This window comes from Posidoniimonas corsicana (genome assembly GCF_007859765.1).
Classification (GTDB): domain Bacteria; phylum Planctomycetota; class Planctomycetia; order Pirellulales; family Lacipirellulaceae; genus Posidoniimonas; species Posidoniimonas corsicana.
In genome coordinates this window covers 3,597,643-3,712,985 of record NZ_SIHJ01000001.1, presented here as the reverse complement: position 1 = coordinate 3,712,985, position 115,343 = coordinate 3,597,643, and the positions used below count along the sequence as shown (strand labels likewise).

Sequence of the window (115,343 nt, the reverse complement as noted above, 5' to 3'; positions counted from 1 at the left end):
CTCCCCAGAGCGACTTGAAAGGTGGATCCAGGTCATCGGCGACCACGCCAGGCCGCGGGACCGGGGGGACTGGGTTAGCCCCCCGCCACGTGGTCGAGGTTGTTCCCTTCGGGGGCGACGCCTCGGGAGCCAGACGAGGATCGACAACTCGGACGTTGCAACACAGTGATACTCGCAGGCGTGTGCCCGCGGGTCGCCAAAACTCAGAAGACCGGCAGGGCCCGCACCCGGGCCGGTCGCACTTGGACTAGAGTCCTTTTTCAAGGGGTGTTTCGATGACACGAATCAACACAAACGTCGCTTCGCTGGTCGGCCGCACCAACCTGCAGCGATCCAACGCGAGCCTGGCCCAGTCGCTCACCCGGTTGAGCACCGGTCTGCGTATCAACACCGGCAAGGACGACCCGGCCGGTTTGATCGCCAGCGAGAACCTCCGCAGCGACATCACCGCCATCAAGAAGGCGATCAGCAACACCGACCGCGCCAACCAGGTGATCGCGACCGCGGACTCCGCCCTCGGCCAGGTCAGCTCGCTGCTGAACGACATCCGCGGCCTGGTGACCGAGTCGGCCAACGCGGGCGCCCTCTCCGAAGAGCAGATCGCAGCTAACCAGCTGCAGGTCGACTCGTCGCTCGAGGCCCTCAACCGGATCGCCCAGACCACGACCTTCCAGGGCCGCCGGCTGCTGGACGGCTCGCTGGACTTCCTGACCACCCAGGGCGCCAACAGCTCGAACATCAACGCCCTGCAGATCGACCAGGCCAACCTGGGCGCCTCGGGTCAGGTCGGCGTCGACGTGAACGTCACGGCCGCGGCCACGCAGGCGACTGTCGAGGTGAACAACCTGCCGGACGTCACCCCGCCGGCTCAGGGCACGGTCACCTTCAGCACCGAGACTACCGCCGCCCAGGGCTCCACCGGCTCGGTCGACTTCGACATCATCACCGCGGACACCGTTCAGGCGACCGGCGGAATTAACCTGACAACCCAGGCCGAGGGCACGGTTACGCTTGCCGGCGAAACGCTCCGCGTCAACGTCGATTCCGGCTTCCTTGCCGGGACGGCCGGTAACGGGGCGATTACCAACATTGCCGTCAACGTCAGCGAGACGGTCGCCGGCGGCAACTCGGTGGGTGTTGACTACAACGACACGGCGAACACTCTTACCCTCAACTTCGCCGCAGCAAGTGTCACTGCAACCGACGTCGTCAATGCCCTCAACGGGACATTGGCGGGCGGCGTTGACTACGCGAACAGCACCGACACGATCGCTGCTGACGACCTGGTCGCCACGATCACCGGCGGCTCCAGCGTCGCGATTTCGTCCGACTCGCCCACGAACGCCATCACGCTCTCGGGCGGCGCCGCGGCCACGGACCTGATCACGCTGACCGCGGTCGAGGACGGCGCCCTGGACGGCGTCGCGGCCAACGGCGCGTACACCGACATCTCGGTCACGTACGGCAACGGCAGCGAGAGCGTTGTTGACGCCGGCAGCGGCGTGCTGCAGGTCAACCTGACGCAGAACGAAGACGTTGCGACCGTTGCGAACATCGTCTCGGCGATCGACAACGCGACCGCCATCGGCCTGGACGCCGCCACCGGTTCGCCCGGCACCCTCGCTCGACAGCTCGACTTCACCGGCGCCGGCGAGATCACGCTCGGCTCGGGCGGTTTCACGGCCGGTGCTGACGCCGTGACCACCACCGAGAGCATCTACATCACCGGCACGCTGGCGGCTGGGGCGAATGGCGACATCGACATCAGCTTCGCCGAGGCGGCGCTGGGAAGCGGCGGCGCCAGCACGAACGTGATCGGTAACTCCTCGACCGGCTACACGGTGCAGATCAACACCGACATTGGCGTCGGCGTCGATATCGATGACATCCGGGCCGCGATCGAGTCCATCGACGAGGTGGCCACAGCCTCGTTCGACAACCCGGCGACCACCGGCACGACCGAGACTTCGAGTGGTTCGTTCTACAACTCCATCCAGACGAATGGGACCGGCGCCAACGCCCCCGAGGCGCCGCCGTCCCAGATCTCGCTGGCCAACGGCGTTGATCAGGTGATCACCGCCCAGGACATCAACATCACGACCGCGGTCGGGTTCCTCGGAAACCTGAGCATCGGCTTCGCCGAGGCCAACCTGTCGGGCACGCCCACGAACGTGACCGGCGACGCCACGAACGGCTACACCATCCAGATCGACAACACCGGCACGGTGACCCTGGAAGAGATCCGTTCGGCGATCGAGAGCCTGGCCGAGGTTGGATCGGCCACGTTCGAGAACACGGGCGCCGGCTCCCAGACCTACGACGCCACAAACGACACCCCGCCGACCCCGCCGACTCTGCTGACCGGCGCCGGCAACGGCAACGGCGTCAACGGCATCGACCAGGACCTGGTGTTCCAGCTGTCCGGCGCCACCGGCTCGGAGGTGCTGACCTTCGAGGCCAACACCAGCCTCGAGCTGCTGGTCAACGGCATCAACGCGGTGAGCGACGCCACGGGCGTCACCGCCGAGGCCAACGGCACCAGCGACGGCCTGATCCTCAGCTCGTCGGCCTACGGCAGCAACGCGTTTGTCGACCTGCAGATCATCGAAGAAGGCTCCAGCGGTGCGTTCACCACTGAGCTCGGCCAAGGCGATCGCCAGGTGGGAACGGACATCGTTGCGTCGGTCAACGGCATCACCGCCAATGGCAAAGGCAACGACCTGTCGATCAACACGGCCACGCTCGACCTGTCGGCGACCATCACCGCAGGCTTCGAGGGCACGGCCAGCTTCGAGATCACCGGCGGCGGCGCCCTGTTCCAGCTGGGCCCGGACGTGGTTTCCAACCAGCAGGCCCGGCTTGGCGTCAACAGCGTCAACACGGCCGCCCTGGGCGGAACCAGCGGCCTGCTGTACCAGCTCGGCTCGGGCGGCACGGCCGACCTGTCGACCGACTCGACCACGGCCGCCAGCATCGTCGAAGAGGCGATCAACCAGGTCACCTCGCTCCGGGGTCGACTGGGCGCCTTCCAGCGGACGACGCTGGAGACCAACAAGAACGCCCTCAACGACACCCTCAGCAACCTGACCGAGGCCGAGAGCTCGATCCGCGACGCCGACTTCGCCGCGGAGACCGCGAACCTCACCCGTTCGCAGATCCTGGTCCAGTCGGGCACCCGGGTGCTGGCGATCGCCAACCAGAACCCGCAGAACGTGCTGGGTCTGCTCGGTTAGTCAGCCGAGGCGTAAAGCGAAAACCCAAGCCGGTTCGGCCCCCGTGGCCGGACCGGCTTTTTTCGTTGCTGGCGCCGCTGGCGGCAGAACCGCTCCAGACGGAGACTCGCCGCAGCCGATACGGTTTACGTAGGTGTATGCGCGCCGGGCGACCTACGCTTGCAAGCGCGTGCGCAGACCGCGAGTAGAACCGTGACCAGGGGCTTCGTTTAGCCGTGTCCTCCATCCAGACCAGCGTCGGCCTGATCTCCGGTATCCCGATTGAGGAGACCGTAGACCAGTTGATCTCGGTTGCCAGCCAGCCGTTGAACCGGCTGACGTCGCGCACCGAGGGCCTGCTGGCGGAGCGCACCGCCGTCGACACGCTAGCGACGCTGGTGCTGGGGATGCAGTCGTCGCTCAACAGCTTCAAGAGCGTTGCGACGTACAGCAAGAAGACCGCCAGCTCGTCGGACGCGTCGGCGGTGTCGGCCTCGGTGGTCGCGGGGAAATCGCCCAAGACGGGCGCCTACACGTTTACCCCGCTGCAGGCCGCGACCTCGCACAGCCTGCTCTCCAGCAGCTTCTCCGACCTGGAGGGGGCGCTCGGCGGTGGCGCCCTCAGCTTCCGCTTCGGCGGGCACGTGGACAAGGGCGTGGCGCTGCGCGAGATCAACGCCGGCGCAGGGTTCAAGGCGGGTAAGATCAAGATCACCGACCGCAGCGGCGGCAGCGCGGTGATCGACCTCCGCGCGGCGCAGAATATCGACGACGTGCTCGAGGCGATCAACTCCAACGAAGAGGTCAACATCCGGGCCAGCGTCGAGGGCGACGCCATCAAGCTAACCGACACCATCGGTGGCTCGGTGAGCAGCCTCGTGGTCCAGGAGGTGGGCCTGGGGACGACCGCCGCCAGCCTAGGGCTGGCGGGGATCAACGTTGCGGCGGACGAGGCGACCGGCGCCGACATCTACTCGTTGCACGGCGGGACCAAACTATCCGCTCTTAACGACGGCTCGGGCGTGCGGATCCTGAACGACCTGGAGGAGATCGATGACTTGGCGTTCACGCTGCAGGACGGGACCGAGGCGGGCGTCGACCTGTCGGGCGCGGCGACCCTGCAGGACGTGATCGACGCCATTAACAGCGACGAAGACCTGGCAGACAAGGTCACGGCCTCGATCTCGTCGGACGGCGCCCGGCTTGAGGTAACCGATCAGACGACTGGCGGCGGCGCGTTCTCTATCAGCAGCGTTGGGCTGGGCTCGGCCGCCGAAGACCTGGGCCTCTCCGCAGACGCGGACGGCGCGACGATCACCGGGCGGCGGTTGATCTCTGGGCTCCGGGACACGCTGGTGTCGAGCCTGAACGGCGGCCGTGGCTTCGAGCTGGGCGACATCGACATCACCGACCGATCCGGCGCCTCGGCGAATGTGGACCTGTCGACCGCCGAGACGCTCAGCGACGTGGTCTCGCTGATCAACGCGGCCGGGCTAGAGGTCACGGCCAGCGTCAATAACGCGCGCAACGGGATCCAGATCGTCAACAGGAGCGTGGCCGACGGGGGCGGCGCCGGCAACCTCACAATCGCCAACGGCGGTTCGGGCTCGACGGCGGACGACCTCGGCATCGCGGTTGACGACGCGGTCGTCTCGGTCAACAGCGGCACGCTGAACCGGCAGACGCTCAGCGAGTCGACGCTGCTGGCGACGCTCAACGGCGGCTCCGGCGCCCGGGTGGGCGACATCCGCATCACCGACTCCAACGGCGTGCAGCGGGTCGCCGACCTCAACAAGGCGGGCGCCGAGGCCGAGACCATCGGCGACGTGATCGACGCGATCAACGCGCTGGGGAACGGCGTCGAGGCGCGGATCAACGACGCCGGCGACGGCATCCTGCTGACGGACACCGCCGGCGGCGATGGCGTGCTGACGGTTGCGGACGTGAGCGGCAACCTCGCCGCCGGGCTGGGCATCCTGGGCTCGTCAACGGAAACCGACGGCAGCGGCCAGCAGGTGCTTAACGGATCGACAAGCTACACCGTCTCGCTTGACGACCTGTCGACCGACGTCGACGGCATAGCGCTGTCGTCGTTCAAGAACGGCGCCGGCGTTGATGAGGGCGTCTTCCAGGTGTTTGCGTCCTCGGACACCGACGATTCGCCCCGTCGGTTCACGGTTAACCTGGCGGGCGCCGCCACGCTGGGCGACCTGCTGGAGCGGATCAACTCCGCGGCCGCCGCCAAGGGGATCAACGTCACGGCGCAGGTCACCGAGGGCGGCACGGGCATCGAGCTGCTCGACGGCGAGGGCGGGTCCGGCCGCCTGCGGGTGGAGGAGCTCAACGGCTCGCTCACACCGGCGGCTGACCTGGGGCTCGTCAAGGAAGCCGGCGCGCCCGACTCCGACGGCGTCCAGACGCTCCGGTCGGTGGGTTTGTTTGACGCGGACGACGCCGAGGCGAGCGCCCTCGAGCTCGTCGCCAACCGCATCAACGGCTTCGAGGCCGGCGTGACCGCGTCGGTGGTGAACGACGGCACGGGCTACCGCCTGGCGATCAACGCCGACGAGTCGGGCGCCGCCAACGAGCTTCTGATCGACGACTCGTCCGGCCTGTTCACCTTTGACCAGATCAGCCGCCCCAAGGACGCCGTGCTGCTGTTCGGCGCGTCCGCGACCTCGTCCGGGGTCGCCGTTTCGTCCGCCACCAACGAGTTCACCGAGGTGGTGGACGGCCTCCGCCTGACGGTGAAGAAGACCTCCACCGACCCGGTCACGGTCAACGTGACCAAGGACAACCAGCCGATCACGACCGCGCTGCAGAGCTTCGTGGCCGCGTACAACTCGATCCGCACAAACCTGGACGCGGTCACGGACTTCGACGCCGAGGCCAACACCACCGGCATCCTGTTCGGCCGCAACGAGGCCCTGCGCGTGGACACCACGCTCAGCCGGATCGTGTCGGGCTCGTTCTCCGTGAGCGGCGAGTTCAAGTCGCTCGAGGCGATCGGCGTGAGCCTGGACGACAAGGGAAAATTGTCGCTCGACACCGCCAAGCTCACCGAGGCGCTCGCCGCGAACGCCGCGGACGCCGAGCAACTGCTGTCCGACCAGGACACCGGCGTCATCGCCCGCTTCACGACCGCCATCGATCAGCTCGCCCGGGGCGACAACTCGCTGCTGAACAGCCGCTCGGAGTCGCTCCAGGACACGATCGACAGCAACAACGACCGCCTGTCCGTGATGTCCGCGTCGCTCGACCGGCAACGGGACCGACTGCTGCTGGAGTTCTACACGCTGGAGGAGGCGCTCGCCGGCTTCCAGTCGAACATCGACCTGCTGGACAGCATCCAGCTGATCTCTTCGGGATCGAGCAACAGCTAAACCCCTTTAAGTCACCTCTCGCCATCAACGCTTCACGTACGGATACCGATGAACAAGAGCCAAACGAACGAGTACCTCGCCGCCAAGGTCAACACCGCCAACTCGGCGCAGCTGCACCTGATGCTGATTGAGGGTGCGTTGCGGTTTCTCGATCAGGCCGACAAGGCGCTGGTCCGCGAGGAGGAGGTGGCCGCAAACGCCGCGCTGGTCCGCGTGATGGAGATCGTGGAGGAGCTGCTCGTCGGCGTGCGGCACTCCGACGACGACATCAACGTCAAGCTCGCGCAGCTGTACCAGTTCGTGTTCACGCAGGTCAGCCTGGCGTACGTCAACGCCGACCGGGTCGTCATCGATGACGCCCGCACCATCCTGCAGTACCAGCGGGAAACCTGGCGGCAGGCCTGCGAGCTGGTCGGCGCAGAAAAGCCCTCGAAGCCCGCTCCGGCACCCAAGCCGGCGGCCGTGCCCACCCCGCACCTGAACTCGGCGCCGATCGAATCGGGCGTTTCGTTCGAGGCGTAGGGCCGCGGGCGCGGCTGGAGCTCGGCGGGGGAAACCGGTAGAATTGCTGGTTTCCGATCCGCCCTCGAGCCCCGTCCCCTGCCAGCCATGCCCACCGCCGCCCAGTCGTCGACCAAACAGCTCATCCGCGTTGGCCACAGCCCCGACCCGGACGACGCCTTCATGTTCTACGCCCTGGCGAAGGACAAACTGGACACCGGCGGCTTCGAGTTTACGCACGAGCTGGTCGACATCGAGACCCTCAACCAGCGGGCTTTCAGCGGCGAGCTGGAGCTGACCGCCGTTAGCATCCACGCCTACGCGTTCCTGCGCGACAAATACATGCTGTGCAACTGCGGCGCCAGCATGGGCGACAACTACGGCCCGATGGTCGTGGCCAAGGACGAGTGCTCGGTCGACGACCTCAAGAGCCGCACCATCGCCGTGCCGGGCAAGCTGACCAGTGCGTTCCTGTCGCTGCGGCTCTGCCTGGGGCAGGATTACGACTACGTGCTGGTGCCGTTCGACCAGATCATCCCGGCCGTGGCGGCCGGCGAGTTCGAGGGCAAGAAGGTCGACGCCGGCCTGATTATCCACGAGGGTCAGCTCACCTACGGCGACCAGGACCTGAAGCTGATCGTCGACATGGGCGTCTGGTGGCACGACCTCACCGGTGGCCTGCCGCTGCCGCTGGGCGCCAACGCGATCCGCAAGGACCTCGGCGAAGAGACCATCGTCGAGGTCGAGCGGCTGCTCAAGGAGAGCATCGTGTTCGGCCTGGACAACCGCCAGCCGGCCCTCGACTACGCCCTGCAGTACGGGCGCGACCTGGACAACCAGAAGGCCGACAAGTTCGTCGGCATGTACGTGAACGACTGGACCCGCGACTTCGGCGACAAGGGCCGCGAGGCCGTCGCGCTGTTCCTCAAGATGGGTCACGAGGCGGGCGTGCTGCCGGAGCTGGTCGAGCCTGAGTTTGTCGGACGGTAGCGTATATTGAAGTGGGGGACGGTGGGTGCCGGGGGCGCTCTGCGACAGCGGAAGCCCCCGCTTCGACCCCACTCCGGGGCTTCCCTGGTGGGAACGCCCCCGCCCCCGCCCCCGCCCCCGGCGCCGGCGCACAACTTCGAGACCTCCTTGCTATAGGGTTCCACTCTTAGTCGATGGCCTTTAAGCCTGACATCTATGTCGTGGAACACATTGGAAGCGGCTTTCTGGCCGTAATGGCCCGACCTGTCCCAGGCGAGTGGATCGAGGATGAGTTCAAGAACATCGCAGCGTTCGGCATAGGCCGTGTGGTGTCTCTGCTTGAGCCCGATGAAGCGAAGGAGCTTGGGCTCGCCAGGGAGGCACAGCTTTGTCTGTCAAATAGGATGGAGTTTGTTTCCTATCCGATTGCGGACCGGGGCTTGCCTGCCTGTGCGAAAGAGTTCGGGCGCTTCTGCTATGAGTTATACGGATCGATCGCTGGCGGCCAAAACACCGTGGTCCATTGTCGTGCTGGGATCGGACGCAGCGGCATCATCTCAGCGGGTATTCTCTTGCACGCTGGATTCGAACCAAGCGAAGCATTCTCGCGCATATCTGAGGCGCGAAGGATAGCGGTGCCAGACACCGACGAACAACGATCGTGGGTGTCTGACAACCATTTGACAATCGTCGGCAACAACGCACGGGATTGAACCCGTAATCCACGACTACATTCTGTCCCCGTGACCCAGTGGTGAACCCTGATGCTCTGGCACAAACGCATCGACGCGATCATCGACGCCGAGCTGGAGCAGATCACCGCGTTGCGGCGGCACCTGCACGCCCACCCGGAACGCAGCGGCGCCGAGTCTCAGACCAGCGTGCACCTGTACCAGCTGCTGGGGGACCTCGGCCTGGACGTGCGGATCGGGCCCGAGGGGCACGGCCTGCTGGTTGAGAGCAGGCGGCAGACCGCCGGCAAGCGGATCGCCCTCCGCGCGGACATCGACGCCCTGCCGATTCAGGACGAGAAGTCCGTCGCGTACCGCAGCCAGTGCGACGGCGTCATGCACGCCTGCGGTCACGACGCCCACACCGCGTGCCTGTACGGCGCCTTGTTGGCGATGGACCGTCTGGAGCAGGAGGGCGCGCTGCCCGGGCCGCTGACCTGGCGGGGGGTGTTCCAGCCGGCGGAGGAAACCGCCACCGGCGCCAAGCAGATGGTGCGGGCCGGGGCGATGGACGGCGTCGACGCGGCGCTCGCGCTGCACGTCGACCCGAACCTGCCGACCGGGCAGGTCGGCGTCCGCTCCGGCGTGCTGACCGCCAACGCCGAGATGATGCGGATCGAGGTCCACGGCGCCGGCGGGCACGCCGCCCGGCCGCACGAGTCGCACGACCCGATCGCCGCCGCCGCGCAGCTCATCAGTACGCTGTACCAGTTTGTTCCCCGCAAGACCGACAGCCGCCAGGCGGTGGTGGTCACGATAGGCCGCGTCGACGGCGGGCACAGCGCCAACGTGATCCCGGAGTGCGTCGTGCTGGAGGGCACCGTCCGCACGCTCGACCGCGGGGTGCAGCGGACCACGCTGGAGCACATCCGGCACCTGGCCCACGGCGTGCAGGAGATCACCGGCACGCGGATCGAGGTGTCGTTCCCGGTCAGCATCCCGGCCGTCGAGAACGACGCCGCGCTCTCCGAGATGGTCCGCTCGCAGGCGATGCTGCTGCTGGGGCAGTCGGGCGTGCGGCTGATCGAGTCGCCCAGCATGGGGAGCGAGGACTTTGCGGTGTATGGCGATCACGCCCCGATCGCCATGTTCCGCCTGGGCGCGGCGGCCAAGCCGCCCGGCCCGGCGCTGCACACGCCCCACTTTGACATCGACGAGCGTTGCCTGGCGGTCGGCGCCAAAGTGCTGGCCCGGTCGGCCGTGATGTGGGGTTTGCAGGGCATCAACATCTGCTGAGCGGGCGCCACTACCTGCTGATCGGATGCCCATCCTAGCCCGCAGCATCAGCGAGGGGTCACAGCAGTGCCGCCAAGCAAGCGGGGGCGTGGAGATCCCTCGCTGACGCTGCGGGTTGGGATTCGACTCGGCGCGGCGAAATCGGGGGATGATGCTACACTTGAGTGACGCATCCCCCTATCCGTTCTCCCTCCTCGTGCCCTCGCAGGCGCCAGCGTATGGCCAAGATAGAATTCACGTCGAACCAGCGGCCTACGGTCGGGGTGGAACTCGAGCTCGGTCTGGTCGACGGCCAGTCGATGGCCCTCACCAGCGCGTTCTCGCGGGTCGCGCAGGAGCTGAAGTCGCTCGGGCACGACGACGCCAGCCTCAAGCCCGAGCTCATGCAGAGCGTGCTGGAGATCAACACCGGCGTCTGCGAAACCATCGACGACGCCGAGCGCGACCTCACCGCCAAGCTCCGGGCGGTGCAGCAGGCGTGCGACAATCAGGGCGTGCGGCTGTGGTGGGGCGCCACGCACCCGTTCTCCAAGTGGGCCGACCAGCAGGTCACCGAGGACGAGCGGTACTTCAACCTGGTCCACCTGCTGCAGGAGATGGCCCGCCGGCTGGTGACCTTCGGGCTGCACGTGCACGTCGGCGTCGACTCGGGCGACAAGGCGGTGATGATCTGCGACCGCATCATGCGGCACCTGCCCACGCTGCTGGCGCTATCCTGCTCCAGCCCTTTTTGGGAGGGACGCGACACCGGCCTGCACTCGCACCGCAGCAAGGTGATGGAGGGGCTGCCGACCGCGGGCCTGCCGACGCTCATGCGCAACTGGAGCGAGTACGTCTGGCTGGTGAACCACATGATCGACACCGGCTTCATCAACACGATCCGCGAGATCTGGTGGGACGTCCGCCCGCACCACAACTTCGGCACCGTCGAGGTCCGCGTGTGCGACATGCCGGGCAACCTTCAGGACACGCTGGCGATCGCCGCGCTGGTGCAGTGTCTGGTGAAGGGCCTGTCGGACGAGATCGAGGAAGGGACCTACCAGCACGACTGCCACCCGATGATGGTCGCCCAGAACAAGTGGCGCGCCACCCGTTTCGGGGTCCGCGCCCAACTGGTCGACAGCTACTCCCATGAGGTGCTGCCGGTGATCGCCGCCACGACCCGACTCACAAGCCGGCTCCGCGGCGTTGCCGAGGAACTCGGCTGCAAGGACCGCCTGCAGCACTGCATCCAATTGGCCGAAGGGCCGAGCGCCGCCGAACGCCAGGTCGAGATCCTCAACGAGACAGATTCGCCCCAGGAAGTCGTCCGCCGACTGACCGAGGCGTCCCGGGTGTAGCCTTTGACCTCGCAACTAGCATCCGCATGAAAACGATCCCGGTTCTTACTGTCACCGCTTGGCTAACCTGTCAGCTCGCAACGCCCGCAGTCGCCGAGCCTCAGACGCGACGGGCGAAGCCGCCGACCTTCTCCGCCAGCCAACGCGCCATCTTCTTCAGCGACGTGCAGTCGGTCCTTGTCGGCCCCCGCCCGGACTTCGGCCAGCTTGCCGCCAGCCGGCCTCAGACGGGCGGCCCGGCCGCTGATCAGGAGTCCAGCGAAGCCAGCGAGGAGTGGTCGCGGTTGGTCTCGACCGACGCGGTCGAGACCGAAATCAAACGTCAGGCCCAGCGGGTCGCCCAGGCGACCGCCACGGCCACCGCGTTTAAGGGCGGCGGCTACCGCGACGCCCGCGACGCGTTCAGCATGCTGGCGTTGGCGTTCCGACTGGCCGCCGAGCACAACGACGACGCCCGCTGGCGGGACATCGCGCCCGGCCTGAGCTCGCTCTTCGCCCGCGCTGCGGCAAACTGCAAGGTTGGCACGGACGGTTCCTACCGCGAAGCCGCCGCCCGCTCCCAGGACCTGGCCGACCTGGTCCGCGGAGGCCGGCCGGATGCGCCCGCCGGCGAACCGGATCAGCTGTGGTCGGACCTGGCCGACCGCTCGCCCATCATGCGTCGCATCGAGGACGCCCAGCAGAAGCGACTGGGCCCACTGATGGGCAGCAGCGCCAGCTTTTCCCGCTCCGCCGAGGACGCCGCCCACGAGGCCCAGGTGCTGGCCTTCCTTAGCGAAGTGCTTACCAGGGAAGAGTTTATCGACGCCGGCGACGAGGAGTACGACGGCTACGCGCGGGCCATGCGAGACGCGGCGGCCGACATCTCCAGGGCCGCGGACCAGGGGGACTACCAGTCCGCCCGCGACGCCTACGGCCGCCTGAACAAGGCGTGCTCCGACTGCCACGATCTGTACCGCGGCTAACGCCCGCGGGCGGCGCGACCAACTTTTCAGGAAAAATCCTCCCGGCGGGTGAACCAGCCCGCCGAACCGGATGTCTAGGGGGCGTTGGCCGGCAGGCAACCCGCTTTTCGGGGGGCCCGCCGACCGGCGACCGGGAAGAAGCTTGACGCTGACCGCCCGGCATGAAATGCTTGACTCGCCGGACTGCCTACCAGGGCTTGGCCGGCGAACCCTCACCAACCTTTGGGGAGCCACGCACGAGGACGGCGAGTCCTGCGGCGTGCCCCCGGTTCTCTCTAGCCGCGCGATAGCGCAGCGAGGACGACATGGTCACGATTATCTGCAACATCACGAATCTCGACGGCATCAACGGCGTCCGGGGTCTGCAGAGCATCGTCCGCACGATCGCCTCCGCTGTATCGGTACGCTTTGTACGCGGCTATCAGTTTGTCCGCTGGCAAGCCGCACGCGCGGCAGCCTGCGCGACGGCCAAACCGGCCTTCGCGACGCTACCAGGCGTCGCGCCACGCATGGCGATGCTAGAACGCTCCCGTTCAATGCATCGCGCTTCGTGGCACGCCGGTTCCCTGGGCAGCCTTGCAAGCTGTCCCGGGCGTGTCGGACGAGTCGGCCTCGTTAGAGGCTAAGCCTGAGCGGCGACAGCCGCAGGCCGGACCACCCGGCCCTCAGCACCGACTCAACCCGACGCGATCGGCCGCCCCTGGACCGCCGACCTCCGCTGCCGCGCACCCGCAGCTCTGGTCCTTGGCTCCTCGGGCCCGTCGCTTTCTGGACCTTCCCTTGGCTCTCGGCGTTTCGCCGGGCCAGTTCGCGGAGAGAGAACATGACTTTCGCTACCGAAACCTTAGAAGCCCAAACCGCGTCGAGCGAAACCCCACTCGAGTCGCTGGTCCGCGCCGCCCAGACGGGTGACCGGGCCGCGTTCGGCGAGCTGGTCGAGCGTTACGAGGGGATGGTCAAGAGCGTGGCGCTGCGTCGCCTCGGAGACGAAGCCGAGGCGCTCGAGCTCGCCCAGGACGTGTTCATGAAGGCGATGCAGCGGATCGATCAGCTCAAGGAGCCGGCGGCCATCGGCGGCTGGCTGCGGCAGATCACCGTCCGCATGGCCATCAACCGCCAGGTCCGGCGCAAGCCGGTTGTGTCGGCCGAGCCGCAGACCCTCGAGGCCACCGTCTACGAGGACCGCACCCCGCTGGACACCGCGCTCACCAACGAGCGGGCCCAGCAGGTCCGCGGCGGCCTGGACCGACTCGGCGAGATGGACCGCAGCACGCTGGTCGCGTTCTACGTGCGGGGCGAGTCGCTCAACGAGATGAGCGTCGCGTTCCGGGCGCCGGTCGGCACCATCAAGCGCCGGCTGCACGTCGCGCGGAAGCGGCTCGCAGCCGAGCTCGAGATGCTACAGGCAGTTTAGTGGCAGGTGGTGCGTAGTAGGTGGGTTGTGGATAGCCTTCAACCACCAACCACTCGCCGCCAACCGCTGTTTGTTCGATACGCCGCCGCGTGGGACTGGGCCCCACGCGGCGGCTTTTTTCTTGTACGTACTCCCTCCCCCGTTGGGGGAGGGTTGGGGTGGGGGCGCCCCGCGGATGTGCTCCGGCACACATGGCTACCTGCTGGCGTCGCAAGCCAACAACTCAAACCAACCGGCTCTGCGTTGGTGACGACTCGGACGGCCGAACCGATCTTCACAATTCATCCCCCGGCAGAGCCGGGGGCTACGGGTCAGTCCTGGGACACACCTAACCTGCGCCGGGCGAAACCAGCGACCGCGATAAGCACCCATCCCGCGATCATCGACAGGCCGCCGATCGGCACGATGGCGCCGAGCCAGCGGAAGTCGTCGCTCAAGAGGGCGATGGCGTACAGCAGGCCGCTGAAGACTAGTGATCCCGCCAGCAGCGCCCAACCGGCGGCGCCCAGCAGATTGCTGGGCACAGAAAGCCGTGCGACGCCCACCCCCAGCATGGCCAGCGCCGCGTACATCTGGTACTGGGCGCCGGTGTTGAACGTGTCTAGCCGCTGGGCGATAGCCGCGGCGTCGTAGCCGTTGGCCTCGAGGTAGGCCGGCAGTCCGTGGGCGCCGAACGCCCCGATCGCGATCCCCAACGCCCCCCAGACCCCCGCCGCCGCAATCCAGTTCATCCCGCTCCTCCGCTGCTGTGCTGTCGAAAAGAACAGCGTAACGCGCGGCGGGGTGGGGGGGTATCCGCCCGACCATGGGCGAAGCCGTTGGGCGGCCGACCACTTGCCAAACGCCCGGCACGGAGGTGGGACCCGCTCGTCACCGAGTCAACGCCGGGGCTAGCGTGCCTGGAGCTACCTCACGTCGCCTTCGTTGGGGTTGTAGTACTCGTCAAGGTTCACCTGACCGTCGTTCCGGATCGACGCGCCGCGGTGGACGTACTGGTCTACCGAGAACACCACGTGCTCCACGTGGCCGTCGCAGTACGCCATGTTGAGGCCAGCCACGTGCGCGCTGCCGAAGCGGGTGACCTCGGAGACCGAGGGCGTGTCTTTCATCGGGGGGGCGTAGCCCGTCCGGAAATTGTCGTTGTTGATCCCGGTGCACCAGGTCTCGTTGTCCCCGCCGTCCCGGCCGGTCTCGTAGTCGTCGGGGTCGAGGTACTTCTCGCCCAGCAGGTAGGTGGTGGTCGTGCCGTCGGTGACGTGCTTGATCGCGACCTGGCTCCGCTGGAAGCTGATGCCCGTGAATCCGGTGAACCCGCCGCCGCAGGCGATCTTCCTGCCGGTGGGGGTGTTGCACCAAGTGAACGATTGGGCGGCGGCCAGGCTGGCGGGGCCGCCGTTGATCTCGTTGTCGTTGCCGTCGCCGGTGTTGGCGGCGTAGTCGCTGCGTCCCACGGAGTTGTCCTCGGCCGGGTTGTCCGCAGCGTTGTGCGCGATGAACGTGCCGTTGGCCACCTGGGGGAACACGCTCCCGCCCCGCCGCGTTGGGCAGCGGACCGCGTTGAGCGGGTTCTTGACCACGTTCCGGGCGCCGTCGAGCTGGGCCTGGCTCATCGTGCCGGACGCGCCGTCGCCGGCCAGGTCGTAGAGGGCTTGCTCCTCCATGTAGGGCAGCGTGTTGAACACCCAGCCGCCCGGCTGGTCGCGGCCGAAGCCCCGGTCGGCGTCGCCGACCCAGAAGTAGCCCCACCCGCCGGTCGGGAAGTGCCCGGCGGTCGAGTGGTGGTTCAGCGCGCCCAGGGCGAGCTGCTTGAGGTTGTTGCGGCACTGCATGTTGCGGGCGGACTCCCGCGCGGACTGAACCGCGGGGAGCAGCAGGGCGATCAGGATGCCGATGATGGCGATGACCACAAGCAGCTCCACCAGGGTGAAGCCGCGGCGCAGCTCCCTCCGCCGCGAGAAAACAACGAGCATCGCGTCCCTACCTTTCCGGTCTAGCCTCGTCGGCTCTTGTTTGATGCGGCGCAGCGGCCGCCTGGTTGTTGATCCGCTCGAGCGTCATGCCCGCGACCAGCGGCGTGGGAGCATCCCCAGCGCCGCCGAGGCGGCCAGCAGCAGCGCGCCCGGCTCTGGCGCCGTGCTCTGACCCAGCAGCGTGGACAGGCTCAGCGCGGCGGCGTCCGGGTGGCTGGCCCGCAGGAGGAACCAGTCGTCGAAGTTCGTGACCCCGTCCAGGTTGAGGTCGCCCTTCTCCCACGTCAGCCAGTCGCCGACGCCCGAGTTGCTGTGCGCGCCGGGCAGCACCTGCTCCGACCGCCAGCCGGCGATGAACGCGGAGATGTCGTCCGAGTCGGCCGGGCCGGAGCCGTCGCCGTTGACGACGCCGTCCTTGTTGATGTCGCCCATCGCCAACACACCGCCGGGGACCGTGGTGGCGATCTGCTCGGCGATCCAGGCGTTGTCCTCAAACAGGTTGAACTCTCCGTAGTTGGCGCCGCCCTGCGCGGAGTTGTCGCCGTAGACGTACATCTCCAGGTCGTCAACTACGCCGTTGAAGTAGTTGTCGTACGCCGGGGTGACGCCGTCGCTGGGGATCTGGGCGGCACCCACCACCAGCTGCTCGGTGGTGTTGTCGGTGCCGCCGAGGCCGATCGTGTCCAGGTTCGCAGAGACCACGACCCCGTCGACGTAGACAACGCTAAGAAACTGATCACCGTCGACGTAGTAGTGCTGGTGCATCACGTGGTACCAGGTGTCTCCCGCCGCCACGGAGATGGTGGCCGGGACCGGCGCCACGCCGTCGGCGCCGTCGCCGTGCACCGAGTTGATCTGCGTCCACTGGCCCTGGGCGTTGATGGCCGGGCCGCCGCTCAGCAGCGTGTCGAAGACGATGCTCTGGAACTCGGCGGGCGACTCCGCCGAGCCCAGCGAGGCGGCCTCAGGGTAAACCCACAGCTGCAGCCCGTGTCCGGTGATGCCGTCGTAGTTCAGCGGGTAGTTGCCGCAGCACCCGAGGCTGGAGATCTCGTCGGGCCGGTTCAGCGGCACGCCGGTCAGGTAGTCGTCTCCGTCGAAGCGGGCGCCGTACTCACCGGCGGCCGCGCCCGGGCGCGCCAGGCCGTTGGGGGCGACGTTCTCGTACTTCGGCGACCCGCCGGTCACGGCCAGGTCGAGGTACGCGCCGGAGGGGCCGATGCTGTCCGCGGTGCGCCCCGACTGCAGCGCGCCCGAGTTGGAAGAACCGATCTCTTGACCCTGCGAAGCCCCCTCCAGGGAGTCCTCGCCGAAGTAGTACTCACGGTCGTTGGACTTGGCCCCATGAGCGGTAGCCGACGCAGCGAGCAGCACGCACGCGGCGAGTGACGGGGCCGCCCACGCCCGCGTCGGCTTCGTCGCCCCGCCCGTCCGCGGGCGGCGGCGGGTCAAGCCAATGAGGCCGACCGCCGCAACCAGCACGGCGGCGCCGGGCTCCGGCGTCGGGTCCGCGGCGGAAACCGAGGCCGTCGATCCGTAGTTCGCCTTCCAGAAGTCGTAGTCCGATGCAGTCACGCCGCCTCCGTCTCCGTTGAAGTACAGGGCCGATTCGTCCGCCGCGCCGAGGTTGTCACGCCACACGGTGTAGTCCGCCGCATTGACGACGCTGTCGCCGTTGTAGTCGCCCGGCAGCCCGCCGGTGACATACTCCACCCGGCCGGAGAGCGTGAGGCCCGAGTCGGCCGTGTGGAACCGGAATTCGAGGTCGGGGTCCGCGCTGCCGGTCTTGAACAGCCTGCCGAGCGACTGGTTGGCGATGGTCTCACTGCCGGTCAGGTAGAACTGCGCGACGAAGCTGTCGTCCAGGTTGCCCAACGCCTCCCAGTCCGAACCGTCGTCGCCGCCGCTGCCCAGTGGCGCCCAGCCCGACTCGTCGATCAGGCCGGCTTCGCTGCTGACCTCGAAGTAGTCGATGTCGAATGGGATGCCGCCGGGTGCTTTATTGACGATCGACGCGATGCCGGTGTCGGTGTTGACGACCAGCGAGAGCGAGTACAGGTCGGCGTCGACCGTGGAGTCGATGATCTGGAGCCCCGCCAGCGACCCGCGGACGTTCCCGTTGCGGATGGCGCCCTCGATGTCGAGCGTCGACCCGGAGAGACCGTCGATCACCGCGACGTTGCGGCCCGCGTCGAGCGTGGGCGACTCGCCCCAGGTAAACAGCTCGCCGAACGGTCCGTAGGTCTGGCCGTTCACGGTGTAGGCGCCGTGCTGGTCGCCGAAGTCGCTGGTGAAGTAGAGCGCGACCCGGTAGGAGTCGTAGGGGATGCCGGTCACCTCGATGTCGACGCCGTAGTCGCCGGTCGCGCCGTCGTCGAGGTAGCCCCGCATGAGCTTGGCGTTCGCGATGCCCGCGTCCGCATCGGCGGTGGCGGTCCCGTCGCCCCAAGAATTGGCCGCGCTCCAAGTGAGCGTGGCCCCGGTCGAGCCGCCGCCGTCGTCAATCAGACCGGCGAGCGTCTGCGGCACGCCGTTGTTGGCGGCCAGGTGCAACGCGTTGTTCCAGTTCGGCGCCTGCCATCCGGCCACGCCGGCCAGGTCCGCAGGCAGCATCGTCTGATTCGGTCGGAGCTCGCCGGCCGACTCTTCCGAGAACGAGACCCCGATAATCTGGGCGTTGGCGGAACGCGGCCCCGCGTGGAGCACCAACACCGTAGCGGCGAGGGCGAGCGTCAGGCCGCCCACCCGGCGCAGCCGGCGAAGCCCCAACGCGGCGCCGAACGCGATCATCAGACCGGCCGACGCGGGCTCGGGCACGCCGGTCAGCGTGGAGAACGCCACGCCCGGATTAGCGGCCTCGAATCGGCCTTTGAACAGCAGAAGATCGTCGAGGTCATTGTCGCCATCGCCGTCCAGGTCGCCGGACGCGTAGGACCGTGCGGGGGACGCCCCGGCCAGGTCGGATCCGAAAGCGTCCCGTTGGGTTGGCCAGTCGGCCGCGTCGATCACGCCGTCGACGTTGTAGTCCCCCGGCACGACCGGCGTGTCGTCGTTGCCGACAAACTCGACAAGGCCCGTGGTGGTTGTGCCGGTGGCCAGGTCGAGGTACTCGAACCGCAGGTCCTCGTATGGTCCAACCAGCCACGTCCCGACGCCCAGATCGATGCTGCCCCCTTGTTCGATCGATCCGGCGCCGAGAGTGGCCTCGCTCAGTTCGTACTCGGTGGCCGAGATCTTCAGCCACTCGTCCGACGATACGCTGCCGTCGCCTGGGCTCGGCCCGTGGTCGTCGGTCACCGACAGCCAGTTGGACGGCGTGAGGGCGCCCGAGGCCGAAAGCGCGGCCAGTCCCGCGAAGTCGACGTCGGCGCCCGTGAAGTTCTCGATCGTCACGCCTCCCGAGTCGCGGTCGACCACGAGCTTAAGGGCCGGGTCGTAGATGACCGCGTCGAGGTCACGGATCACGACGCCCGTAAGCGACCCGCGCTCGCCGCCCACGCGGGCGGCCCCCTGTATCGTGAGCGTCGACCCGCTGGTGTCGAACGTCCAGTAGTTGCCGGCCGCGACGCCGTTCGCGGGGCTCCAGTACGACCCCGTCGCGTCGAACGACGCGTTGATCGACCCGTAGGCCGGCGCCGTCGCCGCCGCCGTGTCGCCAAACACCCAGCTGCCGTTGACGTTGAAGTCGGCCGCGGTGTAGCTGGCGCCCGCGTCGCTCGCCAGCAGGCCGTAGACCCGGTAGTTCGTGTACGGGATGTTGCTGAACGTGATGTCAACGCCCACGCCTTCCGAGGTGGTCCCGTCGTCCAGGTAGCCAACCGACAGGCGGTGCTGGTCGTCGCCGGTGCCGTCGCCGTTGTACCAGACATTGGTGGAGAGCCAGCTGACCGACGCTGAGGTCGAAGCTCCCGCAGAGTCGACAAGGCCGGAGATTGATCCAGCGTCGACCGGGTCGCTGGTGCTGTTCCAGTTGGCGCTGTCGGTCCCCAGCGGTCCGATCAGCTCACCGCCAGCAAACGCCTGGTTCCCCGGGTTTTCGCTGAAGTTCAGCGAGATGATCTGGGCGGAGGAAGTGGTCGCTGCGGCGAAGGCAGCGAGCGAGATGAGCAGCGCCGCGGGTCGGCAGACGGCTAGTGGCATCACGGGTAGCTCCATGGTCAGTCTTCGACGGTGGTTGATCGGAGGGGCGCCGGGCGGCCGGCGGGACGTCTGTGCGATCGCCAGCGGGCCGCGCTGCCTCCACGAGGCCAGCGGGCTCGTGGGGCGCGGCCGGGCACAAGGTCGCGTTGGGCTTCGGTAGGAAGGGTGGGCGCCAGCGGAACGGAGAGTTTCCGCTGCGCGCGTTCGGGGGGGAAACTAAGGGCGGGAACAGCAACGCTGCAGGCGACCAAACCGATTCCCGGCCGCGGTGGCCTGTGGGGAGGGGGTGTGGCAGGTCTCCGACGCAGACCGCATCGTTAAGAGATGCTCAAAGCTGAGCCAGTAGAAAGCTCCTGCACTTTCGGGTAGCGGAATCGATGTAACAGATCAGCACGGCCGGGCTGAAAGGTGACAGCTCGGGCGTCTGGATCCGACTTTCCGCCTGAAAGTCGCAAGCTTACGGGGCCTAGAAGAAAGGACCCACAAGTCAAAGTCGCTTGTCCGCCTTGAGAAAGTCTTCGAGGTCCAACCCTCCTCGAAGAGGTGAGCCTACTCTAGCCACCGGGGTGTCCGGTCGAAAGACTGCCAACTCAATTCTTCGGATCACCGCGAAGGGTTGCACGCATCCGAAAATGCAGTCATCAGGCGCGCAACCAACCGTTAAGTTGACGCGCCAAGTTGGTTGATAATGGGAGTCACCGACACGCACCACGGCGCCGGCGGACCGCTCAATGGGCCGTCAGCTTCAGTCCCATCAACGACACCAACAGCAGAGTCAGGAAGAAGAGCCGCAGTGGCGTCGCTGGTTCGCTCCAGGCCGCCATGCCGAATAGCACGGCTCCGGCGGCGCCGATTCCTACCCACACGGAATAAGCAGCTCCGATCGGCAGCGTCCGCGCGGCGACCGCCAGCAGGTAGACGCTCGCCACGAGTGCGGCTCCCGTGAGCAAACTCGGCAGCGGCTTTGTAAAGCAGTCGGTGGACTTCAGGCCAATGGCCCACCCCGCCTCGAGGAGGCCCGCGACAACCAATAGTACCCAAGCCATAAAGATGCTCCTGTTACAGAGCGTCGTCTTTACTTAACCGGGTACGGCGCGTCTCGTCCGGGCCAGAGTGGCGATAGATTGATCGCCCAAGGTTAGGTCGGGGCCGCGCGGGCGTCAAGTCGCGGCGCCTGGTTGCGGTTGGGCGAAGACCCCACAATAAAAGGGCCTCAGCAGGCTCGGAAGCCTGCCTCGGCCCTTCAAGGGGGGAGACGCTATCGGGGTCCGGCGTTACGGGAGCGCCACGCCGGCCCGCTCTTCTTCTTCTTCCTGGATGATGATCCGGGGGGTGACCATCATCATCAGGCTGTCGGTCTCGCGGCCGATGCCGACGTTCTTGAACAGCCGGTTGACGTACGGCAGCTTGGAGAGCAGCGGCACGCCGACCTCGTTGCGGCCCTCGCTCAGCCGCTTGATGCCGCCCAGCAGCACCGTGCCGCCGTCGGGCACGCTGACGGTGGTGGACACGCTGACGAAGCTGAAGGTCGGGAGCTGCACCGTGGTGCCGGCCGTGAAGTTGTCGGTCGAGTTGTCGTTGGAGTTGTCGTCTCCGTCGCCATCGTCGTCGGTGGAGCTGCTCGAGCTGGAGGTCGAGCTGGAGCCCTCGAACGTGAAGGTGTCGACGTCGCCGATCTGGCTGAAGAACGGCACCACCGTCAGGCGGACGTACCTGCGGTCGTCGGACACGACCGCCTGGATGTTCATCAGCGTCCCTTCGGACAGCACCACGATCACCGGCTGCTGGGCGGCGGCGAACTCGCCGACCACCGGGATCACGCTGATCACGAACGGGCTCTGCGACGTGTCCGCCACGAAGGCGGTCTGGCCGTTGAACAGCGTCACCTTGGGGGCGTTGAGCACGTTGGTGCGCTCGTCACCCTGGGCGGCGTTGATCAGGAAGTAGGCCTCGATGTCGCTGAGGATGGCGAAGCCGAAGCTGGCGGCGCTGGACGGGTCGAAGCCGCCGAACTGCGGCACCGCGACGCCGAAGCCGCCCTGGCGGAACGGGATGTCCAGGTCGGAAGAGTACGAGGGGAACATCGCCTCGTTTGCCGACTGCACCAGGCCGACCGTGCCGCTCCGACGCGGCGTCTCGAAGCCCGAGCCGATCCGGTTGGTCGCGAACAGGTCCGTGGTGCCCACGGTGTTGTCGTTGATGTTCATGTCGAAGTCCATTCCGATCCGCTCGAAGAAGCTGTCGTTCAGGCGGATGAAGCGGACCTCGATGGTGATCTGCAGGTCCTGCAGGCGGCGTAGCTGCTCCAGCAGGTCCTCAATCTCTTCGTGCACGGCCTGGGTCTGGCTGATGATCAGGCTCAGGTTGCCGACAAACGGGCGGATCTCGGCCTCGCCGCCGCCGTTCTCGGCCCAGGTCTCGCTCGCGACAGTCGACACGATCAGGTCGATCAGGCCGTCAAAGTCGGCGTTGGCGCCGCCGCCCATGCCGCCGGGGCCCACGCCCAGCGGGACGGTCCCACCGGCCATGCCGCCGCCCAGGCTCGGCGCCTGCATGCGGTTGGCCAGCAGCTGCTCAGGCAGCGGCTGCCCGTCAGGGCCGACCTGCGGCTGGTGGTTCACGAAGGCCATCGGGCCCGGGGCGCCGCCGCCGGCGCCGTAGCCAAGCGCGGCGTGGGCGTCGTTGATCAGGCCTTGCAGGCCGATGTTGTTGTTCGGCACGAAGTTGGGGATCGGCACCACCAGGTCGGCGACGTAGTAGGTCTTGACCTTAACGTCGCCGTCGCGGCGCTGCTCGCTGGTGATCATCAGCACCTCGTCCTTCACCACGTACGCCAGGTGCAGCTCGGTGAGCATCAGGTTCAGGGCGCTCTTGAGCATGATCGGGTTGGTCAGGTCGAGCGTGACCGGCGTGTCGGTCGTGACGCCCTCCTGGCTCAGCCCGCGGCTGTCCAGGTGGATGTTGATGCCGGTCAGCTGCGACAGGTTGTTGATCACCTCCGAAAGCGGCCGGTCGCGGTACTGCATCTGCACCGGCTGCTTCAGCTTGCGGCGGATCTCGATCTCGCTCTCGGTGAATTCGCCGTCACCCCGGCTGAGTGACAAGCGGTTCTCGATGTCCTTCCAGCGTTTGGGGTCGAACTTCATCTCCTGGCCCTCGAACACGTCTGCGTACGAGGCACGCTCAACATCGTCGAGCTGATGAAAGATTGCGTCCTCCTTGTCAGCAAGCATCGTCCGATTGGAGAACTCGCGGCGGATCATCTTGGCGTTGAGCCAGATCTGCTGCACAACCGCGTCGTTCGGCGCCAGCTCGTAGAGCCGCTTCGCCACGACCTCGGCGGCCATGTAGTTCTGCTCGTCCAGCAGCTTGTTGAACTGGTCAACCGACTCGGCGATCTTCTCCTGCAGCTTCTGCTTGGCGGCGCGGTTGCGGTCCAGGTCGGCCAGCACCGCGGCGTTCTGCTCGTCCAGCTCGATCTGGGCGCGGTTGTCGTCGATGTACTTTTCGAGGTCGGCGATCGCAGCGTCGACGCGGCCGATCAGCTGGCGGCGGTACACGTCCGAGAGCTGCGAGGCCTCAACCTCTTTCCGGGTGTTCTGCAGCATGTCGAGTGCGGCCTTCGGCTCGCTCTCGCGGAGGCGGCGGGCCTCCAGCTGACGCTTGCCGACGTCGGTCGCCAGCTGGCGGGCGAGCACCTGCTGGGCCTCGACGGCCGTGTCGATCATCGACGCGCCGCCGCCGGCCGCGACCGGCGCGGGCGGCGCCAGCGGCTCGGGCTCACCGGCGCCCTCAAGGAGCGACAGGTGGTCACGCACCCGTGCTTGGGTGACAGGGTCCAGCTCGGAGCTGCGCCCGTTGGCCTGGCGGAAGAGCTTGAGCGCGGCGTCGCGGTCACCCTGACGCAGCGCGTCTTCGCCCTGCTTCAGCAGGTCGCCGGCGGAGCTGGTCGGAAGGCCCGGCAGCGCGGCCGGGGTCTGCGAGTAACGCGAGTTCTGGGCCAGCCGCGGGCCGCCGTCGTCGGGGATGACGAGCGTGGCGGGCTGGTTGGCGGTGCTGTCGTCCTCCTGCACGTGCAGGGCCTGCTGGGCGCCGTAGCGCGAGTCGCCCTGCGCGGCGCCGGCCGTGAGCATGCCGGCGTCGGCCTCGTAGCGGGCCCGCTGAAGATCCCACGCCAGACGCGATGGGCGGTCTTCCTCAGGAGCGAACTGGTCCTCGGGGATATTCAGCTTGCTGGCCCGGGCGGCATAGCCCTCGGCCTGAGCCAGGTTGCCCAGCCGCAGCGAAGCCCGCGCGGCGGCCATCAATTGCAACGCCTGTTCCTTGGGGGTTCCCTCGACCTCGGCGGCCGGGGCAGGACCCTGCCCAACGCTCGGGAGTGGCCGAGCGACGGCGCCGGCGTCCACTACCAGCGGCAGCGGCGGCGTGTTGTCCGCGCCCGTCTGGGCGTAGCCTTCCGCGGCGGCCTGCTTGGCGGCCACGGGCCGGGGGGCGTTCTTCACCGCCTTGGTCAGTTCGCGACGCAGGCTCGACGGCGTGTCGCCGAAGTGCAGCATCGGGTAGCGGACGCCGGACGACTCCGCCCGACGCACCAGGGCGTCGGCCCGAGTGAGGTCGCCGCTAGCGATGGCGGCGCGGGCGTCGGTCAGCAGCGCGTCGACGTCTTGGCGGCTGAGCTGTCGGGGCTGGTTCGCCTGGCCCAGTGAGGGCGTGGGCGTCGCGGCCGCGAGCAGCGCGGTGAGCAGGATAGTCCCGGCGGTGTTTAGCTTCCCTTGAGCGTTCAACTCAACTCTCCTTGTTGCGTTGGATCGCCGATCGCGAACGATCGCCCCCTGCGCGGTCGCCCGGCAGGAGCGGCAGGCGGGGCGTCGTGCCCCGCTCCAATTATTGTTTGCTCGTCGCCCCGCCACGGAACGGCCATCGGCGTCGCGCAGTCGGCCTGCGCGACTTCCCTGGGCGGGTGGCCCGGGGCTCTGGCCGACGCCACCCAGCAGGGCTGTCATGGCGTCCGTAGAAGAGCGGCGGGAGAAATACGAAGTCCCGGCCGGCCGGTCAAGGCCAGTTGCACGGCGGGCCGAGAATTCTTCAGCGGCGATGCCGGTGCTAGCAGCTCGCCGCGGCGCCAGCGGAGAGCAAAAAAAGCCGGCCGCCCGTGGGGCGGCCGGGGTGTAGTGCGAAAGTCACCCGCAGGCGACCGCTAGAAGTCCATGCCCTCGAAGCCGCGGCCGAAGTCCATGCCGCCGCCGCGCCCGCCGCGGAACTCGCCGCCGCCGGGCCCGCGTTCTTCTTCGGCGAAGATCAGCTTGTGCATGTCGACCTCGCTCTTCGACGAGAACTCGTCCTGGACGAATAGCCGCCCGCTGGCGTCCATCAGCAGCACCCGGCCGGGCGCCGCCGCGTCGCGGCCTATCTTCTCGCCGCCCTCGATGTCGAGCAGCGTCATGTTGGTCTTGAAGTCGAACGAGTCGATGGTCAGCAGCGTGCGACCGCCGTTCTCGAGGATTTCGATGTCGTCGACTGTGCGGTTGAGCACCGCGCCGCGGTTGAACGGCATGATGTGCTCGGCCTGGCGTGCGCGGTTGTTCTCATCGATGTCGTACGACTTGACCAGCAGCTCTACTGATGGCTCGCCGTTGGCGGTCCGGGTGGGCGCGGGCTTCACGCTGGCCACGTACACCTCGCCCGCGGCCGGGATCGAGATAATCTTGCTCGGCTCGCTCCAGTCGGTCTTGCGGAACTTGGTCCCCTTCTGCTTGGCCTGCTCCTCGACGCGCTGCTTGGCCTCCTTGTCCAGGTGGTTGATGCTGACCATCGGATCGGCGTTCGGGTCCTCTAGCAGCAGCTGCACGCGGTAGCGGTACCGCTTGCCCTGCTGCACGCTGAAGTCGAAGAAGCGGACCATCACCTGCGGGACGGTGATTTGGAATTCGCCGCCGCCCATGCCGGGTCGGCCGCCGCCGCGTCCGCCGCCGAACCCACGGCCGCCCATCTCGCCCCCGAACTCGCCACCAAAGCCACGGCCGCCCATCTCGCCGCCAAATTCGCCGCCGTAGCCACGGCCGCTGAATCCGCCGTACTCGCCGCCGGGGCGTCCGCCGAAGCCGCGGCCGCCCATCTCGCCCCCGAAGCCGCGGTCGACGCCGCCGCCGCCCAGCAGGTCGGCTGGCGTGTCGCCGGTTGGGCCCTCGTCAACAGGCAGGTCTTCCTCGTTGGCGTTCTTGGCGTCGGTCTCCATCTGCAGCGGGACCTCAGAGTGGACCACCTCTCGGCCGAACGGCTTGCCGGCCATTGGCGGCAGCGGGAAGGTCAGCTCTGGGTGGAAGTAGCGGCCGTCCACCAGCGGCGGCATGCCCGGCACCCAGTTCTGCGTGCTGCGCTGGATCGAAGCTCCTGACACCACGCCCAGCCACTGGTTCTTGACGGGGTCCTTGAATTTCACGGGCGTCCACTTACCCTCGGCGCCCGAACCAACCTCCATCCGCTCGACGAAGTAGCCCAGGTACTTGGGCATGTCGCGCTGGGAGCTGTAGCCGAGCGCATCGGAGAAGGCGTCCTTGTACAGTTTCCACTGGTCTTCGACCGGCACGATCGCGGTCACGCAGGCGTAGGACTCCAGGTCGACGTGCTCGTCGCCGTTGAGGGCCACGCCCATGCCGCCGCGACGCACCATCGGCGCCTGCCGCCGGCGGTCGTCGACGCCGCCCGCGCCGCCGCGGAACCCGGGCCCGAACTCGCCGCCGCCGAACTCGCCGCCGCGACCCGCGCCCCGCCCGCCGCGGCCCCCGCGTCCGCCTGGATCGCCCTCCGCGGTGCGGTTGGCCTCACGCTCCAACTCTCGCTTCTTTTCGTTCTCACGCTCCTTGCGGAGCATCTCTAGCTCGCGCCGCTTGCGGGTGGCCTCGTCCATGGTCGCCAGCGGCGCGGTGCCGCCAAAGCCCTCGAGGTTGACCGCGGGCAGCAGCAGTGGGTCGCGCCGCAGAACGATCGGCGGCACCACCCCCGCGTCCCAAACAAAGTTGGTGGGTGAGTCATAAGCTTTCGGGTCGACGGCGTTGGCGGCCTGGGCCTCCCAGGTGTCGGCGACCGCGATCGCCATCTCGGGGTCCTCGGCCGGGTCGGGGGCGTCGGCGGCCGTGAAGCGGCTGATGTTGCTGTTGGCCGTCTGCACGATATCGGTAAGGTTGCCCGGTTTCTGGTCGGTCCCCTCGGCGCCGAGCGACGCGTACAGCAGCCACGCGGCCGCCCCGCCGAAGATCAGCATCCCGATCTTCTCTCCGTGATTGAGCAGCAGCGCCTTGGCGAACCCGGCGTTCTTGGCGGAGGCTTTCATGTCGCCAGTCCTTGGAATCGGAGTTTACTTGTGGGGTTGGGGGGACCTACACGGCGGGGTCAGAATCCGCCGGCGAGCTCGTCGCCGGCCACCTCGACCTGCAGCAGGGTCTCGTCGGGCGGGTAGAAGATGTACACCAGCCCTTCAATGATCACGGTGTCGCGGACATTGGGCTCTCGGTCGAACGCCTCGGCGCCGCCGTCGCCCGCGCCCATGCGGCGGCGCGTGCCGCCGCCGAACTGCTCGTCGGTCTGCGGGTTGATCCGCACCTCCTGCACCTCGACCTGCAGCGGGGCGTTCGCCAGCTCGATCATCAGGCGGTTCAGCCACCGCTGGTCCAGCTTCAGAACCAATCGCACGGGCAGCCGTTTGTATTCCGTGCCGAACTTGAATTCGCCGTCGGTAGCGGCGGCCATCGGCTGGCCGTCTGCGTCGACGTAACGGCCGGCCAGGAGCAGCGTTTTCTCGTCGACGCCTTCGCCGCCCTCGCCGAAACCGCCGCGTCCTCCCATCTCGCCGCCGAACTCGTCCATCATGCCGCCGCCGCGTGCGCCCATCTCACCGCCGAACTCGCTCATGCCGAACTCGCCACGGCCGCCCATCGCGCCGCCGTCCTGGGCCGGCACGTAAATCCGACCGGCGGACGACGCGCTCTTGGTGGCGTCGCGACCAATCTCCATCTGGAAGATGTCACGCACCGCGGCGTTGCTGTAGCGGTCGGCGCCCGCCGCCCGGTTGGTTTCCGCGATGGCCTTAAGCAGCGTCTCGTAGACCCACAGGTTCTCTTGGGTCACCCAGATGGCCAACGAGGAGGGGCGTTTGTCCCACGCCAGTTCGGCGCGGACACGCCCTTGGTCGTGCCACTGCACGAGGAAGTCCTGGTTCGCGAGGCTGTCCTGGTCGATCGGCATACGCCCACCGCCGCCACCGCGGCCGCCGAACTCGCCACCGAATTCCCCGCCAAACTCGCCGCCGCGTCCGGCGCCACGGCCTCCGAATCCGCCCGCCTCGTCGTCGGCGGGCAGCTCGATCGCCTTGACGATCTTTGGCAGGTCGGGGAAGCGGCTCTGGATGTAGTTCAGGTACTTGTCACGCAGCGTGCCAACAATCTCGTCGCCGAATGACAGACTGGACACCGCACGGGAGAACTCCGAGCCGAGCTGCGCCGGCCACTGCAGCACCTCCTGGGTCTGGCGGTCGTACAACGCGGCCCAGGCGGCGCGTACCTTGGCGGCCAGCTCGACGTTCTCCTCGGCCTGCACCTTGTTCACGGCCGGGTTGGGGTGGAACTGCTTGCGCTGAATGGTCTGAGCCGCGTTGATCTGCGACTCGATGGTGCTCTTGTTGGCCGCGATCTCGGCCTGCAGCTGCGCCGAGCCCATCTTCCAGGACACGGCCGAGATGATGATCGCCAGCACGATGAGCACCCAGAAGTGCTGCTTCTTCAGCCAATTAAGAGCGACTTTTACCTGATCCATGACGCTATGCTCCAGCGGAGTCGGCCGCGGCGCCTGCCAGCGGCGGTTGTGCTTGTAGTGGTTTGCTTAGCCGTTGAAGCCGCCCGTGGGGTCGGTGGACGCGGTGCCGTCGAACCCGTCTGCCGCCGTGTCGGCGGCGGCCGCCGCGGCCTTGCGTTCGTGACGCGGCTTAGGCTGCCACATAAACTGCAGCTTGAAGTCGTACCGGCGCAGCTTCCACAGGCCCTCGTCCGGGTCGACCGGCTCGGCGTCCGCTGCCGGCCGGGGCGCCCCGCGGCGGGGCTGATCGAAGGGGTTCACGTCCTCCATGCCGACGTTGCGGCGGCGGTTGGCGCCCATCTCGTCGCCCTCGAGGGCCTCGGGGTCGTACTTGATGGATTCGATGCGCCCCTTGGTGACGATCACCGGGTAGCTGATGCCGAGGTCCTTGAGCATGACTTCTTGCTCGGCGCCGTCCTCCCCGTCGGGGAGCTTGATCGACTTCTCCAGCAGGTTCTTGACCAGTGTCTTGCGGACGAACTCCTGCCCCTCGTCGGTAGCGTCGTACTTCACGTCGACGGCGTCGTTGGTGTTGTGGAAGTGGTGCCCGGTCAGCTCGATGATGTAGCCGGCCCCGGTGGGGCCGACAGGAGCGGCGTCGCCGCCCATGCCGTCGTCGCCGAAGGAGTCCTGCTCCATGCCTACGTCGGCTGCTGGGTCCTCGCCGGCGAGCGGGAGCTCTTCGTCCTCGACCACCTCGCCGTCTGCCGGCGGGGCGGCGGGGGCCCCCGGGGCCGTGGGCGCGGCGTCGGCGCTGGCCGCCGCTTTGGCCGCGTCCTCGGCGGCCTTCTTGGCGGCCGCCACCTCGGCCGCGCGGGCCGCGACGTACGCCTCAGACTTGCGAGCCTCCTCGTACAGCTCGGCAACCCCGCCCTGGAACCAGGTGGAGAGGTCCTCGAAGTGCTGCACGTCCATGCTCTCGATGTGCACCTCTTCGCGCTGTGTGACGTCCTTGGCGGTCCGCTCACGCTGGTCCTTGGGACGCGTGTCGATCGGCACCGCGGCGTCGACGGCCATCACCAACTCCGGCCACAGCAGTCGGCCGTCGGCGTTGCTCTGCAGGTTGTCGCCGATGGTCTTGATGGTGTTGAACTGCTCCTTGAGAGTGCTGAACTCACCGGTGTACTGCCCGGAGGTTCCCGACAGGCTCTTGGCCTGGGTGATCGGCCCGCTCCAGTCGCCCTCGACGTCGACGGTTCCCCATGCGCTGTGGTAGCCGGCGTAGTTGGCGGTCATGCCCACCATCAGCAGCGCGGCGGCCGCGACCGCCCACGGCTTCTTGGCCCGCACCAGGCGCGAGGTGATCAGCTCGTCGGGCAGCAGGTCGGTGGAGAGCTGGGCGAGCCCCAGGCCCTGAACGCACAGGCCGTACGCGGTCGCGAAGGCCAGGTGGTTCTCCTCAAACTGAGGCGTCGCGGTGACGCTGCCGCCGACCAGCCCGGGGAAGGACTCGACCGGCGTGACCTGCTGGTCCAGGTTCTGAGTGAGGAACCGCTGCAGGCCGGGCAGCTTCATCGGGTTGCCCAGGGCAATGATTTCGTCCAGCTCGGCGCCCCGGTTGTTGCTCATGAAGAAGCCGAGCGACCGCTGGATCTCGGCGGCGAGGTCGCTGAACACCGGGCGCATCGCCTGGAAGATCGCCTTGGGGTCCTCGGCCTTCTTGGCGTTCCGCTTGAGGTGCTCCGCCTTGGCGAACGTGAGCTTCAGCTCCTTGGTCAGCGCCTTGGTGAAGTGGGAGCCGCCGATCGGGATGTTCCGCTGCCAGACGCGGTAGCCGTTGGTGATGACTAGGTCGGTGGTGTCGGCGCCGAGCGACAGCACCACCTTCGACGGCGGCGGGCTCTCCGGGTCGAACGCCGGTGCGTCCTCCAGGTTGTTCATCCGGTCGAAGCAGGTGTAGTTGTAGACCGCCAGCGGCGCGAGCTGGATGGTGTCGACCTCGATGCCGGCCTCCTCCAGCGGCGCGAGCGCCTTGGACACCTGGTCACGCTTCATCGCGAACAGGCCGACCTCGGTCTCGAGCGCGTAGCCCTCGTCCTGGCTGCCGCCCTCCAGCGCCTGGTAGTCCCAGACGACGTCTTCCAACGCGAAGGGGATCTGCTGCCGGGCCTCGTACTTGACGATGTCCGGGATCTTCTTCGACTCGACCGGCGGCAGCTTGATGAACCGGGCCAGGCCGCTCTGGCCGGGCACCGACATCGCGACCCGGTCCCCCTTGATCTCGTTGCGCGAGAGGAAGGTCTCGATCGCCTCGCGGATCAGCTCGTCGCGGTCCGCGTCGGGCTGGCTGAGGATCTTGGGGTACTCGATGTAGTCGAACGCCTCGACGACAATCTTGTTCGAGTCCTTCTCGTGAGCGCGGCACCGCAGCGCCTTGAGCGCGCACTGACCGATATCGATGCCCCAAACGGCGCCAGTCTTGGCCATTCTTGTCGTGTCCTCTGTTCCGAAGAGCGTTGCCCGTCGACACTCCGCTGCAAACCATTCATCATACTGAGCCACCGCGTGCGGCGCTCAAGTGAATCAAAGCCTGCGCCCCATTTTCCCCGCATTCGCGTGGGCGGCCCACTTGTGGCGAACCACAACGGGTGGACCCGCGCGGGGCCAACGGGAGGCGTGCGACCTATCTTTGAGAAGCGGATCGACCCGCCGCGGTTCCGTGGGCGGCGGGCTGGGCCGCTTCCCGCAAGCGGCCTGTTGTCGTAACCTCCATTCTAATCTCACTTTGGAACCTGGGTAGCCTTTGGTTCGGGTCCCGAGCGGGGCCTACCGACGCCCATCAGGCGGGTTGGCCCTGTCAACCGCTACGACCGGTCCGCGAACCCGCCAAACCTAGACATCACATGCACTTACGGAGCGTCATCGCCGTTCTGCCGTGTGACGGGTTGGGCGACTTTCCGACCCATCTCTCCGAGCAGGATTCCGCAACGGTGCTCCACAGCTGGACAGCCGCCTGGCGTCCGGAGCTGCTGGCTCAGACCGGCGGGCTGCCGCGAGTCGGCTCGGCGCACTCGCCGCCGGCGCCAGAGAACATCCCGTCGGCGCTGGCGATCGTGCCCCAGCTGAGCGAAACGCCGGAGCTCGCCGCCTGGCGTGACGCCCTGGCCGAGGCATCTGACCACGGTGTTGTGCTGCTGGAAGGATTCGAGCACCGCGACCAGATTATTGCGGCCGCCGTCGAACGGGGCCTGCCGCTAACCGAGCACGGCAGCCGCTGGGCCCCAGAATTCTATGCGCTGGGCTACGCGTTTGTTCAGGCGGAGCTGCTGACCCACAGCCTCAGCTACGGGGCGATTATCAGCTTGGACGAGTTGGAACGCCGTGTTGTGGAGGCCGCCCGAGCGGCCGTCGAGGGAGACGACCCGAGCGTCGAGTCCGGCCTGCGCGGCGCGTACGACCTGCTCGAACAGGTCCGCGACCACTCGTTTGCTGTGCAGACCTATCTGTTGGACCTGGTGCTGCTGAATGAGCGCACGCTCGGCGGACGGCTTGAACGCGAGCTGGAGGAGGACTCCCCGAAGACCTTCCTGGTCTCCCCCGAGGTCGGCAGCGCCCTGCTGGAGCAGGGCGGTCCGCAGCTCTCCCGCCTGCGCGAGCAGAGCGTGGCCGCCGCCTGCGGCGTGGAGTCGCTGGCCGGGGAGTCACCCGAGGGGCTGCGCCGGCACGTGGCGGAGGCGGAGTCGCTCGCTAGGCAGATCTCCCCGGCAGGGCACCCGGCTATTGCGCACACCCACGGCGGACTCCCCCCGCGGCTGGCGTCGACCGCCGCAGCGGTCGACGCCGCGGGCTTGCTGGTCGTGCCGCTGGACGGACTGTCGCCTCCGGTTGTCGATCAGACCCGGTTCGCCTGGCTCAATCCGGATGGTGATTTTACCGAGACCCTGGTCTGCAAGCCGCGCGACGCGGGTGCAGCGGCGGCGCTGCTCGGCTTTGCCAGTCAGCTAAGCGACTCGCTCTACCGCGAGCACTTGTCTACCGAGGTGTTCGCGGCCTGGGCCGGTTGCCGGCACGAATTGTTCGGTGACCTGCGACGTGTTGCCGCCCGCAGCACGCTGCTGGGAACAATGATGACGGTCGACCAGTACTTCAGCGAGACCCAGGGCGTCGCGCCGAACTCGACGATCTACGACGATCAACTGGCCGTGTACACCGGGCCGGGCGCTCGGCCTGAGATCGACGCCAACCTGGCCGCCGTGGCGGGGTACGCTTCGGCGCTGGTGGGTGGGCCCGCCGCGTCGGGCGATTCGGCGGAAGATCTCGCCGCACTTCTTGGGCGGGCGGTCGTGAAAGCCAAGCCGCCCGCGGGCGGCAGCGGCGGTCGGCTGGTTTTTAACGCGTGTTCGTTCAAGCGGACGGTGCTGGCCGGCGGGCTGGACGAAACTACCGGGCGCTGCGACTTGCTGACGGCCGAGATCGTGCCCGATGTGCCGGCGCTTGGGTACCGCGTCATCGGCGACGGACCGCCCCCAACGCAGTCGCCAACTCAGACCGCGGACGCTCCGGCGCGGGCCACGCCGGCCGCGGTGCAGAACGAACATTATCAAGTCCTGCTCGACCCAGAGAGCGGCGGCGTCCGCACGCTGAGGACCCAGAGCAAACGTCGCAACCGGTTGTCGCAGCGCCTGGCCGTGCGGAGGGGGACCAGCCGGATCGATCTGCCAATCCGCTTTGAGCTCGATGAACCGCGCGTGCTGGCCTGCACGCAGGACCGCGGGGCCGCAATTTCCGCCGGGAAGATCTTCGATCTCAAGGGTGGGCTGGTCGCAAGGTTCGAGCAACGGTTCTACCTGCTTGCGAGGTGCAACCGACTCTATATTGACGTGCTGATTGACGCCGAGGATGCGACCACGAGTCTTGACGAGCTGCGGTTCGTCAGCCGTTTCGCGCTCCCGGAGGCCGACTGGCTGATCAACCGCGGCGTGCAGTGGTCGCGTCTTCCGACCCACCGCACCGCGTTCGCCGCCAATGAATACGTGCACGCTTCGGTGGGCGAGGACTCGTTGACGCTGTGTGGAACCGGCTTCGGGGAACACCTGCGGTTCGGCGGGCGGATGCTCGATAGCTTCCTTCCAATGGACGCAGACGGGCGATGCCGCAGCCGGTTGGCGGTCGCCCTCGACGAGCCGCGTCCGTTGAGGGTGTGGCTCGACCTCGAGTCGCAGCTCCGCCCGGCGCCGATCGCGCCGTGCGCCGCGTCTGCGGGCGAATCGGGCTGGCTGGTCCACCAGGACTGTGGCAATGTCCAGATATCGCGGGTGCGGTTTGTCGACGATGGCCCTGCCCTCCGCCTGGAGCTCATTGAGACCGAGGGACGCAGCGCGGACGTGCGGGTGCAGCTCGCGAAGCGGCCGTCCGCCGCCTACTGGCTCGGTCCGGGGGGGCAGCGTCGCGGTTCGCTTGACCAGCTGGGCGACTCGGTCGTGCTGCCGCTCAACGCGTACGAGTCGCGGCTGATCGAGCTCTCTTGGTAAGCCCCTCCGGTCGGATTACGATAGTGGCGTCCCGACTCCCCCACCGCTGCGTTGCTTCATGATTGTCACGATTGATGGCCCCGCCGGAGCCGGTAAGAGCAGCGCCGCGAGGGAGCTGGCCCGACGCCTTGGCTTCCAGTTTCTCGACACCGGGGCGATGTACCGGGCCGTAACGCTGGCGGCGCTGCGGGCCGGAGTTGATCTTACGGACCCCGACGCGCTTCTGAGCGTGGCGCTAGCGTGCGACATCGACGCCACAGACAGCCAGGTGACGCTCAACGGAGAAGACGTGACCCGTGAAGTGCGAACCTCGGAGGTCACCGCCGCGACGCGGCACGCCGCCGATCACCCCGGCGTGCGCGAGAGGTTGGTTGACTTGCAGCGGCATGTCGGCCGCCACCGCGATATCGTGACCGAGGGCCGCGACCAGTCGACGGTGGTGTTCCCGGACGCCGAGTGCAAGATCTTCCTCACCGCCAGCGAGTCGGTCCGCGCCGAACGCCGCTTCCTCGACCTGACGAAGCGGGGCGAGCGGGTGTCGCTGCAGGAGGTGCTCCAGACGCAGCGCGACCGCGACGACCAGGACGCTGCCCGCCCGATCGGCGGGCTCGCCAAAGCGGACGACGCCATCGAGGTATCAACCGACGGGATGAGCCACGAACAGGTCGTGGCCAGGCTCTTGGAGATTGTCGAGCAGCGGCGGCCCGCCGGCTGCTGAGAAGGGAATCCGCATGGAAGCTACCGAGAAGCCCCCGGTCCATCACCGTTCGCTCGCCAAACGGCTGTGGTACCGGCTGACTCAGTTTGTCATTGGCTCGTTCGCCCGCGTCTGGTTCCGGCTAGTCACCGAGGGACGCGAGAACGCGCCGAAGTCTGGCCCGGCGGTGTTTGTCTGCAATCACGGGAGCCATCTCGACCCTCTGCTGGTGGGCGTGTTCTGCCCAAGGATCATCTGCTATTTCGCACGCGAAACCTTATTCCGAGGTCTTTTCGGGATGCTGATCCGCTCGTACGACGCCATCCCGGTCGATCAGGAAGGCAGCGCACTCGCGGGCCTGCGGGCGACGCTCGCCAGAGTCAAGTTGGGGGATGCGGTGCTGGTATTCCCGGAGGGCTCACGCACGATGGATGGCCACCTACAGCCGATGCAGCCGGGTGTGCTCACGCTGCTGCGGCGGGGCAAGGCCTCGCTCATGCCGATCGGCATCAATGGCGCCTACGAAGCGATGCCCTACAAGGCGCCGTTCCCCAAGCCAAAGAAGATTGCAATCGTCTACGGCGAGACGATCCCCAATGAGCGGCTCGCTGAGATGAGCAATGACGAGGTCATGCTGCTCATCGACGAGCAGATCCGCGCTTGCTTCGAGCGGGCCGCCGAGCTGGCGGGGCGCGACCCCAGTCACGCCCTCAGCCGCCCGGGGATGGAGCCTACCAAGGCTTGAGCTTCCATCCGACGATGAAGCCAATCCCGAAGCACCACAACGCCGCGACCTCGGGCTTTTGCCGCGCGTATTCTTTCACGTAGTCGACCAGGTCGGCGCCTGGCTGAAGGTGCTCGGGGTCCGGCGGGTACGCCGTTGTGTCTTCGAGCTGCGAAGTCTGTGTGGCAGAGGTGGACATGGATTTTCCTGGGTTCGGTGGGTGACTAGAGTTATCGGCGGGGTATGACTAGGGGATGTTTAGCAGGGCCGGTCGACGCCGCGGGTGAGCATCTGTTTAAACCAGGCGAGGTTTCGTCGGCACTCCTCGCGAGAGCGCCCCAACGCCGCCACTCCCCGTCGGGCGACGGCCCATCCGGCGAGCAGCATCGCAAACCCGGCTGCGGCGCCGGCGAACCCCGCCGCAAGCAGGCTGGCGCCGCGGCTGAGGTCCAGTGAGGTTTCGAACCAGCTAGCCAACGCGAGCAGCAGCACCGGAGCGGCGGCGAACATCAGCGCACCGGCCGCCAGTACGAGCACACCGCCGATCCGACCCGCGGCTAGGGCTTGTTTGAAGTCGGCGGCTAGCAACGCCCCTTGCAGCTCGCACAGTTCGATTGCGTCGGCGGCGAAGCTCCGCCCATGCCGGGCCGGATGCGCCGCATCTTCTTGGTGACTGGCCGCGCGGTTTACTTTCGCTTGACTAACCATCCGATGATTGCTCCTGTAACGAGCGCAGTAGCCAAACAGGCGGCCGGGTTGCGCGACAAAACCTCCGTAGCCCGACCGAGCATGCCGGACTGCGCGTCCTGTGGGTTGATATTCTCCGCCGAGTAGATCGGCGGCACGGCTGTGGTGGTTGGTTCTTCGGGCATTGCTCAACCTTGGGCGGGTTGCCGTTAATTACTCGGACGGGGCCGGGCCGAACGGCGATCCGCTAGCTTCGAGCCGCTCGCCCAGCCGCTTGCCGGCGTAGGCGACAAACGCTCTGGTTGCCACCGTGCCCAGCGCAAGCAACGACGCCGACACCACGCCGGCCTTCTGAGCCGTCTGACCCTCGGCCACGACCTTCAACTTGCCCTGGCGTACTAGCGATTCGATGTCGTCCCGAGAGGCCTGCACTACCTTCTTCTTGGCGGGGATCAGGCTGTAACCCACGAGTGCCGCCAGGCCCGCAGTAGCGAGCGGGTGGCGGCGGACGTAGTACCGCCAGTCGGTAACCTGTCTGGCGTCCTCCGAAAGCTGCGCAACGTCACGCTGCAGGTCACGGCGCACCCGATCCATCCGTTCGGCAAGCTGATCAGGCGAGGCGTGGCCATTCCCATTCATGCCGAAGCGGCCGTGGTGGTTGCCACCGGCCATCATTTGCCTCCCATGACGGAGTGGATCGAATCTGGCAGCACCCGTTCGAGCGAGTGCATCAGGCGTTCGCCCAAACCTTCGGCGACTCGGCGGCTGTGGGCGCCGCCACCCCGGGATCCGCCCACGACAATCCCGAGCGCCACGCCCACCGCCGCGCCGGCGGCGAGGGCCATTAGCACGGATTCGTCGGGGCGGGATCGGATGTACTCTTCTGTCTTGGCGATGTTGCAACTGCCGGCGCTCTGCGGGAGTCGGTTTGTCGGTGTCATATTGGTCCTCGATCGCGGTTGGAGATGGTGTGGCGTGCCACGCGGATCTTAGCGCTGACGCAGCAGTAAGCCGACGACGGCGCCCGCGATTATGCCGGTGCCGAACGCGACCGCCACCGACTCGATGGGCCGGCGTCGCACCGCCTGCTCCGCCTGCGCGTGCTTCGCAGCGACGCTGTCGCGGACGTACGCGGCGGCGTCGGTTGCGGCCTCGGCGCCGCTCTGAAGATACTCCTGCGCCGCGGCGGTAGCCTGACCGAGCAGCGGCCGGAAGCGTGCGTCGAGTTCCGCAAGCTTCTTTTCAACCTGCTCCTGCGCCTGGCCCGTCTTCCGCTGGAGGAATCCGATGAACTGCTGGGCGTCGCCCTCGAACTGCCGGAGCTCGTCGTCGCTGAGCTCGCCCCAGCTCTCCTTGACCTTGCCCTTGAGCTCGTTCCACCCGCCTTCGATCTGTGCATGTTGTCCTTGTGCGTGCATGGTAGCGTCGCTCCTTGTTCGGTGTTGCGCCCCAAGGTGACAGGCTGGGACGCTGGCCTGGCTGTTGTCGTTTGGTTGGTGGGAACGGACGCAAGTCTCAGGCCAAAGTGGCGAAGTGGCGGATGACGCCTGAATTCCGATGCGACCCTTACTACCCCAGGGGCAGGCGTGGGTGGCGGGCGGTCAGTGTGGTTGCCAGGCGATCGGTGCGGGGTGGCGGCGGAGCAGAGATCGCGGGCGTTTGTCCACTCTGCAGCGACGGCATACCGATTGCTTTCTCACCGGTCTGCGGCGCCAGGCAGGCGCCATCCACCATTCTCATCGCGAGTCTAGCAGTGTCGGAACTCAAGGTCGCTACGATTGACCCCACAGAAGAAAGCGGCGCTGAGGACCGCCCGTCCACTCAGCCGCACGCGGCACACTCGACGTCCGGGCGTCTGGCCGAGCGAAGCGGGCAGCCACGCGAGCGTAGCCTGGAACGCCGCTGCCTGATCCTGCTCACCGGACTCGCGGTGTTCTACACGTTCTACTTCACCCGGGCGATCCTGCTGCCGATGACCCTGGCGGTCATGCTCAGCCTGGTGCTCAAGCCGATCGTGAACCGTATGCACCGGTGGGGCGTGCCCCACTTTGTGAGTGCTACGCTGGTCTTGACCGTGATTGGCGTGATGACGGTATTCGGCGCGCGGGCGCTGTGGCAGCCCGCGTCGGAGATGCTGGCCGACGCTCCGCACAGTCTACGCGAGGTGGGCGAGAGCCTGCGCGACCTGGCCGCGCCGATCCAGCAGATCCAGCAGGCGCAGTCCGAGATGAGCAAGATGACCGCCACGCCGGGCGAGCCCGGTCCGCTGGAGGTCCGCATCAAGCAGCCCGCACTCACCAGCGATGTGCTCAGCACTACCGGCGGGTTCGCCACCGGGACGATTATTGTGTTCTCGCTGCTCTTCTTCCTGCTCGCCGCGGGCGACCGGTTCCTGGTCAAGACCGTAGAGGTCATGCCGACCTGGCGAGAGAAACGCGACGTCGTGGTGCTGCTGCAGGACCTGCAGAGCAAGATCTCGACCTACCTGGGCGCGATCACGGTTATCAACATCGCTCTGGGCGCGACGATCGGCGCCGGCCTGTGGCTGATCGGCATGCCGAACCCGCTGCTGTGGGGCGTGATTGCGGCGTTGCTCAATTACATCCCGTTTGCCGGCCTGGTGATCGGCACCTGCCTGGTATTCCTCAGCGCCATGGCCGCCTTCCCGGACCCCTCCGGCAACGGAATCGACATCGGCCGTGCATTACTGGCGCCCGCGATCTACCTCGGCGCCAACGGCATCGAGGCCAACGTGATCACCCCTGCCGTGCTGGGGCGGTCTATCAGCCTGAACCCGGTTGTGATCCTGTTGGCCGTGTTTATCGGCGGCTGGGTGTGGGGCATCGGTGGCATCTTCCTCGCGGTGCCAATCCTGCTGGTCGTGAAGATCGCTTGCGACCACTACACCAGCTTGAAGCCGGTGTCGGTGTTCCTGGCCAGCTGACCGCGGCCGCCTGAGCTACACCCTGGCCATGAGAAAGAAAACAGCCGATGGTCCGGCGGACCATCGGCTGTTGGCGTTTTAAGCTTCTGAGGCAGGACGTTAGTCCCACCACCACTGGCCGGCCTTCAGGCTGTCGAGGTTGACCTGGCTGCGGGCGGCGCCGACCTGGCCCTCCTCGTCCGCCAGCAGGTTGACCGGCTGCAGGGCCTCGCTCGGGCGGATGTGCACGCCGCCGCCGATGGGGGTCATCAGCGTGCTGCCTTTCCAGATGCTGTTGACCGCCGAGGCGACCTTCTCCGGGGCGTTCTCAGTCTCGACCGAGTAGGCCGACTCGTCGGAGAACGTGGTCATCTGCCAGTCGGCCTGCGAGTAGAGGTCGCGGTCCTGGATAAACGCCGCGGCGACCGCCAGGTCGATGCAGTTGCGGAGTTGGGCGTAGACCGGCGAACGCTCGGCCAACTGCGGGTAGGCCTTGGTGAACGCGCTGACGAACGCCTGGCTGGCGCGGTTCCCGCGGCCCACCGCCTTGCGGGCGCCGGACTGTTGGATCATCTCGTCCTCGCCGATCAGCTTCACGCCCTCGCCGACGATCTCCATGGCGAGCGAGTCCTCGCTCACCTTCAGCCGCTCGTAATCGGGCACAAAGTACCACCGCTGCATCGCGTTCCGCGCCACGGCCGACGGGTTGGCCCGCTCGACGTAGCTCTTGAGACGCACGGGCGGCTGCTCCAGGCCGATGCCGATCAGCTTCATGCGGTAGTCGGCCTCAACCAACACCTGCGCGAAGTGGGTCGAAGCGGGGACGCCGCCCACGGTGATCATCTGCGGGCCGAGCTTCTCCTGCATCTGGCTGACCAGCATCTGGGTCTCGGCCTGATTAGGCGGCCGGCCGGTGCTGGTGCGGGCGAAGCCGCCGAGGAACTCTTGGAACCGGGCCAGGCCCTCTTGGGTCGGGTCGATCGAGCAGTAGATGAGCGGGTTGTTGGCGCCGGTCTCGCCGGACTTGCTGGCCGCCGGCGGGAACGCCCGCAGCGCGACAACCAGGTCCTGAAGCTCGACCACGGGCTGGCCGCTCTTCACGCCCAGCGTGCGGCCGGCGGGCGACACGGCCCACGGCTCGGCCGGGCCGGCGATCACGATGTCGCCGGTTTCTGGATAGCAGAACACGAAGTCGACGCGGGTCAGGCCGGCCAGGTGCTGCATGACGTCGTCAGCCTGCTCGCCGGCGGCGACCTTCTTGGCGACCTCCTGTTCCAGCCGCGTCAGCGAGACCTTGCGCAACTTGCTCGGTTTGGTGAGGTCGCCCTCGAGCTTGGCCATCGCCTGCTCGATGCGCTGCCGCGCCAATGCGCCCGTGGGGTCGGCCACCGAGACGCGACGCATCACGCCCTCGGCGTCCACCACGACGCCGGACGCGCCCTGGGTGCCCTGGGTGCCACCGCCGCCGCCAAGGCCACCGCCACCCCCGCCAAAGCCGCCACCGCCGCCGCCAAGGCCACCGCCACCGCCGCCAAAGCCGCCGCCGCCGCCACCGAATTGGGCGGACGCGGGCACGACACACAGGGCGACGGCCAGCAGGCCGCCAGTCAGGCTGCGGATGAGATTCTTAGTAGCGACACGCATGGTCGGATCACCTTGGTAGGTTCAGCAATTTCTTCTCGTCCGGCAGGGAGGTGAGCAGTCGCCGGGGAGACCTGTTCCGTGGACGGGCGCCCGGTTGGGACGCCGGGCGCAGCCGGGTCGAGAGGACCGGCGGCGCCTTCCGTTGATCGTAATCAGTGAAAATAGGTAAAGCAAGAAATAGGCAGGGTTTTGGGCGGTCCGGACGCCCCTCCCGCTGGCCGCCACCCAAACTTCGGCCCTACAGCCGGCGCGGCCGGCGCCACCCGCACGCCCCCAACCGGCATGTTGAGAAAACTCACCGCTAGAGGTTGCAAATTAACATCATTGCCCGGTTGGGGCGGTAGAGTTGCGTGGCCGACGTGCTGCGCACTCCCGTGGGGCGCCGCTGGTTCGGTCGGACGGGCCAGCCCACTCGCCGGCCCCCAACCCCACTGCCCGCTCTGGATGCGGGCAGCCCCAGCCCAGCATGACGCTCCGCCCCCCGCAACCCGCCTGCCTGCTAGTGATCGCCGCCCTGGCGGCGATCGCCTCGGCCGGGTGTATCTGCAACGGGCTGCCGAGGATCGATCCGTCGGGAGAGCGGTTCTTTGTCTGTCCGTTGAGCCAGGCCACCGTTCCGCCGGTCGCCGCGTCGGGCGCGACGATCCCGCCACCCGCAGGCAACACGGTCGCGGCGCCGGTGCTGCCCGCCGCGGCTGCGCCGACCGGGCCCCGCTGCCCGCTATGCCCTCTCTGCCCGTTTGGCGATGGCTGCCCGCTGTGTCCTCTCGGCGACGGCTGTCCGCTGTGCCCGTTTGGCGATCGCCAGCCCGCGCCGGTGATCGGCCCGGTGGCGCCCGTAGTCGGCGGGGTCGCCGCGCAGCCGACTAACCGGGTAACGCTGACGCCCGGCAGGGTGCTCGCTCCGGTGGGCAGCGAGGTGGTGATGCGGGCCGGCGTCTGTGGCAAAGACGGCTACCTGCTGACCAACCGCAAGATCGAGTGGATGATCGACCAGGAGGGCGTCGGCCAGTTTGCCGAGATCGGCGACGCCGGCCAGCGTGACTTCATGCGGTACCCGTGGAGCACGCCCCGCAAGGTCAACAACACCTACGCAGTGGGCTACACCTCACCGGTGCACACCTGCCTGCGGCGCGGCACCGACGACCCGGCCGACGACGTGCAGATCAACGATGGCGAGGCCTGGGTCAGCATCACCAGCCCGTCGGAAGGCACCAGCTACATCACGGCCTACGCACCCAACGAAGAGAACTGGAACGCCCGCCGGGCGCAGGCCACCATCTACTGGGTCGACGCGCAGTGGCAGCTGCCGCCATCGGCCGTGGTGGCCGCAGGGCAGCCCCATATCCTGTCGACCACCATCACGCGGCAGACCGACGGCGCGCCGCTGCAGGGGTGGATCGTCCGGTACGAGGTCGCCGACGGCAGCGGCGCCCGTCTGGGGTATGACGCCGGGCAGGTCGCCGAAGTCGCGACCGACGGCCGCGGCGTCGCGCAGGTCGAGGTTGCCCCGACCGACTCGCAGCCGGGCACGTCGCGCGTCCGCATCACGGTCGTTCGGCCCGAGCAGGCCGGCATCGCGTCGAGCCCGCGGCTGGATGTCGGCGCCGGCGAGGCGACCGTCACCTGGTCCAATACCGCGCCCGGCACGCAGCCGCTGTTCCCGCCGGTTGCGCCCGCGGCCGAGCCGCCGACCCTCCCGCCAACCACCGCGCCGCCATCCACGCCCCCGCCCGCCACCGGCCCGCCGAGTAACGAACCGCCGATCGGCATCAACCCGCCTGGCCGGCCGGAGCTTGAGATCCGCATCCGACGCGACACGCCCGACCCGATCAAAGTCGGTGACAAGGTCGCCTACACGCTGACGGTGCGGAATATCGGCAACGGGGTCGCGCAGAACGTACGGCTAAGGGACAAGTTCGACAGCGGGTTGACCACCGAGCTCGACCGAGATGGGTTGGGCGCAATCAAGAACGACGCCGTGGGCGACCTGGCCCCGCGTGACTCGGTTGACCTGACCGTGGTTTTCGATGTGCTTACCGCCGGACCGCACTCGCACGAGGTGACCGTCACCGCCGACGGCGTCGCCGAGGCCTTCGACAAGGCGGAGTTCACCGCGATCGAAGAGCAGCCCGCGGCCGCCCAGGTGGGGATTCGGATATTCCAGCTGTCGCCGGTCCGCCCCCCGGTCGGCAAGGAGTCGTTCCGGTTCAGCATCGAGATCGAGAACAGCTCGGACGTCGCGGCCAGGAACCTCCGGCTGCGCATCGCCCCCGATCCGGCTCTCACGGTGAGCGGGATCCTGCCCCGCCCGCTCGACGAGTCGACGACGCCGTTGTCCGACGGAGGCGCGTCCACCGAACTCGGCGAGCTGGGGCCGCGGCAGAAGCGGGTCGTGCACTACGGCTTCGACTGCAACATGGCGACCCAGGTGGGCAGCCCCGCCGAGGTGCGGGTGTTCCTGACCGGGGACGGCATTAATGTGGCGGACGCGACCAAAGTCGAGATCCTCCCGCCGGCCGCTGCAGGCCCCGCGGCGGCGCCGCTGCGGATCACGGTGGGCTCCCAGGCCAACCCGGTCCGGTTGCGGGCGTCGTCGGACCTGGTCGTGACGCTCGAAAACACCACCGGGCAGCCGCTCACCAACGTGGCCATCGAGATCACCGACCCGGCGCAGCTCAGCTTCCGCCCCCGCGTCGCAACCCTGCCACAGGGCACGGCGCTCCTGCCGCAGCCGTCGCTGCTGCAGCTAAGCCCACCGATCGGCCGGTTGTTGCCCGGGGCCGCCGGCCGCCAGCAGATTGTCATCCCCTACGACGCGATCACGCCCGGCCAGGCGGTGATCGACGTGAAGGCCGTCTGGCAGGGCGCGCCGGCCGCTGTCACCGAGCGGGTGATCATCTCGGTCGAGCCGTAGGGCTTTGCGTGGTCCGGCCCGCGGTGGTTACGATCGAGGCATGCCCCGCTACGTCCTCCTCCGCCACGAGTGCCCGCCCGACTACCGCGTCGGCTCTCACTGGGACCTGATGCTCGAGCACGAAAGCGTGCTGCTCACGTGGTCGCTGAGTACACTTCCGGCAATATGGGGCGGCGCCGAAGGCGTCCATGAAGTCGCTGCCGAGAAGCTTGCCGACCACCGGTTGGCGTACCTTGATTATGAGGGGCCGGTAAGCGGCAACCGCGGTACGGTGAAGCGTGTCGTCTGTGGAGCATTCGAGTGGGTCAGCTGCGATGAAGAGTGCGTCGAAGCCGAGCTAACCAGCAGCAAGATCACACTGACAAATCGCGGTTCGACTTGGCTTCTATCGGTGGTCTCGAAGTAGCCGGCGAGCTACGCGTCGGCGGGGAACCCGGTGCAAAGCCCAACCATCAAGAGCACGCTCCCCGGGGCTCCCGGCGAGGCGTAGCTCGCCGGCTATTGGCGTACCAGCAAGCCTGAGACCGTCGGGTTTTGACCGATTCGTTTTGTCCAAAAACACGCGCGAAGGGGACAAAACTCTGGGCCTATAGCCCCCTGGTTTTTCTGTAGGTGCTTTTGTACTAAGGCATTACGGCAACCTCTTCTGGACAGCAGGGCGGGGGTTTTGTCCGATTTCGTCGCGCCGATCGGACACAATAACCGGGCCGCATTAAGAACACGGTGACCGACTGACGCCGCGAACGACCACACGGGCGCGCAGCAGCCTACTCGCACACCAGCGGTAGGCAGGCACACCAACACCTCTTCATTAGACCGCGCTAGGTGGCCGGTTTCAGCAACAATTCGGCGGCGACATTAAAGAAGTCGCCCACCGTCACCCGACGCGTCAGCGAGGGCCAGAGCGTAGCCGGCGAGCTACGCCTCGGCGGAGGACCCAGTGCAAGGCCCGATCGTCAGGAAGGCGTTCCCCGGGGCTCCCGGCGAGGCGTAGCTCGCCGGCTATTGCGGGGCTGCATGTGGCGCCGGCTACGCCGCCGCCAGGCCGCCGCCCTGAACGCGGCCGTCAACCAGCGACACCACCCGATGCGCCCGGTCGGCGATGCGCAGGTCGTGCGTCACCAGGACCAGCGTTAGCTGCTGCTCCTCGTTGAGCCGTTCCAAGAGCCGCAGGATCTCCTCGCCCGTGTTCTGGTCGAGGTTGCCGGTCGGCTCGTCGGCCAGCAGCAGGCGGGGTTCGCTCATCAGCGAGCGGGCGATCGCGACCCGCTGCATCTCGCCGCCGGACAGTTCACGCGGCTTGTGGTGCAGCCGGTGGCTCAATTCGACCGTTTCCATGAGCTCTTCGGCCCGCTGGTGGAGCTGCCGGCGGTTCCGCCAGTAGCCCAGCGTGCTGTAGCGGATCATCGCCGGCGACAGCACGTTCTCGATCGCGGTCAGCTCCGGCACCAGGTGGTACGCCTGGAAGATCATGCCGATGTGCCGGTTGCGGAGGATGTTCTTGCCGTCGCCGCCGAGGTTGTCGATGCGGTTGCCCTCGAAGCGGACCTCGCCCGCGTCGGGCCGGTCGAGCGTGGCGAGCAGGTGCAGCAGCGTGCTCTTGCCGCTGCCGGACTGGCCGACGATCGCCACGAACTCGCCCCTACGCACCTCGAAGTCCACGCCCTGGAGGACGGGCGTCTTGACGTCGCCCTTCTGATAGGTGCGGTACAGGTCGTGCGAGGAGAGCAGCACCGGCGCGGTTGATGCGGGCCGCGGCTTGGGCGCTTGCGCGTCGGCAGTCGGCAGGAAGTCGGCGAGCGTCGGGCTGGAGGTTGGCATGGCAGTTTGTGGCGGGTGTCGGATAGTACGCCCGTTTCTCCGAAACGGGTAATAACTCCCGGTTCGGAGAACCGGGGGTACATTGGCTACTCCCAGCGCAGGGCCTGCACCGGGTGCAGCGACGCCGCCCGCCACGCGGGCAGCACGCTGGCCAGCACGGCGATCAGCATCGCGCCGGCGGCGACCGACGCCACGGTGACCGGCTCGACGATCGCCGGGATCTTGTAGAAGTAGTAGACCGACGGGTCGAACACCGGCGTGCCGGTCAGCCAGCCGAGCACGTCGGCGATCTCGTTGATCTGGTCGACAAACAATAGTCCGCCAACCACGCCGATCCCCGCGCCCACGGCGCCGAGCGTCAGCCCGTAGCTGAGGAAGATGCCCATCACGCCGTTGCCGCTGGCGCCGAGGCTCTTCAGGATGCCGATGTCACGCGTCTTCTCGACGACAATCATCAGGAAGATCGCCAGGATGCCGAACCCGGCCACCGCGATGATCAGGAACAGCAGCACGTTGAGGACCATTGTTTCCATCTGCACGGCGGCCAGCAGCGCGCCCTGCTTGTCCTGCCAGGTGCTGACCACGTAGAACTGCTCTGGGAAAGAGTTGCGGAGCAGGTCCCGCACCATGGCGGGCTCGACGCCCTCCTTCAGGCGGATCTGGATCGAATTGAAGTTGGCGACCTTGGTGATCGGGTCGACCAGGCCGCGCATCTGCTGCATCTGGTCGAGCGGCAGGAACACGAACGACTGGTCGTACTCCTGCATCTTGCTCTCGTAGAAGTCGGTGATCGTCAGCTTCGCCGACCGCGGCTCCGGCTTCTGCCCCGCGGACGGGAACATGATGGTCACGTCGTCGCCCGGCACGCAGAAGAACTGGTCCACCCCGGCCGTGTTGCGGAACGAGCAGAGCGAGATGCCCGGCACGCAGCCGGTGTGGGTCTCCTTGGCCGGGTCGAACACGCTCTGCTGGCTGCTGGTGCTGTTGGCGAACGGGTCGGCAGGAAGCGGAGCGGCGTCGGCGTCCTCCGCGGCTTCTTTTTTCTCCGACGCGTACGATGGCGGCGCCACGACCGGCTGGCGGTACTGGGCCATCAGCCGGCGGTGCTCCCAGCCGGCGCGGCGCATGTCCTCGCGCGGCTGCACCTTGGTGGGGTCGTCGGTCTGGTGGTCGAGGACGTCGTAGCCGCCCTCCTTCAGTTCGAAGTCCAGCTCTTCGCGGTTCTCGGGGTGCTGCAGGTACTGGCCGAAGTCGCTGACCGTGGCGTAGCTCTTGGGGTCGATGCCGATCAGGTTGACCTGCTGCGTGCGGTGCTGCCCGCCGACGTAGTACTGCATGGCGGCCGGCACGTGCGCCGTCGGGCTCATGCCGGCGATGTACTCGCCGGCCACCTCACGGATGCGGGCCATGTGCTGCTCGGGGTCCTGGGCGCCGTCCAGGTTGCGGCTCTCGAAGACCACGTCGCTGAGGATGCCGTGGATGCGGTCCTGCATCTCGTGGCTGAAGCCGGCCATCACGGCGTTCACGACAATCATAGTCGCCACGCCGAGCGTCACGCTGATGATCGACGCCAACGCGATGTAGCGTGTGCGGAGGTAACGCCAGCAGAGCAGGAGTTTGTACATGGGCGGTCGGCTATTGGCTATCGGCTGTTGGCCTATCATCCCGCTGCGCGGGAGTGGTTGGGCCGCGGAGGATAGCGGGCTGAGCCGTCGGCCGCTAGAGAAGTGGAGGGGTGGTGCTAGCAGCTACTGGGTGCCGAGATCCTCGATGCGTCTCGCAGCGTGGAGCACGCGTAGTACCGTGACGACATCTGGATGGTACTCGTAGTAGAGCAGGTAGCTGCCGATGGTGATGCGTCGCACCTCATCGCCAAACTGGGGCTGCTGCTCTCCAAGTTCGGGGTAGGTTGCTAGCGGCGTCACCCTGGCTTCAATCTGCTGGATCACTAGATCCGCCGCCAAGAGGTTATCGCGGGCGATGTATGCCCACACGTCGTGCAGGTCTTCTGTGTAGCGAGCTGTCCGCCGCAGCATCGCCACTAGGAACGCGCCCCTCGGCGTTCACGCGCTTCGGCGAGGAAGCTCTCTACGTCAAAGCCTTCGGTGAATCGTCCGGCCTTAGCGTCGGCTCTTGCTTCGTCAAGCTTCTGCTTGATATAGGCATCGTCGAGCGCCATGGTGCCCCCCGACTCAGACACCACGTAGACGCGGTTGGTTGTCGGGTCCACAAATTCTGCCACGCCGTGTCCAGCGGCCAGGGCATGGAGCTGATCAGGCGTTAACGGCGGCAGTTGATTGGCGTCCATGGCTTTCAGTCTACTGTTGCGAGGGGGTGGCGGCCAGTAAAATTGGCGTTCTTGCCCGTAGCCGATGGATTACATCCATCGGTGAATCACCAGCACGCTTCGCCAACTGCACACAGGCGCCTCCGACAGATGTAATCTGTCGGCTACGGGAGAAGAGCGAGGTCAGCCGACTCACTTCTCCGGCCGCAACAGCGGGAACAAGATCACGTCGCGGATGGTCTGGCTGTTGGTCAGCAACATCACCAGCCGGTCGATGCCGATGCCCAGGCCGCCGGCCGGGGGCATGCCGTGGCGGAGGGCGCGGATGAAGTCGTCGTCCATCTTGGCCATGCTGTCCTCCTCGCTCAGGCCCGCCAGCTGGTTCTTGAACAGCTCCTCCTGCAGGTCCGGGTCGTTCAGCTCGGTGTAGGCGTTGGCCACCTCCATGCCGCGGATGAACAGCTCGAACCGCTCGGCCACCTGCGGGTTGTCCGCCTTACGCTTGGTGAGCGGGCAGATGCTGGCCGGGTAGTCGATGACGAAGGTGGGCACCATCAGCGCGTCCTCGACCTTCTCTTCGAACACCTCGTTCTTGACCACGTCCGGGTGGCGGCCGTCGACGTCGAAGCCGATCTTCCTGGCCAGGTCGGCCACGGCGCCCTCGTTCGACGGGTCGACGCCGGCGTGCTGCTCGAACAGCTCGTCGTACGTCTTGCGGGCGAAGGGGGGCGTGAAGTCGATCGACTCCTCGCCCCAGGGCAGCTCGTAGTTGGGCTTCTCATCAGTCGACACGGCCTTGATGGCGTTGACGATGATCGACTCGGTCAGGTCCATCATCGACCGGTAGTCGCCGTACGCCTGGTACACCTCGAGCATCGTGAACTCGGGGTTGTGCTTGGGGCTGATCCCCTCGTTGCGGTACACGCGGCCCAGCTCATACACCCGCTCGATGCCGCCCACCATCAGCCGCTTGAGGTGCAGCTCCAGCGCGATCCGCATGAACAGGTCGATGTCCAGGGCGTTGTGGTGCGTGGTGAACGGACGCGCGGCGGCGCCGCCGGCGATCGAGTGCAGCGTAGGCCCCTCGACCTCCACGAACCGCTGGTCGGCCAGCGTGTTGCGGACCGACTGCACGATCTTCGAGCGGTTGAGGAATCGCTGCATCACGCCGTCGTTGTACGCCAGATCGACGTACCGCATGCGCTGCCGCATCTCGGGGTCGGTCAGGCCGTGGTGCTTCTCGGGCGGCGGCTCCAGGCTCTTGGTCAGGAAGTGGACCTTCTCGGCCGCGATCGACAGCTCGCCCGTGTTCGTGACCACCAGCGAACCGTCCACCGCGATCAGGTCGCCCAGGTCGAGGTTCTCGACGACCGCCCAGCTGTCGCCCACCTGCTTCTGGCCGACCATCAGCTGGATGTCGCCAGTCATGTCCCGCAGGTCGATGAAGTGCAGCTTGCCCTTGTTGCGGTGCAGCACCACCCGGCCCGCCACACGGAACTTCGGGCCGACCACCTCGCCGCGGGCGTTGTCCTGCTCTGCGTTCCGGTCGGCCTTCCATTTGCGGAAGTTGAAGTCGTCGTCCTGGGCGGAGAAGTCCGGCAGGTCGACCTCGGTCCCGTCGGGGAACGCGTACCGGATCTCGCCGGCTCGGCTGCGGACGTCGCCGATCGGCGTGTGGTCGTCCAGTCGGCTGCCCCAGGGGTCGATCCCCAATTCGGCGATAGCAGCTAGCTTCTGGCGGCGGGCGACCAGTGGGTCGGTCGACGGGGCGTCATCCTGTGACATAGGGGTCTCTTTGCAATAAATCGGCGACGGGGAGCGATACACGCTGCGTCTGGTTTCAATTTTGCAGGCATTCTCGCCGGCGCCGTAGCGTTTGGTCAACGGCGCCCGCATTGACCGGATCTTCACAGAATCCTAGCATTCCCCCGGCTCGACTCCTCCCCCCCTCGATCTTAGGAGAGCGGCACATGGTTAGGTGGCTACGCTGGGCGGCGGTTGTCCTGGGGGGGATTGCGGTCGTCGCCGGCGCTGCTGGGTACGGCGTCTACCGCGCCGCGACGATGCTGCCCGAAGACTACCGGGCGGCCCTCGAAGTCGACCAGGAGCAGCTCGACGAGCAGCGCAAAGAGTTGGAGGGCCAGCTCACCGCGCTCTACAGCCAAGCCGCCCAAGACGCTACGCCCGCAGAGCCGCGGCCCCGCAAGTGGGAGGCCGCGGTCACCGACGACCAGATCAACGGCTGGCTAGCGACCCGGCTGCAGGAAGAGCTGCCGGAGGCCGCCGAGCAGGGCCTGGTCGACCCCCGCGTGATGTTCGCCGACGACGGGCTGACGCTCGCCTTCCGGATGAATCGCGGTCGGGTGAACGCCGTTGTGCGGTTCCACGTCGCCCCCTTCGTCACCGAGGACGGCGAGCTCGGCATCGAGCTCTCCGACACCCGCATCGGGGCGGTGCCGCTGCCGACCAGCCGGATCGTCGAGGTCTCACGCCCGCTGCTCGCCCAGGCGGGCCTGCCGCTCCAGTGGGGCCAGGTCGGCGGCCGACCGGCCTTGCTGGTCGATTTCGAGCAGCTCGCCTCCGACGCCCGCAACCGCCGAACGCTGAGCGACATCCAGTACAGCGAGGGCAACCTGTACGTGGCTGGGCAGACCGAGCGGCGTGTCGCACGCGTGGCGATGAGCCAGTCGCCACCCCTCGGGGTGACGGAGTAGAGCTCGCCCGCACGGATGCTCCGCGTAGCCACGGCCTGACCGGTGCGTTAGGCTGGGGCGGGTCCGCCCCTTGCTTACTGCCGGCCGCCAAAGAGCGGCCCCGCGTCCTATGCTCCGCTACCGCCGCGACAATGAGACGGTCAGCATGAACATGACGCCGCTGATCGACGTTGTGTTCCTCTTGATTATTTTCTTCCTGGTCAGCAGCCACCTAGCCCGGCAGGAGCAGCAGCTCGAGCTCGACCTCCCCGACGCGGCTACCGGCGAGCTGTCGACCGAGTCGTCCGCGCGGGTGCTGACCCTCAACCTGCTGCCCACCGGCGAGGTGTCTCTCGCGGGCGTTCCGACGCCAATCGCCGAGCTGACCGAACGGCTTGGCCGCGAGGTCGAGCGGCAGCCGTCGCCGCTCGAGGTCCGGCTCCGCTCCGACCGCACCGTGCCGTACGGCGACGTAGAGCCGGTGCTGGCCGCGTGCGCCAAGGCGAACGTCTGGAACATCCGCTTCGCCGTCCGCGAGGAGCGCCAGTAGCGATGCGAACCTCCTGGCGCCCCGCCACGCACAGCCAGCCCACGCTCGGCGCGTCGATGACGCCGATGATCGACGTCGTGTTCCTGCTGCTGATCTTCTTCGTGTGCACCGCCAGCTTCCAGCCGGTCGAGGCCCTGCTGCCCGGCGACCTGCTGATCTCCGGCGCCGGCAGCATTGACGCGCCGCCGGAAGAGCAGCCCCAGTTGGAGCGGGTCGTGATCCACGCCAAGCTGGTCGGCGACGCCGTCGCGTGGCGGGTCAACGAGGCCGACTGCCCCACCGACCAACGCCTGCGTGATCTCCTCGCCCAGCTGGCGGGCATCGATTCGTCCCTGCCGGTGGTGATCGATCCCGACCGCCGGGTTCAGCTCGGCCGGGTGATCGACGGGTTCGACGCCGCCCGCTCCGCGGGCTTTACGGATGTCAAGTTCGCGGCCTCGGTGGACTAGCAAGGATGGATCGGCTCCCGGTGACACGTTGCGTACTCGTTGTGCTGTTAACGGCGGCGGCCGCGTGGGCGGAGGACGCCGCGTCGGTTCGGGTCGAGATTCTCGTGTCTGATGCGGAGAAGCTGTACCGCGGCAAGCGCCCCAAGCAGGCGGTCGCCAAGTACGACCAGGCCAGCGCGCTGGCGTTCACCGAAGGCGCCTCCGGCCGGGCGTTCGAGCTGTCGCGCACCGCCGCGGCAATCCTGCAGTCGGTCGGCGAGGAAGCCGAAGCCGGGCAGCGGTTGCGGCGGTTGGCTATCGCCAATGGGACGCACCCCGACGCGGGCGCCACGCACCGCGCGGCGATCGCGTGCCTGGCCAAGTCCGCCGACGCTGACCCCCAGTCCTACGAGGAAGCGCTCCGCGAGCACATCGACAACTGGCCCGACGCCAAGTCGACTCCGGCGATAGAGGGCCGGCTGATCAGCTGGCTCGCGTCGCAGCGGCGGTGGGCGGAACTGCTCCCGATGCTCGAGTCGGTCGCGGTCGACGATCCCCGCTTCCCAGACGCCGCGGGCCTGTACGCGGACGCGGTGATTGGCGTGAGGCGCCAGGGCGACGCCGCCGAGCTGCTACGCCGCGCAACGGGCCAGTTGCAGCCTTCCATCACGGGAGACGACAACCGTTGGCCGGACGAGTGGACCCCGCACCAGCGGGCGGCTGCGCTCGGCCTGGCTCGCATCCATCTCGCATACGGCGACGCCGGGCCGCAGTACCCTTACCGGCTGCTGGCCGCCGCCGTGTCGGGCCGGCCCGCGTCGGACGCGCAGTGGCGTTCGGTCGCTGTGCCGCTGCTGGTGGAAGCCGCCGTGGCGGCTGGTCACCCCGAGCAGGCGGCGGCCGCCGCAGCGGATCTGCCGGCCGACAATTCGCCGGCCCTGCGGAGGCTCGTGGGGTTTCTCGAAGCTAGACTCCGCGAATCGTCCGCAGATGAGTCCGCGGCCAAGCTGCTGCTAACGGCCACCCGCGACGCCTCGCGGGATGACGCCCCCGGCTGGCTGCGGCGGGGCAGGGCGGCCGCCCTCGCCGCGAGCGGGGAGCACGAGGCGGCTCAGGAGCTGTTGGCTTCGCTGGACGAAGAGAGCCGCGCCGGCCCGGACTACGATCGACTTTCGGCGCTGGCGCTCGCGGGCAAGACCGACGCCGACAGCCGCCGGCGAGCGGTCCGCCTGTGGCGCCGCGTCGAGTCCCGGCAGCAGCCAGGCAGCCAGGGGTGGCACGAGGCCCGGCTGGCGCGGATCGAGCTGCTCGCCCAGCTCGGCCGCCGCGACGAGGCCCGTAAGCTGTTGTCACTCACCGCGGCGCTGTACCCGCCGCCCAAATTGGCAGCTCAGGCGGAGCTTCGTACACGGCTGCAGCGAGAGCTCGGCCAGGGCGCAAAAAAATAGCCCCGGCCGCAAGCGACCAGGGCTACCGCTGCCCGACGGGACGGAGACCAGGGGGAAATGGTCCGCCCGCCGGGCGTGTGCTGCACGCGTCCTACATCACCAGGGGCTGCGGACGTAGTACGCGCCAAACTGGTTGGTGTTCTGTGGCCAGTAGGGCTGCTTCATGAACGGGCCGCCGTGCGGGCCGGCGCCCGGGTAGTCGCGGCCGAACTGGTGGTCGACGCGCGAGATCCGCGTGCTGCCGACGCCCCAACCCCAGTTGGTCTGCATCTGCACGGTGGGCGGGAGCGGCACCGCGACCGGCTGGCCGTACTGCACGTGGGCGTAGTTCTGGTTCCAGGTGTAGGTGGGGGCGCGGTACCGCGTGGCCCACATATAGGGCGCGACCGCTTCGCAGCTGGTCGCCGCGACCGCGGACACGATCACCGCGGCCGCCATTATCTTGACTCGGGGCATCAGAGCCTCCTGACTTGCGAGGGCGTTAGTTTGGCGTGGTCGCAACGGCGGCTAGTACTTCAGCCGGTAGTACATGAACTTCAGCTTGCCGCCGCCGGTGTTGTACCGCACGTTGGTCTGCGTCCAGCCGGCGCCCGGGTGGTGCGTGTGGTAGGTCCGCTGGTGCCCGTACATGAACTCGTGCGGGTAGAACGGCTGGTAGGTGTTGTAGGTGTGGCCGACGTGGTGCGGCACCGGCAGCGGCGACACGTACAGCTCGGCCGCGGTCCCGCCGGGGCCGGGCGCGGCGTAGTAGTTGTAGAACAGGTCGTTGGGGTCCTGGTGGCTGATCCGGCGCTGGCCTTCCCAGCCGTAGCCGGCCTGCGCCTGCTGGCTGTTCAGCGGCAGGCAGTGCCACACGGCGGTCAGCACGGCGGCGGTTGCCAGGATCTTGGCGGGGCGTCGCTTCATGAGGGCCTCCTTGATCCGGATGGATCGGCGGTGGTGCGGGCAGCGGGCGTGGTGGGCGCCGTCGGCGTCCCCCGATTGGTCGCCCCGGCCGTCCGCTGATGATTTGCTAGACGGTGGGATCGGCAGGCCCGGTTTTTCCGGTGAGACTTTTCGCGCCAGCCGTAACAGTCGTGCGTCTCTTAACACCGGTACGGCCGGCGGCCGCCTGGGAGGGGGGCCTAGGCGGGGCTATAATCGTCGCGACCGTCAGGGTTTGCCAAACCCAGGGATTGCGGGGATCGGACTGAGGCCCCCGCGGCCCGCCGCCCGACAGCAGAGAATCCGCGGTCAGAAATCCTCACCCCAACATGGGAGTCAGCGTCTTGGCGAAGAGTGGTGCGAAGCGACGGTCCAACGCTACCGCGATGGCCGCTGCGCAGAAAGAGATCTCGGTCAGTGAGTTTTTCGCCAAGAACCGCCACCTGCTGGGGTTCGACAACCCCCGCAAGGCGTTGCTGACGACCGTCAAGGAGGCGGTGGACAACTCGCTGGACGCGTGCGAGGAGGCCGGCATCCTGCCGGAGATCTGGGTCCACATCGAGGCCACCTCGGCCAACCGCTACAAGGTTGGCATCCAGGACAACGGCCCCGGCATCCTCAAGAAGCAGATCCCGCTGATCTTCGGCAAGCTGCTGTACGGCAGCAAGTTCCACCGCCTGCGGCAGAGCCGCGGCCAGCAGGGCATCGGCATCAGCGCCGCCGGCATGTACGGCGTGCAGACCACCGGCAAGCCGGTGAAGATCATCTCGAAGGTCTCGGTCCGCAAGCCGGCCCACTACTACGAGATCCAGATCGACACCAAGAAGAACGAGCCCAAGATCCTCAACGGCAAGGGCGACGGCGTCGACATCCCGCCGGGCGAGAAGGGCGCCACGTACATCGAGAAGCACGGCATCGAGTGGGTCGACCAGCCGCACGGCACGCGGGTGACCATCGAGCTCGAGGCCAAATTCGTCCGCGGCCGCGGCAGCGTCGACGAGTACCTGAACCAGACCGCCATCGCCAACCCGCACGTCACGCTCCACTACCTCGACCCCGACGACTACCAGTACGACTACGAGCGCTCCACCGACCAGCTCCCCAGCGAGCCCAAGGAGATCAAGCCGCACCCGTACGGCGTCGAAGTCGGCCGGCTGGCGCAGATGTTCGAAGAGTCGGAGGCGATGAGCGTCAGCGAGTTCATGCGGACCAAGTTCTCCCGCGTGACGCCGGCGGTCGCCAAGAAGGTGTGCGAGTCGGCCAAGGTCGGCTCGCGGATCAGCGTCAAGAAGGTCGACCGCCCGCAGATCGACAAGCTGTTCGAGGCCATCCAGGCCACCCGCATCAGCCCGCCGGCGACCGACTGCATCTGCCCGATCGGCGAGGACCTGATCCTCAAGGGCCTGCACCAGGTGGTGCCGGGCGAGTTCTACGCAGCCGCCACCCGCCCGCCGGGCGTGTACCGGGGCAACCCGTTCCAGGTGGAGGTCGGCCTGGCCTACGGCGGCACGGCGCCGACGCAGAACATCACCAAGGACCTGCTGCAGGAGCTGCTCGAAGAGACCGACACCCGCACCGTGCGGCAGTTCCTGATCCACACCTTCAACGGGCTGGGCGCCGAAGCGGCCGACAAGATCGTCAAGACGTCGGGCCTCAAGACCCGCCAGGCCCCCAACGGCCTGAAGCCGAAGGAGCGGGAGAAGCTGTTCGACGCGATGAAGCACGTAAACGTGGCGGAGGGGCAGGGGATGGAGGTCATGCGGTACGCCAACCGCGTGCCGCTGCAGTTCCAGCAGGCCGCGTGCGCCGTGACCCAGACCGTGATCGGCACCAACTGGCGTGGGTACGGGCTGAGCCAGTCCCGCGGCGCCATGCCCAAGGGGCCGGTCAGCCTGATGGTGCACATCGCCAGCGTGTGGGTGCCGTTCACCAGCGAGAGCAAGGAGGCGATCGCCAGCTACCCCGAGATCCAGAAGGAGATCCGCCTGGGGCTGCAGGCCGTGGGCCGCAAGCTGGGCATGTACCTCCGCCGCCGCCTGAAGGTGAAGCAGCAGTCCGACCGCCGCGAGATCTTCCTGCGGTACCTCAAGGAGGTGGCCAGCGCGGTGAGCGTCATCAACGCGGCGGAGGAGAAGGAGCTGTACGACCAACTGGTCATGGTGGCCCAGAAGCGGACCGCCGAGGCCGACATGAAGATGGACGACCGCGGCCGCAAGATTGAAGAAGACCCCACCCAGCTGAACCTGGGCGACAACGTGCTGATCGTCGACCCCGCCAGCCACGAGGCGGCGATCAACCGCGTCGCGGTAGAGGAAGAACCAGAAGCAGAAGCGGTATAGGCTTTGCATACAGCGGGCTCGTGCCGGCACGCCCGGCGGTTGCGTCAACGCTAGCCCCCGCTCGACGAGGCCCGAGTCATGTCCGATCAAGAAGAAGCCCCCGAGTCACTGACAGAAGTCGTTGACGAGCTCGAGGAGAAGGCCGCCGAGGACGGCGACCTCCTCGTCGGCGACGCGCTCGAAGAGTTTGCCGGCCGCTTGTTCGGGCCGCTGCTGATGATCCCGGGCCTGCTGGTCATGATCCCGCCGATCGGCGGCATCCCGCTGCTGCCGACCACGATGGGCCTGTTCATCATCCTGGTGGCCGGGCAGTCGCTGCTGGGCCGCAAGCACCCCTGGCTGCCGGGGATCCTCGCCGAGCGGGGTGTGGACGAGCAGAAGTTCAAGGACTCGATCGATAAGGTCCGCCCGTGGCTCGAGTGGGTCGACTCGTTCACCGCCCACCGGCTGGAGTGGATGGTGGTCGGGCCGATGAAGTACGTGCTGGCGGCGGTGTGCATCGTGATGGCGTGCACCATGCCGCCGCTGGAGTTTTTGCCGATGGCCTGCGCGATCCCCGGCGGCGCCATCCTGCTGGTCGGGTTGGGGATCACCGCCCGCGACGGGTTGTTCGCATTGGTGGGAGTCGGCGCCGCGCTGGGGGCGTTGTACGCCACGACCAAGGCGTGGTCGGCTTTTGCATCATGGGTTGGATTGGGTTAGCCGTTGCTAAGGGCGTTGGAAGGGAAGTGTCACGCAGAGGCGCAGAGCCGCAGAGAAGCTGCCGTTGCGATTCAAGCAGCAAGGCATCAACCTCCGCGCTTCAGCGACTCCGATTCAGGTGCACAGCCGTAGGGTGCGTGCAACGCACCAACTAGGCTCGAACAGATTCGGCAAGAAAGTGACGACTGCGAAGCTGAACCTACTAGTCATTCGATCAGCCGACATGAATCGTGCCCAGCAGTTCTACGAAGCGGTTGGCCTGCAGTTCGCTCGGCACTCACACGGCAGTGGGCCGGAGCACCTTGCCCATGAGAGTGGCGGCGTTGTGTTCGAAATCTATCCGCCGAGTGACCCCGCAGAGAACACCACTTCAACCAGGCTAGGCTTTGCCGTCGCGTCGGTCGACGCAACGATTTCGCTCCTTGCTAGTCTTGGGGCAGTCGTGAAGAGGCAAGCGCAAGATAGTGAATGGGGGCGACGGGCCGTCGTTCTCGACTTTGACAAGCATGTCGTTGAGCTAATTGAAACATCCCCAGCGCAACCTAGCGCCACTGCGTGAGACACCATCATGGCCAAGAAAAAGAAAAAGATCGCCGCCCCCAAGCCCAAGGCGCCCGTCAAGCTCACGCCGCGGGACAAGAAGACCATGGCCGCTCTCCGCGGCCTGGCCGACGGGGTCGTGACCGCCGCGGAGAAGAAGCGGGACCCGTACGTCGATATCCCCAGCCGCACGCTGAGCAACGTCAAGTACAGCCCGCGGAAGCGGATCCTCGAGATGGGCAGCAGCAAGAACCGCCGCATGCTGTTCGACCTGTCGCAGGCCAAGGCCTACATGCGAACGATGCTGGTGGCCAGCGGCTGCAAGCGGCTCTTGGACGAGGGCAAGACCACCAGCCTCCGGGGTCTGTTCTACATGCTCAAGCACACGATCGAGAACACGAAGGAGAACACCTTCGACGATCAGAACGAGTGCGACACCATCATCGAGGACGCCGAGGTGCTGCTCAACAGCATCCGCGAGGAGCTGCACCTGTACGCCGAGAACCGTGGCGCGATGGTCGGCGCGATCACTCTGACCGACCGCGGCGACACGATCGACTGCCGCCGAATGGGCTCGGGCGGGTACGCGATCCCCTCGATCGTCGAGCCGGAGATTATCGAGCTCGACCGCAAGAAGTGCGACGCCAAGTTCATCCTGCACGTCGAAAAAGGCACCGTCTGGCAGCGGTTCAACGAGGACCGCTTCTGGGAGAAGCACAACTGCATCCTGACGCACGGCTCGGGTCAGCCGCCCCGCGGCGTACGGCGGCTGCTGTACCGCATGCACAACGAGCTGAAGCTGCCGGTCTACTGCGTGCTGGATAACGACCCCTGGGGGTACTACATCTACAGCGTGATCAAGCAGGGCTCGATCAACCTGGCGTTCGAGAGCCAGCGGATGGCGATCCCCGAGGCCAAGTTCCTCGGCCTGCGGAGCATCGACTTCGAACGCTGCGACCTGCCCGAGACCGTCAAGATCGCCCTGAACGACAGCGACCGCAAACGCGCCAAGCAGATCGCCAAGTACCCCTGGTTCGAGAAGAAACGCGACTGGCAGAAAGAGATCCAGCGGATGCTGAAGAACGACTTCAAGCTCGAAGTCGAGTCACTGATCGCGAAGGACATCAGCTACGTGACCGAGGTCTACGTGCCCGAACGGCTGGAGGCTCAGGACTGGCTGGACTAGCGTTTGAGTAACGACGCGCCGACGGCTATGCTACGGAAGTCTCCTCCCACGGCCGCCACGGAGCCGGATGTGTCTGACGAAGCGAACCCCTATGCGTCACCTTCCGCAACCGACGTTGCACCGCCCGGCGAGCGCGCGCTCGCCACTGAGTTCCCAAGCGAAATGCGGCGCGTCCGGACGGGGCTCTCCCTGGTTTACTACGGGATCTGTGGGATCCTGCTGCTGGCGTTGGGGATGCCCGTCGTCGCGGTCGTCCTGGGCGGCGGGGGATCGCAGCCGGAGGCGCTTGGGGTCGTGATGACGGCCATGCCGCTGCTCATGCTAGGGTTCGCCGTCTTGATGTTCGTGGGGGAGGTGATGTGCACCTTCGTGCCGCGGGAGTCGGGCGCAAAAGGGCTGGCGTTGGCGGCGGTTGGGCTGCAGGTCGTTAACTGGTTGGCGACCCTGGGCGGACTGCTCGTGGGAATCGCTCTTACCGGCGTGGTTGGCGGCCTGGCGAGCCTGGCGTCGCTGATCTGCTTTGTGCTCTTCCTGCGGCAGACCAGCCTCTACATCGGCCGCGAAGACGTCGCCCGGCGGGCGGTGCGGGCGCTGGTGGTGGGGCTCGTTTCGCTGGCGCTGCTGGCCCCCATGGTGGTGCTAGGCGCGACGGTCGTGTCGCCCGGCGCGACCGGTGGAGACCCCCCGCTGGCCCTCTCGTTCATGGCGGGGGTGGGCGGCCTCGGGATGCTCGCGGCCTTCCTGATGTACGCCAACACGATCACCTACCTGCGCAAGGCGATCACGCTCTAACCGAACAGCCGCGTCGCGAAGATCACGGTCCCTACGATCTTCGCCATCACCGACGCCGCCAGCACGGCGGCCGCGGCGACGTCCAGCGCGTTTCGGACGTGCTCGTCGTGCTCGCTGGTCACGGCCTTGGCCAGGTGCTCCAGGGCCGTGTTGAAGAGCTCGGCGGTCAGCACCACGCCGATGCACAGCGCCAGCAGCAGCCACTCGGTCAGCGACACTTCCAGCCAAAAGCCCAGCGCCGCCACCGCGATCGTGGCCGGGATGTGCGCCCAGAAGCTGTCCTCGCCGCGGACCGCGACCGCTACGCCGCGCAACGCGCAGCGGTACTTCTCGGCCCAGCGTTCGGCGGGAGGGAACATGCAGTCGGGCGACGGGGTCGGACGGGGGTCAGCTACTCGAGTCCATTGTAGCCCGCCGGCGGGATGTCGATGCCGGTGCGGCGGGTGATGGCCAGGCTGGGCAGGAAGCGGGGCTCCATCGCGAAGTTGAAGCCCACGTTGCCCTTCGACGGGTCCACGTTGATGCCGATGCTGGTGATGATCGCTTCGCCCAGGCGGCTGATCAGGAACGACTGACCGATGTTGCCCGCCTCGCTGAAGTCGACCACGGTCGAGGCCGAGCCGATCCACTTGGGGCTCATGCGGTAGTTGAGCGTGGCGGTGACCAGGTCGGCGCTGAACGGGCCGCGGACCGTGCGGTAGCCGACGTACAGGTTGCCGATGGTCGGCCGGTTGAGCAGCACGCCCCCGGACACGGTCCGCAGGCCGTCGGCGAACGTGTCGGCGAAGCCGTCGGACAAGAAGGTGGTGCGGTCGCCGACGTGCCACTGCATGGTGTAGTCCAGCAGCCCGAACGGCTCGCCGAAGTTGTCCCGCTCGTCGTCCGGGAACCAGGTGGCGTTGGAGTCGAAGGTCAGCCAGTCGATGATCCGTTCCTGCCCCGGCTTGCCACGCTTGGTCTGCAGGCGGTGCCGCATGCCGACCCGCATCGCCATCTGGTCGTCGACCAGCTCGGTGGTGGGCGAGGCGACCCAGCTGTGGATGCCGCCGCGGATGGCGTACACGCGGGGGTCGACCCGCGGGTCGATGGCGCCGCCCACGTACAGGCCCGCCAGCCCGGGTGCGAACAGCGGGTCGAAGTAGCGCCGCCGCTGCTCCTCGAGCGAGTCGTCCTCGATCTCGTCGTACAGCGGCAGCCGGTCGAAGTTCTCGCTGGCGTCGGTGTACGTGACCTCCGCGTCGAACACCACCTTGTGGGCCAGCCCGTGGAGGTTGAACAGCGGGTCGCGGATCTCGGGGTTGGCGGCCCAGAACGGGATGCTCGCCCGCACGCCGGTGTGGATGTACGTGCGTTGCAGGTCGTCGCCGGTGAGGTCCTCGCCCCAGTGGGCGAACTCGCCGAGGGCGAACGGCACGATCTTGAACGGGTCGGCGTCGATGGGGAAGTCGATCTCGTGACGGGTGGCGAACCGCTCGCCCTTGACCTCGGCCTCCCAGGGGAAGGCGTCGTACACCGTGAGGCCGAGCGAAGTCAGCGGGTCGGCCGGCGCGGTGGCGATCTTGTAGTCCGCGTAGCCCACGTTGGTGTGGGCGTACCAAGTGAGCGTGTCGCCCAGCAGGTCCTGGCCCATGATCCAGTGGTCCAGCCGCGGCAGCCACTGCGTCTGGGTGAAAAACTCGTTGAGCCGCGCGTTGGCCTCAATGCTGAGCGACTGGTTGCCGGCCAGGCGGCGGAGCCGGCCGCCGGTGATCTGGTCCTTGTTCTCGTCCCACTCGGACTCGTAGTACTGCTCCAGGAAGGTGCGGTCGCTGATCCAGCCCACCTCGGCCTGGGCGATCCAGCCGTCGAGCAGCCCGTCGGAGATGTTCTGTCGGTGGTTCCAGAACGCGCGGCCGCGGTAGCTCGCCTCGGGCACGAGCGACCGCCTGAGGAAGCCGAGGTTGTCGAGCCCGCCGTCGTGGATGGCCCACAGGTCGGCCCGGCCGCGGGCGGGGCCGTTGTGGCCGAGGAACGTGTTGGTGTTGTACGAGTACTCGGTGCCGTAGCCGAAGCCGCGGTTCCGCAGGTAGTCCAGGCTGAGGTCCCAGTCGACGCCCTTGGGCGCCTTCGAGCCGAGCAGCTGGTAGACGTCCAGGTCCAGGAGGAACTGGAACCCGTAGACGCTGTCGTTGCCGATGCTCAGGTCCGTCACGTAATAGGTCGGCTCCTCGAGGTCGGTGGCGATGGTCGGCCAGTAGAACACCGGCACGCCGCCCAGGTACACGCGGCTGTTGCGGGCGGTGGCCAGCCGTTCGTGCTCGTACCGTACCTCGCCGGTGGCCGGGTTGGCGTCCGGCAGGCCGGTCAGCGGGTTGATGATCGGCGTGGGCACGTCCTCGAAGGTGATGGTCTCGGCGCCGAAGTGGTAGCTGGGCTCCTCCAGCCGGCTGCTGGTGAACAATGCGTCGGTCGCGACAAAGCGCGTAGCGTCGAGCTGGCGGATCATGCCCGCCTTGAGCCGCACCAGGCCGCGGTACTTCTTGCCGTCGACCTCTGGCAGCGGGGTCAGCAGCTCGGCGTTGAGCACCACGCCGCTCCGCGAGCGGACGTCGTAGTACATGCGGTCGGCGTAGATGACGCGGTCGCCCTGGCGGAAGACGATGTTGCCCTCCATGTAGATCTCGAGCGAGTCGCCTTTCTGCTGCTGGAAGCTCATGCCCCCGGCGTTCCCGCCCGCCCACACCACGGCGCGATCGGTCTCGAGGTCGAAGCTGTCGACCTCTCCCAGGAACTCGGGCAGCCCGCCGGAGTCGATCCCCTGGACCACGATCTGCACGCCTTCGGAAATCGAGTAGATGGTCTCGCCGCCGGGCTGGTCGGGCTGGATAACCATGTTGGTGCCCACCGCGCTCCGCTTGTAGATGTCCACCTGCCGGAAGCCCGGCTGCGAGGGCAGCAGGCCGGCGGGCGGCGCGGCGAGCGGGGTGGCCATGGCCGGCGCGTCGAACTGGACCGGCTGCACCTGGGTGTCCACGGTCCGCAGCCGCTTGAGCGCCCGCGACGCGATCTCGGGCAACGCCTCGCCCCGCGGGGCGGGTGGCGGGGAACGCCACTCCACGGTCGCGTCGGTGATCAGCGTGCCGTACCAGTCGGGCGACTGCTGCCGCGCGACCGGGGGCGCGTCGGGCTTGGCGCCGGCGGCCCGCAGCTTCTGCAGCACGGGCCGCCCGCTGCTGCCCTCGGCGTACACGATCACCCGCCGCGGCTTAGCGGGGTCGGGGTCGATGTCGGTGAAGAGCACCGCCTGCTCGGCCTCGATGGAGGTCTCGCCCTGGCGGATGCTCACGCCGCGGCTCAGCAGCCGGACGTGGTACAGGCCCTCGGTCCACTGCGTGGCGGCGCCCGCCTGGGCGACGATCTCTTGCGACGGGTCCGGCGCCGGCAGGTGCAGGTCGGCCCGCGCGGCGACGGTCGCCGCCAGCCAGGCGGCCATGGCCAGTGCGCAGCGGCGGCCGCAGCGGGCGTGAACGCCTGCTCGTCGAGCGGTTCGCTTGGTCGGGGCTGCTGGGAAGATTGGTGTTCCTCGGGCGCCGGTATCCAGGTCGGGTCGGTCCGCGAAGTGCGCGCAGGCCGGCCGACAAATTGGCGGCGGAGTATAGGGGCCCTGCTTGGCGGGGGTCAATACGCTTTGGCCGCGGCGCGGGTCGGCGTAAGTTTCACGCCCACAACGGTTTGAGAAGACTGTCCCGCGCCCGCACGGCGTGCGGGTGCTAGCACGCCGGCGACCAAAGCACCAATGCGGTAGCTGCGGACAGAACCAGCGGCGGCCGGCGGTGGTCCCTCTGCGGAGGGCTCTCACACACGCCCAGGGGGCACGCTAGAATGCGTGGTCCAACCGGCGGGCCGCCTCTGGTCCGTTTGCTCAATTCCTCGCAGTCCCCGCTAGATCATGTCGCGACAGGTTTATATCAACGGCGCCTTCTACGCCAAGGAAGAGGCCAAGATCAGCGTTTTCGACCACGGCCTGCTGTACGGCGACGGCGTCTTTGAGGGCTTGCGGAGCTACGGCGGCAAGGTGTTCCATCTGGCCGAGCACATCGACCGGTTGTACGAGTCCGCCCGGGCGATCTGCCTGGAGCTGCCGATGTCGCCCGAGGAGATGACCGACGCGGTCAACCAGACCGTCAAGGCGAACAAGATCGAGGACGGCTACATCCGCCTGGTGGTGACCCGCGGCAGCGGCACGCTGGGCCTGGACCCGAACCGCTGCAGCGTGCCCCAGGTGATCATCATCGCCGACAGCATCACGCTGTACCCGCAGGAGTACTACGACAACGGGCTGGAGATCATCACCAGCAGCGTGATCCGCAACCACCCGGCCGCGCTGAGCCCGCGGATCAAGTCGCTGAACTACCTGAACAATATCCTCGCCAAGATCGAGGGCCTGAACGCCGGCTGCATCGAGGCCCTGATGCTTAACCACAAGGGCGAGGTGGCCGAGTGCACCGGCGACAACATCTTCCTCGTCAAGCACGGCGAGCTCTACACGCCGCCGCTGGACGCCGGCATCCTGGCGGGCGTGACCCGCAACGTGGTGATCAACCTGGCCAAGGAGCACGGCGTCGTGACCCACGAGTCGAGCCTCACCAAGCACGACGTGTACGTGGCCGACGAGTGCTTCCTGACCGGCAGCGCCGCCGAGGTGATCCCGGTAGTGAAGGTCGACACGCGGGTGATCGGCTCCGGCAAGCCGGGGCCCTTGAGCAAGAAGCTGAAGCAGCTGTTCGCCGAGTACGCGCGGTCGTAGCGCATTCGAGTACGCCGGAAGTCTCCCTCGTAGGCATTCGCCTGGTAGCCGCGGGGTGCCGGGGGCGCTCCGCGACAGCGGAAGCCCCCGACGATTTGCAGGCCGCGGTTCGTACATCTCGGGGGCTTCCTTCGGAGCGCCCCCGGCACCCGGCGCCCTCGCGTTGCGGCGCGAAGCCTACAAATCTCCTTGCGACCTTGGCGTCTTGGCGGTTCAAGACCTTACGTTTCCAACCCCCGCGCCGCTTCCAGCGTGTTGTACAGCAACATCGTGATGGTCATCGGCCCGACGCCGCCGGGCACCGGGCTGATGGCGCCGGCCACTTCGCCGACCGCCTCGTAGTCGGCGTCGCCGACCAGGCCGTCGTCGGTGCGGTTGGTGCCCACGTCGATCACGGTCGCTCCGGGCTTGACCATGTCGGCGGTCACGAACTTGGGCTTGCCGATCGCCGCGATCAGGATGTCCGCCTGCTTGGTGACCGACGCCAGGTCGGCCGTGCGGCTGTGACAAATTGTCACGGTGGCGTTGTACGGCGGCTGGCTGAGCATGATCGACAGCGGCCGGCCGACGATGTGGCTGCGGCCCAGCACCACCGCGTGCTTGCCGGCGGTCTCAACACCGCTCCGCCCCAGCATCTGCAGCACGCCGTGCGGCGTGCAGGGCAGGAACCTAGGCTGACCCTGCACCAGCAGGCCGACGTTTTCCGGGTGGAACGCGTCGACGTCCTTGGCCGGGTTCACGGCCCGCAGCACGCGGTCGGAGTCGATCTGCGGCGGCAGCGGCAGCTGGATCAGGATGCCGTGGACCGCCGGGTCCTTATTGAGCTTCGCCACCAGCGTCAGCAGCTCGTCCTGCGTCGTCTCGGCGGGCAGGCGGTGCAGGTCGCTCTCCATGCCGACCGCCTCGCACGCCTTCCGCTTGTTGCGGACGTAGACGTCACTCGCCGGGTCCTCGCCAACTAGCACGGCGGCCAGCCGGGGCACGCAGGCGTTGTTCTGGATGAATTCGGCAACCTCCGCGGCCAGCTCGCTCTTGAGCTGCTTGGCGATTTCCTTGCCGCTGATTACCTGGGCCATGCGAGTTCCTGACGGGCACTGAGGGGGCGTTTCCGCCCCGATTCTAGCTCAGCATGCACGGGGCGGAGAGGGGGGAGTTGCGCGGTCTGGCGAAGCCGAGCGACCGGCCGCTAGGGCGCCCCGGAACCCTTGAATAGTCCCAGGATTCGAGCGGAAAACAGGCCAGCGGTCTGGTCTAATGAACGCTTACGCAGGCGGCGCGGACGGTGTCGGGTGGTGGCGGTCGAGTCCGCTGCGCGCCGCGAATAACACCGAACACGGGGCCGCCGACTTTTGTCCCTATGGGTGCGCGAGGCGGGACAAAAGTCGACTCGCCCGCTCACCGCCGACTGGCGTAAACACTGCGATACAAGCGTGAAACGTGATTGTCGGCTTGGGGTGGGGGCCGACTTTTGTCCCTAAGATTCGATAGGCGCAACTAGGGACAAAAGTCCCGGTGCACCACGAGGGGAAGACCGCCGGGCTAGTAGCCGGCCGCCCAGCGGATCAGCAGCATCGCGACCGCGCCGTAGAGCCCGGCCACGACGTCGTCGGCCATGATGCCCCACCCGCCGGGAAGTTTTTCGAGCCGGTTGCAGGGCCACGGCTTGCTGATGTCGAACACGCGGTGCAGGCCGAAGCCAACCGCGAGCCACCACCAGGGGCCGAGGTCGCCGACAAACAGGAATACCAGCGGCACGGTGGCGATCTCGTCCCACACCACGGGGCCGGGGTCTTTCATGCCGAGCCGGCGGGCCGCCGCGTCGCACAGCGGAACCCCCAACACCAACCCGATCAGCACCGACGCCCACCCGACCCAAGGCTGAGGGCACGTGAGTACCGCCCACGCCCACGGGACCCCCCACAGCGCGCCGAACGTGCCGGGGGCGGGCAGGACCAGCCCCACCCCCAACCCGGTGGCGACGCACACCGAGGGCGAAAACCCGCTAGACGCTTCTTCCGACATCCGTTATCCCCGTCGCGCGGGCCGCAGGCGATATAGCCGGCACAGGCCCAGCAGAGTATCATTCCGTTCTAGTTTTCCCAGCCTCACAGAGATCGATCGCGATCCCCGTAGAATCCAAATGAGCGAAGCCGAAGAAAAGCTGTCCCCCGTCGAAGGCATCAAGGTCGAGAGCAACTACCTGCGGGGCAGGATTGCCGAAGAGCTGATGGATGGGAACCCCAACCTCGGCAAGGACACGATCCAGCTCATCAAGTTCCACGGCTCTTACGAGCAGGACGACCGCGACCGCCGCAAGGAGGCCAAGGCCAACAAGGTCCCCGGCGGCAAGTACTACAGCTACATGGTGCGGTCGGCGATCCCGGGCGGGCGGATCAGCAGCGAGCAGCTGCTGGCCCAGCTCGACCTGTGCGACGAGGTCGGCAACAGCACGCTCCGCGTGACCACCCGCCAAGGGCTGCAGCTGCACGGGGTGCTGAAGGGCAACCTGAAGAAGGTGATCCGCCGCATCAACGAGGTGCAGCTCACCACCATCGCCGCCTGCGGCGACGTCCGCCGCAACGTGATGTGCTCGCCCGCGCCCTTCAAGAACAACCGGGTGTACGACCAGCTGCAGGCGATTTCCGACCGGATCGCCGACGAGACCATGCCCCGTACCCCGGCCTACCACGAGCTGTGGCTGACCGACGACGCCGGCGAGAAGACGCTGGCGGGCGGCGGGGCGCCGCAGGAGGAGGTCGAGCCGCTGTACGGTCCCACTTACCTGCCACGCAAGTTCAAGATGGGGGTCGCCCTGCCCGGCGACAACTCGGCGGACGTGTACTCGCAGGACATCGGCCTGCTGGGGATCGTCGAGGGCGGCGAGGTCGTGGGCTACAACTTTGTGGTCGGCGGCGGGTTTGGCGTCACGCCCAGTGCGTCCAAGACCTTCGCCCGCGTCGCGTCGCCGCTGGGGTACGTGCCGGCCGACAAGGTGCTGGACGTGATCAAGGCCGTGATGAAGGTGCAGCGGGACTTCGGCAACCGCAGCGACCGCAAGCGGGCCCGCATGAAGTATCTGATCCACGATTGGGGCGCCGAAAAATTCAAGCAGAAGGTCGAGGAGTACCTGGGCGAGGGGATTGAAGACTCCCGCCCGATGAACGTCAACGGCCACGACGACTGCATCGGTTGGCACGAGCAGGGCGACGGACAGTGGTTCTACGGCCTGAACATCGAGAACGGCCGCATCAAGGACGAGGGCGACTTCCGCCTCAAGACCGCGCTCCGCGAGGTCTGCACCTCGCTGGCCCCGCCCATGCGGCTGACGCCCCACCAGGGGCTGGTCTTCTGCGACATCAAAGCGGAGGACAAGGAGCGGCTGAAGTCGATCCTCACGTCGCACGGCGTGCCGCTGTCTGAGCAGTTCTCGACCGTCCGCCGCTGGTCGATGGCGTGCCCCGCGCTGCCGCTGTGCGGACTGGCGGTCACCGAGAGCGAGCGGATCCTGCCGACCATGATGGACGCGTTGGAGAAGGAGCTCGACTCGCTCGGCCTGGGCGGCGAGCGGTTCACCACCCGGATGACCGGCTGCCCCAACGGCTGCGCCCGGCCCTACAACTCCGACGTCGGCCTCGTCGGCAAGACCAAGGGCAAGTACACGCTGTTCCTCGGCGGGCGTGTCGAGGGCGACCGCCTGAACTGGATCTACAAGGATCTGGTGCCCGAGGATGAGGTGGTCGCAACGCTCTCGCCGGTGCTCAAGCACTTCAAGGAGGGCCGCCACGAGGGCGAGGCCTTCGGCGACTACTGCGACCGCATCGGCCGCGACGCCCTGCTAGCAGCCTGCGACGCTTAGCCGCAGCGCGCCCACCGATACGCGCGAAGCCGGCCCTTCCGGCATGCCTAGCCCATCCACCAGACGGGTATTGTCCGCACTCTGTGGCGTTCTGGGGTGGCTGCGGCATCTGGGTTGACGATCCAGGCTCTGTGAGGACACCCGCAGGATGGCGGGCGTTCAGGGATCGCCACGGAGGGGCATGGTCGGATGGCACCGGACTGCGCGCGTCGAGAGCTGCTGCGCCTGACCTTTGTGGTCGGGCTGTGGTGCGTCGCGACCGCCGCGTCAGCGGCCGGCCCCTACGGCCCCGAGCCGGCGCCGCCCGACGCGCTCGCGTCGCCCTCAGACCTCACAGACGGCGACGAGAGCGGCGACGCTGCCGGCGGCGAGGACGACCTGCTCAACCTCGACCTCGAGCGGCTCACCCAGACCGACGTGGTGGTCACGGCCCGGGGCGAGGTGGGCCTCGACACGGTGGTAAGCACGGTGTCGCGCACCGACACGTCCGTCCGCCAGACGCCGTCGGCCGTGTACGTCGTGACGCAGGACATGATCCGCCGTTCGGGCGCGCGGAACCTGATGGAGGTGCTGCGGCGGGTTCCCGGCGTGCACGTGGCCCGCGTCAACGCGGACACGTGGGCGATCAGCATCCGGGGCTTCAACGGCGCCTACACGGACAAGCTGCTGGTGCAGATCGACGGCCGCGCGATCTACACGCCGCTGTTCGGCGGCGTGTTCTGGGAGCAGCAGCTCGTGCCGCTGAACACGGTCGAGCGGATCGAGGTGGTCCGCGGCCCGGGCGGCAGCGTGTGGGGAGCCAACGCCGTGAACGGCGTGATCAACATCGTGACCATGGACTCACGCGACACGCAGGGCGCCTACGCGGAGGCGGGCGGCGGGACCGAGCACCGCTCGTTCAGCTATGCCCGCGTCGGCGGCCGGCTTGGAAACGACGCCACCTACCGCGTCTACGGCAACCAGCTGGACGACGACCCCGGCGCCAACCTGGGCGGCGGCTACACCGACACCCGCCGCGGCGAGCAGGGGGGATTCCGACTGGACTGGCGGCCGAGCGGCGCGGACACGCTGACCGTCCAGGGCGATATCGGCGCCGTCGACATCGGCGTGGGGCTGGACTCGTCGGACGTCTCGACCGGCAACTTCCTCGCACGCTGGACGCGGCAGGTGGACTGCGACACCGACTGGTCCCTGCAGACGTACTACGACCACTACAAGATCGACTACGACCCCGGCTCGCAGGTGGCCGACGTGATGGGTCAGAACGCGTTCGACATCGACCTGCAGCGCCATGCGGTCCGCGGGGCGCACGAGTTTGTCAGCGGCGTCGGCTTCCGCAGCTACGAGACTTTCGTCCGCACCCAGCCGGGGCAGGCGATCGACTTCGTGCCCGACGCGGCCAACTTTGACATCATCAACTACTTTGTGCAGGACACGCTGACCCTGGCCGAGGACCGCCTGTTCCTGACGCTGGGCTGCAAGTTCGAGCACAACGACTTCGTAAACTTCATCTACCAGCCCTCGGTGAGGATGGCCTTTACGCCCGACCTGCGGACGAGCCTGTGGGCGTCGGTCTCGCGGTCGATCCGCACCCCGTCGGTCACCAACCGCGACGTGTCGATCGTCACCCCGATCGGCGGCGGGCAATTCCTGCGGCTGACCGGCTCGCGGGCCATCGCGGAGGAGCAGGCCATGACCTACGAAATCGGCCTGCGGCGGCAGCCCACCGACCGGTTCTACTGGGACGTGGCGGCTTACTTCTGCCGGTACGACGACCTCATCCGCACGGTCGCGGTCGGGGCCACGCCGCCGTTTGTGGACGCCGGATCGTTCAATTCCGCGACGGCCGACACCTACGGGTTCGAGTTGTGGGCGACCTACGAATCCTCCGAGTGGCAGCGCTGGCGGGCGTCGTACTCGTTCTACCGTGAGGTGCTCGACGACCGGGGCCTGCCCGCCATCAACACCGTCAACGTGCCGGGCGTCTACCCCCGCAACATGGCCTACCTCGAGTCGTCGACCGACGTGACCCCCTGCCTGCGGCTGGACGCCGACCTGCGCTACGTCGACGCGTTGGCCGCGGTCGGCGGCTACGTCGAGATGGACGCCCGGGTCGCCTGGACCGCCGGCAACGGCATGGAGCTGGCGGTGGTGGGCCAGAACCTGCTCAACAGCAGCCACGCAGAGTTCGTCGACCCGGTCGGCTTCGCCGCGACAACCGGCGTCCAGCGCGGCGTGTTTGGCGTGCTTAGCTGGGAGTACTAGTCGGCCGCGGGGTCAGCGGGCTTCGGTTTCAGCTGGCTGCGGATCCAGGCCGGGCGATTGGTAGTGATCCCGACCGCGCCGAGCTGTTGGAAGTGGCGGGCGACCTCCGGGGCGTCGATCGTCCAGACATGGAACTCGCCGACCCCGGATTCGGTCAAGAATTCGGCGTCGAGGACCTCTGGCGCCCCCTTGAAGCCGACGCCGTCGACGCCAGCCTTCGTAGCGGTTTGCTTGACGGTGCTGGCGTCGGGCCGCCACTTGCCCGCTTCCTTCTTGAAGCTGGTCAGCCAGTGGCAACGCACGTCCGGCAGGCGCCGTTTGCACTCGGCGATGGTCTCGCCGTCAAACGCGATAACGACGAGCTGCTCGTGGGGAAAGCCCGCGTCGCCCAGCTCAGCCAAGAACGGGTCGACGATCTCGGGACCCGTTTTGAGCTCGATTACCGCCTTCTTCCCATTGGGCACGGTCTCGAGCATCTCCGTCAGGGTTGGCGGGTGCTCTCCCTTGAACCTGCTGTCCTTCCAGGCCCCAACGTCGAGCTTGCGGATCTCGTCAAACGTCAGGTCGGTCACCTTCCGGCGGTCGCCCGAAACCCGCTTCATGTCGTAGTCGTGCACGCAGATCAGGCGGCGGTCCTTGGTGAGGTGGAAATCGCCTTCAATCCCGTCGGCGTCCTGTTCCCACGCCAGCTCGAACGCGGCCACCGTGTTTTCCGGCGCATCGTGCGACGCGCCGCGATGAGCCACGATCAACTGCGCCCTGGAGGGAGTGGCCATGAGCCCAACGCCGAGGAGGAACAGGGTCGCCTGGGCGAGACCCGCCCCAACGGTTTTCGCCTTCATCTAGTTGTCCTTGGTGGCCTGCATCTGCTCGTTGATCCACGTGTCCAGCTCGCCGAGGTCCACCGCCGGCAGGTTCGAGAGGTCCGGGCGGAGGCGTTCGGCGCCCCGGGCGTAGACGTGGTGGATCTCGCTCTGCGGCTTGTCGGTGTTCCAGTGCAGCAACACGCGGATGCAGTTACCGAGTGAGCCGGGCACGCTGATCTCGTAGCCGCACAGCAGCGGCACATCGAGCCAGCCGAGCTGGCGGGCGGCGAGCGCCGGGAATTCCGCGTCCAGATCCTTGGTGACCGTGAACGTGGCGCTCGCAACGTCTTCCTTCTCGATGCTGTTGTGGCGGATCAAGAGCGCCAGCAGCTGCTGCGTCGCGGTGAGGATCTCCTCACGCTCGTTGCGTTCGACCGTAGTGGCGCCACGGACTCCTCGGCAGGCCATCGCCTCGCTCGCTTCGCTCGTAGAAAAAATTGACCGGGGGTGGAGGGGCCATTCTAATCAGTTGGGCTCCCCTGCTAAACCGGCTAACAGCCACGGAGACGCCATGAATCGCGCCACACGCACCGCGTGCCGGTTCGGCCAAGCAGCGGCGCTGCTGTGCCTCTTCCTGTCCGTCCCAGCCGCCCAGGGATTGGACCACCAGGTCGCCACGACGGCCGAATTCGCTAGTGCACTGGCTGCCGCCCAGTCGGGGGATGTCATCCTTCTTGCGCCTGGAGACTACGCCGGCGGCCACTACCGGTCGGGGCTCTCCGGCGTGACTATCCGCAGCCAAGATCCGGCCGATCGGGCCCGGATCATCGGCGGGGCGAACGGGATCCAGTTGTCCGACGCGACGTCCGTCGTTCTGGAGGACCTGGTCTTCGAGCAGCAGACGGGCAACGGGTTGAACATCGATGACGGGGGATCATTCGGCACCCCATCGACCGATATCACGATCCGGCGCGTCGCGGTCCGGTCGATGGCGGCCACTGGCAATAACGACGGAATCAAGCTGTCCGGGGTCACCGGGTTTGTGATCGATCAGGTGGAGGTTCGCGACTGGGGCGCCGGGGGCAGTGCTGTTGACCCGGTCGGCTGCCACCGCGGATTGATCCAGAACTCCACATTCGTCAGCTCGGTTGCCGCCGGTGGTTCGGCCGTCCGCCCCAAGGGCGGCAGCAAGGACATCACGATCCGTGCGAACTACATCGAGCTGCCCGCGGGGATCGGGCGGGGTGTGCAGGCTGGCGGGTCGACCGGCGCGCCGTTCTTCCGATTTGTCGATGGCGACAGCGGGTACGAGGCGGATGAGATCACGGTTGAGGGCAATGTGATCTTAGGGGGAAGCAGTGCAGTCTCCTGGGTCAACATCGACGGTGGTGTGTTTCACCACAACTACGTAATAGACCCTGGCGACTGGGCATTCCGCATCCTGAATGAGAATGTTGGCCAGCCAATTGTGGAGACCCAGAACGGCGTCCTGGCCGACAATGTCATCGCCTACCGCGGCGACAGCTGGCGCAGGGCGGGCAATTTCGACGGGCCGGGAGTCCTCGAAGAGAGCTTCGGTTTTCGGGGAAATCACTGGATAAACGCCGACAACCCGACGACCGCTGGATCGACGCCTACCTTGCCGGTTGCGGAAACCGATGGCGTCTACGGCGGGGCGGCGCCATTCACCACGGCGGTTCAAACCTGGCGATTCGAATGGGGGTTGTGGGTCGTCGCGCCCGGCGCAGGCCCGCCGAGTTTCGAAGGGGTGACGATCGACGAGCACCACGCCCTGCTGCGGGCGGCGCCGGGCGACGACGCCGTGTTCAATCCTTTGGCGGACAACCCGTTGTCAGGCGGTTGGAGCCTGCACCCGCTTAATGGCCCGGACCTCACCGATGTAATCGGGAATCAGGTGGTGCTGGTGAACCCGCGGAAGGCTGGGATCCCTGCAGCAGCGGGCGACTACGACCGCAATGGAGTGATCGACATGGCGGACTACGCCTTGTGGCGAGCACAGTACGGCGTCACCGGCAGCGCACTCGCAGACGGGAACGACGACGGACGCGTCGATGCCGCTGACTACACGCTGTGGCGTGATGCGTTCGCGGGCGAGTCGGGCGCTCACTTAGTCCCCTGCCCGGGCGCGTCGACGCTTGGCATCGTACCGATGTTTGCCGCCGCACGATCTCGAGCGCGTTAGGCCTTCAATAACCGTCGTGGATTACCGGGAGCCGATAGCGTTCGCCGCATTGCCACGACCAAACTTGGTTTTTCTCTCTCAAGCCGTTGACAGTCGGCCGCCGATCGTTAAGATTCCGAGTCTCGCATGTGAGTCAGGGCGACAACCGTTCTGGCAAGCAAGCGACGCCAAGTTTGGCGAAGCAATCCGCTTCAAAAAACTTGGCGAAAAACTCCCCAACAGGGCTTGCAACGCCCGCCGTTCTCCGGAATAATGTTGGGCTCCCCTGCGGGGGGGAGCTTCCTCTGGGAGCAAAGCGATCTTTGACAATTTGGTGAGTGAGAACCTCCTTGAGTCAGCCAAGACTGTATTTGATACAGGTTTGGCGGCAGGTTTGAGGGCAGGCCCCTTGGGTTTGTTCAACAATCTGCCACAAGACCAACAGAGTTAAGTAGCCAACCAAGCTACTTCAATGAATGGCTCTTTGGTCAGGGCTTCGGTCCTGATTAATGCATACATCAATTGAAGGGTTTGATCCTGGCTCAGAATGAACGTTGGCGGCATGGATTAGGCATGCAAGTCGAGCGAGAAGGGTCTTTTGCTTGCATTAGACCTGGACAGCGGCGAAAGGGTGAGTAACGCGTAGTTACGTGCCCCAGGGTCTGGAATAGCCTCGGGAAACTGAGGGTAATGCCAGATAATATCTCCGGATCAAAGGTGAGATTCCGCCCTGGGAGCGGACTGCGTCCTACTAGCTTGTTGGTGGGGTAATGGCCTACCAAGGCTGCGATGGGTAGCGGGCGTGAGAGCGTGGCCCGCCACACTGGGACTGAGACACTGCCCAGACACCTACGGGTGGCTGCAGTCGAGAATCTTCGGCAATGGACGAAAGTCTGACCGAGCAATGCCGCGTGCGGGATGAAGGCCCTCGGGTTGTAAACCGTGAAAGTAAGGAGGAAGGTCCTGTGAAGAGCAGGATTTGACCTATTTACAGTAAGGACGGGCTAAGTTCGTGCCAGCAGCCGCGGTAACACGAACCGTCCAAACGTTATTCGGAATTATTGGGCTTAAAGGGTGCGTAGGCGGCGTGTTAAGTCGGGTGTGAAATCCCACAGCTCAACTGTGGAACTGCGCCCGATACTGGCATGCTTGAGGGAGACAGAGGTAAGCGGAACTGATGGTGGAGCGGTGAAATGCGTTGATATCATCAGGAACACCAGTGGCGAAAGCGGCTTACTGGGTCTCTTCTGACGCTGAGGCACGAAAGCTAGGGTAGCGAACGGGATTAGATACCCCGGTAGTCCTAGCCGTAAACGATGAGCACTTGGTTGAGGGCCCCCCCATAGGCTCTTGGCCGTAGCGAAAGTGTTAAGTGCTCCGCCTGGGGAGTATGGTCGCAAGGCTGAAACTCAAAGGAATTGACGGGGGCTCACACAAGCGGTGGAGGATGTGGCTTAATTCGAGGCTACGCGAAGAACCTTATCCAGGCCTTGACATGTATGGATTAACCCTGTGAAAGCAGGGCCACGCCTTCGGGTGGAACATACACAGGTGCTGCATGGCTGTCGTCAGCTCGTGTCGTGAGATGTCGGGTTAAGTCCCTTAACGAGCGAAACCCTTATTGCTAGTTGCCAGCGAGTCATGTCGGGGACTCTAGCAAGACTGCCGGTGTTAAACCGGAGGAAGGTGGGGATGACGTCAAGTCCTCATGGCCTTTATGGCCTGGGCTGCACACGTCCTACAATGGCGCGTACAGAGGGAAGCGAACTCGCGAGAGTAAGCAAATCCCAAAAAGCGCGCCCCAGTTCGGATTGCAGGCTGCAACTCGCCTGCATGAAGCCGGAATCGCTAGTAATCGTGGGTCAGCATACCACGGTGAATATGTTCCTGAGCCTTGTACACACCGCCCGTCAAGCCACGAAAGTGGGGGGGGCCTAAAGTCGCTGAGCTAACTTCGGAAGCAGGCGCCTAGGGTCAACTCCGTGATTGGGACTAAGTCGTAACAAGGTAGCCGTAGGGGAACCTGCGGCTGGATCACCTCCTTTCTAAGGATAACTTAGACCAACTGAATGGCGACATTCAGTTGGAATAATGGGGACAGTCCTTGGTTGACCAGGAAGTTCTCTGTTAAATCAGAATCACTCACTGAATTGCTTTGATAGACCCGGCTTGGGGATTAGCCTTCCCAAGCCGGGTTTTTTTATGCGCCTACTCGAAGATCTCACGCCGAGTGGATTGCCCGTCCTGAGCCTGGTCCAATGATGGGCTGAACGCCGCTCAAAGGCGAGGCGGCATCCACCCATCCCAGGCGGAGGTTGTGCTATGAACCCGCATCTGCCCGAACAGCTATTCTCCAAATACGAGCAGGGCGCTCTCTCCCGTCGAGACCTGATTGCCAAACTGATTGGGCTGGGCGCGGCGATGGCCGCGGTCGAATGCCCTGCGGCGGAGCCCGCTGACGATTCCTCGCCGGTCTTCAAAGGGAAGGGGCTCGACCACATCGCGTTAAATGTGACCGACGTCGCACGTTCTCAAGATTTCTATGCAAAGCACCTAGGGCTGACCGTGCAGCGAGACGGAGGGGAGCAGCGTTGCTTCATGGGGCCGCCTGGGGGCGACTTTATCTTGGCGCTGTTCCGGTCGAACTCACCGGGCATGAACCACTACTGCTTTGGAATCCCGGGCTATCAGCCTGACGAGGCCATGGAGAAGCTGAGCAAGGCGGGCGCGAGGCCCCGCCGCGAGGGGGACCGGATCTACTTCCCAGACCCCGACGGGATCACGGTGCAACTCGCGAAATGGACGCCAACGTAGGGCGCGGTTGCTTATCGGGCAACCGCGACTGGCTGAACCCAGGCCTGCTTGAAGTCGCCTGGCTCGGAAGGGTTGGGATGGGGTGCGGACGAGGTCACCCGAGCGCGGACGTACAACTCGTCGCCAGCGAACGTATAGGTAGCCCGGGCGCCAACGCTCCGAGAGAGAATTTCGCCAACCTTCTCGCTGTACCGGCGGGTCGCCCGGAGCGGTTTGCCATCTTCGCCTACCACTGCTTCGCCAGTCAGGTCGACTCCTGCGCGTGTGCCGATGAACTCGATGGTGTAGCTCTCGCCTGGTTGCGGGTCGACCTCAACGGTGAGATCCTTCTCGCCAGCGGTGATCCGCTTGAGGGAGACCCCGCTCGAGGCATAGAAGTGGCCGCGTTCCATGGCTTGGATGAGCGGCCCCGCTTTTAACTCCTCGGCCAGTACTTGCACCCATCCGCGGCCCGGATTGCTTTTCCTGCTGGGGATCTCGTGGTAGTCATGGCCGTCATCGACCGCGATGCCGTACATGAGCGGAAGATCAAACACCGCCAGTCGGTGGGCGAGCACAATGTCCCAGATCTTCTCGGTCCCCGCGTGCTGGGCGTCCCCGTGGTTGTGAACCGACGGGTGCCCGTTGTAGACCTCAAAAAAACGCTCGCCCTGCACCCGCATGAGGTCCTCGGCCGTCACCGCGTAGCCGAAGTTCGGGTGGTTGAGGTGCACCAGCAGCGGCTGGCCGGTTTCTTCCCGCTGCTCGTTCGCGGCGCGCACGTTGTTCTGGATCGTCTCGAAAACGTCGCGCCCGTGCCGCGGGCGGATGAGCTTCTGGACGTTGCCGACGTTCAGGTGGATTGGCGCTTGCCCGAACGCGTCGCTGATCTCCTCGCCCTGGATCAGCAGAAAGCTCTCGGGTCGGTTAAGTTTCTCGGCTACTTCTGCGAACCGGCGTAGCCGCACCTCGGTCGCCCCGCCTGCTGACCGCTCCTCTACCCAGCCCGGAAAGAGTCGCTTGAGGCGTTCGAATGCGGGGCGCCCCCCTTTGGTTTGGTCGACGCGCTCCCATCGCTCGCTGTCGGCCAGCACGTTGTGGTCGGTAAAGACCAAGAAGTCATAGCCCTGGTCGCGGTACCAAACGGCGATCGATTCCAGGTAGTCATCACCATCGCTCCAGTGCGAGTGGGTGTGCAGGTTGCCGCGACGCCATTGCAGCCCCTCAGCTGCCTGTAACACGATTTCATCGGCTGAACATACGGCCGAAGGCATCGCGAAGATGCAGAAAACCAGTAAGCACCGGAGCACAAAGCACCTCGGAAGGGGGACTGGGATCGGACTTGATAAGGTGAACTCATCTTAGCAGTCGAGTGGACTGCGGGTTACTACCAGAACCAGCGCATCGGCCGGCCGCACACAGCCTTCACCAACGCTGCGAGGTTGCCCTCAGGGGGGCCGCACAACCGGCGCCTCCTGCTCAACCGTTGGGAACCGGCGGCCGGGTGCGGCAATCAACCAGGATAGGAATCTTGGCTGCCTTTGGGCCACCTATCCTTGTGCGTCGGTCCCTGGGTAGGGCTTACCGCCGAATCGAACTCTGCTGGGCATCACCTGGATGACGGTCTCTCGAAGAGCATTCCTGACGCAATCCGCCGGCGCCGCTTCGGGCCTGCTGCTCGGCCGCATCGCACCAGCCGCGCACATCCGTCGGCCGACCACGCTGCGGGTGTTGGGAACTGATGTCACGATGCAGGAGGACATCCGGCGCCAGGCGGAGCGGGACCTCGGCTTCAGCATCTCGTTTGAGGCGCGGGGGAGTGCGGGCGTGCTGCAGAAGGCCTCAACCCGCCCTGAGTCGTTCGACGTCTACGAGCAGTGGTCCAACAGCATCAAGGTGCTCTACCAGGCGAACGCGATCCAACCGATCGAGACGCAGCGGATCGGGAGGTGGGGCGAGATCAACCCCCTCAGCAAGACCGGTCGGCTGTCCGAGGACGTGAAGATTGGCGCCGGCGACGCCCCGCACACGCTGCTCCACGTCCAGCCAGACGGCGCCCTTGGGCCAACGCGGTCCGAAACGGTGAGCTTCGTCCCGTACGTCCACAACGTCGACTCTTTTGGCTACAACACGGCCCGCATCAAGCCGGGCACGCCGTACGAGTCGGAGAGTTGGGGGTGGTTGCTCGACCCTGCCCACCATGGCCGGGTGGGCCTGGTCAACGAGCCCGCCATCGGGATTTTCGACGCCGCGCTCGCCGCTCAGGCGCGGGGCCTCGTCAGCTTCGCCGATCTCGGCAATATGACGCGGGACGAGATCGACGCTCTGTTCGAGGTGCTCACCAAGCTCAGACGCGACGGCCACTTCGGCGGCATCTGGAACTCGGTGCCGCAATCGATCCGCTTCATGAGGTCCGGCCGCGTGGACATCGAGAGCATGTTCTCGCCGGCGGTGTCGGAGCTCAACGGGAAGGGGGTCCCGGTCCGCTACGCGGCGCCGAGTGAGGGGTACCGCGGCTGGCATGGCGTGCTCTGCCTGTCTTCTAAGTGTAATGGGGCAGCCAAGGACGCCGCCTACGACTACCTGAACTGGTGGCTTGAGGGATGGCCGGGCGCGTACATGGCACGGCAGGGGTACTATATCTCGATTCCCGAACGGGCGCGTGAGCACCTGTCGCCTGCCGAGTGGGACTACTGGTACGAGGGCCTGCCCGCACGCCGGGCGTTGCCAGGCGCCGATGGCCGCACCGCGGTGGACGCGGGCGACGTCCGCTCGGGCGGGTCCTACGCGGAGCGATTCGGGAACGTCGCGGTGTGGAACACCGTAATGGACTCCTATGAGTACAGTTTGATCCGTTGGTATGAGCTGCTGACATCCTGATGGCCGATCAATCTCAAGAGTCTGGTTTCGCGCTAAGCGTGTCGGGAAAAATCGGCGCGGGCTTCGCTATCGTGCTGGTGCTGCACTTGTCGATTGTTGCGCTCGGCCACTATGGCCTCGCACGCGCAGAAGCAGATCGCGCAGCCCAGGAGCGACTACGCACCCAGGTCGAAACTCTTTATCAACTTGACCACGCCGTTGGAGAGTTGCAGCGTAACGTGCTGCTCTACGCCTTCAGCGGTTATCGAGGCCCAGAGCACCGGGTAGTCGAGCTGCAGGACGAGCTCGGGAGGCTGCTCAAGTCGGTCAAGTCGGGCCCGGCAAACGCTGTGGTGGACCCCGAAGTGCTGACGCTGATGGTGTCGGGCCTGAAGACGCACCGCGAGATCTTCGCGTCGGTCGTCACCGACCGCGCACTGCGACGCACCCTGGTGGACGAAGAGTTGGCCGGCCTTGCCGAGCAGCTCGAGCAGTCGCTCGCCGCGGCAGCCGCTCCGGGCGAAGGCGAGCCGTTCGCTGCAGCGTTGTCGGCGTTCAAGTCTGCTCAGCTCAAGGCGATGCAGTTTGTGCACAGCCCGGATTCCGTTCGGGTTCACGCGGTGAAGCAGAGCGTCGCCGAGTGTGCGGCCCAACTTGGTAGGGTGACTGCCGCCGGAGCAGACCGGGACCGAATGATCGCGTTGTTGGCGAAGTACGAGTCGGCGTTTCTGAGGATGGTGCAGGTGACACGCGGGTACTTGCACCTGGTCAACGTAGTGCTTGCCGGCGAGGCGGAGGAATTCCGCCGGCTTGCCGAGACGGTCCGATCGCAATGCCTTAGCCACGCCGATCAGCTGTCGATGCACATGGCGGACCAGAGCAGTCGTTTTCGGCAGGCCAACAACTTCATCTCTGCGATGACGATTGTGCTCGGTGTCTTCGCTTCGTGGCTGATCGGACGCAACGTCGCGTCGTCGTTGAACGCCATCACGGCGACCCTGGTGAACCTGTCCAAGGGCGTCCGCTGCCGGCACATTCCCGGCATCGGACGCCGTGATGAGCTCGGCCGCATGGCCGCCGCGGCACAGGTTTTCAAGGATAAGGCCGAGCAGACCGAGATCCTCTTGGCCGAGGTGACCCGCATGAAGGACCTCGAACGCCGACTCGCGCACGCCCAGAAGATGGAGTCAGTGGGACAGCTTGCTGCGGGCATTGCGCACGAGATCAATACGCCGCTTCAATGCGTTACCAACAACATCGAGTACCTACGCCGCGAGATGGACGCCGTGCTCGGTGCATCGAACCCTCAGCATGCACGCGCATCCGAATCAGAGATCCCCGAGGCCATCGACGAGGCATCCGAGGCAGTTCAGCGTGTGGTCGAGATCGTGCACGCGATGCGGTGCATGTCGCACCCGGGAGCATCGGAGCTTGCGCCCACTGACGTCAACCAAACGATCGAGAACGCGGTGAAGATCTCACGCAACCACTGGAAGGAGCACGCGGAGGTCAAACTCGATCTGCAGGCAGAGTTGCCACAGCCGATGGCGGTGAGCTCTGAGCTCAACCAGGTCGTGCTGAACCTGGTGGTGAACGCCGCGGACGCGATCGGCGAGAAACGTGGCGAACGCGGCCCCCTCGGTCAGATCACTATCACCACCAGGGCCGAGTCGCGGCACGTCAGCATCGAAGTGGCGGACTCCGGCGCCGGTATCCCGGCGGAGGTGCTCCCCAAGGTGTTCGACCCGTTCTTCACGACGAAAGAGATCGGCGTAGGCAGCGGGCAGGGGTTGGCGCTGGCCTACAACGCAGTGGTGAACCGCCTAGGCGGGACGCTTGATGTCGACTCGGTCGAAGGGCAGGGCGCCGCGTTCCACATCCGCATCCCGCTGCAGTCGCGCGACACGCACGCTGTGCTCGACCACGAGGCTGTCTGCATCTAGCCCAGTCGGCTACTAATCCTGCTGGTCAAGGCGCCGCACCTTCACGTTGCGAAACCAGGTCGGGTCGATGGCGCCGTCCTTGCCGGCGTGGGCCTGGAGGGCGATCTGCCCCGAATTGAGCGTGCCGAATCGCTTCCAGGCGTTGAACTTCGACTCGGCCACCCGTTTCTTCCAGTCGCCGCCGCCAATCTCGGCGGACACCACCTGGGCGCCGTTCAGCCAGTGCTCCACCTTGCCATTGCGGACGACAATGCGGGACGTGTTCCACTCGCCTGCCGGCTTGGCCTTCGCGTCGGTCACCGGGTAGAGGGCGTACAGCGACGCGGTGGAATGAGGGTCGAAGTCATCGTTGCCCCAGCCCTTGTTGTCCAGCAGCTGGAACTCGGGCCCGGTCATGTAGCTGGCGCCCTCGCTCTCGTCGCAGAGATAGATCACGCCGGAGTTCCCGCCCTTTGAGATCTTCCAGTCGAAACGCAGCTCGAAGTCGCCGTACTTCTCTTTCGTGATCAGGTCGACGTTGCTCGACTTGTTGACCAGCACACCGTCCTCTACCGCCCAGCCCTTCGGAGAGCCCTTCTGCTTGTAGCCCTTCCAGGCTTCAAGCGAGTCGCTCGCCAGCAGATTGGTCCACTCCTCTCCCTCCTCGTGATGATCTGCCCCGGCGACGCCAACAACGGCCAGGATGACTGCAAGTGAAGCGAGTGCGGTGAATCGGAGCATGGTGGGCCTCGTGGGAGAGCGTGGTCGGAGGAGGAATAATCGCAACCGAGAACGGTCTAGGATAAGCATGCTGGCCCCCCGAGTCGACCATCCCGCTGAGCTAGGCAGCTCGGTCGCCGACCAGTCGAGCCAGGGTCAGCATCAGCACCGAGGCCGCGATCATCAGCAGGGACACCGCCACGGCGCCCCGCAGATTGCCGACGCTCAACTCAAGAAACACCGTGGTCGACAGCACCTCGGTCTTGCCGCGGGTCGCGCCGGCGAACACCAGCAGCGGGCCGAACTCGCCCATCGCCCGGGCCCAAGCCAGCAGTCCGGCCGTCAGCATGGCGCCGCGGACTTGAGGCAGCACCACCCAGCCGAACGCCTGCGATCGACTGGCGCCGAGCGACCGCGCCACTTCTTCCTGGCGGTGGTCCGTCTGGTCGAACGCTCCCCGCATCACCCTGATCGCGAACGCCGAAGCCACGACAAACTGCGCTAGGATTACCGCCGGCGTTTGGTACACGACCGCGTCTCGCAGCGGTGGCGGGAACCACTGCATCAGGACCAGCAGGCTCAGCCCCACCACCAGCGGCGGCAGCACGATCGGGATGTCCATCACGGCGTCCACGAGTCGTTTGCCCGGGAACGACCCGCGCGATAGCAGGTAGCCAATCGGCGTCGCGACCATCAGGGAAAGCAGGCTGCTGATCGTGCAGCTCACCAGCGTGAGGTGCAGTGAGTGCCGGATGTTGGGGTCCGCCAACGCCGCTGACAACGGACCCGGTCCGTTCGCCGCGTCTGCCTGCCCGCCCGGCAGTAGCGCGAACATGGCGTCGGCGGCTAGCATCGCCAGGAGCAACAGCACGTACGCCGCGCAAACCGTAGCCAACGCAATCCAGAACGCCGACAGCCGCGGCGCGTGGGCGTTGGTGGCTGTTTTGGTTGGACGATGGTGGTCGGTCATGGCTAATGGTCGCTGGCGCCGGCTGGCTCAAAGCCCCACTTTGCGAACTCGTGACGGCTCTTCTCGTTGTGTGATAGGTACCTGGCAAAGTCGCGGGCGTGCTCGGGGTGGTGACTGCCAGTCAGCACCGCGACACCGACCGCACCTTGGGCGGAGGACAACTCTGGCAGCCGGACCACGGACAGCGCTGGGTGCTGCGAGGCGACCGCGTCCCATACGATTCCGGCCTCCGCCGCGCCGAGCGCGACGTCATTCGCCACGTCGCCTACGGTTGGCTTGTAGACGCCCGATCGACGCACGGCGTCGTCGATCAGTTCCCAATTGCCGGCCGCCTGAAGGGCAGCGCGGGTGGCCCGCCCGATCGCCGCCTGATCCGGACTGCCGATTGACAACCGCAGCTTGGCTAGGTCGGCGATCGATCGGATCTGCCCCGCCCGTTCGGGCGAGGAAACGACCACGGCCGTCATCCGAGCGACTGGGGTTGCGTTGCCTGCCAGCCCTCGTTCACTTGCAGTAGACAGGTATACGTCGTCCGCGGCCAGGAAGAGGTCGCCAACGCGGGCGGCTTCGATCTGGCTCAGCAGCGTATTGGATCCGCCGTACTGAATGTTGATCCGGACGCCGTGCTCCGACCCGTACCGCTGGGCAATCGCCTCGATCGGCTTCCGCAGAGCGGCCGCGCAGTAAATGTGGAGCGAAGGCTCCTCGCCCACTACGCCCGGTGTTCCCGGCAGCAGCAGCACCAACACGGCTAGCGCCATCAAGCCCGCCGCCATTAGCCGGTAGAGCGGGTTGATGCGGCTCATCGCGTTACCTCGCCGTGCCCTAGGGCTGACGAGCGGCCGTTGGGTACGGTAGTCAGCCGGCCCCTCTTCATCTGAAGCCGCACGCCCGCTAGCCGTTCTGCCTCGCGCGAATTGTGCGTCACGTGCAGCGTGGTCACGCCCAGTTCGGCGTGTACGGCGGCCAGCAGGTCCGCGACCCCCCCGCGGGTTGCCTCGTCGAGTGCGGAGAGCGGCTCGTCGAGCAGCAGGACCTCCGGCTCGGACGCCAGCGCTCTGCCAATTGCCGTCCGCTGCCGCTCGCCTCCGCTGAGGCTGCCGGCCCGCCGACTCAGCATCGGGCCGATCCCCAGCCGCCTGGCGAGTTCGGCGACTCGGTCGTCGATTTCGCTGGACGGACGGCCGCGGACGAGCAGCGGGAAGGCAAGGTTCTGCCGCACGGTCATCGTGCTGAATAACGCCGCGTCCTGTGGTACGTAGCCGATACGGCGGTGCTCGACCGGCTCGTTGGTGAGGTCGCGCCCGTTGTTCCAGACCGTACCCGCATCGGGTCGACGCAGGCCGCAGATTACCTCGAGCAGCGTTGTCTTTCCCGAGCCCGTTGGACCCATCAGCACCGCGTAGACGCCCCGCGGCGCCTCGAAGCTCACCTCTCGCAGCGCAAACCCGCCCGCTTCCAGGCAGACATTCTCAAGTCGCAGCATGGCAGGCGGAAACCGGGACCCGAACGGTGTGAAACCCCCACTCTACCATGGATAGCCTCTCGGCCGCACCGCTTGGATCACACACTCTGTGCGAAGCCGTGCCGAGCGGGCCCCAAGTCAGCATCCCGAGATACGCAGCCGGACGAGCAGGTCGTTTAACGCCGCCTTGCCGGTCGCCTGTTCTGGCAGGGGCGACTTCTCCATGGCATACTCGAGCTCCGCTACCAACTTCGCATACTCCCGCTCGTGAAACTGGATGTCGGCCGCGTCGAGCCGTCCCTTCTCTGCCCCGGCCAGCTTCCGCTCAACCAGCTCACCGATGTACGGCAGTTGGGCCGTCTCGTTGAGCGTCAGCAGGTTGGCTTCAATCTCGCCGGTCCGCATCAGGTGGATGCCGGTGAGCAGCACCCGGTACACGTACAGCAGAGGCTTCACCCTCGGCGGCTCTTCTTTAAGAAACAGCTTCCATTGTGTCGCCGCGAATCCGAGGTAGTGGTGGCCATGGAACTTGGTGATGCAGTCCTTGGCGATTGCCTTCAGCTTTTCGTGCTCGGGCGTCGTGTAGACGACCAGGGGCGAAAGCAGCTGCTCTAGCACGTAGCCGTTCTTCTTCAGCATCAGGCCGAAGAACTTCTTGGCGTCGTGCGTGACAAGGTCCATTTCGAGGCCGTCATGGATGCCCTCCTTTTCTACCGTTTCTTCCCCGGGGTCCAGGCCGACGACTTGCTCTAGCGGCAGCAAGTGCACGCCACGCAGGTCAAAGTCGGAGTCGGCTGACGGGAAGCCATACAGGTGGGCCCCGCTGATCGTCGCGAAGACGAGCGGGTACGGATGGGCGTCAACCTGACGCTGCAGCTTGGTGTAGTCAATCGTTTGGGCGTTCATCACACCTTACCGTTGCCTTTTCTACGACATTCAGCACCTCATCGGGGTCGCAACCATAGATACCTGAGCCCCAGGCAGCGTTCGCTTCCACCACTGCCCAACCGCTGCCAACAATGGTCCCGACGTCGAGAACGATGGCACTTGGGGTTTTCACTCGGTCGTCATTCAGCACCGACTCAGCAAACGTCCTTGCATTAAGCAGTTCATCCCCGTTGGCGGAGAATCCATCGAGTTTGCTCAACTCCCCGTGTCTCAGGTAGGGTGAGGGCGTACGTACTTCACCATCTAGACAGAAGCAGCGGAACTCGGCTGCCCATTCGACAGGACTGGCCGCCAGCACTGACGTCGTCGGCTCATAGTCCGCCAGCAATGTGTCGACGCTGTCGTACACCTTTGCCGGAAACGACTTCTCATTAGGTGGCTTCAGAAACTTCGGAAGGTCCGCTACAGACACTTGCTCCAACGTCGTTAGCTCAATATCGCGGAGGCGGTATTCTTCAGGAAGCCGCGGTAGCCAATCGTCGGTCAACTCAACCAGCTTGATACCGATCTGGCTTGCCATTGCGGGAGCGAATAGCGACTCGATATAGACCAAGATCCGGTCTGCTTCGACCTCGGGAACGCGTATGCCACGTACCCGTTCAACAGACCAGGCACGTTCTATGGCGGCTCGCCAGATGAGCTGATTGTCTTCTGTGTTTCTCCACGAAATCAGCAGAGTGGTGGTTCGGTTGTTTGTCACGGCAGCTCCTCCTCCACGGCCAAACACCGTGCTTTAACCAAGAATTCGTTTACCCGTTCGTAGTCGGGTCGCTCGGGCAGGTCGGTCGATTCCAACGCCCGGTCGAACTCAGCGTGGAGCTGCTTCCGCCACGCCTCGATGTCGTTCCAGGGCATTTGTTCGCTCTTGATGGCGAACAGTCGCTCGCGGTGCTGGCCGACGTCGACCGGCACGAAGCCCGTGCGGAGCACGTGGATGCCCGACAGCAGCAGCCGAATGAGGTGCATCACGTGCTTCGGCTTCACGCGGCCCTGGTTGCGGAGGTCGGCCTGCATCCGCTTGAACTGCGACATCACGTAGCCGTTGTACGTCTGATAGACCAGCCGCGAGAGGAACGCGTCCCGCATGGCGAGCAGCTCCTCGGCGAGCGGCGTGGCGTGCTCGACCAACGGCGTGTATAGGCACTCCAGGATGTTCGGGTTCCCCTTCAGGGCCATGATGAGGAACTTTTGGAGCTCCCAGTAGCACTCTTCGCCTTTCCAGCCAACGGGGCCGTCATTCTCGAGCTGCTCCGGCACGCCGTACAGCGACCACTGCAACTCGGCAGGCGGCAGGTAGATGCCGCGACGGTCAGTATCCGACTCTTCCGTGTCGAGCCCGAACGCCCGGGAGCCGACCACGCAGCGGTAGATAACCCGGTCGAACAGCCCGTGCGTTGAGAGGGCCTTGTTGGAATCGTTGATCGCTCCTTGCTTGTACTCGGCCAGCAGCATCAGGTTGTGGTGGTGCAGCGGGGCCTCGAAGCCATCCGGGAAGCGAATCCGGTAAGAGTGGTGCCGGTCACGCGGCGAGCGGATCACCACGCCCACCGCCCCCGCCGGGTGCACAGCCTGCCCGTCGGACCCTTGCACCGCCTTGAGGGCAACGACCTGGGTCCCCACCGAGTAGATGAGGTTCGGGCTGTTGTGGACGCGGGATTTCATTTGATCTGGGCGTAGCGATGGATTCCGTAAGTCGTGATTTACTTCTCGACGTCCTCAACGCCACCGTTAGGAAGCCAACTCAGGTGGATTGTCTTGTCACCGAGTAGCGTTGAGCACTCTTCTGACTTCTCCAACCACGTTTCTCCAGCTTGCGAAAGTCTGCTTCATTTGCAAGCGAATGCAAGTAAGCCAGCAAACGCGGAAGCTCTTCGTCCTCCTCGTCTCCCTCGAACGGCTGCACGTACACCGCGTTGCCAAAGCTGCGAGCCATTTTGTCTGGCGTATCGTCAATGAAGAGGATGCGTTCGAGCGAGTACCCGAGCCGCTTAACTCTCTTGAGGTCTTTGACGTACACTGTCTCCATCGTCTCGCCGTGCCTACGAGGTGTACATCGATCGCGTGACCAAACGAACTTCCACTCGTAGCCAGCAGGGCAAGTCTCCTCAGCAATCTCACCGATGTAGTCGCTTGTCGCCGACGACCACACTGCTAGTTCAAACACTTCTGCAGCACCTGTCAGGAACTCTGCCAACCCCGGCCGACGGTAGACGTGGAACGGGCCGACGCGAAAATCGACGTCCCGGTGAAGCAAGACCTTGGAGCCGTAGATGAGGCACTCATCTAGGCCCAGAATCAGCAAGGCACGTTGTGGGACTATGTCCGTCATCCTACTCCCCAAGAAGCTCAGGCTGCATTCTCAGCCGCCTCGCGTGCCGCCTCACCCACACACCACATCGTCCATAGAGCCTCGACGAGTTGGCACTAATCTTTGTCCGCATATCGAAGCCTAACCACCATCAGTCGGCCCCTTGCGTACAGACACGCCTCCCAAGTAGGGCGTTCGCGCTAGCGCAGCTGCAGTTGGGGGACTACCGCGGCTTGCCGGGCCTGGCCGCGCCATCCGGCGTGGCCGGGTCGCCGGCCACCTCGCCGCTCATCAGCTCACTCATCACGCCGTGGTAGCCGCGGGTGAGGTGGGCGCGGGTGCGGAAATCGTGGTCTTGCATCAGCACACGATGCAGCCTCGCTAGGTTGGGACCCGGCACGCTGGGGAATAGGTGGTGCTCGAGGTGGTGGTTCACATTGAATGGCGCCACAAGCCACCGCTCCCACCACCGCGGCAGCACCGTGCGGGTGGCGCGGAGCTCCTCGCTGTTGTCGGCGCCAATGTGCTCGGCGGTGGCGCGGATTCGCAGAGAAAGGTTTACCAGCGTAATGCCCGGGATGAGGTACAACGCCATCAGCTTGGCGGTGACCCACGGCGCGGTGGAGAACCCCCACGCGAACAACGCGTACACGGCGGCCGTGTTCGCGACGTACAGCACGCGGTTCCACAGCGGGAACGCCGGCGACAGCGGGTCGCCGAGGTGTTTCCACGGCGCCCAGTGCTGGTACATCACCCAGCCGCGGTGCACGTTCAGGCCGGTGACGCTGCGGGCCATGACCGCGGCGAACTCGCGCGGGTTCTTGGGCCACTCGAACCAGTCGCTGTCGGTTCGCTGGGCCGCGAGGTCAATGTCGTGGTCGGTGTTGGTGAAGCGGTGGTGTTGGAAGTGCGTCTTGCGGTACAGGCTGGTGGCCATGCCGATGGGGAACGCCAAGAACAGATCTGAGACGAGATCATTCACCAGGCGGTTCTTGTACAGCAGGTAGTGCACCGCGTCGTGCACCAGCACGCCCATCGCCACCAACCGCGACGCCACCACACAGCCGGCGATTAGGTAGACCCACCACCGCGGCGCAACGACCGACCAGGCCATCACGGCCATGATAGGCAGCCAGATGCCGGCGATCAGCAGCGTGGTGCGCCAGCCGTTAACGCGCGAAAGCTTTCGGACCTGGTCGATGTGCCGCGTGCGGGGAAACCGTCCCCGGGTGGCGGCCGACTCGGCGTCGGACGGCTGCACGGCTTTCGGGTCGCGCTCGACCTGCGTCTTCGGGGACACGATTGGCGACATTGCTGGCGGAGGAAGTTGGGGCGGGCGGACCCTCCCATTTTACCAGCCCACGGGCCGCCGTCACGCACTCCTCCGCTGTCGTCTTAGGAGCAGCGGCGCCGCACTCAGCAGCAATAGAGCGGTCGAAGGCTCGGGGGTGATAGTCTGCTGCTGCGGCCCCTGGGTCGGCTGGGCGGCGGTTTGCTCGTCCTGCGGCTTGGGCCCAACGCTTGCCAGGGAGACCTCACGGAGCCGCTCGAGCCGCGCCTCCAACTCGGCGCGCCGCTCGCGGTCCTGCTCCAGGCGGCTCGCATTCTTCCGATCGATCTTCCAGCGGCGGTACTCATCGTCGTTCTCCAGGACAATAAGCGACGTGTACTCCGTCACGATGGAGTACTCTTCCGCCAGTCCGACGACCTGATCGACCACGCGGTCGCGGGCGCCGTTGCGGTCCGCCTGCTTTAGTAGCGCCTCGATCTGGCGCTGGGCCCACATACGCTGGATCTCTGGATTCTTGCCGTCGCCCGCGTCGAGCGTTGCACGCTGCTGGTAGGGGCGACCGCGGACCTCGGCGTCGACGGTCACGCGGAACGGGCCGTCGCCGCGGTGCCGCCCGTACACACGCACCGGCGCGCCGTGGTAGAGGTTCGGCACAACACTCGGAGTGACGTCGTACACGTTGACGCCATCGACTGTGACGCGGACGTTGGTGGCCGCGGGGCGGGTCAGCTTGCGGCGGAACGCCTGCGCCTGGCGGTCAAAGTCGTCGCCCTCAGAAAGGAACGCCGCAACGCCTCCGGCGTCTTCGGCGAGCTGCGCGAGCAGCGGGCGGTCGACCTCGTTGCCGACGCCGATGGTGAAAACGGTGGCGTTCGCCGGCCGCGCTTGGATGAGCCGCAGCAGCTCGGCACGGTCGCGCTGCTCGGTCATGCCGTCCGACAGCACCACGACATTCAGCTGTCGGTCGGGGTCGGCGTACTTGTAGGCCGCCTGCATCGCGTGGCGGAGCACGGTGCCCCCGCTGGCCTGCTGAGAGAGCAGGAACTCGCGGGCACGGCCGAGGGTGTCCGCGTTAGCGGGCGCAAGCCCGCCGAACAACGGGTTGGGGCGCAGGTTGAAGGTCATCAGCTCGACGCGGTCTTCCGGCGCCAGCGTCTGGATGAACGACGCGATCGACTCGCGCGAAAGGCTCAGCTTCTGGCCGAACGCCATGCTGCCGCTCACGTCCAGCAGAAACACGTAGTCTGCCGGCTCGTTGTGCTCCGACAGCTCGTCACCGGCGGTGAGGGTGAGCATGAAGAACCCATCCTCGCCGCTAGGCCGTGATGTGATCAGGTCGACGCCGGTGTGCTCCCGGCGGGTCTGGTACGAGACGACAAAGTCGCGCGACAGGTCGCCGCCGTTGGTTTCGTAGCTCGCCTCGTAGAAGCCGGGAGAATTCTCGACGACCACCACTTCGTCGCCGTGGCTGGGGCTGTCCATCGCCGCGATGGGCGTCTCGCTCAGCACACGCAGCGCGAGCGAGAGCCTGCCGGTGGTCCGCGAGTCGCCGCCGGCCTGCGCCGAAGTCGCTAGCGGGTAGGTGTAGGTAGCGCGATCGGCGTCGAACGAGAGCTCCTGGTAGTAGCTGATGCGGACCCGTTGCTCGGCGCCGGCGGCGATCGGGAAGATCCGCATCTCGAAGGTCTTGTAGTCCTTCTGTTCCAGGAGGCCCGGGTCGACGTTCACGCGTTTGTAACTCTCATAGATCTCGCGTGCTCGCTTCTTCTCGACGACCTCGCCGATCATCTCCTTGCCGTTGATCCACATACTGAAGTTGGCTACCGACGCCCCGTTGGGCACGGGGAACACGTACAGCGCTTCGACCTGGCGATCCTCGGTGTTGCGAAACACCTGCTCGACCTCGGTCACCGCGACGCCGTTGTTGATGGTGACCTGCACAACGTGCTCTTGCACCTCGAGCCGGCCCCCCAGTCCGCCGTCGGCGATCAGCATGCCTGCCGCCTGGCATGCAGTCGGAGGAGCGGCGCCCACAAGCAACACAGCAGCGGCAAGCAGAGACCCACAACGATGAGCGCGTAGCATCCGCGTACTCCTTGCCCAAGCCGGCAGACCGCCCGGGCGGTAAGAGAATGCCGGCTGGCGCAACACGGCGCGCCGCCAGCGGAACTGAATCATTTCAGTCTCGGGTCACACCACCTGCGGCGCGCCGGCTTATAGAGAGCCGGAGGAGATACCGAACGCGATGGGTACAAGAGTCGTTACGGATTCCCCAACCCGTGGTTCACGACCCGGCCGATACTTTTCTCAGAATTGTCTTGAAGAGCTTCGGCGGCGCCCGCGTAGGCGCCGCTCAGCAAGAGGTTCGCCAACCATCGCAGGGTTATTGCGACGATCTCAGTACGCTGCCACCGCCAATCGGCGAGGCGTCGGCGCCCCTTTCGAGCGCCCGGCGTTGGCCCGAGACTCAGGCCAGAGAAAGAAGAAGCGGAGGGCACGGGACTCGAACCCGCAACCGGTTGCCCGGCACCTGAATTCCAATCAGGCCGCTAGCCAATTCGCCTACCCTCCGGATGCCTGACGGCCTCGACTTGGTGGAGCCAAGATCTCGCCAAGCGAGGTGCTTCGGCTCTCGTAGCGCTGGGGCCCAGGAAGGCCACGCGAACGATTGGGAAGCCGAGACAGGATTGTCGATTGCGGGCCCGTTTCGTGCAAGAGCCGGCTTGCCCGGAATCTGGGGTCCGCAACCGACGACCCGTACTTTCTTAATCGACCGCCTGGGCGCCCTGGATGAGCATGATGAACTCGTCGTTGGACTTGAACTTGCCCAGCTTGGTGGTCAGCTGCTCCATGGCGTCGATGTGGTGCATGCTGGAGAGCGTGCGGCGGAGAGCCGTGGCCGCGTGCAGCGACTCGGGCGGCAGCAGCTTCTCCTCGCGGCGGGTGCCCGACTGCTCGATGTCGATCGCCGGCCAGATGCGGCGGTCGGCCAGCTTGCGGTCCAGCACCAGCTCCATGTTGCCCGTGCCCTTGAACTCCTGGAAGATGAGTTCGTCCATCCGGCTGCCGGTGTCGATCAACGCGGTGCCGACGATGGTCAGCGAGCCGCCCTCTTCGAACGCGCGGGCGGTGGCGAATAGCTTCTTGGGCACGTCCATCGCCTTGATGTCGACGCCGCCGGACATGGTGCGGCCGGTGTTGCCGACCCACTTGTTGAACGCGCGGGCGAGCCGGGTGATAGAGTCCATCAGCAGGAACACGTCGCGGCCCATCTCGGTCAGGCGCTTGCAGCGTTCGATGGTGAGCTGCGACAGGCGGACGTGACTTTCGACGTCCTGGTCGAGGCTGCTGGCGAACACCTCGCCACGGACGCTCCGCTTCATGTCGGTGACTTCTTCGGGACGCTCGTCAATGAGCATCACCATCATCGCCACGTCGGGATGGTTCTCTGACACGGCGCGGCTGACCTGCTGCATCAGCACGGTCTTGCCGGTTCGGGGGGGAGCGACGATCAACGCACGCTGGCCCTTGCCGAGCGGCGTGAGCAGGTCCATTACGCGGGTGCTGAGCGGCTCGGGGCCGGTCTCTAGCTGCAACCACTCTTCGGGCGTGATCGGGGTGAGGTCGTCAAACGATTTGACCTTCAGGTAGTCGTCCGGCGCCATGCCGTCGACGTCCAGCAGCTCCTTGAGCCGCGGCCCCTGGCCGCGGCGGTGGTGCTGCACCATGCCCGAAAGCAACAGGCCCTCGCGGAGCCCGTACTTCTCGATCATCGTGCCGGGCACGAAGGGGTCGGTGCGTTCGCGGGTGAAGTTGTTCGAGGGGGAGCGGAGGAACCCATAACCGTTGGGGTGCATCTCCAAGACGCCCGATCCAGGCGTTAGCTCCAGCCCGGCCCCATTGTCGTCGCCCGGGAAGTTGTCCCGACGCGGGTCCTGGTTCTGCTGGTTGTAGCCGCCGCCACGGCGGCGGTTGCCGCGGTTCGAGCCGCCGCGGCCTCGGTTGTTGTTGTAACCGCGGCCCTGCGAGCGTTGGTTGTTCCGGCCGCGGTTGCGGCCGCCGCTGTTGTTCTTCGCCATCAAATCAATAACTCAAGAAGGAAGCAGTCTGCCCCGGATGCTGCACCCGGGCGCCCGGATCGGGTCCGGGCTGGTAAGGCGTGGTTTCTCGGCAGGCGTGAGCCGCGTCCAGGTTTCCGGGCCGCAGGCCTGAGGGCGTGGGGGCCGGCGCCGCCGGATGAGGACGGCCGCTGCGACCAGCGATTGCGGGGTTGCCGCTGCCGGCCTGCCGGACGAAAGAGCAAGCTTGCCGAAGGCTGTCGCGTCGTGCAGAGGTGGCACGTCCGCGGGGAGCCAAACTCCTCTGTGAGAGAGGCCTCCGGGGGGCGATCCGCCCGCCCGGACAAAATGGGTTCCTAACGTTTAGGCGCGTTTTTGTGTTGATCGTCGCCAGCAATACAGGCGACACGGACCCGCCGGGGCCAACACCCCGCAGCAGGCTGGCCAGTGCAACGTGGCCATTGCAAAACGCCGACTGGGGGCGTGAGTCGCGGCCGCAGGGTCTTGCCCAACCCGCACGGCCTGCCCACCAGCGGTGGCGTCAGCCCAAAGACAAACGACGTCCCACGGCAGTCGTCCCGAAGGTTCTAGGCGACCCCGCAGAGACGCGGCACGCCCAAGCACGCCCTTGGGAAGAGCAGCCGTGCCTGTGACTCTAGGGGTTCGCTAGTAAGCGGAACCAGAATCGGGGAGCCACAGGAAACAGGGTTCGCTGAGTCAGCAAACCGTAAGAGCAAAAGCCCTCAAGAACTCCTGCTTACCAATCAGCAGGAACATCAATCTCGTCCGTAGTATTGGACATGATCGGGCGCCTGTCAAGGGAACTTTCGCTAGCAGCCACTGGTTTCTGGCGCCCCGACGCTGGCTGATTGGGCCCTGCTGCAGGCCGGATCGGGCGGTCGAGGGCCCCGCGGTGAACTTTTTCCGCCGCGCGGGAAGAATCATTGCAACCCGCACGGTTTGACAACCGATGGTGCTTGATAACCACGGACTCGTTACACTCGCGCCGCCCTGCGTGCGCCCCAGCCAGGTTCTCTTAAAGGTAAGCAAGGATGCAAGCTCGAACCGCCGTGTTGATCACCGGACTCTTGATGATGGCCAGCAGCGTCTCGGCCCAGGGTGTGGCCTGGCGGACGGACCTTGCCGCCGCCCAGCAGGAAGCCGCCGGGTCCGGCAGGCTCGTGCTGCTGCACTTCTGGAGCACCAGCTGCGCGCCGTGCATGGCGTTGGAGAATAATGTCTTCAATCAGCCCGGCGTTGCCGCCGGCGTCGAGCGGATGTTTGTCCCGGTCAAGCTTACCGAGGAGCAGTGCCGCGACATTGCGCCCCGCTACGGCGTCACCCGGATCCCGACCGACGTGATCCTCAATGGCCAAGGCGAGGTTGTCCGCAAGATGGTTAGCCCGGCGACGCCGGTCGAGTACCTTTCCTCGCTGACTCAGGTCTCGCGTGGGTACGCCGCCAGCGCCGGCTCCGCGTTCAACGCGGCGATCGCCGCGGCGCCCGGCAAGTCAAACCTGCCGCCGATGTCCAACGGCACGAACGTGCTGAACAACGCGTACGCCGGACTGGGACTGCCGACCGGTGTTCCAGGCCAGCCGGCGGCCTCGGCGCCTTCCGCCTCGGTGCCTGCAGCGCCGGCTGACAACCGCTACGCCCAGCAGTCCGGTCCGTCGGCTCCGTCCGCCGCGCCGGTCCGAGTCGAGAACCCCTACGCACAGCAGCCGATCGCCCAGCAGCAGCCGATCACACCGATCGTTGAGCAGCCGGCCCCTGGCGCCCCGGCCGGCAACCCACCGATGGGTTTCGACGGCTACTGCACCGTATCGATGATGCGTGACTTCAAGTGGGTCAAGGGCGATCCCGCCTGGGGCGCCATCCACCGTGGCCGCACCTACCTGTTCGCGAGTCAGGCCGAGCGGGACCAGTTCATGCAGTCCCCAGACAAGTTCTGCCCGGTGCTCTCAGGCGCCGACCCAGTAGTCGCGGTTGAGCAGAACATGTCCGTGCCCGGCAAGCGTGAGTTTGCCGTGCAGTACCCGGCCAATAGCGGCCAGATCTACATGTTCTCGTCCGCCGAGAACCTGCGCAAGTTCTCGTCCAACGCGGCCGGCTTCGCCGAGGGCGTGCGGCAGGCGATGGCGGGCGGCAACGGCCGGATGGTCCGCTAGACGGCGGCGGGCTACTCGCCCTTCATTGTGCGTTGCAGCTGGATGACCTGCACGCGGACCTCTTCCATGCCGGGGTTTAGACGCAGGGCCCGGCGGTAGGCCTCGAGGGCGGCGACCGGGTTCTCCTGCAGCAGGTGGCACTGGCCCATGCCCGCCGCGGCGGTGAAGTGGTACGGGTTGATCTCGAGCGCCTGGTGGCAGTCGCGGATCGACGAGTCGTACTGCGAGAGGTGGAAGTACGCGGCGCCCCGTTGCGACCAGGCCTCGGCGATCCACGGCGACTCGTGGATCAACTCGGTCGCCAGCCGGATGGCCTCGTCGTACTGCTTCGTCTGATTCAGGCGGATGATGGCGCTGAGCGTGGCACGCTGCTCGCGGCTGCCGACACGGCGCCACAGGTCGCGGATGCCGTTCTCCGCGATGGTGCGCACCCCGCGGTCGCGGTCGACCAGCGCCTGCCCCATCACCGCGTTCGACGAGAAGTCGCCCATGTAGCCCAGGGCCAGCACCGCGGCGCGTCGACCGGAGCGGTCGCCGCACACGGCCAGTCGCTCCAACGACGCGCACGTGTACCGCCGCGCGATGTTCTTGATGAACGCCGCCGAGTCCTGGTCGTCGAGGTAACGCAGGTAGAAATCGACGATGACCGGTACGCGTGGCTGGTTATTCGGCACTTGTTGACTCCGTTGCGCGCCGGGGGAAAAACTAAGAACAATTAGGGGCGGGCGGCCCGTGCGTGCGCCCATCGCAGTGGGTAGCGCCGGCACGGCGTTGACGGCCGCCTTCCCGGCGACCCCTTATGATCCGAGTGTAATCACGCCTGCAAATGGCACAACAAAAAGTCCCGTGGTAGGGGTTGTGCGACTTCCCGTCGGCGCCGTCGTAGGAATCTGCTAGGCGTCGGCCGCGTTGGGCAAGTACAATTGAGGGTCTTTCGCACCACGCGTCACAGGAGGCATGGCGATGCCACGTCCCCGCGCCGCCCGCCTCGCGTTCAGCGCCGGGTGGATGCCAATCTGCTGCGGCCTGCTAGCGGCCGCCGCGCATGCAGGCCCGCCGCTGCTCGACCAGTCGGTCGGGCGGTCTGATGGGGGAGTGGAGCTCGCCACGCGGCTCGCCGGCCTGGAACGCGCGGGGCTGGGCGTGCCGGTTCTTGACCGCCGTGTCGATCCCCACCTGCCGATGGCGCCGGCTCCGGCGGGGTCGTTGGGGGACGCGCTAGCCGCGTCGTTCGGTGCGAATCGAGTTGGGGCGTCTGAGCTGTCGGGCGCGTTGTACGTCGGCCCTACGCCTGCTGCGCGTGACCTTCGCACGCTTGCTGAAATTGGACGCAAGCAGGTAACGCGGCTCGACGCCGGATCGCGCTCAGAGATGCGGCGGATCGATTCGTTGAGCTGGCCGCGGCTCACTGAGCCTCGCGGGCTGATCGAGTCGCTGCTGGATGGGCACGGATTGCGTCTTCAGAACCCGGAGACGCTGCCGCTGGACGTGTGGGACCAAGGGCGGCTTCCGCCCATGACGCTCTCAGACCGTCTAACGCTGCTCCTGATCGGGTTTGATCTCGTCTGGCAGGCCTCGGACGCACCGAGGGCGATCCGACTGGCCCCGGCGCCGCGCAGCCCGTCGATCAGCAAGCGGTACAACCTCCCGAAGCGGGTCGCGTGGGACGAACGGGCGTTTCAGGACGCCTTCCCCTCGGCGGTGGTCCAGCGGCGCGGAAACCGTGTCGAACTGACCGCCCGCGTTGAGGCTCATGAGCGGCTGGCCACAGAGTTGCGCGGAGAGGTGGAGGACGACACCCCGCCGTCGGGCGGCGAGCAGCGTCTGACGCTCACCGTGCGGCAGCAGCCCGCAGCGGCGGTGCTGCAGAAGCTAACCGAGACGTTTTCATTGAGCGTCCGCTACGAGCCGAGCGTTAGCGACGCCGCCCGGACAGCGCTAACTCGCCGGGTGGACCTGAGCGTGTCGCAGGCGACGCTGGCGGAGCTGCTTGACGAGCTTGGGATGCAGGTAGGCTACAGCCTCTCGCTGCGTGGCAAAGAGATCCTGATCGGTCCTGCGAGCGCCGGGGCAGTGGACTAGCGGCCGGCATCTGCGGCCGAACCGATCAGTCGGCCGGTGCGATATCCCGGAGTTTGGTGCGGGCGCGGCTGAGCAGCGGGCCGACGCTGTTCTCCGGGATTCCTGTCGCCTGACTGATCTCGTGGTAGCTCTTGCCCTCGAGGTGGTACATCCGCACGACGCGGGCGTCGTCGCCGTCAAGGCGTTCAAGCAGGGCGTCTACTTCCTCTCGGTCGGCGATCCGCTGCTCGGCGCCATCGGCGGCCGCGACGCCATCAGGCATCAGGTCGACCGGCGCTTCACCGCTGAGGGCCTCGACCAGCTTGCGAATCACGACCCGCTGCGAGATGACAGTGAGGTACGTCGCCAATGAGCTCTGGCCGCGGAACCGCCGCAGCACGGCGTAGTCGTTCTCAATGATCGCGAGGAAGACATCCGCGATCAGATCTTCGCGGTCGGCGCTGGAGAGCTTGATCGAGCGGCTGCCCGCGACGTGATTGACCACGTGCACCACCAGCCCCATGAACCGATCAACAAAGTCCTCCCATGCGCGCGGGGCGCCGGAAAGGCAGCGGTCGAGGAGGCGGCGATCAAAATCGGAGAGGGCCACAGGCGGTTCCCTACGGGCTAAGTCCGGCCGGGCTGGCGACCCGGCTGCTGAGTTGTTGCCCCTGCCCTGGGTCAGCCCCGTTTGCCCGGCCCGGCGTAACCAGCCTGGCTTAGCGAACGAGCCTGACGCACCACGGAAGCCGCAAGCCGCCCTCCTGTGCGTTTGGCCGCGCCACAAGTTCATGCCGCGGCTGCCGTCTAAGCCCAAGTATAGGTAGGGCTTGCGGCGGGGGCAAGTTCACTGACGCTGGTTGACACTCGGCGTGCCCCATCCTACGATTCGCGGAAGATGGCGAGTTTACCGCCTGTGGAAGATTTCCGGACCCGCCAAGGCGGTGTGTCGGGTCCCGCGGCGGAGGGACGATTAGCCCTAAGGCTCGCCGTTTCAGTGTGGCGTACGGTTAGTTGGCGGCGTACAAAGACGCCCAGCACCGACCGGTTAACGTGGCACGGCCCGCGGGCCCGCCGCGACACGACTTTCCAACCCCGATTTCGGATGGCCGGCCCCGCCCGGCGAGGGAGAAATACCTAATGGCGCACGTTGTTTGCGAACCCTGCTTTGGCTGCAAGTACACGGACTGCGTCGTGGTCTGCCCGGTGGAGTGCTTCTACGAGAGCGACAAGGTGCTCTACATCCACCCCGACGAGTGCATCGACTGCGAAGCGTGCGTCCCGGAGTGCCCGGTCGAGGCGATCTACCACGAGGACAACGTCCCCGAAGAGTGGAAGAGCTGGATCGAGAAGAACGCCGAGGAGGCGCCCAACTGCGAGGTGATCACCGAGAAGCAGGAGCCTCTGGCCGACAGTTGATCGCGGCGAAGGATAGCTTGAGAATCACAAAAGCCGCCGGCCCTCAAGGGCCGGCGGCTTTTGTTCTGCGCGTTACTTCAGGTCGACCGACCAGTACGCCTCGTCGACAAAGCTCTTCCAGCTGGCGTACTTGGGGTTGCCGAGCTTGATCGACAGCAGCGGGCTGCGACGCGGGCGGACCGGCTTCTTGGTCAGCTTCATGTGCGCCTCAGCCGGCGTGCGTCCCCCTTTGCGGACGTTGCACCGGACGCACGCGCACACAACGTTCTCCCAGGTGGTCTGACCGCCGCGGCAGCTCGGCACCACGTGGTCGATGCTCAGCTCGCTGGTCGGGAAACTCTTCCCGCAGTACTGGCAGCGGTTGCCGTCGCGGGCGAACAGGTTGCGGCGGTTGAGCCGCACCCGCTGCCGGGGCGCCTTGTCAAAGTGCAGCAGCCGCAGCACCCGCGGCGCCTGAATTGAGAAGTTGACGCTCCGCACCCAGTCGCTGTGCGGGTCGATCTCGTCCTCGAACTCGGCCCGCAGGGCGCTGATTTCTTGCCACGAATTGAAGTCGTAGTTGGCGTAGACGCCGTCCTCGATGTGGATCACCTCGGCCAGCTCTCGCAGGAGCAGGCCGAAGGCGCGCTTCACATCCACGACGTGGATAGCCCGGTACTGCCGGTTGAGCACCAGCACGCTGGAGGACAGTGCGCTCGCGTTTGCAGTCGACATGCGTGGTCTCGAGATACAGGTTGAGTCTAGGGAGCCTCCGCGGGGAGACTCTCTTGGGGACGTCACCTTCGGACACGCCTTACCGCTACGCGGTTCGGCAAAGCCAGGGGGCGAGCAACCTGACGCCGCTGGCTGCGGGGGGAAGGCGACGCGGATCGCCCGGCTGCCGCCGGCGTTGGCAGGGGCTGCCTGGCCGTGCTCGGCGGCCGCGGGTGGACCGCGACGCGTTCCGCACGCCAACAGCGGCGGAAATCTCATCGACCCTGCTATTCTACCCGGGGCGAATTGCTGGGACCAGACAAACCTGGCGGTCAACGCAATTCTTTGCAGATTCTTCAGCCGGCCTTCGCCAATTCTGCACGGCGGTTCACGGCGCCGATCACCCGCCGCCGGCACGCGTGCGCAGCCGCTAGTCGATTTTCCGCGGCCCCCATCGCTTTGGCTTGCTTCGCCATTCTGTTTCGACTTACGATAACACCAGGTCGAACGGAGTCGGCGGCGTAACAGGAACCCTTCGCCCCGTCAGTATGCCCAAAGGATGGTCAGTAGCATGATCCACTTCACTTGCGATGGCTGCCAGCGTCCGATCAATCTCGAGGATGAGCTGCGTTACGTCGTGCGAGTGGAGGTCTACGCCGCGTTCGATGGCGAAGAGTCGGACGCCGCGGACCGGGACCACCTGCAGGAGATCGACGACATCCTCGAGGCGCTGGACGAACTCGAGGACGCCGGCTCCGATGAAGAGGTGTTCCAGCAGGTGCGCTACGACCTGTGCGCCGAGTGCCGCAAGCGGTTCCTCCGCAACCCGCTGGGACGCATGTCCAACCGCGGGGTTGGGTTTAGCAACAACTAGCCGCGGCCCCTTCTGATCGCAGCGTCGCCCCCCTACCGCAGACCCGCACGCGCGTACCGGTCGCCGCGGCGTTGGGCGTGGTTCTGGGCGGCGGTGGTGCTACTCGCCTGCGTGCTTCGCGTGTGGGACCTGGCCGAGCAGTCCGGCGGGCCGCCGCCGGTGGCCGAGGGCGAGCATCGCGTCGCGAGGGTCGTTGATGGCGACACCCTGGTCCTAGACACCGGCGTCCGCGTGCGGCTGCAGGGCGTCGACTCTCCGGAAGCCGCGCGCGATGGCCTGCCCGCCGAGCCCTGGGCGGCCGACGCCACCGACTTCGCCCGCCGCTTCGTCGATCACGCGGGCGGGGTGGTGCGGCTCACGCTGACGGACGAACGGCTGGACCGCTACGGCCGCACGCTGGCGTTTGTGTGGGACGGCCCGCAGTGCCTGAACGAACTACTGGTGAGTGAAGGCCTAGCCCAGGCACGACTAGACTACCGGTTCACCGGTACAATGCGCCGGCGGCTGGCCGACGCCCAGCGCGACGCTCAGGACCGGGCGGTCGGCCTCTGGTCGCGCCCGCCGACTCCCCAACCGACCGACGCGCAGGACGCCCGCTAACCCAATGCTCATGCGACCCCGACTGTCCGGCAAGCCGCTCGCCGACCTGTGCCACCGCCTGGCGATCTCGGCCGAGTCCGGCATCGATATCCGCCGGACGTGGCAGCGCGAGGCCGAGGCCGCCCGCGGACAAACAAAGCAGGCGTACCGGTCGGTCTACGACGGTGTGTCGGCCGGGGAGTCGCTGAGCGTCTCGCTGGCCCGCACCGGCCGGCTGTTCCCGCGACTTTTCCTCGAGATGGTGCACGTCGGCGAGCAGACCGGCAGCCTTCCCGGCGTGCTCCACCGGCTGAGCGACCACTACCAGGGCCAGGCGGAGATGGCCCGCGACTTCCGCCGCCAGCTCGCGTGGCCGGTGATCCAGCTGGTCGCCGCGGTGGTGATCATCGGCGTGCTATTGATGGTGCTCGCCGCCCTGGGCGCCAAGACCCTCAACGGCGACCCGATCGACGTGCTGGGCCTGGGCGTCACTGGCACGGCGGCGGTCTCGCGGTACATCCAGATCGTGGTGTTCTGCATGCTGCTGGGGTTTGGGCTGCTGGCCGCCATCCGCCGCGGCGTGCTCAACACCCGGCCGCTGCAGCGGATGGTGATGCGGGTTCCTGTGGTCGGCCCCGCGGTCGAAAAAATCTGCCTCGCCAGGCTCGCGTGGGCGCTGCACCTGACGCTCAACGTCGAGATGGACCTGCGGCGGCTCGTGCCGCTGGCGCTCCGTTCGACCGGCAACGACTACTACATCTCGCGGACCAAGAAAATCACCGCCGCGGTGGCCGCCGGCAGCCCGCTGCACGAGGCGTTCACCGCGACCGGCATCTTCCCGCCGCACTTCCTCGACGCGTTGTACGTGGCCGAGGAGAGCGGCCAGATCGTGGAGTCGATGTCCCGCCTGTCGCGGCAGTACCAGGAGGAGGCGGACCACGCCATCGCCACGCTGAGCAAGGTGCTCGGCTTCCTGATCTGGGCCGGCATCGCGGCGGTGATTGTGGTGATGATCTTTCGGCTGTTCAAGGTGCTGTACGTCGACGCCATCAACGACGCGATGAACCTATAGCCGCCGGCGCTAGTGCTTCCTCCAGAAGGCCGGCGTCCCCATTACGAGCACGGGGAACAGCTCGAGCCGGCCGAGCATCATCAGCAGCACGAACAGCAGCTTGGCGAACGAGCTGAACGCCTCGTAGTTCTGTGTGGCGCCCACCGTGCCCAGCCCCGGCCCAATGTTGTTGAGCGTGGCGGCGACCGCGCTGGCCGAGTCGATCAGCTTGTTCTGCAGGGGCTGGTTGTGCTCGGACCAGGTGCTGTCGGGCTCCAGGCCAACCAGCATCAACCAGCTCAGCATGAAGATGAATGTGACCAGGCCGAAGTACAGCAGGATCGTCCGCCGCAGCTCGGGGTCCGGGATGGCCACGCCGCCCAATCGCAGGTGGCGCACCACGTTGGGGTGGTAGGAGTGCTCGATCTCCAGCCGCAGGATCTTCACGAACAGCACGTGCCGGATCACCTTCATGCCGCCCCCGGTGCTGCCCGCGCAGCCGCCGACGAACATCAGCAGGAACAGCACCGCCCGCCCGAACTGGTTCCAGCGGTCGAAGTCGTGCGTGCCGTAGCCGGTGGTCGTCAGGATCGACACGAACGTGAACGGCACGTACCGCGCGGCGGCGACCACCTCCTCGGCGTCTCTCAGGTTGCTGTTGGGGTCGAAGTCCTCGTACATCCAGACCGAGATCGCCCCCAGCACCAACGAGCCGGCGACGATGATCGTCATGTAGATCCGCCACTCGATGTCCTTGAGCATCTGTATCCCGCGGCCGATGCTCACCAGGTAGATGAGCGTAAAGTTCATGCCCGCGATCACCATGAACACCAGCACGGTGTAGTCGATGACCGCCGAGTTGAAGTGCCCCAGGCTGGCGTTGTAGGTGCTGAACCCGCCGGTGGCCATCGTGCCGAACGCGTGGCAGATAGCGTCGAACCAGCTCATGCTCTCCAGGTGCAGCACCACGGCCAGCACCAGGTTCAGCACGCAGTAGATGCCCGCGAAGGTCCACGCCGTGTGCTGCATGCGTTCCTGCGCGCCCTCCTTGCTGGGGCCGGGGATCTCCGCCCGCATCAACGCCTTGCCGGCCGAGCCCTGACCGAGCACCGCGACAAACAGCACGATGATGCCCAGCCCGCCCAGGAAGTGCGTGCTGCACCGCCAGAACAGGATGCTGCGCGGCAGCAGCAACGGGTCCTCGATGTCCGTCAGCACCGTGGCGCCCGTGGTGCTGAAGCCGGACTGCGACTCGAACAGGCAGTCGGCGATGGTCATCGTCTTGCGCAGCCCGGTGTCGTATTCCTCCCACGCCACCGCGGACTGGCTGAACAGGTAGGGCAGGGCGCCCAGCACGGTGGCCAGCACCCAGCTGAGGCCAACCACGGCCATCGCCTCGCGGCGGTAGATGCTGATCTGCGCGCCGCGACCCAGGTAACGCAGCACCGCGCCGATGGCGCCGCACGCGGCCATCGAGCCGGCCAGCGCGATCAGCCCCTGCCACTCGACGTGCTCCGCCTGGCCGAACCAGGGGAACGCCCAGGGCACGCTGCCCAGCATCGTGGCGCCGATCAGCCAGGACACCATGCCCAGCAGACGCATGACAATCGGGTAGTTCATCGTGGTGTCAGTCGCCCTTCTCGAACAGCGGCGTCAGCTCGGCCGCGTCGCGGTCGTGCAGCAACGCGACGATGGTGTCGCCCGCCCGCAGCTGGTCCTTGGCGCCCGGCACAAACGCGTAGTCGTCCCGCGTGACCGCGGCGATCAGGCACTGCTTGGGCAGGTGCAGCGCCGCGATGATCTCCTTGGTCACCGGCGCGTCGCGCTCCACCTCGACCTCCAGCGCGACGATGTCCCCCTCGCCCAGCGGCGTCCGCGACACCACCGGGCCGGAGTTCAGGTAGCCCATGATCTGCTTGGCCATCGCCTGCCGGGGGCTGACCGCGCAGTCGATGCCCAGCTTGCCGACCACCTGCGCGTAGTCCGGCCGGCCGACAATCGCCATAGCGCTCTTGGCGCCGAGGTCGCGGGCCTCGACCGCGGCCATAATATTGTCCTCGTCCTCGCCGGTGCAGGCGACAAACACGTCGGTGTTCGCCACCCGCTCCTCCTCCAGCGTGGCGCGGCGGGTGCCGTCGGAGTTGACGACCGTCGTCTCCTCGAGCATCGTGGCCAGGTAGTCGCACCGCGCGCGGTCGATGTCCAGCAGCGTGACCGAGAACCGCTGGGCCTCGAGGATGCGGGCCAGGTGCAGGCCGGTCTCGCCGCCGCCGATGATCACCACGCCGGTCTTGCCGCCGCGGTCGCCGCACAGGCCGGACTTAACGTCCTCCACGCTCTGGCGGGCGCCGATCACGGTCAGCCGGTCGCCGGGCGAGATCACGTCCTCGGCCGTGGCGATCTTGCTGACCCCCTCGCGTGAGATCGAGCCGATCAGCACGCCCTTGGGCAGGCCGATCTCGCGCAGCGTCTTGCCGACCAGCTTCGCCTTGGGCGACGCGGTCACCTCGCTCACCTCAATCTCGCCGCGGGCCAGGTTCTCCACCACCACCGAGCCCGGGTGGCGGATCGCGCGGGCCAGCTCCATCGCCGACAGGTGCTCCAGGCTCAGCAGCCGGTCGATGCCGAAGTGCCGCTGGTAGTCGAACGTGCTGAGGTCGCGGAACACGGGCGCGTAAACTCGCGCGACCGCCCGCCGGGCGCCCATTGCGCGGGCCATGCTGGCCGACACCAGGTTCACCTCGTCGTCGCCGGTGACCGCCAGGCAGAGGTCGACCGAGCTGATGCCCGCCTGGAACAGCACGCTCGACTGCGACGCGCTGCCCGCCAGCCCGCGGACGTCGAGCGTCTCGTTGATGTGCTTGATCTGCTCGGCGTTGGTGTCGATCACCGTCACGCTGTGCCGTTCACGGCACAGCATCGCCGCGACGCTGTGGCCAACCGTGCCGGCGCCAAGGATAACAACACGCATACAGGGCAGCTCTGGGGGGCGGGACCGCCCGCCACGTGGGGGCGGGGCAAGTTAAGCAGTGAAACAGGCAAGGGGCGTGCTTGCAAGGCCAGCCCCCGGCTGAGCACGTCTTGCCAGCCACCGCGCCGACCGCGCTGCACCGCAGAAATCGGCAGGTGAACATCGCTGCTCACCACCGCATCGGTGAGAGCGGGTTCTGGGGCGAGTTTGGCGGTCGCGCCGACGGGCTCAGCGTGCGGTCGGCCGCCGGAGTTTTGTCCCGTTCTGGCGCATCGATCCTTAGGGACGAAAGTCGCCCCACACCTCGGATGCGATTGTTCGTAAGTCGTTTGTGAGGCGTCAGTTGTGGCTTTCTGGCGAATCGTAGCTCAGGAGTTGTGTCCACCTGTGCGCGTCGATAGGGACAAAAGTCTGCCGCCTACTCAGCGGGTCGCCCGAACCTGGATCCGGCGCTCCCATTCTCCCGCATCAGGTGGCCGGTTTCTACCGAAATCCGGCTAGGCGGCGCCAACGGTTCGGACGGTTGGCGACGCGGGTTGCGTGCGCGACGCAACCGCGCGTGAAGGCCGGCCGCTAGAACGGCACGCCGGTCGGCGGGATCTGGTAGACGCTCGGCTGTGCGGGCGCCACAGGTAGTGAGTCCGGCGGCATAGTCGGCGCCGACGCCGGCGCGGACGGGGCCGCTAGCGGTGCGGGCGGGCCGAGCGCCGACAGGTCCGTCGACGGGGGCTCGAGGGGCGCCGTCAACGCGGTGGCGGGCGTCGCGCCGGGCGCCTGCCAGCCGGTAGGCGTCACGCCCTGGGCGGTCGGCGCGATGCCGGGCTGCTGCAGGCCGCCGAGGTCGACCACCGGGTGGTTCTGCATGACCGGCGGCTGGAACACCTGGTTGGGGTCGCCGGTGGCGGCGTTCACGACGGCCGCGCCGACGTTGATCCGCAGACCGAGTTCGGCGGCCGGCACACGCACGGTCACCACCTCGGGCAGCGACACCTGCGTCTGGGGGGCGTAGCGGAACTGCTCGGCGGTCGCGCTGGCCAGCAGCGTCCCCTGCGGGTCGACGATGCTCTGCTCGGTGACCCAGCCGTGCGGGTCGATGACGAACACGCGGGTCAGCTGGCCGCGCGGCGACACCTCGACTGTGCGGACCTCGAGCTTGCCGTCGGGGCGGGGCAGCGGCGGCTGCGCCGTGCCGGGGTTGATGGTCACCAGGCCGAGCGACTCAATGATCCACCGCGGCTCGACCGGCAGCATGTTCTGCGCACCGCTGCTGGCGTACTGGTCGTGCCGCACCGTATAGAGCGGCGACCGCCCGTCGGGGCCCTTCATCTGCCGCGCCCACAGCCACAGCCGTTCGTCGTTGCTGCCGAAGTCGACCTCCGGCCCGGTTAGCGCGCGGGCAGTGAAGCGGAACCGCTGGGGCTGCTCGTACGCGATGTTGCCGGTCAACAGCGGAAGGTTCGGCAGGCCCAGCACCGAGATCGACGCGTTGTTCGTGACGTAGCTCCGCACCCGCGCCGTGTTCTGGTTGACCGCGGCGATCACCTGCTCGGCAGTGGAGGTCGGCGCCAGGATCTCCGGCGCCGGCGGGCCGGGGTTGTAGCCCGGGATCATCGAGGTCGTGGTGCGGCAGCCGGCGGTCAGCACCAGCAGGCCCGTGAACAACGCGGTCAGCAGGGCGTAGGCCATGGCCGTGGGGGCGACCGACGTGACGGTTTTCATCGGCGATCCCTTAGGCGGCCAGGAGGGTGGTGAGTTGTTGCTGGATCTCGGCGGCGCGGTCGGCGGTGGGGGTCGCCTCCGGCACGTCGTAGGTCTCGTCGCGGCGCGTGCAGTAGACCCGCAGCGCCGCGGGCGGCGCCGCCGGGGCGGGGGCGTCCGGATCAGTGAAGAGCGCCGCGGTCTCGACCGGCTCGATCCGCAGCACCCGGCGGCGGACCAGCAGCAGCGTGAGCACGTAGCGGGCCTCGGCCTGGTCCGGGTCGTCCGCCCACTGGTCGAACAGCTTCAGCAGCACCTCGTTGGGCGCCATCGCCTTGCCGGCTCCGGGGGCGCCGCTGGGGCGGGACTCCCACCAAGCCACGATGTCGGCTGTGTCGGCGGCGGGGGGGCCGGGCCAGTGCGCAGCGGAGTAGTCCTCGCGCACCAGTTCGTCCCCCTGCTCGCGGAGCAGCGAGAAGAAGTGGTCGGTCGGCTTGAGCGGCTCGTCAGACTTGGCGCACCGCCGGGCCCCGCCGCGGATTTCAAACTCGGGCAGCATGCGATCCATCGCACCGGAGGGAAAATCAGGCGCGGGAGACTAGCGGGCCGCACCGATCGGGGCAACCGCGTTTGGATTGCTGGCGCCGAGGCCGGGCGTTGCTAGCAGGGGATCGCGGCGAAGCCGCACGCGGAGCTAGCCGGCCAGGAAGTTCTCGAAGTTGCTGTGCAGCAGCATCTTGGCGTCGCGGCGGATGTCGTCCTCGCTCGCCACCCAGCCGCTGGCGGCCAGGTCGGCGTGCTTGTCGGCCAGCACCTTGGCGATTAGCTGGCGGCTGTGGTCCCATTTGTAGATCAGCTGGTCGAGCACGCGGGCGTCGGAGTGCTGGGGGATGAAGGTGGGGCCCAGCAGCTCCATCCGCATGCGGGTCAGCTCGTCGATCAGCGACGGGTTGTTGAGGAACCACCAGCAGCCGAACACCATCAGGTTGCCGAACTTGCGGGCGGCGACCGTCAGCTCGTGCTGGTTCTCGCGGGCCAGCATGGTGCAGAAGAAGCGGTTGTTGGGGAAGTCGCGGCAGAGCGTCAGCACCGACGCCACGTCCGACTTGCCGACGGTGTCGCCGCCGTCGCCGAGCGACGGGTTCACCTGCAGCTGCGAGCCGATCATCATCGCGAACGGCAGGCCCCGCTCCGCGAGCACCGGCAGCACCACCTCACGCAGCGCGACGCTGCCCGACGACTGGTCGTCGGCGCCGCCGTAGCGGAAGCTGGGCGGCAGGCTGACCGCGCCGTAGATGCCCTGCGTGCGGTCGAGCCAGTCGCGGAGGAACTGCCGAGCGCCTTCCAGGCTGGCGTCGCTCTGCTCCTCGTAGACCTCGTAGCCCCACTCGGAGAGCAGCTTGGCCGCGCCGGCCCAGTCGCGCAGCAGGTTGTCGAACCGCAGCACGGGGGCGAACCGCGGGTCGGCGCCGACCTGGGGGTCGGCCAGCCAGCGGTTGCGTTCGTTCTCGTCGAACACCGCGTTGGTCATCGTGATCCGCGAGACGTTGGCGATCTCCATCACGCGATCGATGTAGTCGCTGGGGTCCTGCTCGGCGAACCACGAGCGGTAGCCCGCCAGGTCGCGGTCGGACGGGTCCAGGCCGAGCCGCTCGAGCGTGGTGAGCACGCCGCGGCAGGCCTCGCTGAGCGGGGTCCGCTCCAGGAACAGCTCGCGCCAGATGTGGTCGGCCTGCTCCTGCTTGGACATCTTCCAGAAGTCGGCGTACGGCAGCTTGTTGGCCGGCACCGCGCGGTACACCTCGGCGACCAGGTAGTGGTAGGTTAGCAGCTCGTCGACGCCCCACAGCAGCAGGCCCTGCGGGTCGGCCGCGCCGCCCGCCCCGGCCAGCGGCGTGCCGAAGCTGGTGGGGTACAGGTGCGTGTGCATGTCCCACACGGGCTGCTCGTTGATGGCCTGCGTGACCAGTTCTTCAATCTGTGACGGGGCGATAGTGGCGGTCGACATAGGACGTCTTCAGTACGCTGTTGGGTAGGGATCGGCGGCGCCGCGAGCGCGGTGGTCGCCGTGGATTGGTTGGTCGGTTGCTTGACGTGCTGGAAGAGGAGGAGGCCGTCGCGCCGCACGCAAGAGATGAGGATCGCATGTGCGTGCGCCGCCGCCTAGGGCGACCCCTATGGTAGACGCATTTCGAGCAGGATTGCCGCATTCCGGGGGAGCAATTCCGCAGCCTCGCGGCGCGCCGGCAGCAGCACCGTGGCGCCGAGCCCCAGCCGCGACTGCTGACCGCCGCAAAACAGGTCGGCCTCGCCGGAAATGACGGACAGCAGCTTGAAGCAGTCGTCGTCAGCGACCGCGCGGGGCGACCCGAGCGTGAGCCGGTCGAGCACGAACTTGTCGCACTCCACCAGCCGCTCGACGCCGTCGGCGACCGCCCGCGGCGTCTGCGGCTCAACCGGCCCGCGTTCGTAGTCCGACACCGCGAGCGACTGCTCGATGTGCAGCGGGCGGGGCTGGCCGTCCTTGTCGACGCGGTTCCAGTCGAACAGCCGGAACGTGGTGTTGCTGGCCTGCTGGATCTCGGCGATCACGATCCCCTCGCCCAGCGCGTGCACCGTGCCCGCGCGGATGAACACGCAGTCGCCCGGCTGGGGCTCGAAGGCGTGCAGGCACTGGTCGCTCTGGCCGGCCTCGATCGCGGCGCGGAGCGCCTCGCGGTCAACGCCCGGCTTTAGCCCGGCGTAGATCTTGCTGCCCGGGTCGGCCGCCAGCACGACCCAGGCCTCGGTCTTGCCGAGGTCGGGCGGGTCGAGCTGGGCGCCCTGAGCGTCGTTGGGGTGCACCTGCACGCTGAGCGTGAGCTCGGCGCCGAGGTACTTGAACAGCAGCGGGAACTGTTTCTGCGGCGCGTGGCGGCCGAACAGCTCCTCGTTCTTCTCCTCGACCAGCCGGCGGAGCGTCCAGCCTTCGAAGGGGCCGCCGGCCACGACGCTCTGGTCGTCGCCGTGGTCGACCAGTTCCCAGCTCTCGGCGGCGGTCTCGTCGCCGATCGGTTTGCCGAGCACGGTGGCCAGCCGCCGGCCGCCCCAGAGGTAGCGTTTGAACAGGGGCTCGAACTGCAGGGGAGGGAGCATAGAGGTCCTTGGCGGGGGCGGGTTTGCGTTGTGGGGGGGCGCCGGCGGTGCTATTATCAAAGCTTCCCAATCATGTGCCCACCCCACCCCTAGCCGCCCCCATCACCGCGGGCCCTCACCGCCAGACGCACGTGCCCTTCCGCTCCGACGAAGACCTCTTCGAACAATCCAAGATGTCCTTCGGCGAGCACCTGGAGGAGTTGCGGGCTACGCTGTGGAAGTGCGTGGTGGCGTTGGCCATCGCGTCGTTGTTCGGGTTCTACTGGGGGGACGAACTCGTCCGCTTTATCCAGGCTCCGCTGCAGGACGCGTTGGATACCTACCGCGTAACCGAAGCCGCAGAGTCGACCGGGCTGGAGAAGATCGTTCGAGACGGCGAGACCTTCATTCCGCAGATCGTCTACGAACTCGTGGATGGCCAACTTCAGAAACGCACTCAGTATGTGGCGCTTGATCAGGGCGTCGCCTCGCAGGTGATCGGGACAAACGTTACCGACTCGTTCATGGTCTACGTCAAGGCGTCGCTCTTGCTTGGCGTGGTCATTTCCAGCCCAGCGTTGTTCTACTTCATCTGGCAGTTTGTGGCTTCTGGGCTCTACCAGCACGAACGGAAGTGGGTGTACGTGTTTATGCCGTTCAGCCTAGGGCTGTTCCTTGCCGGCGCCGCTTTGGCTTTCTTCTTTGCCATTGGGTTGGTCGTCGACTACCTCTTCAAGTTCAACCTCTGGCTTAACATCGCGCCGATGCCGCGCATCAACGAGTGGCTGAGCTTCGTGCTGATGCTGCCACTGGGATTCGGCGTCGCGTTCCAGCTGCCGCTCGTGATGCTGTTCCTGGAACGGATCGGCGTGTTTGGCGCCGCTGACTTCTCAAAGCACTGGAAGATCGCTGTGCTGGTCATCGCCATCCTGTCGATGCTGCTCACACCCTCGGACCCGGGCAGCATGATCCTGCTGGCCGTGCCGCTGACGTTCCTCTACTTCGGCGGCATCGCGTTGTGCCGCTTTATGCCGCGTCGCGAGTCGCCGTTTGGCGAGCCGCTGGAGTAGCACTCCTTACCGGCTGCCCTGGCCGTGCCATAGCGAGCCCTCGCCCGCCGCGCCGTCTAGCGCGCGGGCGATCTCGGCCGAACGCCGCAGCGCGTCGCTCAAGGCTTCGGCCCAGGGCCCCGAGCGAGCGCGGTCCCAGCCGGGCTGGGCGAGCAGGATGGCGGGGTCGTCGCCGGGGGCGAGTGGGTCGGCTGGCAGGCGGTCGTAGTAGCCGCGGAACATAGTGGTCGCGGCGAAGAACCGCCGCATCCCGACCGTGTCCGCGAGCGCCGCCTGAACCCGCAGGCAGGCGTGCTCGTGCACCTTCTTGGCGGGGTCGGTGTTGCTGAGTCCCCAGTCGAGTTTGCTTAGGCATTCGGGCCCCTCGACCAGCGCGTGGCACGTTTCGTGCAGCACCATCTGCGCCAGGCTGTCGTCGGGGTCGAGCGTTTCAGGTGTGCCGATCGTCAGCACGCCAGCGCCATCCCACGAGGCGTTCACCTCCGGGCTGCGTTCGACCCGCATCCCCATCCGGGCCGCGGCGTGCGTCCAGACGATCGAGAGCGGGTCTTCGTAGGTGTGGGTGATCGGTCTCAAGCGAACGGCGGGGGAGCAGGGCGGTGGGAGTGCTTGTGGTCGGCGGGGACGCGTGGTGAGTATAGCGATTGTCCGCGGCCTCCGCTTCGGGCGGGTGTGGTTTGTACGCAGAGGTCGATCGCCGCAGGCGGTGAGTGCGCGGCTAGGATTGCGCAGGGCCGCCGCCGCCAGGTCTGGCTTCCTTACCCACCCGAGAGCACCCGCCGCCAACAGCGGGCCACTATGCGCGGAACTGCGACGCTGAGCGACGTGATGCACGAGATCAACACCCCGCTCAGCGTGGCGGCGTCGCACGCGCAGCTCGCGCTGCGGCGGGTCGCCCCCGGCGATGACCCAGAGCTAGAGCACCGCCTACGAAGAATCATCCGCAGCACGCGCGAAGCATCCTGGGCGCTGCGTGAGCTGTACGAGCAGCTCACCGCCGAAGATGGGGAGGGGGCCGCTGACCGCAGCGACCAGGCGGCCACAACGCCCGGGAGCGGTGACGCGCCCGTGTGCGGTTGCGGGACCTGGACCGTGGGGTTGTCGGCTGGCTTGGCTGGTGGGGGGCGTCTGGACCCCGTGATCGCGATGCCCGGTTCAACGGGGGCCGCGCAATGAGCAAGACGGGAGTTTCCATCGCCCGTCAGGGGAGTGACGGGGCGGCTACGCGCCGCGCCGTGCACATCGTCGACGACGAGGCCGAGTTCCGCGACAACCTCGCCGAGCTAGTCACGCCGCTGGGCGTCGAAACGCTGTGCTACCGGTCGGCCGAGCACTTCCTCAGCGAGTACCGCCCCCGGCCGGTAGAGTGCCTGGTGTCCGACCTGCGGCTGCCGGGCGCCAGTGCGCTCGGGCTGCAGCGGATGTTGATCGAGAGGAATGTGTTGATCCAGGTGATCGTGATCTCTGGGTTCGGCGCGACTCCCGACGTGGTGGCGGCCATGCAGCGTGGCGCCGCCGACTTTCTCGACAAGCCCGTCGATGAGGCGCGCCTGCTCGCCGCGGTGGGCGACGCCCTCGACGCCGCGGAGCAACGCCTGCGAGAGTGTACAACGCGGGAAGCGGCGCTGCAGAGGCTATCGAAGCGGGAGCGAGAGGTGCTCGACCTGCTTGTCGACGCCAGGACTACCATCGAGGCCGCTAATCTGTTGGGCATCAGCCCCAAGACGGTGGAGAAGCACCGGGCGAAGATCTTCGAGAAGACCGGCGTCGGCAGCGTGCCGGAGCTGATCCGCCTGGTCATCGGGTAAGACGAAGCAACGGTTGTGCTTCGAATCTGCAAGACGCGGCCATGCCGCCCTCCCCGACTACGGAAGGGCGGCGATGGCCGCCAGCTGCCGCCCTAGCGGACCCGGACGCGGGCGCCAACCCGCGCCTTGACCTTGACAACGTTCAGCACGTTGACGCGAGCCTTCACGCGGGCGTTCGCCCGGACGTGCAGGCGGTGCAGCGACAGCAGGCCGCCGGTGCCGCGGACCTGCTGCGCCTCGTCGGCGGTCAGGACCTGGAAGTCGCCCGAACCGAGACCAAGCACGTCGGCGACGGCCTGGGCGTCGGCTTGGCGTTCGGCCGAGATTCCATCGGCGTTGGCGGCGGTCGGGAGGACGGTGAGGGCGGCGACCGTCAGCGCGGAAAAGAGGTACTTCTGCATGATATTTCTCCAGATTCGAGTGGGAGGACGAGGTGGGAGGCGACCTGGCCAGGTCAAGTTCGATGCTAGCCGCAATAAGCAGCGGTTCAATTCGAGTGGGGAAAAACCTACCGCCACCCGTGCGGTGGGGTCGCGCCCCCTTCACCACGCAGTTGCGTAGTTACCGCGACCTCAGCGAGAACGTGGTTTCCACGGCGGCGGCCGGACGATCCCAACGAACAAGCGAACCCGCCTCGAGTCCCACTGCGACCCCACCGCGCAGCGATCAGCCGTTGAACCTACGCAACCGGCAGTCTTTCCGGCCGGTGCGAAGGCTTGGATTACGCACCGACGCCCGCCAATCGCCGCCCCGCGAGCCTGTATGATTCTTAGCCGTCACTTCCTGCTGATCGCCACCGTGTGCGTGGCGTTGGTCGGATCGGAGCATCGACATGCAGCGGCGAAGTCCGCGGCGCTATTCTCTCCCCCGCCGCTGGCTGGCCTGCCGGCAACGATCGACCAGGAGCCTCCGCTGGGGCCTGGCAATGGCCCGGACTCCATCGCAGGTGTCGGGACGACCAACCCGCCCGCGACTACGGAGATCGTCCCCCCGCCGCCACCGCCTGTTCCGCCTCGCCCGCAGGGCAGCAAGGGATCAGCCACGACAGACGGCGCTGGTGACCAGAAGAAGGACGACAAGCTCGGTCAAGAGCCGCCGGACGACACGCTGGACTTCTTGCGCCAGTCGACCGTGCTGCTGCGGCCGGGCACGGTAGAGATCGAACGGAGCATCGAGTATGCGTTGGGGGAGACGACGTTCCTCGCGGTGCTCGACGGCGGAGCCGTGGTGCCGGAGATCACCGCCGCGCGGACGTTCCTCGCGACCTATGCGGTGCGTTACGGCTACTCCGAGCGGTTCCAGCCGTCGCTTGTGGCGCCGGTGGGGCTCGCTACCGTCGAGCAGGCGCACGCGGTGGGTCAGCTGTCCGACGACGACTTCGGGCTGGGGGACATCCAGCTGGGCGCCAGCTTCCTGCTCCGAGACGGCCACGACGAGTGCTCCGACGTGGTGCTGACGCTGAGCCTCGGCGCCCCGACCGGCAGCAACGCGCTGCTCGCCCCATCATCGGCGACCGCGTTCCTGGGGAGCGGCTTCTGGGCGGTCTCGACCGCGGTGAACTGGACCCGCACCTACGACCCGGTGGTGGTCTTTGCTTCGGCGGGTTACACGCACCGGTTCGAACGCACCGTGTTCGGCCAGCGGATCCAGCCGGGCGAAGAGCTTACGCTGACGCACGGGATGGGCCTGGCGATCAACGACGAGGTCACCTACAGCGTTCAGTTCGAGCTGGCCCACCAGTTCGACACAAAGGTCGCCGGCATCGACATCGAAAACAGCGGGGTCGACGTGGCGTCGCTGCGGCACTCGTGCATCATCCGCACCGCGCCGCAGGACTTCTGGGAGGTGTTCATGTCGGCGGGCCTCACGGAAGTCACCACCACGGTCTCGACCGGCGTGATCTTCACCCGCAGGTTCTAGCCGAGCATGAAGCCACGCACTGGAATCGCCGCCGCCCTTCTTACTAGCCTGGGCTGCTTCGGCTTGCACGACGGCCGAGCCGAGGGGCTCGCGCTAGATTCCGTCTACCTGGCGCCGGGCCGGCAGTTTTCAAAGCCGGTGGCGTCGTGGCGGACGGTCAGGCGGCAGAACATGGTGGCGCAGAGCAAAGAGTACACCTGCGGCGCCGCTTCGCTGGCGACGATTCTGAAGTACTACTACGAGGCGCCCATCGGCGAGGAGGCGGTGCTGAACGCCGCGCTCGGAAGGCTGAACGCCGACGAGCTGGCGGACCGGCAAGAGAACGGGCTCTCGATGGAGGACCTGGCCACCGCGGCCAAGCGTCTCGGCTACGCGTCGGCCACGCTCGAGCTGAAGTTCGACAAGCTCAGCGGGCTGCCGATGCCGGTCGTGGTGCGGCTCGTCCAGGGCGACTTCAAGCACTTTGTCGTGCTGCGGGGAGTGGTCGGGTCGCGGGTGTTTGTGGCCGACCCACTCCGCGGCAACTCGCGGGTGGCGATCCCTCGATTCCAGCGGGAGTGGGACGGCAAGATCCTGGCGGTCGTGAAGCCCGGCCAGAAGCCGCGCACCTCGCACGCCCTCGAGGTCGACCCCTGCTGGCCGGTGACCCCTGAGGTGCAGGCAGCCCGCCGCGACGTGGTGGGCGCCCAGCCGCGGGTGCGGCGGCCGCTGTTCAGGTTTGACTGACGGTCACCACGCGCACGTCGCAGACGTTGGTGCCGGTCGGGCCGGTCTGGAGCAAGCCGTCGGCCTGCTGGAAGAACGTGTAGGCGTCGTTGCGGCGGAGCGAGTCGGCCGCGTCGAGACCCAGGCCCGCGGCCCGCTGGGCCACGCCCGCATCGACCACGGCGCCCGCCGCGTCGGTCGGGCCGTCCTCGCCGTCGGTGCCTCCGGAGAGCAGGGCGATGTCGCGGCAGTCGCCGAGCTGCTCGAGGGCCGCGAGGGTGAGCTGCTGGTTGCGGCCGCCGCGGCCGCGCACCGCCGCGTCCGCCAGCTTGACGGTTGGCTCGCCGCCGGTGATCAGGCAGTCGGGGCCCACGTTGTCGCGCATGTGCAACGCCATCCGCGCCAGGTCGCGGCCGACCTGCTCGGCGGGGCCTTCGCTCTGGATCGCGCAGTCCATCGCGTGGCTGTAGCCACGGCGTTCTGCCTCCATGCCGGCCGA

The 115,343-nt window shown here is 66.8% G+C and carries 95 protein-coding genes, 1 tRNA gene, 1 rRNA gene and 1 riboswitch (1 of these 98 running past the window's edge); of the genes, 44 read left to right on the top strand and 53 right to left on the bottom strand.

Annotated elements, in window-relative coordinates; translation table 11 throughout:
* Window positions 1-275 precede the first annotated feature (275 nt).
* The 10 genes from KOR34_RS14210 (at window position 276) to KOR34_RS14165 (ending at window position 13,751) form a co-directional block, all read left to right on the top strand.
* Window positions 276-3,233, top strand: a complete 2,958-nt coding sequence (locus tag KOR34_RS14210) for a flagellin N-terminal helical domain-containing protein (protein ID WP_146565220.1) — start codon at window positions 276-278, stop codon at window positions 3,231-3,233.
* Window positions 3,234-3,448: 215 nt separating this feature from the next.
* On the top strand, window positions 3,449-6,595 hold the full coding sequence (gene fliD / locus KOR34_RS14205) for a flagellar filament capping protein FliD (protein ID WP_146565219.1): 3,147 nt from the start codon (window positions 3,449-3,451) through the stop codon (window positions 6,593-6,595).
* Between the two features lie 48 nt (window positions 6,596-6,643).
* Window positions 6,644-7,117, top strand: a complete 474-nt coding sequence (gene fliS / locus KOR34_RS14200) for a flagellar export chaperone FliS (protein ID WP_146565218.1) — start codon at window positions 6,644-6,646, stop codon at window positions 7,115-7,117.
* 87 nt (window positions 7,118-7,204) lie between these two features.
* Window positions 7,205-8,086: a menaquinone biosynthesis family protein gene (locus KOR34_RS14195; protein WP_146565217.1), complete on the top strand. Its 882-nt coding sequence runs from the start codon at window positions 7,205-7,207 to the stop codon at window positions 8,084-8,086.
* 173 nt (window positions 8,087-8,259) lie between these two features.
* Window positions 8,260-8,778 (top strand): protein-tyrosine phosphatase family protein, encoded by a 519-nt coding sequence (locus KOR34_RS14190; protein WP_146565216.1) that lies wholly within the window; start codon window positions 8,260-8,262, stop codon window positions 8,776-8,778.
* A gap of 51 nt (window positions 8,779-8,829) precedes the next feature.
* Window positions 8,830-10,032: a M20 metallopeptidase family protein gene (locus tag KOR34_RS14185; protein WP_146565215.1), complete on the top strand. Its 1,203-nt coding sequence runs from the start codon at window positions 8,830-8,832 to the stop codon at window positions 10,030-10,032.
* A gap of 218 nt (window positions 10,033-10,250) precedes the next feature.
* Window positions 10,251-11,372: a carboxylate-amine ligase gene (locus KOR34_RS14180; RefSeq protein ID WP_146565214.1), complete on the top strand. Its 1,122-nt coding sequence runs from the start codon at window positions 10,251-10,253 to the stop codon at window positions 11,370-11,372.
* Between the two features lie 26 nt (window positions 11,373-11,398).
* Window positions 11,399-12,337: a cytochrome c gene (locus KOR34_RS14175; protein ID WP_146565213.1), complete on the top strand. Its 939-nt coding sequence runs from the start codon at window positions 11,399-11,401 to the stop codon at window positions 12,335-12,337.
* Window positions 12,338-12,642: 305 nt separating this feature from the next.
* Entirely contained in the window at window positions 12,643-12,963 is a 321-nt protein-coding gene (locus KOR34_RS14170) for a hypothetical protein (protein WP_146565212.1), read from the top strand.
* A 197-nt stretch (window positions 12,964-13,160) separates the two neighbouring features.
* Window positions 13,161-13,751 carry an RNA polymerase sigma factor gene (locus KOR34_RS14165; RefSeq protein WP_146565211.1) on the top strand — a complete coding sequence of 197 codons (591 nt, stop codon included), beginning with the start codon at window positions 13,161-13,163 and terminating at the stop codon, window positions 13,749-13,751.
* Between the two features lie 311 nt (window positions 13,752-14,062).
* Here the strand turns inward: KOR34_RS14165 and KOR34_RS14160 are convergent, their stop codons facing one another.
* From KOR34_RS14160 to pilM, 8 genes are all read right to left on the bottom strand, one after another.
* Window positions 14,063-14,482: a DUF423 domain-containing protein gene (locus KOR34_RS14160; protein WP_146565210.1), complete on the bottom strand. Its 420-nt coding sequence runs from the start codon at window positions 14,480-14,482 to the stop codon at window positions 14,063-14,065.
* Between the two features lie 174 nt (window positions 14,483-14,656).
* Window positions 14,657-15,721, bottom strand: coding sequence for a DUF1559 family PulG-like putative transporter (locus KOR34_RS14155; protein ID WP_146565209.1), 1,065 nt, complete (start codon window positions 15,719-15,721; stop codon window positions 14,657-14,659).
* A gap of 84 nt (window positions 15,722-15,805) precedes the next feature.
* Window positions 15,806-19,861, bottom strand: coding sequence for a hypothetical protein (locus tag KOR34_RS14150; protein WP_146565208.1), 4,056 nt, complete (start codon window positions 19,859-19,861; stop codon window positions 15,806-15,808).
* A gap of 728 nt (window positions 19,862-20,589) precedes the next feature.
* A complete protein-coding gene (locus KOR34_RS14145) occupies window positions 20,590-20,907 on the bottom strand; it encodes a DMT family transporter (RefSeq protein ID WP_146565207.1) in 318 nt (105 codons plus the stop codon).
* Between the two features lie 17 nt (window positions 20,908-20,924).
* Window positions 20,925-20,984, bottom strand: a riboswitch (guanidine-III (ykkC-III) riboswitch).
* A gap of 151 nt (window positions 20,985-21,135) precedes the next feature.
* Window positions 21,136-24,645 (bottom strand): general secretion pathway protein GspD, encoded by a 3,510-nt coding sequence (locus KOR34_RS14140; protein ID WP_146565206.1) that lies wholly within the window; start codon window positions 24,643-24,645, stop codon window positions 21,136-21,138.
* A gap of 413 nt (window positions 24,646-25,058) precedes the next feature.
* The gene (locus KOR34_RS26730) at window positions 25,059-27,191 is read right to left on the bottom strand and encodes a hypothetical protein (protein ID WP_197531414.1); all 2,133 of its coding nucleotides are present in this window, start codon (window positions 27,189-27,191) and stop codon (window positions 25,059-25,061) included.
* Between the two features lie 59 nt (window positions 27,192-27,250).
* On the bottom strand, window positions 27,251-28,669 hold the full coding sequence (locus KOR34_RS14130; RefSeq protein ID WP_146565205.1) for a hypothetical protein: 1,419 nt from the start codon (window positions 28,667-28,669) through the stop codon (window positions 27,251-27,253).
* 66 nt (window positions 28,670-28,735) lie between these two features.
* Complete coding sequence (gene pilM / locus KOR34_RS14125) at window positions 28,736-31,135, bottom strand: type IV pilus assembly protein PilM (protein ID WP_146565204.1); 2,400 nt, start codon at window positions 31,133-31,135, stop codon at window positions 28,736-28,738.
* Between the two features lie 503 nt (window positions 31,136-31,638).
* On the opposite strand from pilM, the gene KOR34_RS14120 reads away from it, so the two are divergent.
* The 3 genes from KOR34_RS14120 to KOR34_RS14110 are packed head-to-tail and all read left to right on the top strand — an operon-like array spanning window position 31,639 to window position 35,621.
* Window positions 31,639-34,179, top strand: coding sequence for a hypothetical protein (locus KOR34_RS14120; protein WP_197531413.1), 2,541 nt, complete (start codon window positions 31,639-31,641; stop codon window positions 34,177-34,179).
* A 58-nt stretch (window positions 34,180-34,237) separates the two neighbouring features.
* On the top strand, window positions 34,238-34,897 hold the full coding sequence (gene cmk / locus KOR34_RS14115) for a (d)CMP kinase (RefSeq protein WP_146565202.1): 660 nt from the start codon (window positions 34,238-34,240) through the stop codon (window positions 34,895-34,897).
* Between the two features lie 13 nt (window positions 34,898-34,910).
* Entirely contained in the window at window positions 34,911-35,621 is a 711-nt protein-coding gene (locus tag KOR34_RS14110; protein WP_146565201.1) for a lysophospholipid acyltransferase family protein, read from the top strand.
* Here KOR34_RS14110 and KOR34_RS14105 read toward each other — a convergent pair.
* From KOR34_RS14105 to KOR34_RS14080, 6 genes are read right to left on the bottom strand one after another with little or no spacing between them, the layout of a single operon-like run.
* Window positions 35,608-35,799 carry a hypothetical protein gene (locus tag KOR34_RS14105; RefSeq protein ID WP_146565200.1) on the bottom strand — a complete coding sequence of 64 codons (192 nt, stop codon included), beginning with the start codon at window positions 35,797-35,799 and terminating at the stop codon, window positions 35,608-35,610. The genes KOR34_RS14110 and KOR34_RS14105 overlap by 14 nt on opposite strands.
* A 59-nt stretch (window positions 35,800-35,858) precedes the next feature.
* Window positions 35,859-36,308, bottom strand: a complete 450-nt coding sequence (locus tag KOR34_RS14100) for a phage holin family protein (protein WP_146565199.1) — start codon at window positions 36,306-36,308, stop codon at window positions 35,859-35,861.
* Window positions 36,287-36,472 carry a hypothetical protein gene (locus KOR34_RS14095; RefSeq protein ID WP_146565198.1) on the bottom strand — a complete coding sequence of 62 codons (186 nt, stop codon included), beginning with the start codon at window positions 36,470-36,472 and terminating at the stop codon, window positions 36,287-36,289. The genes KOR34_RS14100 and KOR34_RS14095 overlap by 22 nt, the downstream gene beginning before the upstream one ends.
* Before the next feature lie 28 nt (window positions 36,473-36,500).
* Entirely contained in the window at window positions 36,501-36,959 is a 459-nt protein-coding gene (locus KOR34_RS14090; RefSeq protein ID WP_146565197.1) for a hypothetical protein, read from the bottom strand.
* Window positions 36,959-37,228, bottom strand: a complete 270-nt coding sequence (locus KOR34_RS14085; protein ID WP_146565196.1) for a hypothetical protein — start codon at window positions 37,226-37,228, stop codon at window positions 36,959-36,961. The genes KOR34_RS14090 and KOR34_RS14085 overlap by 1 nt, the downstream gene beginning before the upstream one ends.
* Before the next feature lie 48 nt (window positions 37,229-37,276).
* Window positions 37,277-37,705 (bottom strand): CsbD family protein, encoded by a 429-nt coding sequence (locus KOR34_RS14080; protein WP_146565195.1) that lies wholly within the window; start codon window positions 37,703-37,705, stop codon window positions 37,277-37,279.
* Between the two features lie 335 nt (window positions 37,706-38,040).
* Between KOR34_RS14080 and KOR34_RS14075 the strand changes: the two genes are divergently transcribed.
* On the top strand, window positions 38,041-39,231 hold the full coding sequence (locus KOR34_RS14075) for an AI-2E family transporter (RefSeq protein WP_197531412.1): 1,191 nt from the start codon (window positions 38,041-38,043) through the stop codon (window positions 39,229-39,231).
* Between the two features lie 99 nt (window positions 39,232-39,330).
* On the opposite strand, the gene KOR34_RS14070 is transcribed toward KOR34_RS14075, so the two are convergent.
* Window positions 39,331-40,854, bottom strand: a complete 1,524-nt coding sequence (locus tag KOR34_RS14070; protein WP_197531411.1) for a DUF1598 domain-containing protein — start codon at window positions 40,852-40,854, stop codon at window positions 39,331-39,333.
* A 466-nt stretch (window positions 40,855-41,320) separates the two neighbouring features.
* Here KOR34_RS14070 and KOR34_RS14065 point away from each other — a divergent pair, with 466 nt between their 5' ends.
* On the top strand, window positions 41,321-43,771 hold the full coding sequence (locus KOR34_RS14065; RefSeq protein WP_146565193.1) for a DUF11 domain-containing protein: 2,451 nt from the start codon (window positions 41,321-41,323) through the stop codon (window positions 43,769-43,771).
* 40 nt (window positions 43,772-43,811) lie between these two features.
* A complete protein-coding gene (locus KOR34_RS14060; RefSeq protein WP_146565192.1) occupies window positions 43,812-44,177 on the top strand; it encodes a hypothetical protein in 366 nt (121 codons plus the stop codon).
* Between the two features lie 623 nt (window positions 44,178-44,800).
* Here KOR34_RS14060 and KOR34_RS14055 read toward each other — a convergent pair.
* From KOR34_RS14055 to lysS, 5 genes are all read right to left on the bottom strand, one after another.
* The gene (locus KOR34_RS14055; RefSeq protein ID WP_146565191.1) at window positions 44,801-45,592 is read right to left on the bottom strand and encodes an ABC transporter ATP-binding protein; all 792 of its coding nucleotides are present in this window, start codon (window positions 45,590-45,592) and stop codon (window positions 44,801-44,803) included.
* 86 nt (window positions 45,593-45,678) lie between these two features.
* Window positions 45,679-47,217 carry an ABC transporter permease gene (locus KOR34_RS14050; protein WP_146565190.1) on the bottom strand — a complete coding sequence of 513 codons (1,539 nt, stop codon included), beginning with the start codon at window positions 47,215-47,217 and terminating at the stop codon, window positions 45,679-45,681.
* 123 nt (window positions 47,218-47,340) lie between these two features.
* A complete protein-coding gene (locus KOR34_RS14045) occupies window positions 47,341-47,628 on the bottom strand; it encodes a type II toxin-antitoxin system RelE/ParE family toxin (protein ID WP_146565189.1) in 288 nt (95 codons plus the stop codon).
* A gap of 5 nt (window positions 47,629-47,633) precedes the next feature.
* Complete coding sequence (locus KOR34_RS14040) at window positions 47,634-47,900, bottom strand: hypothetical protein (protein WP_146565188.1); 267 nt, start codon at window positions 47,898-47,900, stop codon at window positions 47,634-47,636.
* A 171-nt stretch (window positions 47,901-48,071) separates the two neighbouring features.
* The gene (gene lysS, locus KOR34_RS14035) at window positions 48,072-49,664 is read right to left on the bottom strand and encodes a lysine--tRNA ligase (RefSeq protein ID WP_228714607.1); all 1,593 of its coding nucleotides are present in this window, start codon (window positions 49,662-49,664) and stop codon (window positions 48,072-48,074) included.
* Window positions 49,665-49,849: 185 nt separating this feature from the next.
* Here lysS and KOR34_RS14030 point away from each other — a divergent pair, with 185 nt between their 5' ends.
* The 4 genes from KOR34_RS14030 to KOR34_RS26725 all read left to right on the top strand — a co-directional run bounded on the left by KOR34_RS14030 (window position 49,850) and on the right by KOR34_RS26725 (window position 52,998).
* Complete coding sequence (locus tag KOR34_RS14030) at window positions 49,850-50,593, top strand: hypothetical protein (protein ID WP_146565187.1); 744 nt, start codon at window positions 49,850-49,852, stop codon at window positions 50,591-50,593.
* A gap of 109 nt (window positions 50,594-50,702) precedes the next feature.
* A complete protein-coding gene (locus KOR34_RS14025) occupies window positions 50,703-51,122 on the top strand; it encodes an ExbD/TolR family protein (RefSeq protein ID WP_146565186.1) in 420 nt (139 codons plus the stop codon).
* 2 nt (window positions 51,123-51,124) lie between these two features.
* Window positions 51,125-51,571, top strand: a complete 447-nt coding sequence (locus KOR34_RS14020) for an ExbD/TolR family protein (protein ID WP_146565185.1) — start codon at window positions 51,125-51,127, stop codon at window positions 51,569-51,571.
* Window positions 51,572-51,591: 20 nt separating this feature from the next.
* The gene (locus tag KOR34_RS26725) at window positions 51,592-52,998 is read left to right on the top strand and encodes a hypothetical protein (RefSeq protein WP_197531409.1); all 1,407 of its coding nucleotides are present in this window, start codon (window positions 51,592-51,594) and stop codon (window positions 52,996-52,998) included.
* 96 nt (window positions 52,999-53,094) lie between these two features.
* Here KOR34_RS26725 and KOR34_RS14010 read toward each other — a convergent pair whose 3' ends face one another.
* Window positions 53,095-53,454 (bottom strand): hypothetical protein, encoded by a 360-nt coding sequence (locus tag KOR34_RS14010; RefSeq protein WP_146565184.1) that lies wholly within the window; start codon window positions 53,452-53,454, stop codon window positions 53,095-53,097.
* Between the two features lie 51 nt (window positions 53,455-53,505).
* A complete protein-coding gene (locus tag KOR34_RS14005) occupies window positions 53,506-53,904 on the bottom strand; it encodes a hypothetical protein (RefSeq protein ID WP_146565183.1) in 399 nt (132 codons plus the stop codon).
* Window positions 53,905-54,266: 362 nt separating this feature from the next.
* Here KOR34_RS14005 and KOR34_RS14000 point away from each other — a divergent pair, with 362 nt between their 5' ends.
* The 5 genes from KOR34_RS14000 to KOR34_RS13980 all read left to right on the top strand — a co-directional run bounded on the left by KOR34_RS14000 (window position 54,267) and on the right by KOR34_RS13980 (window position 59,481).
* Window positions 54,267-56,261, top strand: a complete 1,995-nt coding sequence (locus tag KOR34_RS14000; protein WP_228714606.1) for a DNA topoisomerase VI subunit B — start codon at window positions 54,267-54,269, stop codon at window positions 56,259-56,261.
* Between the two features lie 78 nt (window positions 56,262-56,339).
* On the top strand, window positions 56,340-56,963 hold the full coding sequence (locus tag KOR34_RS13995) for an exopolysaccharide biosynthesis protein (RefSeq protein WP_146565181.1): 624 nt from the start codon (window positions 56,340-56,342) through the stop codon (window positions 56,961-56,963).
* A 118-nt stretch (window positions 56,964-57,081) separates the two neighbouring features.
* Window positions 57,082-57,522 carry a VOC family protein gene (locus KOR34_RS27505; RefSeq protein ID WP_390620787.1) on the top strand — a complete coding sequence of 147 codons (441 nt, stop codon included), beginning with the start codon at window positions 57,082-57,084 and terminating at the stop codon, window positions 57,520-57,522.
* A gap of 9 nt (window positions 57,523-57,531) precedes the next feature.
* Window positions 57,532-58,689, top strand: a complete 1,158-nt coding sequence (locus KOR34_RS13985; RefSeq protein ID WP_146565180.1) for a DNA topoisomerase IV subunit A — start codon at window positions 57,532-57,534, stop codon at window positions 58,687-58,689.
* A gap of 162 nt (window positions 58,690-58,851) precedes the next feature.
* A complete protein-coding gene (locus tag KOR34_RS13980; RefSeq protein ID WP_146565179.1) occupies window positions 58,852-59,481 on the top strand; it encodes a hypothetical protein in 630 nt (209 codons plus the stop codon).
* Here the strand turns inward: KOR34_RS13980 and KOR34_RS13975 are convergent.
* Both KOR34_RS13975 and KOR34_RS13970 read right to left on the bottom strand, forming a co-directional pair.
* Entirely contained in the window at window positions 59,478-59,840 is a 363-nt protein-coding gene (locus KOR34_RS13975) for a diacylglycerol kinase (RefSeq protein WP_146565178.1), read from the bottom strand. The genes KOR34_RS13980 and KOR34_RS13975 overlap by 4 nt on opposite strands.
* A gap of 32 nt (window positions 59,841-59,872) precedes the next feature.
* Window positions 59,873-62,953 carry an LPS-assembly protein LptD gene (locus KOR34_RS13970; RefSeq protein ID WP_146565177.1) on the bottom strand — a complete coding sequence of 1,027 codons (3,081 nt, stop codon included), beginning with the start codon at window positions 62,951-62,953 and terminating at the stop codon, window positions 59,873-59,875.
* Window positions 62,954-63,409: 456 nt separating this feature from the next.
* Between KOR34_RS13970 and ilvE the strand changes: the two genes are divergently transcribed.
* Window positions 63,410-64,267, top strand: coding sequence for a branched-chain-amino-acid transaminase (gene ilvE / locus KOR34_RS13965; RefSeq protein WP_146565176.1), 858 nt, complete (start codon window positions 63,410-63,412; stop codon window positions 64,265-64,267).
* 221 nt (window positions 64,268-64,488) lie between these two features.
* Here the strand turns inward: ilvE and folD are convergent, their stop codons facing one another.
* Both folD and KOR34_RS13955 read right to left on the bottom strand, forming a co-directional pair.
* Complete coding sequence (gene folD / locus KOR34_RS13960; protein ID WP_146565175.1) at window positions 64,489-65,343, bottom strand: bifunctional methylenetetrahydrofolate dehydrogenase/methenyltetrahydrofolate cyclohydrolase FolD; 855 nt, start codon at window positions 65,341-65,343, stop codon at window positions 64,489-64,491.
* 463 nt (window positions 65,344-65,806) lie between these two features.
* Window positions 65,807-66,289 (bottom strand): phosphatidylglycerophosphatase A family protein, encoded by a 483-nt coding sequence (locus KOR34_RS13955; RefSeq protein WP_146565174.1) that lies wholly within the window; start codon window positions 66,287-66,289, stop codon window positions 65,807-65,809.
* 118 nt (window positions 66,290-66,407) lie between these two features.
* Here KOR34_RS13955 and KOR34_RS13950 point away from each other — a divergent pair, with 118 nt between their 5' ends.
* Both KOR34_RS13950 and KOR34_RS13945 read left to right on the top strand, forming a co-directional pair.
* Window positions 66,408-68,123, top strand: a complete 1,716-nt coding sequence (locus KOR34_RS13950) for an NADPH-dependent assimilatory sulfite reductase hemoprotein subunit (protein ID WP_146565173.1) — start codon at window positions 66,408-66,410, stop codon at window positions 68,121-68,123.
* Between the two features lie 189 nt (window positions 68,124-68,312).
* Window positions 68,313-70,388, top strand: a complete 2,076-nt coding sequence (locus KOR34_RS13945) for a TonB-dependent receptor plug domain-containing protein (RefSeq protein ID WP_146565172.1) — start codon at window positions 68,313-68,315, stop codon at window positions 70,386-70,388.
* Here the strand turns inward: KOR34_RS13945 and KOR34_RS13940 are convergent.
* On the bottom strand, window positions 70,385-71,230 hold the full coding sequence (locus KOR34_RS13940) for a glycerophosphodiester phosphodiesterase (RefSeq protein WP_146565171.1): 846 nt from the start codon (window positions 71,228-71,230) through the stop codon (window positions 70,385-70,387). The genes KOR34_RS13945 and KOR34_RS13940 overlap by 4 nt on opposite strands.
* Complete coding sequence (gene aroH, locus KOR34_RS13935) at window positions 71,231-71,662, bottom strand: chorismate mutase (protein ID WP_146565170.1); 432 nt, start codon at window positions 71,660-71,662, stop codon at window positions 71,231-71,233.
* Between the two features lie 103 nt (window positions 71,663-71,765).
* Between aroH and KOR34_RS13930 the strand changes: the two genes are divergently transcribed.
* The 3 genes from KOR34_RS13930 (at window position 71,766) to KOR34_RS13920 (ending at window position 76,190) form a co-directional block, all read left to right on the top strand.
* Entirely contained in the window at window positions 71,766-73,397 is a 1,632-nt protein-coding gene (locus KOR34_RS13930) for a right-handed parallel beta-helix repeat-containing protein (RefSeq protein WP_197531407.1), read from the top strand.
* 498 nt (window positions 73,398-73,895) lie between these two features.
* A 16S ribosomal RNA gene (locus tag KOR34_RS13925) occupies window positions 73,896-75,421 on the top strand.
* A gap of 277 nt (window positions 75,422-75,698) precedes the next feature.
* Window positions 75,699-76,190: a VOC family protein gene (locus KOR34_RS13920; RefSeq protein WP_146565168.1), complete on the top strand. Its 492-nt coding sequence runs from the start codon at window positions 75,699-75,701 to the stop codon at window positions 76,188-76,190.
* An 11-nt stretch (window positions 76,191-76,201) separates the two neighbouring features.
* Here the strand turns inward: KOR34_RS13920 and KOR34_RS13915 are convergent, their stop codons facing one another.
* Entirely contained in the window at window positions 76,202-77,410 is a 1,209-nt protein-coding gene (locus tag KOR34_RS13915; protein ID WP_146565167.1) for a hypothetical protein, read from the bottom strand.
* Between the two features lie 376 nt (window positions 77,411-77,786).
* Here KOR34_RS13915 and KOR34_RS13910 point away from each other — a divergent pair, with 376 nt between their 5' ends.
* Complete coding sequence (locus KOR34_RS13910) at window positions 77,787-79,049, top strand: ABC transporter substrate-binding protein (RefSeq protein WP_146565166.1); 1,263 nt, start codon at window positions 77,787-77,789, stop codon at window positions 79,047-79,049.
* On the top strand, window positions 79,049-80,971 hold the full coding sequence (locus KOR34_RS13905) for an ATP-binding protein (RefSeq protein WP_146565165.1): 1,923 nt from the start codon (window positions 79,049-79,051) through the stop codon (window positions 80,969-80,971). The genes KOR34_RS13910 and KOR34_RS13905 overlap by 1 nt, the downstream gene beginning before the upstream one ends.
* Window positions 80,972-80,983: 12 nt before the next feature.
* Here the strand turns inward: KOR34_RS13905 and KOR34_RS13900 are convergent, their stop codons facing one another.
* From KOR34_RS13900 to rho, 12 genes are all read right to left on the bottom strand, one after another.
* The gene (locus KOR34_RS13900; RefSeq protein WP_197531406.1) at window positions 80,984-81,691 is read right to left on the bottom strand and encodes a 3-keto-disaccharide hydrolase; all 708 of its coding nucleotides are present in this window, start codon (window positions 81,689-81,691) and stop codon (window positions 80,984-80,986) included.
* Between the two features lie 100 nt (window positions 81,692-81,791).
* Window positions 81,792-82,640 carry an ABC transporter permease gene (locus tag KOR34_RS13895; RefSeq protein WP_146565163.1) on the bottom strand — a complete coding sequence of 283 codons (849 nt, stop codon included), beginning with the start codon at window positions 82,638-82,640 and terminating at the stop codon, window positions 81,792-81,794.
* Between the two features lie 2 nt (window positions 82,641-82,642).
* Window positions 82,643-83,446 carry a molybdate ABC transporter substrate-binding protein gene (gene modA, locus KOR34_RS13890; protein WP_146565162.1) on the bottom strand — a complete coding sequence of 268 codons (804 nt, stop codon included), beginning with the start codon at window positions 83,444-83,446 and terminating at the stop codon, window positions 82,643-82,645.
* Entirely contained in the window at window positions 83,443-84,126 is a 684-nt protein-coding gene (locus tag KOR34_RS13885) for an ABC transporter ATP-binding protein (RefSeq protein WP_146565161.1), read from the bottom strand. The genes modA and KOR34_RS13885 overlap by 4 nt, the downstream gene beginning before the upstream one ends.
* A 117-nt stretch (window positions 84,127-84,243) precedes the next feature.
* Window positions 84,244-85,014, bottom strand: a complete 771-nt coding sequence (locus tag KOR34_RS13880; RefSeq protein ID WP_146565160.1) for a nucleotidyltransferase domain-containing protein — start codon at window positions 85,012-85,014, stop codon at window positions 84,244-84,246.
* Window positions 84,992-85,753, bottom strand: a complete 762-nt coding sequence (locus KOR34_RS13875) for an ATP-grasp domain-containing protein (protein ID WP_146565159.1) — start codon at window positions 85,751-85,753, stop codon at window positions 84,992-84,994. The genes KOR34_RS13880 and KOR34_RS13875 overlap by 23 nt, the downstream gene beginning before the upstream one ends.
* Window positions 85,750-86,715, bottom strand: a complete 966-nt coding sequence (locus KOR34_RS13870; protein ID WP_146565158.1) for a nucleotidyltransferase domain-containing protein — start codon at window positions 86,713-86,715, stop codon at window positions 85,750-85,752. The genes KOR34_RS13875 and KOR34_RS13870 overlap by 4 nt, the downstream gene beginning before the upstream one ends.
* A gap of 79 nt (window positions 86,716-86,794) precedes the next feature.
* Window positions 86,795-87,382 (bottom strand): HAD family hydrolase, encoded by a 588-nt coding sequence (locus tag KOR34_RS13865; RefSeq protein ID WP_146565157.1) that lies wholly within the window; start codon window positions 87,380-87,382, stop codon window positions 86,795-86,797.
* A gap of 202 nt (window positions 87,383-87,584) precedes the next feature.
* Entirely contained in the window at window positions 87,585-88,661 is a 1,077-nt protein-coding gene (locus KOR34_RS13860; protein WP_197531405.1) for a fatty acid desaturase family protein, read from the bottom strand.
* A 72-nt stretch (window positions 88,662-88,733) separates the two neighbouring features.
* Window positions 88,734-90,647 (bottom strand): VIT and vWA domain-containing protein, encoded by a 1,914-nt coding sequence (locus tag KOR34_RS13855; protein ID WP_197531404.1) that lies wholly within the window; start codon window positions 90,645-90,647, stop codon window positions 88,734-88,736.
* Between the two features lie 493 nt (window positions 90,648-91,140).
* Window positions 91,141-91,223: transfer RNA gene (locus tag KOR34_RS13850), tRNA-Ser, on the bottom strand.
* 194 nt (window positions 91,224-91,417) lie between these two features.
* The gene (gene rho, locus KOR34_RS13845) at window positions 91,418-92,731 is read right to left on the bottom strand and encodes a transcription termination factor Rho (protein WP_146565154.1); all 1,314 of its coding nucleotides are present in this window, start codon (window positions 92,729-92,731) and stop codon (window positions 91,418-91,420) included.
* Between the two features lie 1,031 nt (window positions 92,732-93,762).
* Here rho and KOR34_RS13840 point away from each other — a divergent pair.
* On the top strand, window positions 93,763-94,881 hold the full coding sequence (locus KOR34_RS13840; RefSeq protein WP_146565153.1) for a thioredoxin family protein: 1,119 nt from the start codon (window positions 93,763-93,765) through the stop codon (window positions 94,879-94,881).
* Window positions 94,882-94,892: 11 nt separating this feature from the next.
* Here the strand turns inward: KOR34_RS13840 and KOR34_RS13835 are convergent, their stop codons facing one another.
* Complete coding sequence (locus tag KOR34_RS13835; protein ID WP_197531403.1) at window positions 94,893-95,555, bottom strand: tetratricopeptide repeat protein; 663 nt, start codon at window positions 95,553-95,555, stop codon at window positions 94,893-94,895.
* Window positions 95,556-95,844: 289 nt separating this feature from the next.
* Here KOR34_RS13835 and KOR34_RS13830 point away from each other — a divergent pair, with 289 nt between their 5' ends.
* Entirely contained in the window at window positions 95,845-96,963 is a 1,119-nt protein-coding gene (locus KOR34_RS13830) for a hypothetical protein (RefSeq protein WP_146565151.1), read from the top strand.
* A gap of 25 nt (window positions 96,964-96,988) precedes the next feature.
* On the opposite strand, the gene KOR34_RS13825 is transcribed toward KOR34_RS13830, so the two are convergent.
* Window positions 96,989-97,552: an RNA polymerase sigma factor gene (locus tag KOR34_RS13825; protein ID WP_146565150.1), complete on the bottom strand. Its 564-nt coding sequence runs from the start codon at window positions 97,550-97,552 to the stop codon at window positions 96,989-96,991.
* A 530-nt stretch (window positions 97,553-98,082) separates the two neighbouring features.
* Between KOR34_RS13825 and KOR34_RS13820 the strand changes: the two genes are divergently transcribed.
* Window positions 98,083-98,361, top strand: coding sequence for a ferredoxin family protein (locus tag KOR34_RS13820; protein WP_146565149.1), 279 nt, complete (start codon window positions 98,083-98,085; stop codon window positions 98,359-98,361).
* 72 nt (window positions 98,362-98,433) lie between these two features.
* Here KOR34_RS13820 and KOR34_RS13815 read toward each other — a convergent pair whose 3' ends face one another.
* The gene (locus KOR34_RS13815) at window positions 98,434-99,075 is read right to left on the bottom strand and encodes an HNH endonuclease (RefSeq protein WP_146565148.1); all 642 of its coding nucleotides are present in this window, start codon (window positions 99,073-99,075) and stop codon (window positions 98,434-98,436) included.
* Window positions 99,076-99,625: 550 nt separating this feature from the next.
* Here KOR34_RS13815 and KOR34_RS13810 point away from each other — a divergent pair.
* From KOR34_RS13810 to KOR34_RS13800, 3 genes are all read left to right on the top strand, one after another.
* A complete protein-coding gene (locus tag KOR34_RS13810) occupies window positions 99,626-99,928 on the top strand; it encodes a hypothetical protein (RefSeq protein ID WP_146565147.1) in 303 nt (100 codons plus the stop codon).
* Window positions 99,929-100,024: 96 nt separating this feature from the next.
* Window positions 100,025-100,528, top strand: a complete 504-nt coding sequence (locus tag KOR34_RS13805) for a thermonuclease family protein (protein WP_197531402.1) — start codon at window positions 100,025-100,027, stop codon at window positions 100,526-100,528.
* A 10-nt stretch (window positions 100,529-100,538) separates the two neighbouring features.
* On the top strand, window positions 100,539-101,579 hold the full coding sequence (locus KOR34_RS13800; protein ID WP_197531401.1) for a type II secretion system F family protein: 1,041 nt from the start codon (window positions 100,539-100,541) through the stop codon (window positions 101,577-101,579).
* A gap of 9 nt (window positions 101,580-101,588) precedes the next feature.
* Here KOR34_RS13800 and KOR34_RS13795 read toward each other — a convergent pair whose 3' ends face one another.
* From KOR34_RS13795 to KOR34_RS13770, 6 genes are all read right to left on the bottom strand, one after another.
* Window positions 101,589-103,178: a TrkH family potassium uptake protein gene (locus KOR34_RS13795; protein WP_146565144.1), complete on the bottom strand. Its 1,590-nt coding sequence runs from the start codon at window positions 103,176-103,178 to the stop codon at window positions 101,589-101,591.
* A 7-nt stretch (window positions 103,179-103,185) separates the two neighbouring features.
* Window positions 103,186-104,529 carry a Trk system potassium transporter TrkA gene (gene trkA, locus KOR34_RS13790; RefSeq protein ID WP_146565143.1) on the bottom strand — a complete coding sequence of 448 codons (1,344 nt, stop codon included), beginning with the start codon at window positions 104,527-104,529 and terminating at the stop codon, window positions 103,186-103,188.
* Between the two features lie 573 nt (window positions 104,530-105,102).
* Window positions 105,103-106,248, bottom strand: coding sequence for a hypothetical protein (locus KOR34_RS13785; RefSeq protein ID WP_146565142.1), 1,146 nt, complete (start codon window positions 106,246-106,248; stop codon window positions 105,103-105,105).
* 10 nt (window positions 106,249-106,258) lie between these two features.
* Entirely contained in the window at window positions 106,259-106,795 is a 537-nt protein-coding gene (locus KOR34_RS13780; RefSeq protein WP_146565141.1) for a hypothetical protein, read from the bottom strand.
* A gap of 126 nt (window positions 106,796-106,921) precedes the next feature.
* Window positions 106,922-108,235, bottom strand: coding sequence for a glucuronate isomerase (locus tag KOR34_RS13775; protein WP_146565140.1), 1,314 nt, complete (start codon window positions 108,233-108,235; stop codon window positions 106,922-106,924).
* A 167-nt stretch (window positions 108,236-108,402) separates the two neighbouring features.
* On the bottom strand, window positions 108,403-109,362 hold the full coding sequence (locus tag KOR34_RS13770) for a type I phosphomannose isomerase catalytic subunit (protein WP_146565139.1): 960 nt from the start codon (window positions 109,360-109,362) through the stop codon (window positions 108,403-108,405).
* Between the two features lie 74 nt (window positions 109,363-109,436).
* On the opposite strand from KOR34_RS13770, the gene tatC reads away from it, so the two are divergent.
* A complete protein-coding gene (gene tatC, locus KOR34_RS13765) occupies window positions 109,437-110,411 on the top strand; it encodes a twin-arginine translocase subunit TatC (protein ID WP_146565138.1) in 975 nt (324 codons plus the stop codon).
* Between the two features lie 6 nt (window positions 110,412-110,417).
* On the opposite strand, the gene KOR34_RS13760 is transcribed toward tatC, so the two are convergent.
* Window positions 110,418-110,987, bottom strand: a complete 570-nt coding sequence (locus KOR34_RS13760) for a hypothetical protein (protein ID WP_146565137.1) — start codon at window positions 110,985-110,987, stop codon at window positions 110,418-110,420.
* A 222-nt stretch (window positions 110,988-111,209) separates the two neighbouring features.
* Between KOR34_RS13760 and KOR34_RS13755 the strand changes: the two genes are divergently transcribed.
* Together KOR34_RS13755 and KOR34_RS13750 are read left to right on the top strand one after the other, a co-directional pair.
* Window positions 111,210-111,587 (top strand): histidine kinase dimerization/phospho-acceptor domain-containing protein, encoded by a 378-nt coding sequence (locus tag KOR34_RS13755; RefSeq protein ID WP_146565136.1) that lies wholly within the window; start codon window positions 111,210-111,212, stop codon window positions 111,585-111,587.
* On the top strand, window positions 111,584-112,219 hold the full coding sequence (locus KOR34_RS13750; RefSeq protein WP_146565135.1) for a response regulator transcription factor: 636 nt from the start codon (window positions 111,584-111,586) through the stop codon (window positions 112,217-112,219). Before KOR34_RS13755 ends, KOR34_RS13750 begins: the two co-directional genes overlap by 4 nt.
* A gap of 92 nt (window positions 112,220-112,311) precedes the next feature.
* On the opposite strand, the gene KOR34_RS13745 is transcribed toward KOR34_RS13750, so the two are convergent.
* A complete protein-coding gene (locus tag KOR34_RS13745) occupies window positions 112,312-112,620 on the bottom strand; it encodes a hypothetical protein (protein WP_146565134.1) in 309 nt (102 codons plus the stop codon).
* A 361-nt stretch (window positions 112,621-112,981) separates the two neighbouring features.
* On the opposite strand from KOR34_RS13745, the gene KOR34_RS13740 reads away from it, so the two are divergent.
* On the top strand, window positions 112,982-114,139 hold the full coding sequence (locus tag KOR34_RS13740; RefSeq protein WP_146565133.1) for a transporter: 1,158 nt from the start codon (window positions 112,982-112,984) through the stop codon (window positions 114,137-114,139).
* 6 nt (window positions 114,140-114,145) lie between these two features.
* A complete protein-coding gene (locus KOR34_RS13735; RefSeq protein ID WP_146565132.1) occupies window positions 114,146-114,865 on the top strand; it encodes a C39 family peptidase in 720 nt (239 codons plus the stop codon).
* Here the strand turns inward: KOR34_RS13735 and KOR34_RS13730 are convergent.
* On the bottom strand, window positions 114,852-115,343 hold the final stretch of the coding sequence (locus tag KOR34_RS13730; protein WP_146565131.1) for a glycerate kinase type-2 family protein. Its footprint extends 855 nt past the window's final position; only the last 492 of its 1,347 coding nucleotides appear in the window; its start codon lies off the right edge, out of view; its stop codon occupies window positions 114,852-114,854. The genes KOR34_RS13735 and KOR34_RS13730 overlap by 14 nt on opposite strands.

Excerpts from the sequence above, each read along its gene's own strand:
- KOR34_RS14210 (WP_146565220.1), top strand. The coding sequence starts at position 276 with ATGACACGAATCAACACAAACGTCGCTTCGCTGGTCGGCCGCACCAAC.
- fliS (WP_146565218.1), top strand. The coding sequence starts at position 6,644 with ATGAACAAGAGCCAAACGAACGAGTACCTCGCCGCCAAGGTCAACACC.
- KOR34_RS14195 (WP_146565217.1), top strand. The coding sequence starts at position 7,205 with ATGCCCACCGCCGCCCAGTCGTCGACCAAACAGCTCATCCGCGTTGGC.
- KOR34_RS14190 (WP_146565216.1), top strand. The coding sequence starts at position 8,260 with ATGGCCTTTAAGCCTGACATCTATGTCGTGGAACACATTGGAAGCGGC.
- KOR34_RS14185 (WP_146565215.1), top strand. The coding sequence starts at position 8,830 with ATGCTCTGGCACAAACGCATCGACGCGATCATCGACGCCGAGCTGGAG.
- KOR34_RS14180 (WP_146565214.1), top strand. The coding sequence starts at position 10,251 with ATGGCCAAGATAGAATTCACGTCGAACCAGCGGCCTACGGTCGGGGTG.
- KOR34_RS14175 (WP_146565213.1), top strand. The coding sequence starts at position 11,399 with ATGAAAACGATCCCGGTTCTTACTGTCACCGCTTGGCTAACCTGTCAG.
- KOR34_RS14170 (WP_146565212.1), top strand. The coding sequence starts at position 12,643 with ATGGTCACGATTATCTGCAACATCACGAATCTCGACGGCATCAACGGC.
- KOR34_RS14165 (WP_146565211.1), top strand. The coding sequence starts at position 13,161 with ATGACTTTCGCTACCGAAACCTTAGAAGCCCAAACCGCGTCGAGCGAA.
- KOR34_RS14160 (WP_146565210.1), bottom strand. The coding sequence starts at position 14,482 with ATGAACTGGATTGCGGCGGCGGGGGTCTGGGGGGCGTTGGGGATCGCG.
- KOR34_RS14155 (WP_146565209.1), bottom strand. The coding sequence starts at position 15,721 with ATGCTCGTTGTTTTCTCGCGGCGGAGGGAGCTGCGCCGCGGCTTCACC.
- KOR34_RS14150 (WP_146565208.1), bottom strand. The coding sequence starts at position 19,861 with ATGCCACTAGCCGTCTGCCGACCCGCGGCGCTGCTCATCTCGCTCGCT.
- KOR34_RS14145 (WP_146565207.1), bottom strand. The coding sequence starts at position 20,907 with ATGGCTTGGGTACTATTGGTTGTCGCGGGCCTCCTCGAGGCGGGGTGG.
- KOR34_RS26730 (WP_197531414.1), bottom strand. The coding sequence starts at position 27,191 with ATGAAAGCCTCCGCCAAGAACGCCGGGTTCGCCAAGGCGCTGCTGCTC.
- KOR34_RS14130 (WP_146565205.1), bottom strand. The coding sequence starts at position 28,669 with ATGGATCAGGTAAAAGTCGCTCTTAATTGGCTGAAGAAGCAGCACTTC.
- pilM (WP_146565204.1), bottom strand. The coding sequence starts at position 31,135 with ATGGCCAAGACTGGCGCCGTTTGGGGCATCGATATCGGTCAGTGCGCG.
- cmk (WP_146565202.1), top strand. The coding sequence starts at position 34,238 with ATGATTGTCACGATTGATGGCCCCGCCGGAGCCGGTAAGAGCAGCGCC.
- KOR34_RS14110 (WP_146565201.1), top strand. The coding sequence starts at position 34,911 with ATGGAAGCTACCGAGAAGCCCCCGGTCCATCACCGTTCGCTCGCCAAA.
- KOR34_RS14105 (WP_146565200.1), bottom strand. The coding sequence starts at position 35,799 with ATGTCCACCTCTGCCACACAGACTTCGCAGCTCGAAGACACAACGGCG.
- KOR34_RS14100 (WP_146565199.1), bottom strand. The coding sequence starts at position 36,308 with ATGGTTAGTCAAGCGAAAGTAAACCGCGCGGCCAGTCACCAAGAAGAT.
- KOR34_RS14095 (WP_146565198.1), bottom strand. The coding sequence starts at position 36,472 with ATGCCCGAAGAACCAACCACCACAGCCGTGCCGCCGATCTACTCGGCG.
- KOR34_RS14090 (WP_146565197.1), bottom strand. The coding sequence starts at position 36,959 with ATGGCCGGTGGCAACCACCACGGCCGCTTCGGCATGAATGGGAATGGC.
- KOR34_RS14085 (WP_146565196.1), bottom strand. The coding sequence starts at position 37,228 with ATGACACCGACAAACCGACTCCCGCAGAGCGCCGGCAGTTGCAACATC.
- KOR34_RS14080 (WP_146565195.1), bottom strand. The coding sequence starts at position 37,705 with ATGCACGCACAAGGACAACATGCACAGATCGAAGGCGGGTGGAACGAG.
- KOR34_RS14070 (WP_197531411.1), bottom strand. The coding sequence starts at position 40,854 with ATGCGTGTCGCTACTAAGAATCTCATCCGCAGCCTGACTGGCGGCCTG.
- KOR34_RS14065 (WP_146565193.1), top strand. The coding sequence starts at position 41,321 with ATGACGCTCCGCCCCCCGCAACCCGCCTGCCTGCTAGTGATCGCCGCC.
- KOR34_RS14060 (WP_146565192.1), top strand. The coding sequence starts at position 43,812 with ATGCCCCGCTACGTCCTCCTCCGCCACGAGTGCCCGCCCGACTACCGC.
- KOR34_RS14055 (WP_146565191.1), bottom strand. The coding sequence starts at position 45,592 with ATGCCAACCTCCAGCCCGACGCTCGCCGACTTCCTGCCGACTGCCGAC.
- KOR34_RS14050 (WP_146565190.1), bottom strand. The coding sequence starts at position 47,217 with ATGTACAAACTCCTGCTCTGCTGGCGTTACCTCCGCACACGCTACATC.
- KOR34_RS14045 (WP_146565189.1), bottom strand. The coding sequence starts at position 47,628 with ATGCTGCGGCGGACAGCTCGCTACACAGAAGACCTGCACGACGTGTGG.
- KOR34_RS14040 (WP_146565188.1), bottom strand. The coding sequence starts at position 47,900 with ATGGACGCCAATCAACTGCCGCCGTTAACGCCTGATCAGCTCCATGCC.
- lysS (WP_228714607.1), bottom strand. The coding sequence starts at position 49,664 with ATGTCACAGGATGACGCCCCGTCGACCGACCCACTGGTCGCCCGCCGC.
- KOR34_RS14030 (WP_146565187.1), top strand. The coding sequence starts at position 49,850 with ATGGTTAGGTGGCTACGCTGGGCGGCGGTTGTCCTGGGGGGGATTGCG.
- KOR34_RS14025 (WP_146565186.1), top strand. The coding sequence starts at position 50,703 with ATGCTCCGCTACCGCCGCGACAATGAGACGGTCAGCATGAACATGACG.
- KOR34_RS14020 (WP_146565185.1), top strand. The coding sequence starts at position 51,125 with ATGCGAACCTCCTGGCGCCCCGCCACGCACAGCCAGCCCACGCTCGGC.
- KOR34_RS14010 (WP_146565184.1), bottom strand. The coding sequence starts at position 53,454 with ATGCCCCGAGTCAAGATAATGGCGGCCGCGGTGATCGTGTCCGCGGTC.
- KOR34_RS14005 (WP_146565183.1), bottom strand. The coding sequence starts at position 53,904 with ATGAAGCGACGCCCCGCCAAGATCCTGGCAACCGCCGCCGTGCTGACC.
- KOR34_RS13995 (WP_146565181.1), top strand. The coding sequence starts at position 56,340 with ATGTCCGATCAAGAAGAAGCCCCCGAGTCACTGACAGAAGTCGTTGAC.
- KOR34_RS13985 (WP_146565180.1), top strand. The coding sequence starts at position 57,532 with ATGGCCAAGAAAAAGAAAAAGATCGCCGCCCCCAAGCCCAAGGCGCCC.
- KOR34_RS13980 (WP_146565179.1), top strand. The coding sequence starts at position 58,852 with ATGCGGCGCGTCCGGACGGGGCTCTCCCTGGTTTACTACGGGATCTGT.
- KOR34_RS13975 (WP_146565178.1), bottom strand. The coding sequence starts at position 59,840 with ATGTTCCCTCCCGCCGAACGCTGGGCCGAGAAGTACCGCTGCGCGTTG.
- KOR34_RS13970 (WP_146565177.1), bottom strand. The coding sequence starts at position 62,953 with ATGGCCGCCTGGCTGGCGGCGACCGTCGCCGCGCGGGCCGACCTGCAC.
- ilvE (WP_146565176.1), top strand. The coding sequence starts at position 63,410 with ATGTCGCGACAGGTTTATATCAACGGCGCCTTCTACGCCAAGGAAGAG.
- folD (WP_146565175.1), bottom strand. The coding sequence starts at position 65,343 with ATGGCCCAGGTAATCAGCGGCAAGGAAATCGCCAAGCAGCTCAAGAGC.
- KOR34_RS13955 (WP_146565174.1), bottom strand. The coding sequence starts at position 66,289 with ATGTCGGAAGAAGCGTCTAGCGGGTTTTCGCCCTCGGTGTGCGTCGCC.
- KOR34_RS13950 (WP_146565173.1), top strand. The coding sequence starts at position 66,408 with ATGAGCGAAGCCGAAGAAAAGCTGTCCCCCGTCGAAGGCATCAAGGTC.
- KOR34_RS13945 (WP_146565172.1), top strand. The coding sequence starts at position 68,313 with ATGGCACCGGACTGCGCGCGTCGAGAGCTGCTGCGCCTGACCTTTGTG.
- KOR34_RS13940 (WP_146565171.1), bottom strand. The coding sequence starts at position 71,230 with ATGAAGGCGAAAACCGTTGGGGCGGGTCTCGCCCAGGCGACCCTGTTC.
- aroH (WP_146565170.1), bottom strand. The coding sequence starts at position 71,662 with ATGGCCTGCCGAGGAGTCCGTGGCGCCACTACGGTCGAACGCAACGAG.
- KOR34_RS13930 (WP_197531407.1), top strand. The coding sequence starts at position 71,766 with ATGAATCGCGCCACACGCACCGCGTGCCGGTTCGGCCAAGCAGCGGCG.
- KOR34_RS13920 (WP_146565168.1), top strand. The coding sequence starts at position 75,699 with ATGAACCCGCATCTGCCCGAACAGCTATTCTCCAAATACGAGCAGGGC.
- KOR34_RS13910 (WP_146565166.1), top strand. The coding sequence starts at position 77,787 with ATGACGGTCTCTCGAAGAGCATTCCTGACGCAATCCGCCGGCGCCGCT.
- KOR34_RS13905 (WP_146565165.1), top strand. The coding sequence starts at position 79,049 with ATGGCCGATCAATCTCAAGAGTCTGGTTTCGCGCTAAGCGTGTCGGGA.
- KOR34_RS13900 (WP_197531406.1), bottom strand. The coding sequence starts at position 81,691 with ATGCTCCGATTCACCGCACTCGCTTCACTTGCAGTCATCCTGGCCGTT.
- KOR34_RS13895 (WP_146565163.1), bottom strand. The coding sequence starts at position 82,640 with ATGACCGACCACCATCGTCCAACCAAAACAGCCACCAACGCCCACGCG.
- modA (WP_146565162.1), bottom strand. The coding sequence starts at position 83,446 with ATGAGCCGCATCAACCCGCTCTACCGGCTAATGGCGGCGGGCTTGATG.
- KOR34_RS13885 (WP_146565161.1), bottom strand. The coding sequence starts at position 84,126 with ATGCTGCGACTTGAGAATGTCTGCCTGGAAGCGGGCGGGTTTGCGCTG.
- KOR34_RS13870 (WP_146565158.1), bottom strand. The coding sequence starts at position 86,715 with ATGAAATCCCGCGTCCACAACAGCCCGAACCTCATCTACTCGGTGGGG.
- KOR34_RS13865 (WP_146565157.1), bottom strand. The coding sequence starts at position 87,382 with ATGACGGACATAGTCCCACAACGTGCCTTGCTGATTCTGGGCCTAGAT.
- KOR34_RS13855 (WP_197531404.1), bottom strand. The coding sequence starts at position 90,647 with ATGCTGATCGCCGACGGCGGACTGGGGGGCCGGCTCGAGGTGCAAGAG.
- rho (WP_146565154.1), bottom strand. The coding sequence starts at position 92,731 with ATGGCGAAGAACAACAGCGGCGGCCGCAACCGCGGCCGGAACAACCAA.
- KOR34_RS13840 (WP_146565153.1), top strand. The coding sequence starts at position 93,763 with ATGCAAGCTCGAACCGCCGTGTTGATCACCGGACTCTTGATGATGGCC.
- KOR34_RS13830 (WP_146565151.1), top strand. The coding sequence starts at position 95,845 with ATGCCACGTCCCCGCGCCGCCCGCCTCGCGTTCAGCGCCGGGTGGATG.
- KOR34_RS13820 (WP_146565149.1), top strand. The coding sequence starts at position 98,083 with ATGGCGCACGTTGTTTGCGAACCCTGCTTTGGCTGCAAGTACACGGAC.
- KOR34_RS13815 (WP_146565148.1), bottom strand. The coding sequence starts at position 99,075 with ATGTCGACTGCAAACGCGAGCGCACTGTCCTCCAGCGTGCTGGTGCTC.
- KOR34_RS13810 (WP_146565147.1), top strand. The coding sequence starts at position 99,626 with ATGATCCACTTCACTTGCGATGGCTGCCAGCGTCCGATCAATCTCGAG.
- KOR34_RS13800 (WP_197531401.1), top strand. The coding sequence starts at position 100,539 with ATGCGACCCCGACTGTCCGGCAAGCCGCTCGCCGACCTGTGCCACCGC.
- KOR34_RS13795 (WP_146565144.1), bottom strand. The coding sequence starts at position 103,178 with ATGAACTACCCGATTGTCATGCGTCTGCTGGGCATGGTGTCCTGGCTG.
- trkA (WP_146565143.1), bottom strand. The coding sequence starts at position 104,529 with ATGCGTGTTGTTATCCTTGGCGCCGGCACGGTTGGCCACAGCGTCGCG.
- KOR34_RS13785 (WP_146565142.1), bottom strand. The coding sequence starts at position 106,248 with ATGAAAACCGTCACGTCGGTCGCCCCCACGGCCATGGCCTACGCCCTG.
- KOR34_RS13780 (WP_146565141.1), bottom strand. The coding sequence starts at position 106,795 with ATGGATCGCATGCTGCCCGAGTTTGAAATCCGCGGCGGGGCCCGGCGG.
- KOR34_RS13775 (WP_146565140.1), bottom strand. The coding sequence starts at position 108,235 with ATGTCGACCGCCACTATCGCCCCGTCACAGATTGAAGAACTGGTCACG.
- KOR34_RS13770 (WP_146565139.1), bottom strand. The coding sequence starts at position 109,362 with ATGCTCCCTCCCCTGCAGTTCGAGCCCCTGTTCAAACGCTACCTCTGG.
- KOR34_RS13755 (WP_146565136.1), top strand. The coding sequence starts at position 111,210 with ATGCGCGGAACTGCGACGCTGAGCGACGTGATGCACGAGATCAACACC.
- KOR34_RS13750 (WP_146565135.1), top strand. The coding sequence starts at position 111,584 with ATGAGCAAGACGGGAGTTTCCATCGCCCGTCAGGGGAGTGACGGGGCG.
- KOR34_RS13745 (WP_146565134.1), bottom strand. The coding sequence starts at position 112,620 with ATGCAGAAGTACCTCTTTTCCGCGCTGACGGTCGCCGCCCTCACCGTC.
- KOR34_RS13740 (WP_146565133.1), top strand. The coding sequence starts at position 112,982 with ATGATTCTTAGCCGTCACTTCCTGCTGATCGCCACCGTGTGCGTGGCG.
- KOR34_RS13735 (WP_146565132.1), top strand. The coding sequence starts at position 114,146 with ATGAAGCCACGCACTGGAATCGCCGCCGCCCTTCTTACTAGCCTGGGC.